This is a genomic window from Actinoplanes sp. NBRC 103695, assembly GCF_030269485.1.
Taxonomy (GTDB): domain Bacteria; phylum Actinomycetota; class Actinomycetes; order Mycobacteriales; family Micromonosporaceae; genus Actinoplanes.
In genome coordinates this window covers 1-115,343 of sequence record NZ_BSTL01000023.1, presented here as the reverse complement: position 1 = coordinate 115,343, position 115,343 = coordinate 1, and the positions used below count along the sequence as shown (strand labels likewise).

Here is a 115,343-nt window from a genome sequence, read left to right as displayed (position 1 = left end):
GCGGTGTGGTCGCTGTTCTTCTGAGCGAGAGCCGTGAGGATCTGGACCAGGTCGCCGGCCGGCGACACCGCGGCCGCCACGTGCGAGGCGCGCTGCGAAGGCGCGTCCACGATGTGCACGACCTGGGCGTCGAACTCGCCGAAGCCGAGCCGGAAGTCCAGCGGGGTGCCGATCACGACCACCACGTCGGCCTCGCTCAGCGCGGGGCGGCGGGCCTTCGCGAAGGTCAGCGGGTGCCCGGGCGGCAGCGCGCCGCGGCCCATGCCGTTGGTGAAGACCGGCACCTGCAGGGCCTCGGCCGCCGCGCGCAGGGCGTCGACCGCGCCACCGGCCCACACGTCCGAACCGGCGATGATCACCGGGCGCTCGGCGGCGGCGATCAGGGTGGCGGCCCGGGCCACGTCCTCGGGGTCGGCCTCGAGCGGGGCGATCGGGTTGGCCACCGCGGCCGGGGCGTCACCGGAGGAGAAGAGCACTTCGAGGGGTACGTCGAGGAAGGCCGGACCGCGGTGCGGGGTGAGCGCGGCGGTCAGGGCGGCGGACACCTCACCCGGGATCGAGGCGGTGTCGGTCGCCGTGGCGGCGTACTTGGTGACCGGGGTGACCAGCGGGAGGTGGTCGATCTCCTGCAGGCTGCCCGAGCCCCAGCGGAAGGCGGGCGCCCGGCCACCCATCACCAGCACCGGGGAGGCGTTGAAGAAGGCGCTGGTCAGGCCGGAGATGCCGTTCGTGACACCGGGTCCGGCGGTGAGCACGGCCAGGCCCGGCCGGCGCTGCAGCTTGGCCACGGCCTCGGCGGCGAACACCGCGGACTGCTCGTGGCGCACGTCGTAGATCGGGAAACCGGCCTTGTGCGCGGCGTCGTACAGCGGGAAGACGTGCCCGCCGGAGAGCGTGAACATCTCCGTGACCCCGTACGCCCGCAACATCGCCAGCGCGAGTTCGCCGCCGTGCCCCTCGATCGTCTCCGCCATGCCGCACTCCCAGCTGTCAGTTGTGAATCCCGTTCACCTTAGGTGAGACCGACCAGGTTGGCGATGTCGGCGAAGACATGCTCGACGTCCTCGATGAAGGGCTCGCCGTTGCCGTAGCCGTACGCCAGCGCCATGGCCAGCAGTGGCGTGCTGACCAGCATGACGATGCTCAGCACGACCTGCAGGAACCGCACGAACCCACGACCGCGGCGCTTCCGCTGCGGGGGTTTCTGCTGCGGGGGATTCTGCTGCGGCGGGCGCGGCTGCTGCGGGCGGGCGACGGCTCGGGTCGGCGGCCTGGGCGTCGTCTCCGGAAAAGGCCTCGTCTGCTGGATCGGCGGCGGCGTCATCTGACCGAACTGGCCCTTGATCACCGTCGCGCTCGGGTCCGGGATCCACGGCATCGGCGGCGCGTCCGCCCACGGGTCGACCGCCGGCCGCAGCTCCCGGTTCTGTTCCTCGCCCGCCGGCCCGAAGTCGTACGCGCTGTAGTCGAACGTGTCCGGCACGACCTCCGGCGCCGACCCCTTCCGGAACCGCGGCATCTCGGCGGTCGGCCCGGGCGCGGCCGGCGCGCTGGCCAGCAGCGCCTCGTCGGCCAGCAGGCTGCCCTCGGCCACCACGAGCTCGGGCTGCTCGATCGCCACCGGCGCCACACCGAGAGCCCGGTGCAGCAGCGTCGCCACCAGCGGGATCCGGCTCGCCCCGCCGACCAGGAACACCCCGGCCAGCTGCCCCTCCGGCAGCCGCGCCCAGTCGATCAGGTCCTTGGTCACCCGGACCGTCTGGTCGAGCAGCGGCCGGGCCAGTTTCTCCAGCTCGTCCCGGGTGATGTGCACCTCGTGGTTGAGCAGCGGCACCACCAGGTCGGCGGCCTGGGCGCGGGACAGCCGCTCCTTGGCGATCCGCACGTCGTCCCAGAGCTGGCGCTGGGCCCGCCGCTCGGTCAGCGTCTCCGGCGTCAGCAGCGGCCGCCAGCGCTCGTCCCCCGCGGCCAGATGCTCGATCAGCGCGGCGTCGATGTCCAGCCCGCCGACATCGTCCCGGCCGTCCACCGCCAAAACCTCAAACCCGTCGGCGGTACGCGCGACGACGCTCGCGTCGAACGTGCCCGCGCCGAAGTCGTGCACCACCACGACCGACCCGATCGGCACGTCGCGCCCCAGCACCCCGGCGAAGTAGGTGGCCGCCGCCACCGGCTCGGCGACCAGCCGCGCGTCGGCCAGCCCGGCCATCGTGGCGGCCTCGGCCAGCAGCGTGCGCCGGGTGGCGCCCCAGGCGGCCGGGCAGGTCAGCGTGACCGCGGGCGGCACCTGACCGGCCGCGTTCCGCCACTCCTCGGCGACCCGGGAGAGCACCGCGGCGATCATCTCGACGGTCCGCACCTCACGATCGCCGAGCAGCACCCGGTCCTCGTCGATCCGCCGTTTCGGGTTGGGCTCGAAGCGCGACGGGTCGATCCGGGCGCTGTACACCGCGTCCCGTCCCACCGCGAGCGGCCCGTCCGCCTCGGCGAACACGGCCGAGGGCAGCAGCGGCGACCCGTCGATCAGCAGCGGCCGGGCGCGCCCGTCGGCCCATTGCGCCACCGCCACGGTGTTGGACGTGCCGAAGTCCACCCCGAGGGCATGGCGCTGCCGACCCTGGTCGATGGACATGAGGGGGATTCTAGGGGGTTGGCGTGATCAAGCGGGTTGCCAGCGCAGGTCGCCGGCATCGTTCGCGAGGCACTTGACCACGTCACCGGCCGCCGTACGACCTCGATCGCCCTCGGTCTCGCACTCGTCGCCGACCTTGACCGGACCGGTGAGTTCGCCGCCCGGCGTGGCCTGCGGGTCGCCGGCATCCTCGGTCGGCTGCGGCTTGGGCGGCTCGGGCGCGGGATCGCCGCCGTCGTCCGGAGCGCTGATCGTCTCGGGCCGGTCGTCGGCGTGTCGCGTGGTCCGCTTCGTCTCCGGCTCGGCCTTCACGTCGTCGGCGGCCCGGCCGTGCGATTTCGGGCGCGGCGTCTGCCGAGAGGGTGAAGGCTCCGGTACGGCCGGCATCGGCGCGGCGGGCAGTCCGATGCTCGCGGTCGGCATCACCGCCGGCGCCCTCGCCTCGCCCGCCCGATCGGCCGTCCCACCTGCCGGGCCGGGCCCGAACGTGACATAGCCGATCACCGCGCACAGCGCCGCCTGCCCGGCCACGAGAGCGACGGCCACCCGCACGGTGCGTCGTGGCGACGTCGCGCTCGGGACCGGTTCCGTCACGGGCCGAACGATAGAACAAACAATCCATCGATGCGAGTAGCTACCGTCCGCTGAACTTGGGTTTTCTCTTCTCCACGAACGCGGTCGTCCCCTCCACCCGGTCCTCGGTGGCGAAGAGCGCGGCGAACAGCTGACTCTCCCAGGCCAGACCGGAGGCGAGATCGCGGTCCAGGCCGCCGTCGACGGCCAGCTTCGCGGCGCGCAGGGCGAGGGCCGGGCCCGTCACGTACGGCCGGAGCATCGCGACCGCGGTGGCGTAGACCTCGGCGGCGGGCGCCACCCGGTCGGCGAGCCCGATGCGCAGGGCCTCCTCGGCGTCCACCATCCGGCCGGAGAAGATCAGGTCCTTCGCCTTGGCCGGGCCGATCAGCCGGGCCAGCCGCTGGGTGCCGCCGGCGCCGGGGATGATGCCCAGCCTGATCTCCGGCTGGCCCAGCTTGGCGTCGTCGGCCACCACCCGCCAGTCACAGGCGAGGGCCAGCTCGCAGCCGCCGCCCAGGGCGTACCCGGTGACCGCGGCGACGGTGGGCTTCGGGATCTCGGCCACCGTGTTGAAGGCGCCGGTCAGCGCGGACGCCCGTACCGTCATGTCTTGAAAGGTCTTGGTCGTGAACTCGTTGATGTCCGCGCCGGCCGCGAAGACCTTCTCGCCGCCCCAGACGACCACCGCGCGGACCTCCGGATCCGTCGCGGCCTGCTGCGCCGCGGCGCGCAACTCCTCCTGGACCTGGGTGTTCAGCGCGTTCATCGGCGGCCGGTCCAGCCGGATCGTGCCGATCCCGTCCGCCGTCTGCAGGGTCACGAACTCGCCCACAAGCATCTCCCTCATCGATGAAGTCACCGCCAGCGTACGTAGAGTGGACGCGATGCTCACCTACTACAAGGACGCCGAGGTCGTGGTCACCTCGGCCGGTGTGCGGATCGCCGGCCGCGCGTTCGCGCTGGCCGACTTCGGCGCGGTCTGGCACCGCCGCGGCCGCCGCTCGTGGGGCATCGTGGCCGGGCGCGGGGCGATCGCCCTGGCCATCCTGATCCCGATCCTGGTCGGGCTGCTCGGCATCCTGGTCGCCCTGGTCATCGACGCGTCCGCCGGCACCACGGTCGCCCTGGTCGGCGGCGGCGTCCTGGCCGGGCTGCTGGCCCTCCCGCTCGCCGACGTGCTCCTCGAGAAGGTCGACCAGTCGTACGACCGCGGCAGCCGCAACCTGGAGATCTGGGGCCGGGTCCGCGGCGCCGACGTGCTGCTGCTGCGAACCGACAACCGGCGGCGTTTCGGTCAGATCTATCGCGCCCTGCAACGGGCCCTGGACGGCGGCTCGATCCGGCGCTGACCCGCTTTCGCAAAACCGCCGCCCCGGTCAGCCGTCACCAGGGAACATCAGAGAACCATGAACGCGACCCAGGTACGTCCCACCGGCACCGAGCGGACGTTCGGCGAGGACGAGATCATCGTCACCAAGACCGACACGCGCGGCGTGCTGACCTACGCCAACGAGGTCTTCCTGCGGATCTCGGCGCTGACCGAGGACGAGGCGATCGGTCAGCCGCACAGCCTGATCCGGCATCCCGACATGCCCCGGGCCGTGTTCAAGCTGCTGTGGGACACGCTCAAGGAACGCAAGGAACTGTTCGCGTACGTGGTGAATCTGGCCTCAGACGGCGCCCACTACTGGGTCCTCGCGCACGTGACACCGTCGTTCGACGCGCACGGCAAGGTCGTCGGCTTCCACTCCAGCCGGCGCAAACCCGAACCGGCGGCGGTGAGCGCGGCCAGTGCCCTCTACCAGAGGCTCCGCGCCGAGGAACGCCGGCACACGAGCACCCCGCAGGCGCTCGACGCGAGCTGGAAGATGCTCCAGCAGACGCTGGCCGATCGGGAACAGACGTACGAGCAGTTCGTCTGGGAGCTGACCAACGGAGGACGCACGTGAGCCGCCGTTCCGCCACTCCCGCGCCCGCGGCCGCCGGCAACAGCCAGGTCCTGAAGCTGATCGCCGACGTCTGCCGCAAGGCCGCGGCCGGCGACATGGAGGCCCGGCTGCCGTCGCTGGGCGACTCCACCGATGCCGTGGCCGCGCGTACCGCCCTGAACGGCCTGCTGGACAACACCGACGCGTTCGTCCGCGAGTCCGGCGCCGCGCTGGAGGCCGCCGCCGACGGCCGCTTCCACCGTCGCTTCCTGACCCGCGGCATGCGCGGCGCCTTCCGCAACGCGGCGACGCAGATCGCCCAGTCCAGCGACCAGATGAGCGTGACGGCCGGCCGGGTGGCCGAGGCGCAGCGGTCCCGGCTGGCGCTGGCCGACGAACTCGAGTCGGCCGTCCTCACCGTCTCGGAGCAGGTGGCCACCGCGGCGACCGAGATGGGCGCGTCCGCGAACGGCCTGGCCGACTTCGCCCGCGGCGCGGTCTCCGACGCCGAACGCGGCCTGGACACGGTGACGTCGCTGCGGACCGCGTCCGACCAGATCCGGCACGCCGTCGACCTGATCAACCAGGTCGCCTCGCAGACCCGGCTGCTGGCCCTGAACGCGACCATCGAGGCGGCCCGCGCGGGCGAGGCGGGCCGGGGCTTCAGCGTGGTGGCCGGCGAGGTGAAGACCCTGGCGAACGAGACCTCCAGCTCCAGCGAGGAGATCATGGGCCAGGTCAACACGGTCCAGCAGGCGGCGGCCGACGCGGTCAGCGTCCTGGAGGCGGTGACCGGCAGCATCCGCGAGATGGGCGGCCTGGTCAACGGCATCGCGACGGCGATCGACGGAGGCCACGACTCGGGCACGGCGGGCCTGTCCCAGCTGGCCGAGGTGCTCCGCTCCGAGGTGCACCGCTTCGTCGCGTCCGCCCGCCAGGCCTGACCTGTGGACAGTTGACAGGTTCGTCGAAATCTCCGGCTACGTTGAGACCCACCCAGTGCCGGGGTGGGGGTGGCGGCGGGGGCCGCGACCGACATTCAAGATCGGCGCCGGTCCATGTCGTCGATGAAGGCCAGCATCGCCGTGGCCAGTTCCTCGGGGGCCTCCATCGCGGCGTAATGGCCGCCGCCGATCCGGGCCGAGCTGATCTCGGGCGCGACCTGGGCCATGGTGTCGGCCGTGAACGAGCCGGACCCGGCACCGATCGCCAGCACCGGCGCCGCCAGGCGGCCAGCGAGCGCCTTGAGTTCGTCGCCCTCGTGGAGCAGGGAGCGGTAGAGGCCGGCCGCCCCGCGCCAGCCGCCGGGCCGGGAGTAGGCGCGCACGAACTCGTCGAGATCCGCGTCGTCGATCGGGGCCGCGGTCAGGGACGGGAACAGGTAGTCGGCGATGAACTCGCGTTCGCGGCCGGCCAGCAGCATCTCGGGGATGCCGGGCGCGGCGAGGACGCCGATGTGCCAGGCGCCGCCGTGGGCGACGTCGGCCAGCATCTCGGCGCCGAAGCCGGCCAGGCCGGTCTCGATGGCGGTGAGGCTGAGCACGTCCGCGGGGTAGGTGGTGGCGAGCCGGAAGACCGTGCCTCCGCTGATGTCCTGGCCGGTGACGTGGACCGGGCCGGCGCCCAGGTGCTCGATCAGTTCGTGCAGGTCGAGGGCCGCGGCCGCGCTGTCGAAGTCGTCGGGGACGATCTGCGAGTCGCCGAAGCCGCGCAGGTCGGCGGCGAAGACGCGGTGGCGGTCGGCGAGCAGCGGCATGAGCTGCCGGAAGGCCCGGGAGGTCTCCGGGAACCCGTGCACCAGCAGGATCGGCGACCCGGCCGTCCCCGCCTCGACGTAGTGCAGAACCATGACTCCTCCTCAAGAACGACAACCTGGCTGTCTAAATATAGACACCCTGGCTGTCTTTCTTCAAGGCCGTAACCTGTGACGCATGTCCCGCACCGGCGCGGATCTCGCGCTTCTGCTGCTCGGCGGCTTTCGCTCGCTGGCGGATGCCGCGATCGGCGAGCTGTCCGCGCGCGGCTTCGACGACGTGCGCCCGGTTCACGACTTCGCCATGCGGGCCATCGCCGCGGGTGCCGACAACGCCTCCGAGCTGGGGCGGCGGCTGTCGGTCACCAAGCAGTCGGCGGCGAAGACGATCGCGGTGCTTCAGGAACGCGGATACGTGGCCGTCGAGGCGGACCCGCGCGATGCCCGGCGCAAGCGGCTGCTGGTCACGCCGCTGGGCTTCGAGGTGATGCGCGTCGGGGAGGAGATCTTCAACGACCTGCGCGGGCGGTGGGCGCAGCAGATCGGGGCCGCCGAACTCGAGCGGATGGAGCAGCACCTGAGGGCGCTGGTGGGCGCGCAGCCGATCCGATTCGACCGGCCCGGCGGGTCAGCGGTCACGGAGGGCGTTTGAAAGGTCAGCCGTTGTAGAGGGCCTCGATGTCGGCCCGGGTGGGCAGTGACGGGTACGCGCCGAGCTTGCGTACGCACGCGGCACCCGCAGCCGACGCCCAGCGCACCGCGTCGGCGAGGTCGCGGTCCTCGCCCCAGGCCACGGCCAGCGCGCCGCAGAACGCGTCCCCGGCCGCCGTCGTGTCGACCACCTCGACCGGGAACGCCGGCACCTTCACCGACGTGCCGTCCCGGTCGGCGTACCAGGCGCCCGCGCCACCGAGCGTGAGCACCACCCGCGGGACCACCTCGAGCAGCCGGTCCACGTCGGGATCGGTGCCGCCGGTGATCGCCTGGGCCTCGCCCTCGTTGACGACCAGCAGGTCGACCGCGGCCAGCAGCTCGGGCGGCAGCTCGCGGGCCGGCGCCGCGTTGAGCAGCACCCGGGTGCTGCCGGCCTGGGCCGCGCGTGCGGCCTCGGTCACCGTGGCGGCCGGGATCTCCTGCTGGCAGACGAGCACGTCGGCGTCGGCGATCAGCGTCTTCTCGGCGTCCGAGAGGTTGACGAAGGTCCGGTTGGCGCCGGGACTGACCAGGATCGCGTTCTCCCCCGCGCGGTCCACCATGATCACCGCGACGCCGGACGAGCCGTAGCTGGTGCGCACCGCGGAGATGTCCACACCGGCGGCGGCGAGCCGGGCGTTGATCGTGACGCCGAACGAGTCCGAGCCGAGCGCACCGAGGAACGTGCAGTCGCCGCCCGCGCGGGCCGCCGCGATCGCCTGGTTGGCGCCCTTGCCGCCCGGCGTCATGACGAAGTCGTCGCCGAGCACCGTCTCACCGGGCGCGGGCAGGCGGGACGCCAGACCGACCAGGTCCATGTTGGCGCTGCCGACCACCGCGACCCGGGGCTTCATCACGCCGCCCGGGCGGTGTACCGGTCGCCGCGCCGCTCCACGACGAGTGGCAGCCCGAAGGTCTTGGACAGGTTGTCGGCGGTCACCGTCTCGCCGAGCAGACCGGCCGCCACGACCGCGCCCTCGCGCAGCAGCAGCGCGTGGGTGAAGCCGGGCGGGATCTCCTCCACGTGGTGGGTGACCAGCACCATGGCGGGCGCGTCCGGGTCCTCGGCGAGCTCGGTCAGCCGGGCCAGCAGGTCCTCGCGGCCGCCCAGGTCGAGACCCGCGGTGGGCTCGTCGAGCAGCATCATCTCGGGGTCGGTCATCAGGGCGCGGGCGATCTGGGTGCGCTTGCGTTCGCCCTCGGAGAGGGTGCCGAACGTACGGTCGACCAGCCCGCCCATGCCGAGCTGGCCGAGCAGCGCCCGGCCCCGCGCCTCGTCCTGCGGGTCGTACGTCTCACGCCAGCGCCCGACCACCGACCAGGCCGCCGTGACGACCACGTCGAGGACCCGCTCGCCGGCCGGGATGCTCTCGGCGAACTGCCCGGTGGTGAGCCCGATCCGGGTCCGCAGCTCGGTGATGTCGGTCCGGCCGAGGCGCTCTCCCAGCACGTACGCCGTGCCGCGGGTCGGGTGCATCCGGCCGGTCGCCAGGTTGAGCAGGGTGGTCTTGCCCGCGCCGTTCGGGCCGAGGACCACCCATCGCTCGTCCAGCTCCACCTGCCAGCTCAGATTGCGCAACAGGTGGTTGCCGCTCCGGACCACACTCACGTTGTCGAACGCGAGAACGGTGTCTTCGTCGGGCGGGATGGCGACAGCAGCCTCAGGCACGGCACCATCCAATCACGCCCGGCGGTCTCACCCTGTCGTCGACCCGAAGACCTCATCGCGTACGGCATCCAGCGCCGTCCGCATCGCACCGTGCAGCACCGGCTCGACCGCGACCTCGCCGGGTACGACCTTCGGCGCGACCAGTGTGATCGCCGCCACCTCGCGCTCCACGCGGCCGGCCAGGTCGGCGCCACCGGCCTGCCCGATCTCGCCGGCCAGCACCACCAGGGGCGGGTCCAGGACCACGCAGATGGACGCGACGCCGAGCGCCAGCCGGCCGGCGAGTTCGTCGAGCACCGGGTCACCGGCCTCGCCCGCGGCCACCGCGGCCCGCACCACGTCGGCGCCCTCCGCACCCCGGAAGCCGTGCAGCTTGCCGATCGTCTTGACCGTGTCCGCACCGACGAGCGCCTGGAACGCGCCTCGCACGCCGCGCCGGGCCACGTTGCGCGGAACCTCCGCGCCGGGCACCGGCAGCCAGCCGATCTCGCCGGCGGCGCCGGTCGCGCCCTGATGCACCCGTCCGTTGATCATGGTGGCCAGGCCGACGCCGCGGCCGACCCAGATCAACGCGAAGTCCTTGACGCCCTTGGCCGCGCCGTTGTGCGCCTCGGCGACCGCCGCCAGGTTGACGTCGTTGCAGAACGAGACCGGGATGTTGAGGTCGCGGCGCAGGTCGTCCAGCAGGCCGCGGTGCCAGCGCGGCAGGTCGTACGCGAACGAGATCTCGCCGGACTCCGGGTCGACCAGACCGGGCGTGCCCAGCACCACCCGGCGTACGGAGGACATGTCGGCGCCGGCCCGCCCGGCGGCCTGCATCACCGCGCTGTGCACCACGCCGACCGGGTCGTCGGTGTCCTTGGTGGAGTGTTCGACCCGGCCGATGATCGCGCCGGTGATGTCCGCGCACGCCGCGGTGACCTGGTCGGGTCCGACCTCGACGCCGATCACGTGGGCACTGCCCGGCGTGACCGCGTAGAGCTGTGCGTTCGGGCCGCGCCCACCGGCCTGCTCGCCGACCCGCCGGACCAGGCCGCGCTCCTCCAGCCGTTCCACCAGCTGGGACGCGGTGACCTTGCTGAGGCCGGTCATCTCACCGAGCTGCGCGCGAGTCAGCGGACCACGGCTGAGCAGCAGTTCGAGCGCCGCGCGGTCGTTGAGTGCCCGCAACAGCCGGGGCGTGCCCGGGAGACGCGTGGCGGCCATGTTGAAATCCCCTGCCATTTAGGTTGGTTTCCTATTCTATTGAACGGATGACCATCTGAGCAGCAGCGGGTCTCCCAGGCGAGAATATTGCGCGGGGATGCCAGTTGGCATCGAACAATCGCGCACCGGGGGTCGCCGGCCGCGCGGGAGGGACACCATGCCGATCGATCCCGGGCTCCGTCGTCTCACCCTTCGGACACTTCTGGCCGCCTTTCCCGGCCCGTCGGCGCCCGACTGGTCACTGCAACTCCTCAGCGACGGCCTGGCGGGGCAAACGCTGTTCGCCAGCAACATAACCAATCCGGTTGACGTGTCGACAATGACATCTCAGCTTCATTCCGTCCGCCCCGGCGTTCTGGTGGCGATGGACGAGGAGGCGGGCGATGTCACCCGTCTGGGCCATGCGACCGGCAGCCCCTACCCCGGCAACACGGCCCTGGGCGCGGTCGACGACCCGGTCCTGACCCACGACATCTACCAGGCGGTCGGCTCGGAACTGGCCGCCCTGGGCATCGACATCGATCTCGCCCCCACGGCAGACGTCAACACCACAACCCACAACCTCGTCATCGGTACGCGCGCCTTCAGCGCCGACCCCACCGTCACCGCCCGCCACACCGCCGCCGCGGTGAAGGGTCTCCAGTCGACGGGTGTGGCCGCCTGCACCAAGCATTTCCCCGGCCACGGCTCGACAACGTCCGACTCCCACACGTCCCTGCCCACCATCGACGCCGATCGGGCGCTGCTGACCGCCCGCGACCTGCCGCCGTTCGCCGCCGCCGTCGAGGCGGGCACCCAGGCGATCATGACGGCCCACATCCGCATCCCCGCACTGACAGGCGACGACCCGGCGACGTTTAGCCCCACCATCCTACGAACCCTGCTCCGCGAGGAACTGGGCTTCCAGGGCGCGATCATCACCGACGCCCTGGAGATGGCCGGCGCCGTCCTGACCGCCGGCAGCGTAGGCGCCGCGGCAGCCCGCGCCCTGACGGCCGGAGCCGACCTCCTGTGCATAGGCGCCCAGGTGACCCCCGAGCTGATCGACCACGTGGTCGAAGAGGTAGCCGCAGCCGTGACAGCCGGCCGCCTGCCGCTGTCGCGCCTGGAGGACGCGGCCACCCGTACCGCAGCCTTGGCAACCTGGACCACCCGCCCGCGCACGCCCCAGCCACACAGCGCAACCATCGGCCTCGAGGCCGCCCGCCGGGCGATCAAGATCGAGGGCGACCCCACAGGCTTCGCCCAGGCCCTGCTGATCCAGCTGGACGCCCCGCACTCCATCGCCGAGGGCAAGGTCCCGTGGGGCCTGGCGCCGCTGACCCCACGGGACAGCAAGCTGATAGCCCCCGCGAGCGAAATCAGCCCGGCCGACCTCCCCGCAGACCGCCCCGTGATCATCGCAGGCCGCCGCCTCTACCGGAGCGAGCCCGCGAGAACCCTGATCAACGCCGTGACCACAACACACCGCGTAGCCGTGGTCGAGATGGGCTGGCCGTCCCCTTGGCGGCCCACCGGCGCGGCAACGTTCATCACGTCGTTCGGCGCTTCCCAGGCCAACAGCCGAGCCGCAGCCGAGGCGCTGAACCTGACGCCGTAGCACCCGCAGTGATCACACCCACTCTTGAACACGTTCAAGAACTAGCGCATGATGCTAGTTGAACACGTTCAAGAGAGGAGAAGTCGATGGACCACAAGGTCTGGATGTACCTCGCCTACCTGGCGATCAGCGTCGGGCTCACCATCTGGGTGGCCACCACGCTGTCGAAGAACGGGATGGTGTTCCTGGAGGACGTCTTCCAGGACAGCAAGCTCGCCCACGCCATCAATCAGCTGCTCGTGATGGGGTTCTACCTGCTCAACCTCGGCTACGTAGCGGTCGCCATGACGTCGGCCGCCACGATCCCGTCGGCCGCCAAGGCGCTGGAGACACTGTCCTGGAAGATCGGCCTCGTGCTGCTCGTACTCGGCGTCCTGCACTTCTTCAACGTCTTCTTCCTCAACAGGTACCGCCGCGGCCGCCTCCGCCAGCAACAGCAGCAACCGCCGCTGCCTCCCGTCGGCCGCCTCCCAGGGCACCCGCAAAATCCGCCCGCCGGAGGGAACTGGCCGAGCCATCCGCCCGTCCCAGGTACGTCACCGCGCCCAGGGGCCACTCCTCCCCCGGCCCCCGCGTGACTGTGAACACCGATCCGGCCGGTCACGGGGCCGGCCGGATCAGGTTCTTCACGGTTCTGTACGACGAGCAGTGCCCCGTCTGCCGCGCCGCCCACCGGTGGCTGGAAAGCCGTGCTCAGCTCGTACCCCTCGAATTTGTCCCGGCCGCCTCACCCGAGGCCCGGGCCCGCTTCCCGGGCCTGGACCACCGCGCCACCCTGCGCGATCTGACCGTGATCAGCGACGGCGGTGACGTGTATGCGGACGACGGCGCGTGGCTGGCCTGCCTGTGGGCGCTGGCCGACTACCGCGGCATGGCCGAGCGGCTGAGCACCCCGAGCCTGCTCCCGGCGGCTCGCACGTTCATCAAGGCGGCCAGCGCCGTCCGCCGGCAGACCAGAGGGGCGGACTACGGTGACGGGTGTGACGACACCTGCCGATGACACCCCCGCGGCGCCCGCTGCCGCTGCTCCCCGGCGAGGCCGGGCGCGCGGGGAGCAGACCCGGCAGCTGATCCTGGAGACGGCGCTGCGGCTGTTCCGGGAGCGGGGGTACGCGGAGACGACGATGCGGGCGATCGCCAAGGAGGCGGGCGTCGCGGTCGGGAACGCGTACTACTACTTCGACTCGAAGGAACACCTGATCCAGGGGTTCTACGACCGCAGCCAGGCGTCGCTCCGGGGCGCGGTCGCGCCGCTGCTGGAGTCCGAGCGGGACTTCGCCACCCGGCTGCGGGCGACCCTGCACGCCGGGGTCGACGTGAACGCGCCCTACCACTCGTTCGCCGCGACGTTCTTCAAGACGGCCGCCGAGCCGACGTCGCCGCTGAGCCCGTTCTCCCGGGAGTCGTCGCCGGCCCGGGAGGCGGCGATCGACGTGTTCCGGGACGTCGTCGAGGGTTCGTCGGTCAAGCTCGACCCGGAGCTGCGGCGCGAGCTGCCCGAGCTGCTCTGGCTGGGCTGGATGGGCGTGGTCCTGTTCTGGGTGTACGACCAGTCCCCCGACCAGCGCCGCACCCGCCGGCTGATCGACGGGGCGGTGCCACTCATCGACCGCCTGGTGGCCCTGTCCCGGCTGCGCGTCCTGCGCCCCGCGCTGCGCCAGATCCTCACCCTGATCGACTCGATCCGCCGCGACGATTAGTCACGCTCTGCAACCTTCGTGCAATTACTCTGGGCTACCCCCTTGGGGGTTTCGGGCTGTCCGAACGGCTGGTTTGCGGAGACCGGCCTTCCGCCGCGCAGTTACCGCCACGTAGCGTCATGTCCGCAGGTGGATCTGGGGACGTCGCAGTCGGATTCGAGCTTCGGGACCAGTTCGAAGACGGCTACGACACTGGCGGGCCGGGCACGTGGTCGATCTCGGGAGCGATCGCTGGGTGCTCGGTCCGCCGCTTTTCGCCCTGTGGACAGTTCTCGAGAACGTCACACTCCGCCGCTAGTCTGACGCCCACCCAGTGCCGGGGTGGGGGTGGCGGCGGGGGCCGCGACACATTTTTCGGCGATTTCGCCGGGCGTGGGGTATTGCCGGGTTGGGCCCGGCTGCGGGGACGCCCTGTCACCGTCGGTGCCGGCGCTCGCTCCGGCGGCCTCGCCGGGCGCCCGCTCACCCTCGCTGCCGCTGCTCGCGCCCGCCGTGGGGCTCGGCCGGGTCTGCCAGGCGCCCGGGCGCCCTACTCGGCCTCGCTGCCGCCGCTCGCGCCCGCCGTGGGGCTTGGTCCGGTCTGCCAGGCGCCCAGGTGCCCACTCGGCCTCGCTGCCGCCGCCCGCGCCCGCCGTGGGGCTCGGCCCGGTCTGCCAGGCGCCCGGGCGCCTACTCGCCCTCGCTGCCGCCGCCCGCGCCCAGCGCGGGGCTCGGCCCAGTCTGCCAGGCCCCCAAGCGCCCACTCACTGTCGCAGCCGCCGCTCGCGGCCGTGGCCGGGTTCGGTCGGTGGTAGGAGCGGGCGCGAGTGGTAGGACTGGGCACGTCGTGGTGAGGCAGCGCGGCATCCGGGCGGAAATGCCGCGCCGTGCTACCACCATCCGCGCGAGTGGTAGCTGGGAGCGGTCAGGCGGCTCAGATAGCGCCCGGGCCTACCACCGGCCGCGCGATGGTCGCACTGACTGCGCGACTGGCCACACCGGCCACGCGAGCGGTGGCATCGGCCACGCGACTGGCCACACCGGCCACGCGAGCGGTGGCATCGGCCACGCGACTGGCCACACCGGCCACGCGAGTGGTGGGTCAGGCCACGCGAGTGGTGGGTGAGGGCGGTCGTGGCGGGTCGTTGCGGGCGTTCAGCTCGCCGAACGGAAGGTCCGCAGCCGGAGGCTGTTCAGGACCACGAACACCGAGCTCAGCGCCATCGCCGCGCCGGCGATCATCGGGTTGAGCAGGCCGGCCGCGGCGAGCGGGATGGCCGCGACGTTGTAGGCGAAGGCCCAGAACAGATTGCCGCGGATCGTGTTCAGGGTCCGGCGGGAGAGGCGGACCGCGTCGACCGCCGCGGTCAGGTCGCCCCGGACCAGGGTCAGGTCGGACGCCTCGATCGCCACGTCGGTGCCGGCGCCCATGGCCAGGCCCAGGTCGGCTTGGGTCAGCGCGGCGGCGTCGTTCACGCCGTCGCCGACCATGGCCACCGAGCGTCCCTGGGCCTGTAGTTCCTTGACCGCGTCCACCTTGCCGGCAGGTAGTACCCCGGCGATCACGCGCTCGATTCCCACCTCGGCGGCCACCGACTCCGCCACGTCCGAGGAATCGCCGGTGAGCAGGATCGGGTCGAGCCCGAGCCGGCGTAGCTCCTGGACTGCCGTCCTGCTTGTCGGCCGGACCGCGTCGGCGAGCGCGATCCGTCCTTCGACCCGGCCGTCCACCACCACCTCCACCCAGGTGGCGACGAGACCTCGCGCATCAGCGGATACAGCACCGCCAGATACAGCACCGCCAGATACAGCACCGCCGCCGGACGACGCGCGGCGGACCTCGACCTCGCGGCCGTCGACCGTGCCGCGGACACCGACCCCGGCCGTGGCATGAAAGCCCTTCACCGGCGGCAGATCCCCGGCCTCCCGAGCCGCCACGGCGATCGCCCGCCCCAGCGGATGCTCCGACGCCGCCTCGACCGCGCCGGCAAGCCGAAGAACATCAGCAGGCCGAAGCCCGCCATCACGCCCGAGCACGTCAGCAGGCCCGAGCACGTCAGCAGGCCCAAGCACGTCAGCACGCCGAAGCCCGCCACCAGACCCGAGCACGTCAGCAGGCCGAAGACCGTCCTCAGACCGGAGCCCGTCACTCTCGACGGCGACGACCGACATCACCCCGGTGGTCACCGTGCCCGTCTTGTCCAACAGGATGGTGTCCACCCGGCGGGTCGACTCCAGGGCCGTCACGCCGCGGATCAGGATGCCCAGCTGGGCGCCTCGGCCGGTGCCGACCAGCAGGGCGGTCGGTGTCGCCAGGCCCAGCGCGCACGGGCAGGCGATGATCAGCACGGCCACCGCCGCGGTGAAAGCGGCCGTGACACCGCCGCCCGTACCCAGCCAGTAGCCGAGCGTCCCCACCGCCAGCGCGAGCACCACGGGCACGAACACGGCCGCGATCCGGTCGGCCAGCCGCTGCACCGCCGCCTTGCCGTCCTGGGCCGCCTCCACGAGCCGGGCCATCTGGGCGAGCTGCGTGTCCGCGCCGACCCGGGTGGCGCGCACCAGCAGGCGTCCGCCGGCGTTGACAGTCGCGCCGATCACCGGGTCGCCGGGGCGCACCTCGACGGGCACCGACTCTCCGGTGATCAGGCTGAGGTCGACGACCGAGGCGCCGTCCACGACCACGCCGTCGGTGGCGATCTTCTCGCCGGGCCGCACGACGAACGAGTCACCCACCATCAGCTGGTCGACCGGGATCTCCGCCGAGGAACCGTCACGAACGACTGTCACGGTCTTGGCGCCGAGGGACACCAGCGCACGCAGCGCGTCACCGGCCCGGTGCTTGGCCCGCGCCTCCAGGTAGCGGCCGGCCAGCAGGAACACGGTCACCCCGGCGGCCGCCTCCAGGTAGATGGCGTCGCCACCGCGGGCGGTCAACGAGAACGGGTGCGTCATGCCGGGCGTACCCGCGTCGCCGACGAACAGGGCCCACACCGACCAGCCGAACGCGGCCAGCGTCCCGAGCGACACCAGTGTGTCCATGGTCGCCGCGCCGTGCCGCAGGTTGACGGCCATGGCGCGGTGGAACGGCCAGCCGCCGTACGCGACGACCGGCGCCGCGAGCGTCAGCGACAGCCACTGCCAGTAGTCGAACTGCCAGGCCGGGATCATGGCCAGCACCACGACCGGCACGCTGAGCACGGCGGAGATGATGAGCCGGGTACGCAGCGGGTCGTTCACCGGCGCCGGGGATGCCGCGGCGGCAGGCAACGCCGCCGTGTATCCGGTCTTCTCCACCACGGCGATCAGGTCGTCGGCGGAGACCGATGCGGGCACGCGAGCCCGAGCCTTCTCGGTGGCGTAGTTCACCGTGGCGGTGACGCCGTCGAGCCGGTTCAGCTTTTTCTCGATGCGATTCGCGCACGCCGCACACGTCATTCCGCCGACGTCGAGCTCGATGAGCCGCTCCATGCGACCCACCATACCCTAAGGGGGTACCCGTATCAGGAACTCGCGGCCGACGTCTTGACGAGCGTCCGGATCTGGCGTAGCAGCACCGACAGCGCCGCCAGGTCGGCCGGCGAATCCTCGACGTTGCCCATCGCGTTGCCCGCCCGGGCGATCGACGCCGCGTTCACCCGCTCCCACTCGGAGACCCGGTCCTCCGGCGTCGCCTCCCCCGGCGTCGAGTGCAACACCTCGGCGGTGAGGCCGGCCAGCGCCGCGTACAGGTCGTAGCGCAGCGCCATCCGGGCGAGCGTCTGCCACCGGTCGTTGCGCGGCAGCTTGGAGATGTGCGAGAGCAGGGCGTCGATCTGGAACCGCTCGGAGATCACGAAGTAGACCTTCGCCACCTCGATCAGGTCTCGATCGGTGCCCTTCGCCGTCTCCAGGATGTCGAAGAACCCGAAGCCGTAGACCACCCGCGCGATCCGCTCGGCCAGGTCCTCGGGCACGCCGAGGTCGACGATCAGCGCGACGTGGTTGTCCAGCGACTCGCGCTCGTCGCCGACCAGCACGTCGGACAGCGCCCCCAGCAGCGTGCGCACGCCCGGGCCCAGCCGCTCGGTCTCGCCGGGCACGTCGATCGGCGAGCGCCGGCTGCTGACCAGCCAGCGGGTCGCCCGGTCGAGCAGGCGCCGCGACTCCAGGTAGACCTTGACCTGGGCGCTCGTCGGCACCACGTGGTCCAGTCGCTCGGTGGCGTGCCAGATGGACTGCAGGCCGTACACCTCGCGGACCACCATGTAGGCGCGGACCACGTCGGCCGCGGACGCGCCGCTCTCCTCCATCGCGCGGAAGACGAACGACGTGCCGCCCCGGTTGACCACCTCGTTGACCAGGACGGTCGCGATGATCTCGCGCCGCAGGCGATGCCCCGCCATCCGCCCGGCGAAGCGCTCCCGCAGCGGCGTCGGGAAATAGTTGGAGAGCACCCGGGTGGTCCACGGCTCGTCGACCAGGCTGTCGGCGAGAATCTCGCGCTCCAGACCGATTTTCACGTACGCCAGGAGCACGGCGAACTCCGGCGCGGTGAGGCCGTCACCCGCCTCCTGGCGCGCGGCCAGCTCGTCGTCCGTGGGCAGCGCCTCCAGTTCGCGGTTGAGGCGACCGGAGCGTTCCATCTCGTTGAGCATCCGGCGGTGCACCGGCAGCAGCGAGTGGGCCTGCGCGGCGGCGTTGCCGAGCGCCGTGGCCTGCTCGTAGTTGTCCCGCAGCACCAGCTCGGCGACCTCGTCGGTCATCGCGGCCAGCAAATCGTCGCGCTCGGGCAGGGTCATCTCGCCGTCGGCGACCGCTCCGCCGAGCAGGATCTTGATGTTCACCTCGTGGTCGGAGCAGTCCACGCCGGCCGTGTTGTCGATGAAGTCGGTGAAGATCCGGCCGCCCCGACGGGCGTACTCGATCCGCCCGCGCTGGGTCAGACCCAGGTTGCCGCCCTCACCGACCACCTTGGCCCGCAGATCGCGGCCGTTGACGCGGATCGCGTCGTTGGCCTTGTCGCCCACCTCGGCGTGCGTCTCGGGGATCGCCTTCACGTACGTGCCGATGCCGCCGTTCCACAGCAGGTCGACCGGCGCCAGCAGGATCGCGCGCATCAGCTCGGCCGGGCTCATCGCGGACACCTCGCCCAGATCGAGCGCGGCCCGCACCTGCGGCGAGATCGGGATCGACTTGGCACCGCGCGGGTAAATGCCCCCGCCCTCGCTGATCAGGCTCGCGTCGTAGTCCGCCCAGCTCGACCGCGGCAGGTCGAACAGGCGCTGCCGCTCGGCGAACGAGGTGGCCGCGCCGGGACTCGGGTCGAGGAAGATGTGCCGGTGGTCGAACGCGGCCACCAGCCGGATGTGCTCGGACAGCAGCATCCCGTTGCCGAACACGTCGCCGGACATGTCACCCACGCCGACCACGGTGAAGTCCTCGGTCTGCGTGTTGTGACCCATGTCGCGGAAGTGTTTCTTGACCGACTCCCACGCACCGCGGGCGGTGATGCCCATCTTCTTGTGGTCGTAGCCGGCCGACCCGCCGGAGGCGAACGCGTCGCCCATCCAGAAGTCCTTGCCGACCGAGATCTCGTTGGCGATGTCGGAGAACGTGGCCGTGCCCTTGTCCGCCGCCACCACGAGGTAAGGGTCGTCGCCGTCGTGCCGGACCACGTCACGCGGCGGCACGATCTTGCCGGACAGGATGTTGTCGGTGACGTCCAGCAGAGCGGTGATGAACTGGCGGTAGCAGGCCACCGCCTCGTCCCGGTCGCCCGGTTTCTGCTTCAGCACGAAGCCGCCCTTGGCGCCCACCGGCACGATCACCGCGTTCTTGACCATCTGCGCCTTGACCAGGCCCAGGATCTCGGTCCGGAAGTCCTCCCGGCGGTCGGACCAGCGCAGACCGCCCCGGGCCACGTCACCGAACCGCAGGTGCACACCCTCGAACCGAGGCGAGTACACAAAAATCTCGTATTTCGGCCGCGGCTGTGGCAGGCCCGGGATCGCCTGCGGGTCCAGCTTGAACGCGACGTAGGACTTCGGCCGCTGGTCCGGGCCGCGCTGGAAGAAGCTGGTGCGCAGGGTGGCCTGGATCAACGTCAGGTACGACCGCAGGATGCGGTCCTGGTCGAGGCTGTCCACCGCGTCCAGCAGGGTGGTGATCTGCTCGGACAGCTCGCCGGAGAGCCGGTCACGGTCCTGCTCGCCGATCTCCAGCCGCGGCGAGAACCGGGTCTCGAACAGCCGCACCAGCAGCCGCGCGATCTCCGGGTAGGACACGAACGTGGACTCCACGTAGCGCTGTGAGAAGACCTGCCCGGTCTGGCGCTGATATTTCGCGTACGCCCGCAGGACCACCGCCTGCCGCCAGGTCAGCCCGGCGCGCAGCACCAGCTCGTTGAAGCCGTCCACCTCGGCCTCGCCTCGCCAGGCGGCGGCGAACGCGTTCTCCACCTGCGGCCGGACCTCGGACAACTCACGATGCTCGGTCGGCGGCTGCAAACCGAAGTCGTAGAGGTAGACCGTGCCGTCCGGGCGCCGCACCTCGTACGGCCGCTCGTCGACCACCTCGACGCCGAGCGAGTGCAGCACCGGCAGCACCGTGGAGAGCATCATCGGCTCGCCGTACCGGTAGACCTTGAACCGCACGTCGTGATCGTCCGGCTCGGGCTCGCCGGCCTTGCTCAGGTGCCGCTTGCGGTAGAGGTGCATCTCCAGCTGGCCCGGCTCCTCGAGCAGCTCCAGCTTGGCGAGATCCTGCACCGCCTCGTACGGCGTGTGACCGTCCTTGTAGCTGTCCGGGAACGCCGTCGCGTACCGCGCGAACAGGTCCTTGGCCGGCTCCTCGCCGAGCTTGCGCTCCAGCACCAGGGAGAAGTCGTCGTCCCAGATGCGGGTGGCGTCGGCGAGCATCTCGGCCAGCTCGTTCGGATCAACCTGGCCGGGCGGGTCGGCCGGGTCGGTGCGCACCACGAAATGCACCCGCGCGAGCATCCGCTCGGTCACCCGGGTGGTGTAGTCGACCCCGATGCCGTTCAGCTCGCGCAGCAGGATCTCCTGCATACACAGCCTGTTCTGCGTGGTGAACCGGTCGCGGGGCAGGTAGACCAGGCAGGAGATGAACCGGCCGTAGCCGTCCCGGCGCAGGAACAGGCGCAACTGACGGCGGCCCGCCATCCGCAGGACGCCGACCACCGCCTCGTACAGATCATCGGTCTTGATCTGGAAAAGCTCGTCGCGCGGGTAAGTCTCCAGGATCTGCAGCAGGTCCTTGCCGCTGTGCCCGCGCGGGGAGAGGCCGGAGCGGTCCAGCACCTCGCCCACCTTGCGGCGGACCACCGGCAGCTCACGGACGCTGGTGCGGTAGGCCGAGCTGGAGAACAGGCCCAGGAAGCGGCGCTCGCCGACCACCTGACCGTCGTCGTCGAAGACCTTCACGCCGATGTAGTCGAGGTACGACGAGCGGTGCACGGTCGCCCGGGAGTTGGCCTTGGTGATCACCAGCAGGCGTTTCTCCAGCGCGCGTTTGTACGCCTCCGGCGTCATCGACGACAGCGCCCGCGGCGTGCCCGGACCCCGCAGGATGCCCAGGCCGCTGCCCTCGACGACGTGCAGGACGTCGTCGCGCAACCGGTACTCCCGGTAACCCAGGAAGGTGAAGTGGTCGTGGGCCAGCCACTTGAGCAGCTCGACCGAGTCGGTGACGTCCTTGTCCGGCACCGGGAGCTTGGTGTCGGAACCACGGGCGGCGGCCAGCTCGTCGGCGATCACCAGCGCCCGCTGACGCATGCGCTGCCAGTCCTCCACCGCGTCGCGCACGTCGGTGAGCACCCGCCGCACCTCGTTGTGCAGCTGCTCACGGGCGGCCGGGTCGCGGACCGGGTCGATCTCGATCCGGATCCAGCTCTCCACCAGGTCGCCGTCGATCGCGTCGTCGGGCTCGACGTCGGCCTCGACCTCGGCCAGCGCCCCCAGCGGCTCGCGGCGCACCACGATCAGCGGGTGCACCAGCAGATGCACCTCGAGCTGGTGGGCGGTGAGCAGCGCGGTGACCGAGTCGACCAGGAACGGCATGTCGTCGGTGACGATCGACACCACCGTGCGCGGCTCGTCGCGGTCAGGCGGGCTGATCTCCACCTTCAGCTCGCCGGGCAACCGGGCCGCGGCCAGCTCACGATGGTCGAGTGCGGCGGCGTGCATCTCCTCCGGCGTGAAGCCGACCAGTTCCTCGTCGGGCGCGAACCGCCAGAAGCGGTCCACCAGCGACGCCGTCACGTGGTCGTTGCCGGCCAGCGACACCGCCGCGGCCACCAGCCGCTCGGCATTGGGCAACGGCTCCTCGAGCTCGCTGTCCTCAGACGTGCCGAGCCGGCCGGTCACCGCCAGCCCGGGGCCCGGCACGAAGTCGATCTCAGGGTCGGAATCGGACGCTGCCTCGTCGGCGACAGCCATGCCTGGCACTCCCCTCAGCCCACAACTCTGTGGGCTAAACGCTTCTGGCACAGCCTACGGCGTGCCCCCGACAGGAATCCGGGGCGTCGGTCACGCCAAGGTCGCGAACGTGCCGATCGTGGCCGAAATTTGATACAGATCACCCAGCGCAGGACACTGTCGCAGCCGAGATGTGATGAGCGTTCGCTAAGTTTCTGGCAGCCCGTACCCCCCTGAGATGGAGAAACGATGCGGCGTGCCCTCGCGGCCCTGATCGGCCTGGCGATGCTGGGCGGCGGTGCCACGGCCTGCGGTTCCGACGGGCCGGATGACGCGCTCGACACGTTCCTGAGCGGGTGGAAATCCGGCGATCTGTCGAAGGTGGGCTTTGTCACGGCCGCCGGCGCCCCGATCAAGTCGGACGAGGTGGCCACCGAGATCGGCGGCCTCGCCGGCGAGCTGCCGGTCACCACGCTGGTGGTCAGCCGGGCCGGTGACACGAAGGAGAACGGCGACATCGCGACCGGCACGGTCAAGATCGACTGGACGCTGCCCGGGGGTGTGCCCTGGTCGTACCAGAGCCTCGTCCGGATGACGAAGCGGGACAGCGACGGCTGGCGGATCATCTGGGAGCCGTCCATCGTGCAGAAAGACCTGGTCGGCGGCGACAAGCTCGCCGTGCGCCGGGTCGCCGCCGAGCGGGCCGCCGTGCTCGACGCGGCCGGCAAGCCGATCGTGACGCCGCGCCCGGTGGTCACCATCGCGCTCGACCCCGCCCGGGTCGGCGACGACGTTCCCGCGCTGGCCACGGCGCTCACCACGGCCCTCAAGAAGATCAAGGTGACCGTCGACCTCAAGGACCTCCCCGCCCGCGTCGCGAAGGCGCAGGAGAACAGCCGCATCGACATCGTCACGCTGCGTCGCGAGGACTATCTCAAGATCAGGGCAGAGGTACGCCCGCTGCCCGGCACCACGTTCCCCGAGGAAAGCCGCGCCCTGGCGCCGACCCGGATGTTCGCGCGCGCCCTCCTCGGCACCGTCGACCTGGCCACCGCCGAGGACATCGACGCCAACCCCGACACCCTCGCCCAGGGCGACACGGCCGGGCACGGCGGCATCCAGGAACGCTACGACGCCAAGCTGCGGGGCACGTCCGGGCTGTCCGTGGTGATCCAGCGCAGCGGCGACGAGAAGCCGGCCCAGGTCTTCAGCACCAAGCCGGTCGCCGGGACACCGGTCAAAACCACGATCGATGTGCGTACGCAGAACGCGGCCGACGCGGCAACCGCGACGCAGAAGCAGCCCAGCGCCCTGGTCGCGGTGCGGATCAGCGACTCGGCGGTGCTGGCGGTCAGCAACGGCCCCGACGGCGGCAGTGACAACGTGGCGCTGACCGGGCAGGTGCCACCCGGCTCGACGTTCAAGATGGTCTCGACGCTCGGCCTGCTGCAGAAGAAGGCGGTCACCGCCGACACCGCCGTCGACTGCCCGAAGACCAAGGAGGTCGCGGGCAAGGCCTTCAAGAACTCGCACGACATGGCCCTCGGCAAGGTCCCGTTCCACACCGACTTCGCCAAGTCGTGCAACACCGCGTTCGTGAACCTGTCGCCGAAACTCGGCGCGGACGGGCTGAAAGCGGCCTCGACGGCCCTCGGCCTCGGCGCCGAGTGGGACCTCGGCATGCCGGCGTTCAGCGGGAAGCCGTCACCCGCCGACAACCCCGGCGAGCTGGCCCAGGCGAGCTTCGGCCAGGGTCAGACCGCGGTCAGCCCGATCGCCATGGCCAGCGCGACGGCGGCGGTCGCCCGCGGCAAGTTCGTCCAGCCCAAGCTGGTGCTCGACCCGCCGCCGGCCAAGCCTGCCGTCGACGGCAGCCCGATCGACGCGGCCACCGCCGACCCGTTGCGGGAGATGATGCGCGAGGTGGTCACCTCAGGCACGGGTACGGCCTTGAAGCGAGCGAAGGGCAAGCCGGTGTACGGCAAGACCGGCACCGCCGAGTTCGCGTCCGGTTCCCCGGAGACGCACGCCTGGTTCATCGGCTGGCAGGACGACGTCGCGTTCGCGGTGATGGTCCAGAAGGGCGGCGCCGGCGCCGACACCGCCGTCCCGATCGTGTCCCGCTTCCTGTCCGGCCTGAACGGCTGACGCGTGAAGTCCAGCCCGACCGGCTGACGCGTGAAGTCCAGCCCGACCGGCCGACGCGTGAAGTCCAGCCCGACCGGCCGACGCGTCAGGCGATGTCGGCCGGCTCGCCGGAGCCGAGGTCGAACGCCGGGCGTTGAGTCGGGAGGGTGAACCCGCTGTCCTCCGAGGGCCGCGGGCGCAGCATCCCGGGCCTGGTGGCCGGCAGCGGCTCGGAGTCCAGCAGCGGCGCCGAGCCGAGCGGCCGCGGAACGATCGGCCGGGCCGGATCGTGGGCCGCGCTGCCGTTGACCGTGGCCACGACCGGCTCGCCCTCGGCGGGAACGTCCTCGGGCTCGGCAACAGGCTCGGCCTCAGCGACAGGCTCGAAAACCGGCTCGGCCTCGACAATCGGCTCGGCCTCGACAATCGGCTCGGCCTCGACAATCGGCTCGGCCTCGACAATCGGCTCGGCCTCAGCGACAGGCTCGGCCTCGACAACAGGCTCGACCTCAACGGCAGGCTCGACCTCAACGGCAGGCTCGACCTCAACGGCAGGCTCGACCTCGACGACCTGCTCGGTCTCAGCGACGGGCGCAAGATCCGGCTCGGACGGATCGATCTGGTCCGAGGGCTCGATCGGTTCGGGCTCGTCCGACGGCTCGAGAGGATCGGGCTCATCGGCCGGGTCAGCAGGATCCACCGGGTCAACAGGATCCACCGGGTCAACAGAATCCACCGGGTCAACGGGATCAGGCGGGTCAACAGGATCGGCGGGGTCGGCGGTCCGGTCCAGGGTGACGTTGTACTCGGCGACCCACACCGCGGCGGATTCGACCACCGGGTCGGGCGCCGGCGGGGCGTCGAGGTCCTGGCGGGCGGCCACCAGGTCCGGGCGGGCCGGCGCCGTGCGTACCGGGGAGAGCCCGGCGACCAGCGTGGACGTGATCTCCGCGGCGTAGGAGCCGTCGTGGTCGTAGTCCGGGTCGAAGACCGTGATCTCCACGCCGAGGCAGTCGGGGGTGTCGACCAGCCCGGCCAGCAGCAACTCCAGCTCGGGGAAGGCGATGCCACCGGGTGACGGCGCGTCCACCGCCGGCATCACGGCCGGGTCGAGGACGTCCATGTCGACGTGCACCCAGTAGCCGGCGCAGTCGACCAACTGGTCGCGGGCCCACTGGGCGCTGCGGGCCGCACCCTCCGCGCGCAGCGCCGGCACCGGGCGGGTGACGATGCCGGCGGCCTGGAGGTCGAGGCGGTACTCGTCCTGGGCGCGGATGCCCATGACCACCACGTCGATGTCGCGGAAGTAGGGCCGGCGCCCCTCGATGGCCGCCAGGTCGGGCTGGCCGCGGCCGGTGACCAGGGCCAGGTCCTCACCGGCGGCCGCGCCCACGTACGAGGCGTTGCCGGGGTGGCGGAAGTCGGAGTGCCCGTCGACGAAGACCAGGCCGATGCGGCCGCCGATCTCCGCGCCGAGCCGGTGCATGGCCAGGCCGGAGCCGATCACGATGGAGCAGTCCCCGCCGAGGATCACCGGGAACTCGCCCGCGTCGAGGATGTCGGCGATCCGGTCGGCGAGGCGGCGGGAGTACGCGTTGATCTGCTCCGCGTGGCACACCCCGTCGCCGGGGCGCCAGTCACCCGGGTCGTAGCGCGGCGGCGTGAGGCACCCGGCGTCCCTCGCGTGCAGCCGCTCCAGCAGACCGTTGTCGCGCAGGGCCCCGGGCGCCTTGGCACACCCCGGCACCGATGTCACGGTCGGCGGGCGCAGACCGAGATTGGACGGTGCGTCGAGGATGGCGATGCGGCGCATGCGGGGCCCCTCCCTTCTCTTTAGAACAGGGCGCGGGCCAGGGCGCGACGAGCCTCGGACACCGCCGGGTCGTCCGGACCGGCGACCGCGAACAGCGAGAGCAGGTGCTTGCGGACCTCGTCACGTTCGTCGCCGCTGGAGCGCTTCACCAGGTCGACGAGGCGCTGGTAGGCGTCCGGCGCCTGCCCGCTGAGCACCTCGATGTCGGCGGCCAGCTGCTGCGCCGCGATGTCGCCGGGGTCGGCGTCGGCCTTGGCCATGGCGGACTGCGCGTCCACACCTTGGATCCGGCGGTACAGCTCGACCTGCGCCAGCCCGGACTCGGCGGCACGGTCCTGCGGGGTCTCGGCCAGGATCTTCTTGTACGCGGCCTCGGCCTCGTCCAGGTCGCCGGTCATCAGCGCGTCGTCGGCGGCGTCCAGGCGCGGGTCCTCGGCGGGCGCCACGGACACCCCGCCCGCCTTGAGGACGGCGTCCACGTACTGCTTGACCTGGGCCTCGGGCAGCACGCCGGTGAAGCCCTCGACGAGCTGGCCGCCGACCACCGCGACGACCATCGGGATGCCCTGCACGCGCAGCGCCTGGGCGAGCCGCGGGTTGGCGTCCACGTCGACCTTGCCGAGCACCCAGTCGCCGCCGGCGGCCGCCGCCAGCTTTTCCAGGATCGGGGACAGCTGCTTGCACGGCTCGCACCAGTCGGCCCAGAAGTCCAGGATCACCGGTGTGCTCAGGGAGCGTTCGAGCACCTCGGTCTGGAAGTTGGCCTCGTTCACCTCGATGATGGCCGCCGACCCGGCCGCGGGCGCACCGGCGGCGGGGTTACCGCCCGGGCCACCGGCGGGACTGGCGGCGGAACCGGCCGGGCGCGGCGGACTGCTGGCGCCGGCCGGGGGGCCGCCGGCGGGTGCGGCGGGGCGTGCCGGAGCCGGGCGCAGCGCGCTGAGGTCGACCGCGCCGCGGGTGAAGATCGACGGAGTGCTCCGTGGGTCGCTCATGGTTCCCTAGTCTCGCACGCAGGGCAGCCGGTCGGCCGCGCCGCCGGGCAGGTCATATCGGACGTCACAGCGAGCCGGGAAAATCAGAAGCGGGCGGGTTCCTGGTAGATCCCCCACTCGTCCTTGAGGGCGCCACAGATCTCGCCCAGTGTGGCTTCGGCCCGGGCCGCCTCCAGCATCGGCGGGATGAGGTTCTCGTCGGTGCGGCTCGCCGCGATCAGGCGATCGAGCGCTTGACGGAGGCGTACCCCATCGCGGTTGTCCTTGCGGGCGGTCAGCTCGCGCCGCTGCACCACCTCGACCTCGTGGGAGACACGCAGAATTTCCAGCTCGCCCGAGACGGTGCCGGTGTGGGCGTTCACCCCGACGATCTTCTTGTCGCCTTTCTCCAGCGCCTGCTGGTAGACGAACGCGGCCTCGGCGATGTGGGAGGTGAACCAGCCGTCCTCGATGCCGCGCAGGATGCCCGCGGTCATGCTGCCGTCGTCGCCGAGCTCGCGGATCCGGGTGAAGATCTCCTCCGCCTCGGCCTCGATCCGGTCGGTCAGTTCCTCGAGGTACCAGCTGCCGCCGAGCGGATCGGCCACGTTGGTGACGCCGGTCTCCTCCATCAGCACCAGCTGGGTCCGCAGCGCGATCTCGGCGGACTCGTCGGTGGGCAGCGCGAGCGTCTCGTCCAGCGCGTTGGTGTGCAGCGAGTTGGTGCCGCCCAGGATGGCCGCCAGCGCCTCCACCGCGGTCCGGACCACGTTGTTCACCGGCTGTTGCGCGGTCAGCGAGACGCCCGCGGTCTGGGTGTGGAACTTCAGCCAGAGCGCCTTCTCGCTGGTCGCGCCGTAGTCGTCGCGCAGGTGCCGGGCCCAGATCCGCCGGGCCGCCCGGAACTTGGCGATCTCCTCGAAGAAGTCGATGTGCGCGTCGAAGAAGAAGGACAGCCCCGGCGCGAAGGTGTTCACGTCCAGCCCGCGGCTCAGGCCCAGCTCGACGTAGCCGAAGCCGTCGGCCAGCGTGTAGGCGAGCTCCTGCGCGGCGGTCGAGCCGGCCTCCCGGATGTGGTAGCCGCTCACCGACAGCGGCTTGTACCGCGGGATCTCGGCGGCGCAGTACTCCATCAGGTCGCCGATCAGGCGCAGGTGCGGCTCGGGCGGGAACAGCCACTCCTTCTGCGCGATGTACTCCTTGAAGATGTCGGTCTGCAGGGTGCCGTCGAGGTTGCGCAGGGTGGCACCCTGCCGCTCGGCGGCCACCAGGTACATCACGAAGATCGGCACGGCCGGCCCGGAGATCGTCATGCTCGTGGTGACGTCCTCCAGCTTGATGCCGTCGAAGAGGACGTCCATGTCGGCGGCCGAGTCGATCGCGACCCCGCAGTGGCCCACCTCGCCCAGCGACTGCGGCTCGTCGGAGTCCCGGCCCATCAGCGTCGGCATGTCGAAGGCGACGCTCAGCCCGCCGCCGCCCGCGGCCAGGATCATCTTGTAGCGCTCGTTGGTCTGCCGCGCGTTGCCGAATCCGGCGAACTGCCGGATCGTCCAGGTCCGCCCGCGGTACCCGGTCGGGTAGAGCCCGCGGGTGTACGGGAACTCGCCCGGCCAGCCGATACGCTCGAATCCGGGGTGGTCGCCGCGCGGCCCGTACACCGGGTCGACGGGTGTGCCGGAGAGCGTGGTGAAGTCGGCGTCCCGCTTCCGCGACTCGTCGTAGCGCCGCTGCCAGCGCTCCCGGCCGGCGGCGATCTCGGCTGCGTCCATGGCCACATCCTAGAGCCATCACCTGAACGATCGCTAAGTCTGCTTTGATGCTGCGGTGACTTTTCCGCTGTCCGCCCGGGGCCCGTTCTCGCTGGCCGAGGCCGCCCGCTTCCAGGCCATCTTCCCGGCCTTCGCGAGCGGGGCGCGGGCCGACTTCGCCTTCCCCGCCGACGGCGCCTGGACGACCGTCGGCGTCCGGGTGACCGACGACCTCACCGGTCACATCGTCGCCAACCCCGGCGACCTGCCCGCCGACCAGATCGCCGCGCAGGTGTCCCGCATCCTGTCGCTGGACATCGACGGCAGCGGTTTCGCCGAGGTGGGCACCCGCGACGAGGTGATCGGCGACCTGCAGAAACAGTTCCCCGGGCTGCGGCCGGTGCTGTTCGGCAGCCCGTACGAGGCGGCGGCCTGGGCCCTGCTCTGCCACCGCATCTCGATGAGGCAGGCCGCGACCCTGCGGCGGCGGCTCAGCGAGGACCTGGGCGAGACGGTGGACTTCGGCGACCACCGGCTGGCCGCCTTCCCACCGCCGCAGCGACTGGCCACGCTGGAGCCGATGCCCGGCATGATGATCCGCAAGGTGGAGAACCTGCGCGCTCTCGGCGAGGCGGCCCTGGCCGGCGACCTCGACGCCGACCTGCTGCGCGACATGACGATCGAGCAGGCCATGGCCCATCTGCGCAAGCTCCAGGGCATCGGCCCGTTCTCCGCCGAACTCACCCTGATCCGCGGCGCCGGCGTGGCCGACCTCTTCCCGCGCGAGACGCCCCACCTGCGCACGACGATGGCTCGGCTCTACGACCTCGGCCCGGAGCCCGCATCGGCCCAGCTGGACGCGATCTCCCAGAGCTGGCGCCCCTACCGCAGCTGGGCCTCTTTTCTCCTACGCCAGGCGGGTTCGTAGCGCTTCGGTCCCATCAAGATCAAGACCGTTCACACGTACGCGCGACGTCAATTCGGCGTGGCACACACGCCGGGCCGTCGTGGGTCACCCCCTCTGCCCACCTGCCGGGTGGGCCCGCGGGGACAGCCCGCGTCCGCCGGTCTCGACCTTGCCGCGGCCACATTCGCCGGACCGGGCTGCCGGGTGGGCCAAGAGGATCAGACGCGGTGGTCGAGGATCCAGGACTGGGGGTTGCCGTTGCGGTAGAGCATGCGCATCATCGGCGGCATCATGAAGTTTCGGATCGCGGCTCCGACCGGGCCCGCCGCCTTGCCGCTGCCGTTGCGCCGGCCCGCCCGCACGACGCGCTGGACCCGGGGCCGCCGGATCTCCTCGTAGGCGGCCAGCCCCCGCTCGATGTCCGATGACGACGCCAGCGCCCGGCCGAGCACGACCGCGTCCTCCAAGGCCATCGACGCCCCCTGCCCGGACGACGGGGACGCGGCGTGCGCGGCGTCGCCGATCAGGACCGCGTTGCCGGATCGCCAGGTGCGCACGCGCGGCAGGTCGTAGGTGTTCCACGGGCCGAGCGCCTCGGGGGTGGCCCGGACGATCGCCGCCGCGGGGCCCTCGTCGGCGGCGAGCAGGTCGATGAGCTGTTCGCGCCAGTCCGCGGGCGGCGGGCCGCTGTGCGGTGTGCGCGACGGCGGGTTGGCGAACCACCACACCGATCCGTCCGGCGCGGCGCTCCACCCGAAGAAGCATCGCCGCCCGAAGGTCATGTGCACCAGGCCGGGCGTCCGGTCGAGGTCCGCCTCGATCGGTCGTGCGGTGAAGCCGCCCGCGTTGAGCAGCCCGAGGTATCGCGGCCGGGCGCCGTCGATGCGGCGGCGCACCTGGGAGTTGAGCCCGTCCGCCCCGACGATCAGGTCGGCGCCGGCGTCGAGGGTGGTGACCCGGCTCGCGTAGTGGATCGGGACGCCGGCGTCGAGCACCGCCTTGCGCAGCGCGAGGTAGAGGTCGGCCCGGCGGATCGTGGTGGTGACCAGCCCGTCGGCCGTCGGGCCGCCCAGGGGCAGCCGGGAGAGCTCGCGATCGGCGCCGTTGCGGAGCACGACCGTGGGGGTGGGATAGCCGTGGGCCAGCGCCGAGGAGGGGTCGATGCCGAGCGTACGCAAGGCCGCGATGCCGTTGACCGCGACCGTGAGGAACGCGCCTCGCTCGTCCGCGCTCTCTTCCCGCGCCTCGTGGATCGTCACGTCCCAGCCGAGGCGGTGGAGCGCGAGGGCGGCGGCCGTGCCGGCGATTCCGGCCCCGGCGATGATGGCTTTAGTCATGAGTTGACTATGCACGTCATGACTATGACTGACAACCCTGGGATTGCCCCTAAGTCCTGTCTCGTGGATCGCCCAAGTGCGAGGCGGGTCCAGAGGGTGGCTGACAACGACCGAAAACCGCCCGAATACCGGTGTTGTATTTGGGCGGTTTTCGGGCGCTGTCAGGCGCGCTCTGGGCCCCACCGCAGCCCTGGGTGATCCACGAGACAGGACTTAGGCTCTGGGCATGGCTGACCGGGTGGTGCGGCACTCGCCGCTGGCGATGGTGCTGCTCGCCCTGCTGCTCGAGGAGTCGATGCACCCCTACCGGATGCAGCAGATGATCAAGGAGCGCGGGCAGGACCAACTGGTCAACGTGGCCCAGCGCAACAGCGTCTACCAGGCGCTCGACCGGCTGGTGCGGGACGGTCTGGCCCGGCCGGCGGGCACCGCGCGGGACGGCGGGCGGCCGGAACGCACCACGTACGACATCACCGCGGGCGGGCGGGACGAGCTGCGCCGCTGGGTGACCGCCCGGCTCGCGGCTCCGGCCCGGGAGTTCCCCGAGTTCCCGATCGCGCTGGCCTTCCTGGCGATCCTGGCCCCGGCCGACGCCCGTGACCTGCTGACCGAGCGGGCCGTCGAGCAGGAGCGGCGGCTGGCCGACATCGAGGCGCAGGCACCCCCCGGCCTGCCGCGGCTCTTCCTGATCGAGGACGAGTACCGGGCCGCCATGCTGCGCGCCGAGGTCGCCTGGCTGCGGGACCTGATCGCCGACCTGGCCGAGGGACGGCTGGTCTGGGACGCGACGCTGATCGCCGAGACGCTAAAGCGTTTTCAGTAGCTCGTCGGCCGCCGCGTACGGATCGAGTTCCCCCGCCGCGACGCGGGAGGCGAGCGCGCTCAACGGCGTACCCCCGCGAAATGAACCCATCCGCGCACGCAGCGTGCCCAGCGCGATCGCCTCGACCTCGACGGCGGCCCGCTTCTCGCGCTTGCCGGTGAGCGAGCCGGAGTCGACGAGCCACTGGCGATGCTTGTCCACCGCCGCCAGGATGTCGTCGATGCCCTCGCGCTTGACCGCCACCGCGCGCACCACCTGTGGCCGCCACTCGCCCGCGGCCCGCTCGCCCAGCGCCAGCATCCCCTGGATGTCGCGGTAGGTGTTGTCCGCGCCCGGCCGGTCCGCCTTGTTGATCACGAAGACGTCGGCGATCTCCAGGATGCCCGCCTTCACCGCCTGGATCGCGTCGCCCATCCCGGGCGCGAGCAGCACCAGCGTGGTGTCGGCCAGCGCGGCGACCTCGACCTCCGCCTGGCCGACGCCGACCGTCTCGACCAGAATCACGTCGCATCCGGCGCCCTCGAGCACGCGGACCGCCTGGGGCGTGGCCGCGGAGAGCCCGCCGAGCTGGCCCCGGGTGGACATCGAACGGATGTAGACGCCCGGGTCGGCGGTGTGCTCCTGCATCCGGATCCGGTCGCCGAGGATGGCGCCGCCGGTGAACGGGCTGGCCGGGTCGACCGCGAGCACGCCGACCTTCTTGTCCAGGGCCCGCAACGAGCGGATCAGCTCGTTGGTGGTCGTCGACTTGCCCACACCCGGCGAGCCGGTGAGCCCGACGACCTGCGCCGAGCCGGCGTAGGGGGCCAGCGTCGCCGCGAGCAGAGGCAGCGAGGGCGCGCCGTTCTCGACGAGGCTGATCATGCGCGCGACGGATCTGGCGTCGCCGTCACGCGCCCGTGCGACCAGTTCCTCGACGGAGAGACTCACGGAACGGAGATCAGCAGCGCGTCGCCCTGGCCGCCGCCGCCACACAGCGCCGCCGCGCCCAGCCCGCCACCGCGCCGGCGCAGCTCGTACGCCAGTGTCACCACCAGCCGGGCCCCGGACATGCCGATCGGGTGACCCAGCGCGATCGCGCCGCCGTTCACGTTCACCCGGTCCTCGTCGACCTTGAGCTCGCGCATCGACTGGAGCACCACCTGGGCGAACGCCTCGTTCATCTCGATCAGGTCGAGGTCGGCGACGGTCAGCCCGGCCTTGCCCAGGGCGTGCTTGATGGCGTTGGCCGGCTGGGACTGCAGCGACGAGTCGGGACCGGCCACGTTGCCGTGCGCCCGGATCTCGGCCAGCCAGGTCAGGCCCAGTTCCTCGGCCTTGGCCCGGCTCATCACGACGACCGCTGCGGCACCGTCGGAGATCGGGGACGCGCTGCCCGCCGTGATCGTGCCGTCGGGGCGGAAGGCGGGACGCAGCTTGCCCAGGCTCTCGGCGGTGGCGTCGGGGCGGACGCCCTCGTCGGTGTCCACGACCGTGTCGGTCTCGCGCAGCCCGGCCCGGATCGGCACGATCTCCTCGGCGAACCGGCCCTCGCGCTGGGCGGCGGCGGCACGCTGGTGGCTGAGCGCGGCGAAGGCGTCCTGCTCGGCCCGGGTGATGCCGAGCGCGGCGCCGCTGCTCTCGGTGGACTCGCCCATCGAGACGCCGTCCCACGGGTCCATCAGGCCGTCGACCGCCATGTGGTCGCGGACCAGGACGTCGCCGTACTTGCTGCCCTGGCGGTGGTTCATCAGCAGGTGCGGCGCGCCGGTCATGGACTCCATGCCGCCGGCCACCACGATGTCGAACTCGCCGGCCCGGATCAGCTGGTCGGCCAGCGCGATGGCGTCGAGGCCGGAGAGGCACACCTTGTTGACGGTCAGCGCGGGCGTGGTCATCGGGATGCCCGCCGCCACGGCCGCCTGCCGCGCGCTGATCTGGCCGGCGCCGGCCTGCAGCACCTGGCCCATGATCACGTACTGCACCTGATCGGGCCGCACGCCGCCGCGTTCCAGCGCGCCCTTGATGGCATGGCCGCCGAGCGTGGTGGCCGGCACGTTCTTGAGGTTGCCGAGAAGACGACCCATGGGGGTACGTGCGCCGCTGACGATAACCGAGGTGCTCACTGAGCCTCCGCCGACTGAACGATGGTTAGGGTGACACACTATCCGGTATGGCTGATCTTCCCCTCGTCGGATTGTCGCGCATCGACCACGTCGGCGTAGCGGTGCCCGACTTGGACGAGGCTGTGGCGTTCTACGCCGAGACGTTCGGCCTGCGCTGCGTCCATCAGGAGACCAACGAGGAGCAGGGCGTACGCGAGGCGATGCTGGCCGTCGGCGACGATCCGGACGGGCCGCGCCTGCAACTTCTGGCGCCCGCGCGGCCGGACTCGGCGATCGCCAGGTTCCTCGATCGCAGCGGCCCGGGATTGCAGCAATTGGCATACACCGTGCGTGACGTGCGGGCCAGCAGCGAGGCCCTGCGGGCGCGCGGACTACGGTTGCTCTATGACAACCCCCGGCGCGGTACCGGCGGCTCACTGATCAACTTCGTGCACCCCAAGGATGCCGGCGGCGTGCTGGTGGAATTGGTGCAGCCTGCCTGATTTGTACGCCACACGGGTGAAACCTCCCCACGGCAGCGGCCTGGCCTGGCAGGATCGTCGACATGGTCGGCCGCACCGATGGGATGATCCGCGGTCAAACCGTGACACAGCAGGTGAGGGGCTGAACGCCCGGCCCGGGCCCGCCCGGCCGAACGGTGGGCGAACCCCCTCGACCGGCGAACGAAGCTGATCTTAGGGGGCTATTTCTTAGGGCCCCTCCCCCTTGCATGCCTTAGGGCGGTTCGCAAGGATGGCGCAATGCCCCAGCAGCAGGACCAGAATCTCGCATTCTTCGAGTCAGCGAACTCACAGCACGACTTCACGGTTGTCCTGCGTGGATACGACCGTGGCCAGGTCGATGCTCACCTCGGCCGGCTGGTCGCCGCGCTGAACCAGTCCGAGCAGGCCCGCGGCGAGGCCGAACAGCGGATGAACGACGCGCAGCGCCGATTGCGCCAGGCCGAGCAGCGTCTGAACGCGCTCGAGCAGAAACTCGCCGACAGCAACAAACAGCTGGAGGAGAACAACCGTCCGACGCTCTCCGGGTTGGGCACCCGGGTCGAGCAGATCCTGCGGCTGGCCGAGGAACAGGCCAACGACCACCGGAACGAGGCGAAGCGGGAGTCTGAGGGCATTCTCTCCGCGGCCCGCCTCGAGGCCCGCGAGATCACCGACAAGGCACGCGCCGAGGCCGCCGCGATGAAGGCGACCGCCGAGCGCGAGGCCGGTCAGGTGCGCACCTCCGCCGAGCGCGAGTCGGCCGAGACCCGGGTGCAGGCGCGCCGCGAGGCCGACACCCTGCGGTCCGACGCCGACCGCGAGACCAAGCAGCTGCGTACGGTCACCGCGCACGAGGTCGCCGAGCTGAAGTCGACCGTCGAGCGTGAGGTCAACGCGCACCGGGCGACCGCCGAGCGGGAGATCACCCAGCTCCGCGCCAAGGCCGGCCGCGAGGCCGAGGAGAAGCGCGCCGAGGCGACCAAGATGCTGTCCGACGCCCGCGACAAGCGTGACAAGGATCTCCAGGCCCTGGCCCTCGAGGTCGCCGAGCGCCGGGAGAAGGCGGAGCGCGAGGAGTCCGAGCGGCACGCCGCCCAGATCAGCGCCACGCAGAAGATGGTGGCCGAGGCCGAGGAGCGGGCCCGCGCCGCCGAGGACCGCGCCAAGGAGATCGAGCAACGCGCCGAGCAGCGCCGGCTCGAGACCGACCGGCACGCCAACGAGACCGTGGAGAAGGCGCGAGCCCTCTCCGACAAGACGGTCACCGAGGCCCGCGCCGAGGCGAACCGGCTGCTCAGCGAGGCTCGCACCGAGTCCGAGCTGACCACTCAGGCCGCCCGCCGCGAGGTCGAGGACCTGACCCGTCAGAAGGACGCGGTCACCAACCAGCTCGGTCAGATGCTCTCCGGCCTGTCCGGCCTGGTGCCCTCGGTGGGCGCCGCGGCCAAGGCGGCGGTCGAGCAGGCGACCAAGACCGCGACCGCCGACAAGGCGGAGGCTCCGGCCCAGCGGACCGGCGAGAAGGACGACGCCGGCGACAAGCCGGTGGCCGCCAAGACGACCTCCTGAGGCGCGCCCCCAACGGTGTTCAACGGCATTCAGCAGTTGCACACCTTGCGCCAGTGCGCGACGGTGGTTGAGTGGTATGACAACGATGCGGGCCGTATCGGAGATTCCTCCGGTGCGGCCCGATCGCTTGCGTGCCCGGCGTATCTGACAAAATCACTACCAGACGCACCTTCCGCCCAAGCCGGTGTGTATCGGCACATCAACGGACGTTGCGTATGTGAGGATGGACAGCATGTCGCACGGCGGTGAAATCTTCGGTCTCGGTGGGGATGCGGCCTCCGAGCCCAGCTTCGAGACCGCCCTGCGGGGTTACGAGAAGAAGCAGGTCGAGCGCTACGTCGCACGCGCCGAGAACGAGATAGCGGCACTGTCGACCGAGCGCGAACAGGCCTATCAGCAGATCCAGGCGATGGCCGCGCAGGTCGACCGGCTCGGGCAGGAGCTCACCCAGGCACGCCGCAACAGCGGTGTCGGCGCCGAGGTGTCCTTCCGGCACCTTGGCCCCAAGGTGGAGCAGATCCTGGCCACCGCCGAGGAGGTGGCGGCCGACATCAAGAACTCGGCGACCGAGGACATCGCCGCCCGCCTCGCCGAGGCCGAGCGCATCCGGGCCGAGGCCGAGGCGCACGCGCAGGACGGCATCCGCGACTTCGAGATCGCGCTGGCCGCCCGCCGCGCCGAGGCGGAGAAGGCCGACGCCGCCCGTCGCGCCGCCGCGGAGAAGGCGGTGGCCGCCAGCCGGCAGGCCGCCGAGCAGATGCGCGCCGAGGCGGAGTCGACGCTGAGCCGGGCGCGAGCCGAGGCGGCGCAGTTCAACGAGACGGCCACAGCCGAGGCGCAGCGCGCCCGCAGCGAGGCCGACGGCTACGCCAAGTCCACCCGCATGCAGGCCGACCAGGAGGTCAAGGCCCAGCGGGAGAAGGCCGCGATGGAGGTGGCCGCCCAGCGGACCGCCGCCGAGCGGGAGCGCGGCGAGCTCAAGGCCTCGCTCGAGCACGAGCTCGTCCAGCGCCGGCAGACCGTGGTGCAGGAGCTCAGTCAGCTGCGGACCGGCGTCGAGAAACAGTGCGCCGACCTGCGCAGCGAGGCCGACAAGTACGCCGAGGACGTGCTCCGCAAGTCCGACGAGCAGGCCACCAAGGTCCGCAAGGACATCGAGGCGCAGCAGGAGCAGCTGGCCAAGTCGACCGCCGACCTGACCACCGCACGGGCCAAGGTCACCGAGGCCGAGCAGCTGGCCACCGAGGCCGCCGAGCGGGCACAGGCCGCCGAGCGCGAGACCGAGCGGGTGCAGCAGCGGCTCACCGAGGTGCAGAAACAGCTGGAGGCCGAGCTCAAGCGGGTGGCCGACGCCAAGCGCGCCGGTGAGGCCGCCGAGCGGCACGCCGCCGACGTACGCCGCCAGGTGCAGCGGGAGGCGAAGCGGGTGGCCGAGCTGGCCGCCGCCGCGGTCATGGCCGCGGCGGCATCGCCCACCGGCTCCCTCCACGAGGACGACGACGACGACGAGCCCGACCCCGCGCCCCCGCCTGTCGTCGCGTCGGCCCCGGTGGAGAAGCCGGTCGTCACGACAGCGCCCGTGGAGAAGCCGGCCTCGGTCGACAAGTCCGTCGAGAAGCCCGACGCCGCGCCTGCACCTGGGAAGATCACAGCTTCCGCTAAGGTGACGGTTCCGCCGTCCGCTAAGGTCGGGGCGGACGCCGACTGACGCTCCCTGGAGGCTCCCGGTGACGGCCGACGAGACCAAGCCCGAACCGTCCACTCCGTCCGCTCCTTCCACTTCGGAAGCAAAACCGGAAGCCGAGCCGACAGTCGAGGAGGAGCGGCCCCGCTTCGGCACGCCGGGGCCGCCGCTCGACCGGCGCAACCCGTTCCTGATCGGCTTCATCGGCGCCATCGGGGTGCTGCTGGCGTACGCCGCCTTCATGGGCATCCGCAACGCCACCTCGATCCTGGTCCTGATCTTCGTGGCGATGTTCCTGGCCATCGGGCTCAACCCGGCGGTCAGCCGGATCCACCGATGGGGTGTCCCGCGCGGCGGGGCGGTCGCCATCGTCGCCCTGCTCGGGCTGGTCGTGCTCGCCGGCGCCCTGGTCGCGCTGGTGCCGCCGCTGGTCACCCAGACCGGTGAACTGATCAACAACATTCCCGGCTACATCGACAGCCTGCGCACCAACGCCACGATCAACGACCTGGTCGAGCGGTACGACCTGCTGAACAAGGCGCAGAGCGCGATCAGCGCCAGCACGGTCGGCAACACGCTGGGCGGCATCGCGGGCGCCGCCGGGCTGATCTTCGGGACCATCTTCAACGTCCTGACCGTGCTGGTCCTGACGATCTACTTCATGGCCGCGTTCGAGCGGATCAAGAAGGGCACGTTCCGGATGGTCCCGGCCACCCGCCGCGAGCGGGTGACGCTGCTCACCGACGAGATCCTCACCAAGGTCGGCGCGTACATGGTCGGCGCGGTCATGATCGCGGTGCTGGCCGGCGTCAGCACCTGGATCCTGGTGCTGATCCTCGGGCTGGCGTACCCCTTCGCCCTGGCCGTGGTGGTCGCGGTGCTGGACCTCATCCCGCAGATCGGCGCGACGCTCGGCGCGGTCGTGGTCAGCCTGGTCGGGCTCGCCCACTCGCTCACCGCCGGGCTGGTCTGCGCCGGGTTCTTCCTGCTCTACCAGCAGCTGGAGAACTACGTCATCTACCCGCGCGTGATGCGCCGCTCGGTCGAGGTCAGCGACGTGGCCGCGGTGGTGGCGGCGCTGGTCGGCGCGGCACTCTTCGGGGTGATCGGCGCGCTCGCGGCGATCCCGATGGTGGCCGCGATCCAGCTGATCGGCCGCGAGGTCGTGCTCCCCGCGGCCGAGCGGCGCTGAGCCCCTACTGACGGTTCACTCCGGTTGCGGCACCGGCTTGTCGGCGAAGGCGGCCACGGTCCGGTTGGCGTAGGCGTTCATGTCGCCGGTCTCCATCGGGCCGTCCCACGTGGCCGGCAGCGGGGTCGGCACACCCGGAGCGACCCGGCGGACCACCTCGTCCAGCACGGTCTCGGCGTCGCCCACCCACAGGTGCTTGGCGCCGGGCACGCCGATCACCTCGGCCTGCGGCACCACGCTGAAACGCTCGGTCGCCTCGGCCGGGCGCAGATAGTCGTCCAGCTCCGGGACCAGTGCGATCAGCGGCTTGCCGTCGGCGGCCCAAGCGTCCAGGTGGGCGGGCTCGGAGAAGCGCAGCGGCGGCGACAGCAGGATCGCGCCGGACACCGACGGATCCAGTCCGTGCATCAGCGTCAGGTCGGTGCCGAACGACCAGCCCAGCAGCCAGACGTTGGGCAGGTCGTGGAACTCGGCGAACTCGATCGCCGCGGCCACGTCGAACCGCTCGCCGCGCCCGTTGTCGAAGGAGCCCTCGCTCGTGCCGCGCACACTGCTCGTACCCCTGGTGTTGAACCGGAGAACCGCGACCCCGGCCAAAGCCGGCAGTCGCCAGGCGGCCTTGCGGAACACGTGGCTGTCCATCATCCCGCCGTGCGTCGGCAGCGGATGCAGACAGACCAAGGTGGCCGTGGGCGGGCGGTCCAGCGGCAGCGCCAGCTCGCCGACCAGGGTCAGGCCGTCGGCGGTCTCGAGCTCGATGTCCTCGCGCTCGGCGGGCAGCACGCTGTTCGCGCGGATGGGTGCACTCACACGATCATCCTCGCCCATAGCGGGGCGCGTTGCGCGACCGCTCCACCCCGGGACTCCGCCGGTCACGGGCCCGCCAGCAGCCGGTGTGCCAGTGCCGGCGGTCCCCGGCGTCGCCGCGCTCGTCGGCCGGCCAGGCGACGACGTGCGCCACACCCGGCCGGATCTGCTGCATGCAACCCGGGCACAGGTAGCTCTTGGTGGCCGCGCCGCCGAAGATGGACCGGACCATCCACTCGCCGTCCTGGTACTGCTGAACGCCCTCGATGCCACGCCGGACGTGCTCCTCGGCCGGCGGCTCGGACGCGGCGGGCCGCCGCGGGCGATTTCGTCGCGGGCTCATGGGTACCAAGCGTACGTGCGCGAACTAAGCTCACATTCATGACGGCGACGCGTACGCCGGGCCTCCCGGCACTCGAAGACGGCCTGCTCATCTCGACGAACCCGGCCAGCGGCGACGAGGCCGGCCGAGTCCCGGTGGCCGACGAGGCCGCCGTGACCGAGGCGGTGGCCGCGGCCCGCACCGCGGCGGCGTGGTGGGCCGGGCTCGGCTTCGACGGACGCAAGGAACGCCTGCTCGCGTGGCGTGCCGTGCTCGCCGACCGGATCGAGGAGCTCGGCGAGCTGACCGAGCTCGAGGGCGGCAAACCGGCCGCCGACGCGGTCGTCGAGGCCACCGCGGCGATCGAGCACATCGACTGGGCGGCCCGCAACGCGCGGCGGGTGCTCGGGCCGCGCAAGGTGCGCAGCCGCGTCATGGTGCTGGAGCACAGCGGCCATCTGGAATATCAGCCGTATGGGGTGGTCGGCGTGATCGGCCCGTGGAACTATCCGATCCTCACCCCGGTCGGTTCCATCTCCGGCGCCCTCGCGGCCGGCAACGCCGTGGTCTTCAAGCCCAGCGAGTACACGCCGGTGGTCGGCCAGTGGCTGGTCGACACGTTCGCCGAGGTGGTGCCCGAGCAGCCGGTCTTCCAGGCGGTGCACGGGCTGGGCGAGGTCGGCGGCTTCCTGTGCCGGGCCGGGGTGAACAAGGTGGCGTTCACCGGCTCCACGGCGACCGGCAAGAAGGTCATGGCCGCGTGCGCCGAGACACTCACCCCGGTGATCATCGAGGCGGGCGGCAAGGACGCGATGATCGTCGACGCGGACGCGGACATCGCCGCGGCGGCCGAGGCGGCTGTCTGGGGCGGCATGACCAACGCCGGGCAGACGTGCATCGGCATCGAGCGGGTGTACGCGGTGGCGCCCGTCTACGACGCCTTCGTCGCGGCGGTCGTGGAGAAGGCGGGCAAGCTGCGTACCGGGCACGAGATCGGGCCGATCACGATGCCCAGGCAGCTGGACGTCATCAAGCGGCACATCGACGACGCGCTCGACCGGGGCGGCGAGGCGGTGCTCGGCGGGCGGGAATCGGTGCAGGCGCCGTACGTGTCGCCGACCGTGCTGGTGGACGTGCCCGAGGACTCCGCCGCCGTACGCGAGGAGACGTTCGGCCCGACCTTGACGATCACCAAGGTCGCCGACGCCGACGAGGCGGTGACCAAGGCCAACGCTGTTCCGTACGGACTGGGCGGCAGCGTCTTCGGCAAGGCGAACGCGATTCGCATCGCCCGCCGGATGCGCTCCGGCATGGTGGCGGTGAACTCGGCACTCGCCTTCGTCGGCAACGCCAACCTGCCGTTCGGTGGGGTCGGCGACTCCGGCTTCGGCCGCATCCACGGCGACGACGGCCTCCGCGAGTTCGCCCGCGCCAAGGCGGTGTCCGTCCGGCGTGGCCCCTCCCTCATCCCAGCGATGACCTTCGAGCGCACCCCCGCACAGGTCCAACGGCTGATCAAGACCGTCAAGATGCTGTACGCCCGTAAGCGGTGATCGGCGCTGCTAGCGTTCCCGAGGTGACGGATCATCCCGCGGTCCAGGTCGACGACCTGGTGGTCGGCTACGGCTCCACCCCGGTCCTGAGCGGCGTCCGCCTGCTGGTCCCGTCCGGCGCCGGCGTCTGCGTCACCGGCGAGAACGGCATCGGCAAGTCGACCCTGCTGCGCTGCGTGGCCGGCCTGCAGCGTCCCGACGACGGCGAGATCCGCGTCTTCGGCGGCCGCGCCGGCTCCACTCCGGACTTCTGGCGCGCCGTGGTCACCACGGTGGAGCCGCCCACCTGGTATCCCGGCCTGACCGCCCGCGAACACGCCGAGCTGGTCTGCCGCGCCCACGGCCAGGACCCGTCCGCGGCCGGCATCGACGACGCCCTCGACCAGTTCGGCCTGGCCGGCCATCGCGACGCCATCCCCGCGTCCCTGTCGTCCGGCCAGAAACAGCGGCTCACGCTCGCCCTGGCCCTGCTGCGCCCCAGTTCGCTGCTCATCCTGGACGAGCCCGAGCAGCGCCTCGACCGCGACGGCCGGGCCCTGGTCGCCGACCTGCTGGCCGAGTACCTGAAGACCGGCGGCTCGATCCTGATGGCGAGCCACGACGACGCGTTCGCCTCGTCCTCCGGCACCGAGATCACCACGATGGAGTCGCTCTCTTGACGACCGTCGCCGTCGCCCCGCTCCGCCGCTGGATCCGCAGGGCCCAGGTGGCCCATCTCGAGCGCGGCGAACGCTTCGGCACGTTCTACTTCGTCATCCTGTTCGTGCTGGTCGTCGGCAGCATGTTCTGGAACCGCCTGCACGCCCTGGTCTGGCCCGCCGACCCCGACACCTCCGCCCTGGCCGGCGCCGCCCTGATCACGGTCGTCGCGGGCGGGCTGTACCTCGCCCTGGGCCGCCTCGGCCCGCTCGCGATCAGCCGCCCTGCCGCGTCGTGGCTGCTCACCGCCCCGATCAGCCGTCGCCGCCTGCTGTGGCCGTCCTTCGCCACGACGACCGCCTTCGCCGCGCTGACGTCCGCGGTGGCCACCCTGGCGCTGCTCGGCCGCGCCGGCCCCCGACCGGTGCCCGTCACGCTTGTCCTCACCGGAGCCCTCGTCGGGGTGGGCGTCCTGCTGGTCACGGTCGCCGCCCAGTCCGGCGGCCGCTGGGCCGTCCTGCTGGACGCCGTCGTCTCCCTGCTCCTGGCCGCCGGCCTGGCCGGCCTGGTGGTGGACGCGGCCGTCGGGGCGCCGCGGCTCTCCGGGTGGCCTCCCGCCGCGACGCTGGTCACGGCCACGGGTGCCTTCGCGCTGGTCGCCGGGCTGTTCTTCGTTCTGGCCGTACGCGGCCTCACCCGAACCCCCGACGACCGCATCCTCGACGCCTCACGCACCGCGGGCACCCTCGCCGACTCGGCCTTCGGCGTGGAACCGTCCTGGGTCGCCGACATGGTCGAACGCCGCTACTGGACCCACCGCAAGTTACGCTCGGCCGCTCTGAACTCGCGGCTCCCGGTGCTGGCCGCCCAGGACCTGCGCCTGGCACTCCGCCGCCCCCGCCGCCTCCTCTGGCTCCTGCTGGCCAGCGCCCTGCCCGCGCTCCTCACCCACGCTCCGGTGTGGCTGCTCGGCCCCGCGGTCCTGGTCGGCACCCTGCTGGCCGCCGGCACCACCGCCGGAAACACCCGCACCGACGCCGCCAACCCCGTCCTGCTGCGCATGCTGGCCCTGAACTCCCGCCGCGCGATCACCCAGCGCCTCCTGATCCCCGCCGTCCTGGCCGCGGCGTGGGGCGCGCTCGCCCTGACCTGGCTCGAGTTGCTCGTCGCCCTCCCGCCCGGCCCGTGGTGGGCACTCGGCCTGGCCCTCGGCCCGGTCGGCGCGATAGCCGCGGTCCGCCGCGCCCGCGTGGGCTTCGTGAACAACGCCCTCCTCCCGATCGACACCCCGATGGGTTCGATCTCGACCGGCCCCGCCCTGGCCTCGGTGATCGGCTACGACGCCCTGCTGCTCGGGCTGCCCGCGATCGTCCTGATCGCCACCGGCACCCCCTTGACCTGGCTGGGCGTGGCCACGCAGCTGGCGTTCGGCCTGCTCGGGGGCCGCGCCTACCTGGCCGGCACGACCGACCCCGAGCGCGTCGAGCTGGCCAAGCCCACCTGACCGACGCCGCCGCGGCGCGGCCACCCCGCTCGGCGCGGCTCGGCCCGCTCAGCGCGGTGCGGTTCGGTGCAGCCTGGGCGTCAGAGGCGATGCCACTCGCCCAGTCCGGCGATCTCCGGCTTTTGGACGAATGCGCGCACAACGCCCCAAGCCCTATCGACACTCATGACGAAGTCGCCGGTGAACTCCGTGAAATCCTCCATGACCGTCACGACGACACCGCCTTCCGGAGGGAGGATCCCGTCGCCCCGGAGCAGAGAACTCGCGGAGTAGCCCGTGACGTCATCGAACTCGAGCAGATGAATGACGGCGTAGGCACCGCGGAAACTCAGCCTCAGCTGAACCGATGCGACAGAAAGCTCTTGATCTCGTTCTAGAAGAGCGTGAGTTCGTCGCGTTCCATGCCGCGCAGCTTGTCGTAGTCGACGGCCACGCAGCGGATGCCTCGGTCGGTGGCCAGGACGCGGGCCTGAGGCTTGATCTCCTGCGCGGCGAAGATGCCGGCGACGGGGGTGAGGAGCGGGTCGCGGTTCATCAGCTCGAGGTAGCGGGTCAGCTGCTCGACGCCGTCGATCTCGCCTCGGCGCTTCACCTCGACGGCCACCGCGCCGCCGGACGCGTCGCGGCAGAGGAGGTCGACCGGGCCGATGGCGGTCATGAACTCGCGGCGGACCAGGGTGTAGCCCTCGCCGAACGTCTCGGGGTGGGCGGCCAGCAGCTCCTGGAGGTGGGCCTCCACACCGTCCTTGACCAGGCCGGGATCGATGCCCAGCTCGTACGACGTGTCCTGGAAGATCTCCTCGAGGGTGATCCTCAGCTCCTCGCCGGCCTTGTTCACGACCTTCCACACCCCGGGCGCCTCCTGCAGCTTGCAGGGCGGGCTCATCCAGTTCAGCGGCTTGTACGCACGGTCGTCGGCGTGGATCGACACCGAGCCGTCCGCCTTGACCATCACCAGCCGGATCGCCGACGGCAGATGGGCGGAGAGGCGGCCGACATAGTCCACGGAGCACTTCGCGATCACCAGGCGCACCCGAAGAGGGTAGCGACCGCCGCGCGGCACGAGCGCGGCGGTGCCATCCTGAGGGTGTGTTCGAAGCGCTCACCGGGGCCGGGCTGGCCGCATCCTCCGGGCTCAATGCCTATATCCCGCTGCTCACGATGGGCCTGATGGCTCGGTACACCGACCTGATCAACCTGCCGTCGGGGTGGCAGTGGCTGTCGGACGGCTGGGTGATCGGGATCCTGGCGGTGCTGCTGGCGGTCGAGGTGGTCGCCGACAAGGTGCCGGTCGTGGACCACGTCAACGACATCGTGCAGACGGTGGTGCGGCCGACGGCGGGCGGGCTGGCGTTCGGGGCCGGATCGGCGTCGGAGACGGTGACGGTGAGCGACCCGGGGTCGTTCTTTTCGTCGCACCAGTGGGTGCCGGTCGCGGCCGGCATCATCATCGCCCTGGGCGTGCACGGGGTGAAGGCCGCGTCCCGGCCGGTCATCAACGCGAGCACCGCCGGTGTCGGGGCGCCGGTGGCCAGCACAGCCGAGGACGTGTCCAGCATCGTGCTGTCGATCCTGGCCATCCTGCTTCCCATCCTCGTCCTGCTCGCCTTCGTGCTGCTGATTTCTTCCACCATCTGGGTCTTCAGAAGACGCCGCGCGCGCGTTTGATTGACTGACGTCGTGCCCCCAGTCGCCGTACCCGTCTTCGCCCTGGCCTGCTGGCTGGCGAGCTACCTGATCGGCCGGGATCCGCGGCGGCCACTGCTGTGGCGGGCGGCGGCGGCGCTGGTGGCGTACGCGATCGGGGTCGCCGCCTGGACCGTCGCGCCGGCCGGCGTCCTGGCCGAGGTGTTCCTCTGCGTCCCGGCCCTGCTGTGGGCCGGCGTGGCGATCGGGCTGCTGCCGGACGAGTTGCCGGAGCGGACCCAGCTGGACCGGGGCTGGCTGGTGATCTCCACGCTGTTCCTGGCCGCGGTGATCGCGGTGCCCGGCGCGGCCCGGCTGGTGGCGGTGGCGCCGATGGTCGGCGGGCTGGTGCTGCTCTGGCGGTTCCGCGACCGGGTACGCCCGGCGGTGCTCCCGGCGGCGGTGACCGTGGTCGCGGTGCTGTACGCGCTGACGCTGGTGGCGTTGCTGGTGCCGATCGATCTGGGCGCCCCGGAACTGGTGCTCGCGGCGGCGGGCCTGAACCTGGCCGTGCTGGCCTACCTGGTGGCGGTCGCTGACGCGGCGGACGCCGGGGAGCGGCTGTGGCCGGATCTGCGCCGGTCGGCGGCCGGCGCGGCGGTGGGTGCCCTGCTGGTGGGCGGGCTGGCCACGCTGAGCATGCTGGCGGCGCCGGAGCGGCGGCTGGTCGCCGTTCTGCAGTTCGGGGTGGTCGCGGTGGTCATGGCGTACGCCGGTGTGATCGGCCCGGTGCGCCGCTTCCTGGACCGGATCGCCTTCCCGCACGACGACCGTCTCCGCCAGGACCGGCAGGCGCTGGCGCTGCTCAGCGAGGCCCTGCCGCGCCGGCGGGAACGGCACACGCTGCTGAAGGTCGACGAGGACGAGTTCCGCCGGTTGACGGTGCAGGCGCTGGACAACTTCGGCGACCTGGCCCGTCTGCTGCGCAGCCCGCTGATCGACCTGCCGACCGTGGACCGGCGGCTGACCGGGGAGAACGCGGAGAAGCCGATGGCCCGGGCGCTGCAGCTGCGGGCGGTGCTGCAGGAGAGCGTCGCGCGGCTGAAGCCGGACGGGCTGTTCGGGACGACCGAGGAGTGGCGGCATTACAACGCGCTGCAGTACTGCTGTGTGGTGGGTCTGCGGCCGTACGACCGCAAGCCGCTGACCGACGGCCTGGACCGGGATTCACGCCGGGCGCTGGAGTGGTTCCGCCGCTATGTACCCCGCCGGTCGCTGCGGCAGTGGCAGCGGGAGGGCGCGGCGTTGGTGGCGGACCGGCTGTGGGGCGAGCTGATGCGTACGGATCCTCGCTGGCTCACGCGGGCCGGGACGCTGGCGGCGCCACCGACACGCAGCACGTAAACCGGTCATTGGGGACGAAAGTGGCTAATATCTCCGCGTGGGTAGCCACCGCATTGCGCTGGTCGAAGCGGTCCGGCACGAGCTTGCCGAGGCCCGCGGGACCGCGCGCGCGGTACTGGCGGCGGCCGAGTCCGCACGAGCCGAGGCGCAACGACGCCGGCGACTGGTCCGGGACGCGTACGCGACCTGCCTGAACCAGCTGGCCGAGGCGCGGGACGCCGCCCGGGAGGACATCGAACGCCGGTTCCGTGCCGAGTCGAACGCACTGGCCGGCAGCGTCGGCTCCCTGGCCGCCCTGTGCGCGCCCGGCGCCGCCGGCTCGTCCTGGCGGATGTGGTCGCCGACCGAACCCGAACGTGGCGGCCGCCCCGGACTGCTGCGCATCGGCACCCTCTCCTTCGAGCACACCACCATGCCCGGCCTGGTCCCGCTGCTGGACGCGGCGCATCTGCACGTGAGCGGCGACGACCGGATCGCGGTCGACGGGGTGATCTCCGGGGTGCTGCTGCGGGCGCTCGGCACCACCCGGCCGGGCGACGTGCGGCTCACCGTCTACGACCCGGAGCGGCTGGGCGGGACGCTGGCCGCGTTCGCGCCGCTCGGGCTGACCTTCGTCGGGCCGGGCGGGCTGGGCCCGATGCTCGACGAGCTGGTCGAACACATCTGCCGGGTGAACGAGACGGTGCTGGCCGGCGAGTTCGAGTCGCTGGCCGAGCTGACCGCGGCGACCGTCGGGCCGCGCCCGGAGCCGTGGCGCGTGGTGGTGCTGCTGTTCGACGCCGAGATCGCCCCGGCGCAGCGGGCACAGCTGGATCGCATCCTCCGGGCCGGCGTCGCGTGCGGCGTCCACCTGATCATCCGCGGAGCCACCGTCGACGGCGCCGAGCGGATCGTCGTACGCGACGGGACGGCCACCACCGACACCACCGGCGACCTGCCCATCCGCCTCGACCCGCCGCCACCGGCCGAGCGCGTCAGGGCGTTCTGCCGCGGCGTCGCCGAACGTCTGCGCGAGGGACCGCCGCCGGCCCGGCTCGCCGACCTGGAACCGGAGAAGATCTGGGCCACATCGTCGGCGCGTGGCCTGGTCGCGCCGATCGGCTACGGCCCGGACGGCGCGCTGATCGAGGTGCCGCTCGGCGACGACCCGCCGCACGCGCTGATCGGCGGGCCGTCCGGCTCCGGCAAGACCAACCTGCTCTACGCCTGGCTGGGCTCGCTGTGTGCCCGGTACGACCCGTCGGAACTCGCCCTCTACCTGCTCGACTTCAAGGAGGGCGTGTCGTTCGCCCGGTTCACGCCGGGTCCGCGCGACGAGAGCTGGCTTCCGCACGTACGGCTGGCCGGCATCAACGTCAACAACGACCGCGAGTTCGGCCTGGCGCTGCTCCGGCACCTGGGCGACGAACTGCGCAACCGCGCGCAGGCGGCCAAGCGGCACGAGGCGACCAAGCTGGCCGAGCTGCGGGCCGAGGATCCGGGCGGGCAGTGGCCGCGGATCGTCGCGGTGATCGACGAGTTCCAGGTGCTGCTGTCCGGCCGGGACGCGGTCGCCGACGAGGCGGTCACGCTGCTCGAGGATCTGGCCCGGCGGGGCCGCTCGCAGGGCATCCATCTGGTGCTGGCCAGCCAGGACGTGTCCGGCATCGAAGCACTGTGGGGGCGGGCCGGGCTGATCAGCCAGTTCACGCTGCGGATCGCGCTGCCCAAGGCACGCCGGATCCTCGCCGAGAACAACCTGGCCGCGGCGGTCATCCCGCGTTTCCACGCGGTGGTCAACACCGATTCCGGCGTCGCGGGGGCCAACCAGATCGTGCGGCTCCCGGACGCGTCGGACCGGGTTTCCTGGCGTACGCTCCAGCGCCGCCTGTGGCGGTCCCGCCCCGACGGCTGCGAACCGCCGCGGCTCTTCGACGGCGACGCCGTGCCGCGGCTGCCCGTCTTCCGGATGACCGAGAGCGGATCCTCTCCGGGCGCCGTCCTCGGCGAACGGATCGACGTGGCGGCCCGCCCGGCCCGGCTGCGGCTCGGCCGGATGCCCGGACGCAACCTGGCGGTGCTCGGCACCCGCGTCGGCGAGGCCTGCGACATCCTCGCCGCGGCGGCTCTGTCGCTGGCCGCGCAGGGCCCCGCGCACTTCAGCGTGGTGTGCACGCTGCCCGAAGCGCAGCACGCGGCGGCCCGGCTGGTCGCCGAACTTCCCGAGGCCGACTGGTACGACGAGTCCGACCTCGCACAGCTCTTCGAGGTGATCCCCGACGAGATCCCGCACTACATCCTGGGGTACGCGCTGGACGCGGTGCCCGGCCACAAGGATCGGCTGCGCCGGATGCTCGCCGACGGCCCGTCCGAGCGGACCCACGTGCTCGGCTGGTGGCGGTCGGTGGCCCGGCTGCGCGACGACCTCGGCGGACCGGGCGCGCGCCTGGACGCGATCGGCGCCTGGGTCGCGCTGGACGTGCAAGGAGCCGACCTGGGTCCGCTGTGCCCGGTGCCGGGCGGCCCGGCGTGGTACCCGCGCAGCCGCCGGGCGCTGTTCTTCGACCGTTCCGTGCACCGCGTGCCCGAAGTGATCGTCCCGTACGAGGTGAACCGTGACCAGCCGTGATCTTTCCGTACGAGGTGAACCGTGACCCCACGTGACCGCGACTACCAGCTGATGATGAACGCGCTGGCCGACATCGCCCGGCGCCGCGAGGCCGAACTGGACGGCGCCGACCAGGCGTACCAGGACAGCACCGCGCGGGCGGCCGGCGAGCTGGCCCGCGCCGAGGGCGAGGCGGCCTCGGCGGACCGGTGGGCGGCGGCGTCCGCGGCGCAGGTGCTGGACGTGGACCGGGAGGCGGCCCGGCTCTGGGATCAGCTGCGCCGGGCACGCGGCGTGCGGGTGCGCGCGCTGGGCGAGATGCCGGAGCCGTCCGCTGTGGAGTCGCTGCCGCGGGTCGCCCTGCAACGCCAGCCGACCGACGAGACCCAGCAACCCCGCGATTCGGCGCGCGCTCTGCTCGACCGCGCTGCCGCGAGGATCGACGACACGGTACGCGCGCCCCTGCGCCGCCCGATCCCCCGCTGGACGCTGCCCCTGCTCCCGCTGCTGGGCGCCCTGATCGCCGGCGCGACCGGCCTGCTCGCCGCCGGCCTGGTCACGATGGGCGAGTCCGGCCTCCTGGACAGCGAGGCGATCCGCGGCGCCGGCTGGCTGTGCTTCCTGGCCGCCCCGTCCGCCGGCGTGCCGGTGGCGGCGCTGTTCGCCCACCGCCGCCTGCAGGCACGCCTCGACATCGGCGGCATCGGCCTGACCCTGCTCGGCGGCATGATCGCCGCGGCCCTGCTCTCCCTCTCCTTCGCCGCCGGCTGACCCGCCTCTCCGCCCTTCTTCGCGCGGGGAGAGGTTGGCGGTCCGGCGCCTGGTGGGAGTTTGGCGTCGCTGGGTAAGCGGACTGACGCGGGGCTCTGGAGGGCGTGAGCGGTTGCGCTTGGGAGCGCAACCGCTCACGCAGGTGGAGCGAAGCGACCCTCGGCGTGAGCGACGGTCTGTACCACCCACCCGGCTACGACATCAAGCTCTTGATCTTGATCAGTAGCTGTAGAAGCCCTTACCGGTTTTCCGGCCGAGATCGCCCGCCGTGACCATGCGCTGGAGCAGCTCGGGCGGGAAGAACTTCGCGTCGCCGGTGTCGCGGTGGATGTTGCCGGCCGCGTTGAGCATCACGTCGAGGCCGGTCAGGTCCACCGTGGCCAGCGGGCCCATGGTGTGCCCGAAGCCGAGCTTCATCACGGTGTCCAGGTCGGCCGCCGAGACCACGCCGGACTCGACCAGCTTGATCGCCTCGACCAGCAGCGCCGCGAAGAGCCGGTTGGAGACGAAACCGGCCACGTCCCGCTTCACCTCGACGCAGGTCTTGCCGACCTCCTCGGCGAACTCCCGCGCCTCGGCCAGCGTCTCGTCCGAGGTCTGGTAGCCGCGGACCAGCTCGACCAGCTTCATCATCGGCACCGGTGAGAAGAAGTGGATGCCCACCACCGACTCGGGCCGCTGGGTGACCGCCGCGATCTGGGTGATCGGGATGGCCGAGGTGTTGGTGCCGAGGATCGCGCCGGACTTGCAGATCTTGTCCAGGGCGCGGAACACCTCGTGCTTGGCCTCGACCCGCTCGAAGATGGCCTCGACCACGATGTCCGCGTCGGCCGCCGCGTCCAGGTCGGTGGTCGTGGTGATCCGGGCGAGGGTCGCCTCCGCGTCCTCCTCGCTGATCTTCCCCTTGGCGGTGAACCGGCTCAGCGAGTCGCGGATCGCCGCCACGCCCCGGCCGGTGGCGGCGTCATCGACGTCGCGCATCGTCACCTGCCATCCGGCCTGCGCCGACACCTGCGCGATGCCGGACCCCATCAGACCCGACCCGATGACCGCGAGCCGACCCGCCATGTGCCCTCCCTGAAAACGACCTGGAAACCGCGCCTGCCTTAACGCAGGCTCAGCCACTCTATCGAGGCAATCTTGAGAAAATCGCCGATCCCCGGTGCCAGACTGTGCCCATGGCCCCGAGCGACGGCTGGTACCTCTTCGGACCGTTGGTTGCCATTGCTCTCGTGGGCCTGCTCGGCGTCGTCTTCTGGAAGCTGGGGCTGTCCTGGATCGAGCAGGCCGACGACCCGTACGGCAGCCTGTCGATCTTCGCCGACCCGGACGACTTCGGGCTGCTCTGCGCCGCCGCGGTCACCGACACCCCGGACGAGGCCGACGACATCCGGCTGCTGCTCGCCGACGCGGGCATCCGGTCCACGCTGGGCCTGCGCCGCGACGGCCGGTACGCCGTGCTGGTCTTCGCCGAGGAACTGGAAGCGGCGCGACGGCTCATGCTCTGAGCCCTTCGGGAGACGAGCCCGCCCGTCAGAAGTCGAACGTCGGCTCGGGCACGTCGGCCCGCTCCACCTCGACGCCCAGCGCGGCCAGATCGGCGACGAAGTTCGGGTATCCGCGGTCGATGTGGTGCACCTCGCCGACCTCGGTCACCCCGTCCGCGCACAGCCCGGCGATCACCAGGCCGGCGCCGGCCCGGATGTCGGTGGCCCGCACCGGCGCGCCGGAGAGCCGCGGCCGGCCCCGGACCACCGCGTGGTGCCCGTCGGTACGGATGTCGGCGCCCAGCCGCACCATCTCGTTCACGAACATGAACCGGCCGTCGAAGATGTTCTCGGTGATCAGCGACGAGCCGTCGGCCACCGCGGCCAGGCCCAGCGCCATCGGCAGCAGGTCGGTGGCGAAGCCAGGGAACGGCAACGTCACGATGTCGACGGCCTTGGGGCGTTCGATCATGCGTACGCGGAACTGGTTGTCGCCCGGATCGACCACCGCCCCCGCCGCGACCAGCTTGTCCAGGGCGATGTCCAAAAACTGCGGGCGTACGCCCCGGACGGTCACGTCGCCGCGGGTCATCGCCGCGCCGAACGCCCAGGTGCCGCCGACGATCCGGTCGCCGACCGTGGTGTGCCGCACCGGGTGCAGCGTGTCGACGCCCTCGATCCCCAGCGTCGACGTGCCGGCGCCGGTGATCTTGGCCCCCATCGCGGTGAGCATCTCGCAGATGTCCACGATCTCCGGCTCGCGGGCCGCGTTGTCGATCTCCGTGACGCCCTTGGCCAGCACGGCCGCCATCAGCAGGTTCTCGGTGGCGCCGACGCTCGGGAAGTCCAGCCAGATCTTCGAACCCTTGAGCCCGGCCGGCGCGGAGGCGATCACGTAGCCGTGCTCGCCGGAGATGTCCGCGCCCATCCGGGCCAGGCCGGACACGTGCATGTCCAGGCCGCGGGAGCCGATCATGTCGCCGCCCGGCAGCGCCACCCGCACGTAGCCGCGGCGGGCCAGCAGCGGGCCCAGCACGCAGATCGAGGCGCGCAGCCGGCGCACCAGGTCGTAGTCGGCCTCGCTGCCCGGCTCGGCGGGCACGTCGATGGTCGCCGAGGTGCCCTCGAGGGTCACCTGGCAGCCCAGCCGGCGCAGCACCTCGGCCATGATGGCGATGTCGGTGATCCGCGGGACGTTCTCCACCACGCTGCGGCCCTCGGCCAGCAGGGCCACCGCCATCAGCTTGAGCGCCGAGTTCTTCGCGCCGCCGACATGCACGTCACCGGTGAGCGGTGCGCCGCCTTTGACCCTGATCACATCCACCGCGCCATGGTAGGCGTGCACCTCTTCCCGGGGTCCGTAGGGCCTGTCCTGTCGGCCGGCCGGGAGCGAGGCGGGGTCCAGGCCGACCGGCAGGACAGGCCCTAAGGTGAAGGGATGGCCGTGCATCTCACCCGCATCTACACCCGTACCGGCGACGCCGGCGAGACCAGGCTGGGCAACAACGAGGTGGCCGCGAAGACGGACGCGCGGATCGTGGCCTACGCGGACACCGACGAGTGCAACGCCGCGGTGGGCGTGGCGCTGGCCCTGGGCAACCTCAAGGTCGACGTGCACGCGGTGCTGACCGCCGTGCAGAACGACCTGTTCGACGTGGGCGCCGACCTGTGCAACCCGATCGCCGAGGATCCTCCGTACCCGCCGCTGCGGATCACCGAGGCGTACGTGACGCGGCTCGAGGGCTGGTGCGACGAGTACCTGGAGGGCCTGCCCGCGCTGGACTCCTTCATCCTGCCCGGCGGCACGCCCGGCGCGGCGCTGCTGCACGTGGCCCGGACGGTCGCGCGGCGCGCCGAGCGTTCGGCCTGGGCGCTGCTCGCGGACGACCCGGACCGCACCAGCGACCTTCCGGCGAAATACCTCAACCGCCTGTCCGACCTGCTCTTCATCCTGGGCCGGGTGGCGAACCCGGAGGGTGACGTGAAGTGGGTGCCGGGCGGCTCGGCGCGGTGACCCTGCATCACGTCGAGCTCTGGGTGCCGGACCTGGCCGGCACGCTTCGGCCGTGGGGCTGGCTGCTCGAGGAGATGGGCTACTCGGTGTTCCAGGAGTTCAAGGGTGGCCGCTCCTACAGGAAGGATGGGACGTACATCGTCTTGGAGCAGTCGCCCGCGCTCACCGGCGATCGGCACGACCGCTGCGCGCCCGGCCTCAACCACCTGGCCTTCACCGTCGAAGGCGAGAGCGAGGTGGAGCGGCTCTGCTCGGCTGCGCCGTCGCAGGGCTGGAGTCTGATGTACGCGGACAAGCACCCGCACGCAGGCGGACCCGAGTCGTACGCCGGTTACCTCGAGGACGCCTGGGGTTACGAGGTAGAGCTCTGCGCCGGGCCGCCGTGATGACGCGGGATCAACCGGCTGCTGCCGGGCGGACCGGGCGGCCCCGCCTCCAGCCATGAGCTGAAGCCGGTGACGGTGGACTCGGCCATCGCGATCTCCACCGGGGACGTGGGTGTGGTGCAGGCGAGGATCACCCAGTCGCCGGGGAGGATGAGCCGTTCCGGCCCCTCGGGCAGGCGCCGCGCGCCGACCGTCAGGGTGCGGCGGTCGAACACCCGCTTGGGCCGGATGGCGAACGTGAAGATCCGGTAGAAGCGCATCTCGTCGCCGACGAACCGGACGACCCCGGCGGCCCAGCCGCGGCCCGGGACCATCGTCGTGACGCGAACCTGTAACCGAATGGTTCCGCCGCCGGCCATCAGGAGCCGGCGGCGGAAGAAGAGCGCGAACAGCAGTAAGAGCAGCGCGACGACGCAGATTCCGGCGATCTCCAGAATCCGCATCGCGGCGTCAGCGGGACTCGGGCTCGGCGGGTGACGCGCTCTCGGCGAGCACCGTCACACCGTCCGCGTCGACGGACAGGAAACCGCCGGTCACGTCGTAGGTCAATTGCTCGCCACCGGCCAGCTTGACCCGCACCTGCGACGGCTCCTTGAGGAGTCCGAGCAGCGGTGCGTGGTGCGGCAGGACGCCGATCTCACCCTCGGTGGTGCGTGCGACGAGCATCTCGGCGTCGCCGGACCAGATCTTCTCCTCGACGGCGACGACCTGGACATGCAGCTGGTTGGCCACCTGGTCTCCTCAGCTCCGGCAGGGCTCTTCCGAGTGAAAGTCTAAGTGGTCAGGACTTGTTGATGAACTCGGGGTGGGCCAGCAGGTAGGTGGCCACCGTCCCCTCGCGGATCGAGGCGAAGAAGTCCTGCGCGCTGTCCTGCAGCGCCTCGCCCCGGTACGACCCGCCGGTGATCACCGAACGCCCGGGGAGTTTGATCAGCGTCATGCCGGTCGGCCGGATGTTCTTCAGCGCCAGCCCCCAGTCGACCACCGAGTTGCCGTTGCCGTCGAAGATCAGCGCCTTGCCGGCCGCCTGGAGCACCTTCTCCAGCTTGGGCGGGTTGGTCACCACGTCCTTGCTGAACGCCTGCTGGGCCATCGCCTTGACGAACTGCTGCTGATGGCGCTGGCGGTCATAGTCGCTGTTCTTCAGGCCGTAGCGCTGCCGGACGTAGTCCAGCGCCTCCCACCCCTCGAGGTGGTACGTCCCGGGCTTGTACGTCTTCTGCGGGCCGGTGTACGGGTGCTCGCAGTTCGACTGGGGGTTCCGGCACCGCTCCGACCGGGGCCGCGGCGAGCCGTCCGGGGCCAGGTGCTCGGATTTCACGGTCTGGTCGATGGTCATGGTGACGCCGCCCATAGCGTCCACGATCTTCTTGAAGCCGCCGAAGTTGATGATCGCGCCGGCGTCGAACCTCTGGATGCCGGTCAGCTGGCTCACGGTCTTGGCCAGCAGGCTGAAGCCCTGCGGCACGTCGTGCTTGCCGTTGCCGACCGAGCTGCCGTACGACATGGCGGCGTTGATCTTGGCCCGGCCACCGTTGAACCCGGTCTTGGGGAACGCCGGGATGTCCACCACCAGGTCGCGCGGGATGGAGAAGAGGTACGCCTCGTCCATGCTCGCCGGGATGTGCACGACGATGATCGAGTCGGACAGCGGAGCGGTGGTGTCGTTCCGCGGATCGATGCCGACCAGCAGGATGTTCAGCGGTCCCTTGATGTCGCTCTTCTTCGCGGCGGCGGCCGCGCCATCGGGAGGCAGCAGCTGGCCGGGCGTCACCAGATCGTCCAGCCGCGCCTTGAGCACCTGGCCCGCCACGATCGTGCCGCCGCTGATCACCATGAGGATGCAGCCGAAGATGGCACACAGCCGCGCCCACAACGGCGCCTTGCGCTTCCTGGGTTTCTCCAGCTCCGTCACCGGCTCTCCCGCTCTCCTCCAGCGTGTGATACCCGCAAACACTAACCGCGGAACCTGAGAAGTCCTTGCGCCCATGACCTGGTCAAACGACACCAACGGCAGCAGGAAACGCAGAAGCCGCGCCGACCTGACGGTCGGCGCGGCCCCTGTCGAAGCGGCTGAGTCAGCCCTTCATCAGCTCGTGCGCGTTCTTCTCGAGGTCCTCGAGGCCACCGCACATGAAGAAGGCCTGCTCGGGGAAGTGGTCGTACTCCCCCTCGGAGATCTTCTTGAACGCCTCGATGGTCTCCTTCAACGGGACCGTCGAGCCGGGGACGCCGGTGAACTGCTCGGCGGCGTACGTGTTCTGCGAGAGGAAACGCTCGATGCGGCGAGCCCGCTGCACCGTGACCTTGTCCTCCTCGGAGAGCTCGTCCATGCCGAGGATCGCGATGATGTCCTGCAGGTCCTTGTACTTCTGCAGGATCCGCTGCACCTCACGGGCGACCGCGTAGTGCTCGGCGCCGACGTACTCCGGCGCCAGGATCCGCGAGCTGGAGGCCAGCGGGTCCACGGCCGGGTAGATGCCCTTGTCGGAGATCGACCGCTCGAGGTTCGTGGTCGCGTCCAGGTGGGCGAACGTGGTCGCCGGGGCCGGGTCGGTGTAGTCGTCCGCGGGCACGTAGATCGCCTGCAGCGAGGTGATCGCCTTGCCCCGGACCGAGGTGATGCGCTCCTGCAGCTGGCCCATCTCGTCGGCCAGGGTGGGCTGGTAACCCACCGCGGACGGCATGCGGCCCAGCAGCGTGGACACCTCGGAACCGGCCTGGGTGAACCGGAAGATGTTGTCGATGAAGAGCAGCACCTCCTGGTTCATGACGTCGCGGAAGTACTCCGCCATCGTCAGCGCGGTCAGCGCGACCCGGAGACGGGTGCCCGGCGGCTCGTCCATCTGACCGAAGACCAGGGCGGTCTTGTCGAGCACGCCACCCTCGTCCATCTCCAGGATGAGGTCGTTGCCCTCACGGGTGCGCTCGCCGACGCCGGCGAACACCGAGGTGCCGCCGAAGTTCCGGGCGACCCGGATGATCATCTCCTGGATGAGGACCGTCTTGCCCACGCCCGCGCCGCCGAACAGGCCGATCTTCCCACCGCGCACGTACGGCGCGAGCAGGTCGAGCACCTTGATGCCGGTCTCCAGCATCTCGGTCTTCGGCTCCAGCGAGGCGAACGGCGGCGGCTGGCGGTGGATCGGCCAGCGCTCCTGGATGTCCAGCGTCGACGGGTCGACGTTGAGCACCTCGCCCAGGGCGTTGAACACGTGGCCCTTGGTCACGTCACCGACGGGCACCGAGATCGGGCCGCCGGTGTCACGCACCTCGCTGCCGCGGACCATGCCGTCGGTCGGCTGCATCGAGATGGCCCGGACCAGGTTGTCACCCAGGTGCTGGGCGACCTCCATGGTCAGGGTGCGGGTGCCCTCGGACAGCGTCACGTCCACGTGCAGGGCGCTGTAGATGTCCGGAATCTGGTCACGGGGGAACTCGGCGTCGACGACCGGGCCGATGACCCGCACGACGCGGCCGACACCGGTCTCCGTCTTGGTGGGTTCAGCAACAGCAGTCATCACTCATCACTTCCCGCCGCGGCCAGCGCGTTGGCGCCGCCGACGATCTCACTGATTTCCTGGGTGATCGCAGCCTGCCGCGCGGAGTTCATCTCGCGCGTGTACCGCTTGAGCAGGTCGTCCGCGTTGTCGGACGCGCTCTTCATGGCGCGCCGCCGAGACGCCGACTCACTGGCCGCCGAACTCAGCAACGCCGCGTAGATCCGCGTGTTGAGGTATTTCGGCAGCAGCGCGTCGAGCAGTTCCTCGGCGTCCGGCTCGAACTCGTAGGCCGGGCGCAGCCCGGGCTCACGCTCACGTTCCTCGACCTGCATCGGCGCCAGGAAGTGCGCCTCCGCGGACTGGGTCATGAGCGACTTGAACCGGGTGCTGACGATGTGCAACTCGTCGACGCCCTGGATGCCGTCCGGACCGTGGCTGTCGTCGGTGTCGTCGGCGCCGGCCACGAAGGCCTCCAGCAGCGACTCGCCGACCTTCCGGGCGTCCTCGAACGTGGGACGCTCGGAGAAACCGGTCCAGCTCGCCGCGATGTCCCGGTTACGGAACCGGTAGTAGCCGGAGCCCTTGCGGCCGATCACGTACAGCGCCACGTCCTTGCCGTCCTCGCGCAGCCGGGCGATCAGCTGCTCGCAGGTGCGGATCGCGTTGGCGTTGTAGGCGCCGGCCAGGCCGCGGTCGCTGGTGATCAGCAGGACGCCCGCCCGCCGCACGGTCTCGCGCGGCTTGAGTAGCGGGTTGTCGACCGACGCGTTGGACGCCAGGGCGGTGAGGACCTGGGTGATCGCCTCCGCGTACGGCTTGGAGGCGTTCACCCGCTCCTGCGCCTTGGCGATCCGGCTGGTGGCCACGAGCTCCTGCGCCTTGGCGATCTTCTTGGTCGACTTGACGGTGCGGATGCGCCGCCGCAGGGCCTGTACCTGACCGGCCATGGCTAGCTCTCGTCCTTGGCCGGCCGGACCTCGCGGGTCACGGTCTCGTGCGACTGCTCGCCCTCGAGCGGCGCGGCGTCCGGCTCGTTCAGCGTGACGCCGGTGTCGCCCTGCTTGAACAGGTCCTTGAACTCGTTGATGCCCGACTGCAGGCTCTCGACGTTGTCGTCGGAGAGCTGGCCGGTCGACTCGATGCTGGTCAGCACGTCGCTGCGGTGGCGCTTGAACCACTCCAGCATCTCGCCCTCGAACCGGCGCACGTCACCGACCGGGATGTCGTCGAGCTGGCCGGTGGTGCCCGCCCAGATCACGAGGACCTCCTCGACGACCGAGTACGGCGAGTACTGCGGCTGCTTGAGCAGCTCGACCAGCCGGACGCCCTTCTCCAGCTGGGCCCGCGACGCCCGGTCCAGGTCGGAGGCGAAGGCCGAGAAGGCTTCCAGCTCACGGAACTGGGCCAGGTCGAGGCGGAGCCGGCCGGACACCGAACGCATGGCCTTGACCTGCGCCGAACCACCGACCCGGGACACCGAGGTGCCCACGTTGATGGCCGGGCGCACACCGGAGGCGAACAGGTCGCCCTCGAGGAAGATCTGGCCGTCGGTGATCGAGATGACGTTCGTCGGGATGTAGGCCGAGATGTCGCCGGCCTTCGTCTCGATGATCGGCAGGCCGGTCATCGAGCCGCCGCCCAGCTCGTTGGAGAGCTTGGCGCAGCGCTCCAGCAGCCGGGAGTGCAGGTAGAAGACGTCGCCCGGGTACGCCTCGCGGCCCGGCGGGCGGCGCAGCAGCAGCGAAACCGCGCGGTAGGCCTCGGCCTGCTTGGTCAGGTCGTCGAAGACGATCAGGACGTGCTTGCCGTTGTACATCCAGTGCTGCCCGATGGACGAGCCGGTGTACGGGGCGATGTACTTGTAACCGGCCGGGTCGGACGCCGGCGAGGCCACGATCGTCGTGTACTCCAGAGCGCCCTTCTCCTCCAGCGTCCCGCGGATGCTGGCGATGGTGGAGGCCTTCTGGCCGATCGCGACGTAGATGCAGCGAACCTGCTTCTCCGGGTCGCCGGACTCCCAGTTGGCGCGCTGGTTGATGATCGTGTCGAGCGCGACCGTGGTCTTACCGGTCTTGCGGTCGCCGATGATCAGCTGGCGCTGGCCACGGCCGATCGGCGTCATGGCGTCGATCGCCTTGATGCCGGTCTGCAGCGGCTGCTTCACCGGCTGCCGCGCCATCACGTTCGGCGCCTGCAGCTCCAGCTCGCGGAAGCCCTCGTTCTCGATGTCGCCACGGTCGTCGATGGGCACGCCCAGCGAGTTCACGACGCGACCCAGGAAGGCGTCGCCGACCGGAACCGAGAGGACGCGGCCGGTCCGCTTGACCTGCTGCCCCTCCTCGATGCCGGCGAACTCGCCCAGGACCACGACACCCATCTCGCGGATGTCGAGGTTCAGGGCGACGCCGAGGGTGCCGTCCTCGAACTCGAGCAGTTCGTTCGCCATCGTCGAGGGCAGACCCTCGACGTGCGCGATGCCGTCGCCCGCATCGGACACGATGCCGACCTCCTCGCGGGAGACCTCGGGCGTGTAGGACGAGACGTAGCGCTCTAGCGCCCCCCGGATCTCGTCCGAGGAGATGGTCAGCTCGGCCATCCTCTGCCTTCTCTAGTCAGCTCGGGACGTCGCCGCCACCGAGGGGCTTTAATGCGGGATTGAAGCTATTTGGCGAACGCCTGCTTTGCCTCGTTGAGGCGACGCAGGATCGTGCCGTCGTAGAGGTCGGAGCCGACCCGGACGCTGACGCCGCCGATGACCCGAGGGTCCACGTCGACCTTCAGCGAGACCTGGCGACCATAGATCTCGGACAGTTTCTCGCTCAGCCGTTGCTCGTCCGCATCGTTGAGCGGCTTGGCGACGGTCACGTACGCCACCTCGCGGTCCCGTTTCGCGGCGGTGAGCTCCACCAGCCGGGTCAGCGACGTATCGAAGCTGCGGCCGCCGAAGCCCTCGAGCGCCACCTGGATCAGCCGCGTGGTGGCCGGCTGGACCTTGCTCTTGAGCAGGTCCTCGACCAGCTTAACGCGGCGAGAGACGTGCGCTCCGGGGTCACTGAGCGTGACCGAGAGCTCGGGGTTGCCACTGACGATCTGTCCGAAACGGAACAGCTCGTCCTCGACGTCGGCGAGCTTGCCGGTCTTGTCCGCGGCGCTGAGCACCGCGTCCACGCCGAGGCGCTCGGTAGCGCTCAGCAGCTCGCTCGGCCGCGACCAGCGACCGGCGACGAGCACCGCGAGAGCGTCCACCGTGATTTCCGACAGCTTGCCGCCGAGCAGCGAGACGAGCAGATCGGCGCGGTCCCGGCCGGGCCGGGCCGGGTCGGTCAGCGCGCGGCGCAGCCGGGCCTCGCCGCGCAGCAACCCGGCCACCGAGAGGATCTCGTCGGCGACCGTGGTCCGCTGCGCGGCCGTGGCCTTGGCGGTACCGGCGGCGAGTTTCTCCTCCGCCGCGCCGTACGCCTCGCGACTGGCGGTCGCCATCAGCGCCGCCCGCCCGTCGCGTCCAGATCGGAGATGAAGCGGTCGACCGTGCCGCGGCTGCGCGCCTCGTCGGCGAGCGACTCGCCGACGATCTTGCTCGCCAGGTCCACGGCCAGCGTGCCGACCTCGGACCGCAGGTCGCGGACGATGCTCTCGCGCTGAGCGGCGAGCTGTTCGCGACCGGCCGAGATGATCCGGTCGGACTCCTCCCGGGCCTTGGCCAGGACATCCTGACGGATGCCCTCGGCGTCGGCACGGGCCTCGTCGCGGATCCGAGCGGCCTCGGTGCGTGCCTCGGCGAGCTGGGCGCGGTACTGCTCCAGCAGCTCGTTGGCCTCGGCCTGAGCGACCTCGGCCCGCTTGATCCCGCCCTCGATCGCGTCGACCCTGGCGCGGAACGTCTCCTCCATGCGGGGGAAGACGAACTTCATCAGGACGAAGCAGATGATGGCGAAGGCGATACTGCCGAGAACCAGCTCCTGCCAGAGCGGGATGATCGGGCTGTGCTCCGCCTCGCCGCCCTCGGCGGCCAGGATGATGAGTGAATCCATGTGGACCTCCCGTCGGGGCAGGGACTAGCCGACTGGGGCGCCGGCCCAGATGAAGCCGAACGCGATGCCCAGCAGGGCGAGAACCTCGACCACGGCGAAGCCGATCCAGAGGAACGGCTGCGTGATGCGAGCCGCCTCCGGCTGGCGGGCCGTCGACTGGATGTAGGCGGCGAAGACCAGGCCCACGCCGACGCCGGGGCCGATGGCCGCGAGGCCGTAACCGATGGCGGCGGTGCTACCCACTACTTCGGCAAGAGGCATTTCCGGAATCCTTCCGTATCTCGCATGACTGTCATGCGGGACGACAAACGGGTGTTACTGAAAATTCAGGGACCGGGGGCAATCAGTACGGACTAGTGCCCCTCGGCGAGCGAGCCTTGGATGTAGCTGGCGGTCAGGACCGTGAACACATACGCCTGCAGCGCGATGATCGCGAAGTCCAGGAAGGTCAGCGCGATCGTCATCAGCCAGGACAGCACCGACACCGGGGCGAGCCACAGGTTCGCGTTGATCATCGCAAACCCGCCGAGCGTGAACACGAGCAGCAGCATGTGTCCCGCGAACATGTTCGCGAAGAGCCGGATCGCCAGTGAGAACGGCCGCACGATGAAGTTCGAGAAGAACTCGATCGGCACCAGGATCGGCAGGATGAACCACGGCGCCGGCGGAACCAGCGCGATCTTCAGGTAGCCGATCCCGTGCTTCTTGAAGCCGAGGTAGATGAACATCACCCAGCTGATCAGCGCGAGGATGATCGGGAAGGCGATGTGCGAGTTCGGCGAGATCTGGAAGAACGGAATGATCCCCCAGAGGTTCATCATGAAGATGAAGCTGAACAGCGTCGCCAGGTAGGGCGCGAAACGCACGCCCTCCTTGCCGATCATCTCGACCGCGATGTTGTTGCGGACGAAGCCGTAGATCGACTCGGCGAGCCACTGCTTCTTGTCCGGGACCAACTGGGGCTTCCGGTACGCGACCAGGAAGAAAATGATCAGGATGGCCACGGAGAGCCACAGCATCAACGTGATCTTGGTGAACCACGAGTCGTGGCCACCCCAGGGCACGATGCTGGGCAGGTAGAAGTCTCCGACGCTGGGCGGGAACGGAACATCCGCCGCGAGGACTGCCGTCTGACCGGTCACCAATAGCCCTTCCAGGTCAGGCGCCGAGCCGGCGCGCAATGAGATAGACACCAGCAGCCCCGCCGATCACCGCGCCGATTCCCATCGCGATGCCTTTGGTACCGAGCCAGTGGTCCACCAGCCAACCGATCCCGCCCCACACGACCATCCCCCCGATGAGGTAACTGATGGCCACATATCCGCCCCCGGAATTCGGGGCTGGTGGCTCATCGTCCTTGCGGGGTTCTGAAGGGGGCTGCTGACCGGCCATGACGGGCGAACGATATCAGCCAGAAACAGGAGGCTAGCCAAGACCCCCCAGGCAACAGTGGGTTGTCCGGGCGAAGGTCGGCGCTCAACTGGAGCGAGACAGTACTCCTGCGGAGCAAACCCACGCCACGAGCGACGCGCATCTGTCACTAGAACGAGCGCGCATTGTCCTCCGTTGGCCTGCCGAAACGCATCATTTCCGGATATCACGGCGTCCGCTGGCGGGCGATCCTCGACAACCAGAACACCTGGACGCCGGTGAGCAGCACCGCACCCGCGGCGATCGACCACGCCATCGCGTCACCGCCCGGCCACTCGGAATTCGCCACCGCGATCATCAGGAACACGATCAATGCGTACTTGATCACATAGACCGCCAGGCCGACCGGCATCACGAGCTGCGGACGGATCACGTCGGCCCAGGCGATGGCCAGGGTGGTCAGGCTGACGCCGATGGTCACCACGAGCATTCCGCCGGCCGCGCCGACCGCCGCGACCGGGCCGCCGATCAGGAACCCGGCCGAGGCGGCACAAAGGACCAGCGCGAAGCCGGCGGCCAGCACGAACGGCAGGTGCTCGATGCGCCAGCGCGGGTCGGCGGGCAGCGGCGGCAGTTCGGGCAGCGGACGGTCGTCGTCCTCGTCGTCCTTGCCCAGGATCTGCTTGAGGACGCCGGCGTGCGCGCGCTGCGCGGGCAGCCCCTGCTCGGGCGACTCCTCCTTCGAAGCGATCTCGAGGTCCTTGTCGGTCATGCGAAAATCTCCTGCCTGCCGTAGGCGGGGAATTGTCGCACCAGGTCCGAGACCTCGGCGGAGACGTCGGCCCCGTCCCGGACCGCGGCGCCGATCAGACCGGCGATCCGGCGCATCTCGTCCTCCCGCATGCCCTGGGTGGTGACGCCCGGCGTGCCCACCCGGATCCCGGAGGCCACGGTCGGCAGCTCCGGGTCGTACGGGATGGCATTCTTGTTCAGGGTGATCCCGGCCGCGTCGCAGCGTTGCTCGGCGGTGGATCCGCTCACGTTCAGCGTGCGCAGGTCGGCCAGGGCGAGGTGGGTGTCGGTGCCGCCGGTGACCAGGCGCATCCCGGCGGCGGACAGCCCCTCGGCCAGCGCCCGGGCGTTGTCCACCACCTGCCGGGCGTACCCGCGGAACTCGGGCCGGGCGGCCTCCCGCAGCGCGACCGCCTTCGCCGCGATCACGTGCATCATCGGGCCGCCCTGACTGAACGGGAAGACCGCCTTGTCGATGCGCTTGGCGAGCTCCGCCCGGCAGAGGATCATGCCGCCGCGCGGGCCGCGCAGCACCTTGTGGGTGGTGCAGGTGACCACGTCGGCGTGCGGCACCGGGGACGGCACGGCCAGGCCGGCCACCAGCCCGATGAAGTGCGCCGCGTCGACCAGCAGATAGGCGTCCACCTCGTCGGCGATGGCGCGGAAGGCGGCGAAGTCGATCAACCTCGGGTACGCCGTCGCGCCGCAGATGATCAGGGCCGGCCGGTGCGCCAGGGCCAGGTCGCGCACCTCGTCGTAGTCGATCAGCTCGGTGTCCGGCCGGACCCGGTAACCGACGTGGTGGAACCACTTGCCGGAGAAGTTGACCCGGCTGCCGTGGGTGAGGTGTCCGCCGTGCGGCAGATCCATGGCCAGCACGATGTCGCCGGGCTGGACCAGCGCCGCGTACGCCGCCAGGTTGGCCGCCGTGCCGGAGTGCGGCTGCAGGTTCGCGTGCTCGGCCCCGAAGAGCTCACAGGCCCGGCGTACGCCCAGCTCCTCGGCCTTGTCCACCTGCTCGCAGCCGCCGTAGTAGCGCGCGCCGGGATAACCCTCCGCGTACTTGTTGGTCAGCGTCGAGCCGAGCGCCGCGAGCACGGCGGGAGAGGTGAAGTTCTCGCTGGCGATCAGCTGAAGGCCGGACCGCTGACGGTCCAGTTCGCCCAGCACGACCGCCGCGATCTCCGGGTCGGACTGTGCGAGCATGCCGAAGTCAGGACCCCAGAACGTGTCCATCACCCGCTCCTTCGATCGGCCACGCCGCCTGCTCGCAGCATAGGGGTTAGCCTGCGCGTACGCGGGCACTGTGCGGTTATGCGTTGTCTGGTAACAGGTGCCACCGGCTACATCGGCGGGCGTTTGGCGCCCCGGCTGGTCGCCGCCGGCCACGAGGTGCGCTGCCTGTCGCGCAGCGCCGCCCGGCTCCGGGATGTGCCGTGGGCCGGCGAGGTCGAGATCGTCGAGGGCGATCTGTCCGATCCGAGCACGCTGCCGGCGGCGTTCGAGGGCGTCGAGGTCGCGTACTTCCTGATGCACTCGCTCGGCAAACCGGACTTCGAGCAGCGCGACCGTGAGGCCGCCCAGAACTTCGCCGCGGCGGCGGAGCGGGCCGGCGTACGCCGGATCATCTATTTGGGCGGCCCCCAGCCGCCCGCCGAGGGCACCCAGTCCGCCCACCTCCGGTCCCGCGCCGAGGTCGCCGAGATCCTGCTGGACAGCCCGGTGCCGACCGCGGTGCTGCGCGCCCCGGTGATCATCGGCTCCGGCTCGGCGTCCTTCGAGATGCTGCGCTACCTGACCGAGCGGCTGCCGGTGATGGTCACCCCGCGCTGGGTGCGCAACCGGATCCAGCCGATCGCCGTCCGCGACGTGCTGCGCTACCTGATCGGTTGCATGGACCTGCCGGCCGAGGTCAACCGCGGCTTCGACATCGGCGGGCCGGACGTGCTCACCTACCTGGAGATGATGCAGCGGTACGCCCGGGTCGAGGGCCTGCCCCGGCGCCGGGTCAAGCCGCTGCGCCCGCTCACCCCGTGGCTGTCCGCACATTGGGTCGGCCTGGTCACCCCGGTGCCCAACGCGATCGCCCGGCCGCTGGTCGGCAGCCTGATCCACGAGGCCATCGCGCACGAGAACGACATCGCCGAGTTCCTTCCCGGCGAGACCCTGGGCTTCGACGAGGCGGTCCGCCGGGCGCTCGGCAAGATCCGCGACGCCGAGGTGGAGACCCGCTGGTCCACCGCCTCCGGGCTGGATCCGGCCGCCGAGCCGCTGCCCAGCGACCCGGACTGGTCGGGCGGCACGCTGCACGTCGACAAGCGCGCCCGGCGGGTGGACGCGCCGGTCGACGCGCTGTGGCAGGTGATCGAGAGTATCGGCGGCGACAACGGCTGGCACTCGCTGCCCCTCGCCTGGTCGCTGCGCGGCGCGGCGGACCGGCTGGTCGGCGGTGTGGGCCTGCGGCGCGGGCGGCGCGACCAGCAGCGGCTCCTGGTGGGCGAGGCGCTGGACTGGTGGCGGGTGGAGGAGATCCGGCCGGGCGAGCTGCTGCGGCTGCGCGCCGAGATGCGGGTGCCGGGGCGGGCGTGGCTGGAGATGCGGGCCGTCCCGGACGGGCCGGACCGCAGCATCTATCTGCAGCGGGCCGTGTTCCTGCCGCGCGGGCTGGCCGGGCAGGCGTACTGGGCGGCCATCCTGCCCTTCCACGGGCTGGTCTTCGGCGCCATGGTCCGCAACATCGCCCGCCGCGCCAAGGACCTGTCTCGTGGATCTAGCGAGCTGCCGCGCGATTCAGACGGTCGTGGACGGCCAGCCACTCCTCGGTCGCCGGCGGCCTCTGGACGATGATCGTCGCGACGCCGCGGTCGTCCAGGCGGTGCAGGGCGGCGTAGAGGTCGGCCGCGTAGTGCTCGGGGTCCGCGCCGAGGATCTCGGTGTCCTGCGCCGGCTCGCCCTCGAGCGCGAGGAGACCGACGGGCTCCGCGAGAACGAACGTTCTTTCCACTTGTGAAATCTCGTCGGCGAGCAGCAGCCGCGCCCGCGGCGCGTAGTGGCGCTTGCCCATCCCGGGTGAGGGGCGCTCGGCGCCGTCGGCGACCTCGTCCGGCAGCGCCACCCGGCCGGTCACCTCGCGGATCGCCCGCAGGCTCAGCGCGCCCGGCCGCAGCAGCCGGGGCGTGTCCCCGGTGACGTCGAGGACGGTCGACTCGATCCCCCACCGGCAGGCACCGCCGTCCAGCACCAGCGGCACGTCCGGCAGACCGCGGACGACATGCTCGGCGGTGGTCGGCGACAGGCCCTCCGAGCGGTTCGCGCTGGGCGCGGCGAGCGGCAGCCCGGCCGCCTCGAGCAGGCGCAGCGCCACATCGTGGGCCGGCACCCGGATCGCGATCGTGTCGTTCGCGGCGCCCGCCACGGTCAGGTGCGGCGCCCGGCGGACCACCAGGGTCAGCGGGCCCGGCCAGAACCGGGCGGCCAGGTCGTCGGCGACAGCCGGCCAGACGGCGGCCAGGCGACGGGCCTCGCCGACGCTGGGCACGTGCACGATCAGCGGGTTCCAGGACGGGCGGTTCTTCAGGCGGTAGATCTCGGCCACGGCCTTCTCGGAGAACGCGTGGGCGCCCAGGCCGTACACGGTCTCGGTGGGGAAGGCGACCACCGAGCCGGCGCGCAGCAGCTCCGCGGCCCGGTGCAGCCCGGCCGCGTCCGGCAGAACGACAGGCACGTGATCGGTCACGGCAGGAGCAGGATGGCGAACGGGACCGTGGTGTCCTCGATCTCGTCGCCCACGCGCTGGAACGTCTGGTCGCCGCGGCCCCACGGGTCGTCCAGGTCGTCGCCGGGCAGCGCGGCCTCACTGCCCCGCGCGGCGTGCGCGGCCTCGACGATGGCCACGCCGCGGGCGTGGACCGAGTCGGGTTTCTCCTCGGCGGGCGGCAGCGTGGCCGGGTCGACCGAGGCGAGCAGGCGGCCGAACTCGCCCAGCACGAAGGTGCGCTCGGCGGCGTCGGGGCGCAGCGCCACCACGTAGTCGTACTGGTCCGCGGTGGCGGTCAGGATCAGGTCGGCCTCGTCCAGGAAGTCGCCGCGCAGCTTGCGGGCCGCGAAGCCGTCCGGCGTACCGCTGCGGCCGCGCACCTGGCGCGCGGCCGGCGGGTTCATCTCCTCGCCCTCGTGCCAGCCCCCTGTCCCGGCGCTGACGCTGCGGACCAGCTCACCGGCCTGCGGGGCACGGTCACGCACCGCGCGGGCGAGCAGCCGCTCGGCCATCGGCGACCGGCAGATGTTGCCCATGCAGACATGCAGGACGGTGAAGGGCGCCACTCAGGCCTCCGCGGCGACGATGTCCGGCACCACGTCCCGAAGCTTTTCCAGCGGGATCGCGCCGTTGCGGACCACCTTGGGCGCGTCCCCGGTGAGATCCACGATCGTGCTCGGCGCCGGGTCGGCGGCGGCGCCGGCCTCCAGATAGACGCGTACGGAGTACTCCAGCTGCTCGCGGGCCTCCTCGGCGGTCACCGGGGCGGCCGAGCCGACCTTGTTGGCCGTGGTCACCGCCATCGGGCCGACCTCGCGCAGCACCTCCAGCGCGACCGGGTGCAGCGGCATGCGCACCGCCACCACGCCGTCCGTCTCGCCCAGGTCCCACTGCAGGCTCGGCGAGTGCTCGACCAGGAGGGTCAGGGCGCCCGGCCAGAACGCGTCGGCGAGCTCCCGGGCCGCCTTGGGCAGCGAGTAGACCAGGCCGTCCAGCGTGTGCCGGGAGCCGACCAGCACCGGCGGCGCGATCTGCTGGTCCATGCCGCGGGCGCTGTGCAGGGAGCGCACCGCGTGCGCGGTGAACGCGTCAGCCCCGACGCCGTAGACCGTGTCGGTGGGGAACACCACCAGCTCACCGCTCTTGGCGGCGTCGACGGCAGCGGCGATCCCTCGATCGCGATCGGCCATGGTCCGGCAGTCGTAGAGCATCACAAGATGCAGTCTGCCATCAGGCGGTCAGCTCCACGACGCCGCGCTGCCGCGAGTAGTGGAAGTGGGACGGCTGCCGCTCCGCCGTCAGCAGCAGCGGACCGGCCTTCGCTTGCCAGGCGGCCGCCTCCCCGGCGTCGAGCGTGCGCTCCAGGACGACCTCCGGGACCACGGCCTCGTGCCGCCGGCCGAGGTCCCAGCTGCGGCCGAACGGCGGCGGGTCGATCACCAGCAGCCGCCGGTCGTCGACGGCCGGGATGTCGCCGGGCCGGCCCTCGATGGGCACGTAGTTGCCGTACCGGTCGGAGAGCTGGAACGCCGCCTCGATCCGGTCGGATCCGTCCGGATCCCCGGTGCCGGCCGCCGCGACCCACGCCGGGTCCGGGGCGAAGCCGGGCAGCGCGTCGGCGAGCAGCACGTACAGCTGGAAGTTCTCCATCACCCCGCTGACCCGCACCTCGAAGGCCACCGGCTCGGTGCGGTGCACCACGATCAGCGTCTCGTCGTCCAGCACGGCGAGCTCGGCGGCCAGGATCGCCACGTCGCGGCGCAGCACCGACATCGCCTGGGTACAGGCGGCGGCCCAGTCTCGGCGAGGCATGGCGAGCCGCGCCGCCTTGAACTCGAACAGCCCCTCGGCGGCGAGCGCCCAGTCGCCGAGCGTGAACCAGCCGTTGGTCACCTCGACCGCGTCCGCACGAGCGAGCCCGGGCCGGCGCGGGAAGCGCCGACCCTTCGTCAGCTTCTCGACGGCCGCCTGATAGATCGCCTGGTCGCCGTCCGGGTGGGGCAGGGCCACCTTGGGGCCGAACATCTCGAACCAGCTCCCCGCGAACGCGTCCGCGCCGGTGAGCGCCTCGATCAGGCCGTGGCCCAGCGCCCGGGTCGCCACCTCGGGCGACGCACCCCGCCGCACCAGGACCGAGACGACCAGCGCCAGCTGTCCGGCCGGGGCCGCGGGCACCACCTCGAACAGGCCGGCGATACGGTCCAGCACCTCGGCGGCGCGGGCGGCGTCCACGGTCATCGCCGCCTCCAGCAGGGGCGGCACGGTCAGCTGGAAGGCCTCGTGGTCCTTGACGGCGGCCCAGCAGTCGTCCATCAATCGATCTTCGAGCACCGGCGGATCTTAGTCATCGAAGGACGGCTGTGGCGTACCGCGGCCGTCCGGTCAGGTCGGCGTGCTCGGTCACCTCGGCGAATCTTCCGTCGGCGCGCAGCAGATCCGGCACGGCCGCACCCTGGGTGTCGTCGTGCTCGATGCCGATCGCGCCGCCCGTACGCAGAAGACGGGTTGCCAGAGCGATCACCGGCCGGATCACGACCAACCCGTCGCCGCCCCCGAAGACCGCCTCCACCGGATCGTGCACGGCCACCTCGGCGGGCACCCGGGTGCCGTCCGGCACGTAGGGCGGGTTGCACAGCAGCACGTCCACCGACCCGTCCAGCTCGCGCAGCAGGTCCGGGTCGGTCACGTCCGCCTCGACCACCTCGACCGCCTCCCCCGCGTTGCGCCGCAACCAGACCAGCGCCTCGGGCGACCGCTCGACCGCGATCACCCGGCCGGGCCGCGCCTCGTCGGCCACCGCGCACGCGATCGCGCCGCTGCCGCTGCACAGATCGACCACGGTGGCGCCCGGCGCGGTGCGCTCGATCCCCCAGCCGGCCAGCAGCTCGGTCTCCGGGCGCGGGATGAAGACGCCCGGGCCCACCGCCAGGTCCAGGTGGCGGAAGGCGGCGGTGCCGATCAGATGCTGCAGCGGAACCCGGCCGGCGCGGCGGGCGATCAGCTCGGCCAGCCGCTCCGCCTCGGCCGCCCGGACCGTGTCGACGAGCGCCAACCGGCCGCGTCCGATCCCGAGCACGTGGGCGGCCAGCAACTCGGCGTCCGTGCGTGGGCTGTCCACCCCCGCATCGACCAGGGCGGATACTGCCCGTCTGAGAATTGGCGCGAGCGGTGTCCGGTCCATGCCGGGCGAGGGGTGTTCGTCTCGCGGTGTCACGGCATAATCATGGAACGTCGCGTATGACGCTGAGCGGCCGGGGAGGCGCCTGGTGAGTTGGTTGGACCAGCTCGCGGATCATGTCGAGGAGTTACGGGAGGCCGGACGTCTGCAACAGGGCGGCAAGTCCGCCCGGGCCTTGCCGATCCTCGACCGCGTGCTGGACTCGACGACCGACCCGACCACTCGGGCGTACGCGTTGGTCCAGCGATTCGGTGCGTACATCAATCTGGGCCGGGTGGCCGAGTTCGCCACCGCGATGACGGCCGCGTCCCAGGCCGTGCGCGAGGTCCCCGACCCGTACCTGCGCGGCCAGATGCACGCCTTCGCCGCGCTCGCCGCCCACCTGCAGAGCGCGCTCGACCGTGGGGTGACGCACCTGGTGCAGGCCTCGCGGGCGCTGGCAGCGGTCACCGACGGCGGCCTCGAGACCGCCTGGGGCTGGCACGACCTGGCCATGGCGTACTCGTACCTGGGCTTCCACGGCCATGCCCTGACCGCGATCGAGCAGGCCCGCGAGGCCGGCGCGACCGCGGGGCTGGCGCCCGAGGTGTTCGCCGCGCCGGGCATCCGGCTGCGCAACGCGGTCTCCCTCGACCACCACGGCGACTCCGACGGCTGCCTGCGGGTGCTGCGTGACATCGACGCCGAGCTGACCCGCTACGTCGCGACCGGCGCGGACGTCCGGCTGCGGCCGCACAGCCGGGCGGTCTACGGCTATGCCCTGGCCCGCCGCGCCGCGCTGGGCGAGCGCACCGACACCGAGGCGACCAGCTGGTTGTCCCGCGGCGGCGACAGCGCCCGCACCCGCGACCTGCGCCACCTGGGTGGGGTCTGCCTGGCCATCGCGGACGGCAAACCGGCCGAGGCGCTGGCCCAGCTCGACGCGGTGCCGGTCGCGGCCGACGTGCTCGGCGCCGCGGAACCGGCCCGGCTGCGCAGCATCTGCTACACCGCCGCCGGTGACCACGCGGCCGCCCACGCCGCCGACCGGCACGCGTTCCGGCTCGCCGCGCAGCGCATCGACCGCCTCCGCGACGGCTACCTGGACGGCGTCGCGGCCCGGCTGGACGCCCAGCAGATCGAGCAGCGCGACGTCGGCCGGTACGGCGACGAGACGCTCACCGACCCGCTCACCGGCCTGCCCAACCGCCGCCAGCTGGAGCGCTACATCACCGGCATGCTGGCCCGCGGCGAGCGTGCCGCGGTCGGCGTCTGCGACCTGGTCGGTTTCACCGAGGTCAACGCCCGGCACGGCAGACACTGTGGTGACCTCGTCCTGCAACGGATCGCCGGGGTGTTGAATCGGGTCATGCGGCGCGGTGATTTCGTGGCCCGGTTCGCCGGTGACGAGTTCGTGGTGGTCCTGCCCGGCGCCGGAACGGCGCAGGCGGCCGAGGTGTCCCGGCGGATCAGTGCGGCCACCGCGGCGGAGAACTGGCAGACGATCGTGCCCGGCACCCCGATCGGCATGGCGGCGGGCTGGTCCGAGGTGGGCGTGAAGGGCCGCACCCTGGCGGCGGCGCTGGCGGCGGCATCGGCGAACCGGATCCCGGCCGTCCCCGCATGACGGTCATCGAGCTGGGCGAGATCTCCTCCGGCACGCGGCCTCCGGCGGTCCGCCCGGTCGCTCCGCGCGACCTGCGCCGGATTCTGGTCGCGGTGGTCGCGCTGCTCACGCTTCTCGGGGTGACCGGCTCGGCAAGACCAGAGCCACAATCGATGCGTACGCTGTGGCGCACGCCCACCTCGCAGGAGCCGTTCACGCTGCGCGGCGACACGCTCTACATCCAGCGGTCCGGGCGGGCACCGGCGCTGGAGGCACGCGCGATCGCGGACGGGCGGGTGCTCTGGCAGGCGCCCCTGGACCAGCCGGTCGGCTACGTGAACGTCGAGGTGCCCGGCCTGGTGCTGGTGCCGGCCACCGAGCAGCTCGCCGACGGCAGCGAGCAGGTACAGAGCATCGTCGCTCTGGACGCGGCGACCGGGCGGGAGCGGTGGCGGCACCGGGGCGAGCTCTACGCGCAGACCCCGGACGCCATGCTGCTGGCCGAGTGGTCGCCGCGGGGTGGTGCGGTGCTGCGGCTGCACCTGGCCCGGGTCGCCGACGGCACCGACATCTGGTCGTACACCCCGACCGGTCCCGGCGCGGCGAGCACGATCAGCCCGGCCGGTGGCACACCGGGCGCCCCCACCGACCTGATCGTGATCGACCGCTCCGGGCGGGTCGAGCTGCGGAGCCTCGCGGACGGCAAGGTCAAGCGCACCGGCAAGGTGCCGTGGCTCTCCCCCGAGGCCAACACCGATTCCTACGGGTACGCGCCGGTGATCGGTGACGTCTTCTTCGCGGTGGCCGTGGAGAACGGCACGATGCGGGTCACCGCCCACGATCTGGCCACCCTGCGGCCGTTGTGGGAACAGTTCACCGACAACGGCGACCTGGGCGGCCTGTTCGAGTGCGGCCAGATGCTCTGCCGCGGGTCGGAGCAGACCGGCATCGAGGCACTCGACCCGCGGACCGGCGTGGCGCGGTGGCGCAGCCAGGGCTGGAGCTACGGCACCATGCTCGACGCCACCCGGATGTACGTCGAGTCGCACAGCGGCGCGGGCAACGGCATCGTCGACGTCCGGACCGGCGAGGTGATCGCCAAGTTCCCGACGACCATGGTGGTGATGGACCCGTCCGCCGACCGGCTGATCCTGATGGCGATCACCCGGGAGGCGCGTCCCCGGATGGCCGTCTACAACCTGGAACCGGACAATTCACTGCGACTGGCCGGCGCCCTGCCGCAGGCCGGCGGCGACCAGGGCTGCCAGCTGTCCGGGCGCCGACTGGTGTGCCTCTTCCACCGCGATCTGAAAGCGGGCGAACCGCCGGCCCGGCCGGAGCGGTCGGACATCCCGTTCGACCCGCAGGATCAGGAGATCGTGGTCACTGACGTCGGCTGATGTCGGCGTCACCGGCGAGCCGCGCCTGCCGGTCCGCCTCGGCCAGCGCGTCGAGCACGCCGTCGAGGTCGCCGTTGAGGGCCAGATCGAGGTTGTACGCGGAGTAGCCGATCCGGTGGTCGGTGATCCGGTTCTGCGGGAAGTTGTACGTGCGGATGCGCTCGGAACGGTCGACCGTACGCACCTGCGCCTTGCGCGCGTCGGAGGCCGCCGCGTCCGCCTGCTCCTGTGCCGCGGCCAGCATCCGGGCCCGCAGGATGCGCATCGCCGACTCGCGGTTCTGCAGCTGGCTCTTCTCGTTCTGGCAGCTCACCACGATGCCGGTGGGCAGGTGGGTGATCCGGACCGCGGAGTCGGTGGTGTTCACCGACTGGCCACCCGGACCGGACGAACGGAACACATCCACCCGGATGTCGCCCGGCTCGATGTGCACGTCGACGTCCTCGGCCTCCGGCAGCACCAGCACGCCGGCCGCACTGGTGTGGATCCGGCCCTGCGACTCGGTGACCGGCACACGCTGCACCCGGTGCACGCCGCCTTCCCACTTGAGCCGCGACCAGACCCCGTTGCCGCCCTGGGGCACGCCCTTGGTCTTCACCGCCACCGAGATGTCCTTGACCCCGCCCAGGTCCGACTCCTGCGAGTCGATCACCTCGACGGTCCAGCCGTGCCGCTCGGCGTACCGGGTGTACATGCGCAGCAGGTCGCCGGCGAACAGCGCGGACTCCTGGCCGCCCTCACCCGCCTTGATCTCGACGATCACGTCCTTGGCGTCGTGCGGGTCGCGCGGCGCCAGCATCTCGCCGAGTTTCTCCTCCAGCGGCTGCAGCATCGCGGCGACCGCCTCGACCTCACCGGCGAAACTGGGGTCCTCGGCGGCCAGTTCCTTGGCCGCGACCAGGTCGGCGCGCGCCGCCTCCAGCTCGTTGTGGGCGGCGTTCAGCGGCGCCAGCTCGGCGAAACGGCGACCGACCCGGCGTACCAGTGCCTGGTCGGAGTGGATGGAGGGGTCCTCCATCTGCTTCTCGAGGTTCCGGTACTCCTCGAGGAGGCTGGTCAGCCGGTCGTTACTCACAGTCGTCTCCTCGAGAAAATCCTGGCGGACCACGCAAACGGCGCCCGACCCCGGATCAACCGGGGCGGGCGCCGCTGGGGTAGCTACTTCTTCTTCGCTGCGGTGACCTTCGCGTACTTCGCCTGGAACTTGGCGACCCGGCCCGCGGTGTCCAGCACGCGCTGCTTGCCCGTGTAGAACGGGTGGCAGGCGGAGCAGGTCTCGACGCGGATCTCGCCGCCCTTGGCGGTGCTGCGGGTCGTGAAGGTGCTGCCGCAGGAACAGATGACCTCGGTCGCCTGGTACTGCGGGTGAATGTCGGGCTTCATGAGTCGCTCGGTCCTCTCGAATGGCGGTCGCCGGGTCGCCGTTGCTTTTCAATGGGCGTGAACCGGAACCAGTGGCCGATGCACCAGTCTGCCATGTCGGGCGGCGGACTGGGCTTCCGGGGGTTGGAACGTGAGTCACCCTCGCCGCATTCCCGCCCGGGGAGGCAAGATGTGGCAGTGAGCAGGTTGTTGATCACCCGAGGCCTGCCCGGCTCCGGCAAGACCACCTTCGCCCGGCGGCTCCAGCCGTGGGTGGTCCGGGTCAACCGGGACGACCTCCGCCGGATGCTGCACGGCCGGCGGCTCTACACCCCGTGGGCCGAGGGTCTGGTCAGCACGGTCCAGCGGAGTTCGGTGGAGAAGCTGCTCGAGGCGAGGGCGGACGTGATGGTCGACGACACCAACCTGGCGCCCGCCCGCGTCCGCGAGTGGTCCGCCCTGGCCTTCCGGGCGGGCGTCAGGTTCGAGATCCACGACTTCACCGGGGTGCCGGTCGACGAGTGCGTCCGCCGGGACGCCGCCCGGCCGGACGACGAGCGGGTCGGTGAGGCCGGCATCCGCGACCTGCACCGGAAGTACCTGACATGACCTCGTCTCCGGTCTTTCATCACCTGCCGGATTCGGCCGGCGGCCCGGTCCAGCAGGACCTGTCCTGGTTGGACGTCGAGCTCGTGGTGACCGAGAAGCTGGACGGCGGCGAGCTGACCTTCACCCGGGACGCCGTGCACGGCCCTGACGGCGCGCCGACCGAACCCTGGGACCGCCCGGCGACGGCGTTGTGGACGATGATCGCGCACCACATCCCCGACGGCTGGCGGGTCTGCGGCGAGTCGATGTGGGCGCGCCGCGGCATCACGTACACGGATCTGCCCGGCGTCTTCATGGTCTTCGGCGTCTGGGACGAGACCGACACGCTGCTCGGCTGGGACGACACGGTGGACTGGGCGGACCGCCTGGAGCTGCCCGTGGTCCCGGTCCTCTACCGCGGGGTGGGCCTTTCCACGGCCCGCGCCGCCTGGTCCCGCCAGCGCTCTGCGGAGACCTCCGAGGGCTACGTCGTGCGCACCGCCGGCCGGATCGCCGCGGCCGACCTGCCCCACAAGCTCCTCTGCTGGGTACGCCCGAAGTTCGCCACCGTCGCCCCGGGCGAAGCAGTCAACGAGTTCGCCTAGTTCTCACCGTGCGGGCAGTGCCGGGAACCGTCGCGGGCCAGGGTCGCCGCCTCGGCGTCCAGGTAGAAGGCCGGCCGCAGGTCCAGCTCCTCGTAGTAGCGGTGGAAGACCGGGGTCAGGCTGCCGGACATCGGCGGGACGATCCACGTCCAGTCGGCCGGCACCGGACGTCCCGCCCGTTCCTCGGTGCGCAGGTGAGCCATGAACCGCTGGGACTCCGTGTGATGATCGGTGATCTTCACGCCGGCCTGCTCGAAGGACCAGAGCACCGCCCGGTTGAGCTCGACCAGAGCCCGGTCCCGCCAGAGCGTGGTCTCGCTGCTGGTGTCCAGGCCGAGCCGGGCGGCCACCACGGGCAGCATGTTGAAGCGGTCGGCGTCGGCGAAGTTGCGCGCGCCGATCTCGGTGCCCAGGTACCAGCCGTTGAACGGCGCCAACGGGTAGTGCACGCCGCCGATGGTCAGCCGCATGTTGGAGATCGCGGGGACGGCGTGCCAGCGCAGGCCCAGTTCGGCGAACCAGGCGTACTCGGGGTGGGCGATCGGCACCTCGCGGATCGCGCGCTCGGGCAGTTCGTACAGCCGGACCCCCTCGGCCGGCGTCTCGATCGCGAGCGGCAGCACGTCGAACGCGTCGCCCTTGCCACGCCAGCCGAACCCCTGCATCGCGGCGGTGAACCGGGTCTGCCGCGGGTCACCGACCGGGCAGCCCTTCGCACCCTGGTACCCGGCGTACCGGATGAGCTGCTCGTTCCACACCCGGGCGAACGGCCGGCCGGGCTGGGCGGCGGCGAAGATGCTGATCACCGGGCGGATCGCGTCCCGGCCGGCGGTGGTCAGGTGATGCACCAGCAGGGAGAAGATGTCGTCCGCGGTGCGTGCCCGGCGCCGGTCCAGCACCACCAGACTGCGCCAGTAGAGACGGCCGATGCACCGGCTCGCGTTGCGCCACGCGAGTTTCGCGCCGTACGACAGCTCCTCGGTCGTGTGCGTGTAGGTGCCCGTGGCGGCGATCTGCGCCCGCACGATGGCCAGGCGCGGCTCGACCGGGCCGAGCCGGAGGTTCTCCAGGTAGCACCGCCGCAGGAAGTCCTCGGCCTCTCCCGCGTCGGCGGGGGCGACCGGATCCCAGGCCTCGGTCGGATGGTCCCGGTATCCCGGCACTTTCATCGCGCGCCTCCCACCCTCGTGTCGAAGCTTCGAGGGAGGTTCGCACGACCCTGGTCGGGGCAGCTCACACAGCCTGTGCGACAAAAAGGACGCGCCCCCACCACGATGGGTGGGAGCGCGTCCGTCGATGGCGCGTGCGGTTACTCGCCCGGTGTCGACTTCGCGATCTGCATCAGGAACTCGATGTTCGTCCGGCTCTGCTTGAGCCGGTCGAGCAGCAGGTCCAGGGCCGCCGACGACTCCAGGGAGCTGAGCACCTTGCGGAGCTTGTGCACGATGGCCAGCTCCTCCTTGCCCAGCAGGATCTCCTCCTTGCGGGTGCCGGAGGCGGAGACGTCCACCGCCGGGAAGGTCCGCTTGTCGGCGATCTTGCGGTCCAGCTTGAGCTCGGCGTTACCGGTGCCCTTGAACTCCTCGAAGATGACCGTGTCCATCATCGAGCCGGTCTCCACCAGCGCGGTGGCGAGAATGGTCAGCGAGCCGCCGTTCTCGATGTTGCGCGCCGCGCCGAGGAACCGCTTCGGCGGGTAGAGCGCGGTCGAGTCGATACCACCGGACATGATCCGGCCCGAGGCCGGCGCCGCCAGGTTGTACGACCGGCCGAGCCGGGTCACCGAGTCGAGCAGCACGACCACGTCGTGGCCCAGCTCGACCAGCCGCTTGGCCCGCTCGATGGCGAGCTCGGCGACGCTGGTGTGGTCCTGCGGCGGACGGTCGAACGTGGCCGCGATGACCTCGCCCTTCACCGACCGCTGCATGTCGGTGACCTCTTCCGGACGCTCGTCGACCAGCACGACCATCAGGTGGCACTCGGGGTTGTTGTGCGTGATCGCGTTGGCGATCGCCTGCAGCACCATGGTCTTACCGGCCTTGGGCGGCGACACGATCAGCGCGCGCTGCCCCTTGCCGATCGGCATGACCAGGTCGATCACGCGGGTGGTGAGGATGTGCGGCTCGCTCTCGAGACGCAGACGCTCCTGCGGGTAGAGCGGAGTCAGCTTGTAGAACTCCGGCCGCCGCCGGGCCTCGTCCGGCTCCATCCCGTTGATCGTGTCCAGCCGGACCAGCGGGTTGTACTTGTCGCGACGCGAGTTGCCGCTGTCGGCGTTGGTGTCGCGAGGAGCGGACCGGACCGCGCCGGTGACCGCGTCGCCCGCCCGCAGGCCGTGCTTCTTGACCTGGGACATCGACACGTAGACGTCGTTCGGGCCGGACAGGTAGCCGGTGGTCCGGACGAACGCGTAGTTGTCGAGCACGTCCAGGATGCCGGCCACCGGGACGAGAACCTCGTCCTCGGCGACGTGCGGCTCGCGGCCGCCGCCGTCCCGGCCGCCACTCTCGCGGCCGCCACCGTCACGCTCGTTGCCGTCCCGGTCACGGCCCCGCCGCCGGTCCCGGAACCGGCTGCGCCGGCTCCGGCGGCCACCGTCGCCGCCGTCGCTGTCATCGTCGTCGTGCGCGTCGTTGCGCCCCTCGGGGCGCCCGCCCCGATCGTTGCGGTCGTTGCGCTCGCCGCCACGGTCGTTGCGGTCGCGGTCACCACGCTCGACGCCACCGTCGTTGCGCTCGCCGCCCCGCTCGGGACGGTCACCGCGGTCGGGCCGGTCGCTCCGGTCGGTGCGCTCGGTGCGGTCCGTGCGCTCGCCGCGGTCGGGCCGGTCGCCGCGGTTGCGGTTGCGGCCGCCCCGCTCGTTGCGCTCGCGACCGTCGGTGCGCTCACGCTGCTCCGTCTCGGTGCCCGGCGCGGACTGAGCCGGCGCGGACCCGGACTGAGCCGGTGCGGACCCGGACTCGGCCGGAGCCGACTGGGCCGCGGCGGACTGCGCCGGAGCGGACTGGGCCGGCTCGGACGTGACCGGAGGCGCCGTGCTGGTCTGCAGGGCCGTCGGCGCGTCGGCGACGACCGCCGGCGGCTGCGTGACCACCGGGGCCGTCGCGACGGCGACCGGCGCGACGTCGGCCACCACCGGGGCCTCGGCTGCCCGGGCGCCGTTGGAACGGCTCCGCGAAGCGCGTACCGGCTCGGCGGACGCCGCGGGGGCGCCCCCGCCCTGACGCTCGGAGATCGCGGTGATCAGCTCGCCCTTGCGCATCCGGGCGGTGCCGGAGATGCCGAGGGACGCGGCGAGACTCTGCAGCTCGGGGAGCAGCATCGCGGACAGGCCGGTGCCGCCTCGGCGACGCTTCGTGGCGCTCGGGGTGCCGGCGCCGTCGTCAGCGACGTCAGAAACACCCGACGTCACGTCGGTGGTGTCGCTCAATGGATTCCTTCCGTCGAAAAAAGCCAAGTCACCCGGGTCTGCAGCCTTGGTGGCCGGGTGCCTCGGATCCCGCTTCCGCAGGCGGCGCGGGAAAAATCGTGCGTCACGGGCTCGACGGTCTCCCGACCCCGTCTGACCTCGCCTGGTGAAGCTCGGCGACGGGATAGGTCTCGGCGAGTTAACCGCTGTCGATCTGGCAGAGCTGCTGCTCGGCGTGTGCCTTGATGAGAGAGATGAGACAGGCAAGAACTGCCATGCTCTCGGGGGTGCGCGCCGAACCGCGGTAGATCGAAATTGCCTCGCGGCTGTGTGCCAGGCCCTGAGCGTAATCAACTCGTGCGACCTGCGGCAACAGTGTCCCGCTCGGCGTGTCTAACCATACTCCCTCAAGCAAGGGCTCCGGCGACATCCACGCCCAACGGCACGGCGCGCCATTCTCTTCCCGCCCGGAAATCGCCCGGGACCTCGGTGAATGCCAGCACGGAGGGTCCTGCTCCGCTCACCGTCGCGGGCACGCCGATCGAGCGCAGGCCGGCCACCAGCGAGGCCGTCCCGGGCATCGCCTCGGCGCGATACCCCTGGTGCAGGCGGTCCTCGGTGGCCGCGAGCAGCAGTGTGGGGTCGGTGGTGAGTGCGTGCACCAGGAGGGCGGAGCGACCGGCGTTGAACGCGGCGTCGGCGTGCGGCACGCCGGCCGGGAGGGCACGCCGGGCGGCCGCCGTATACCCGCGTTCGGCCGGGACGAACACGGTCGGGCGTACGCCGGGATGGGTGTCGATCTTGACAGCACGCGCCCCGGCACCCTCGGTCCAGGCGATCGTGAAGCCGCCCAGCAGGCACGGCGCGACATTGTCCGGATGACCCTCGAGCCGGGCGGCGACCCGCAGCGCGGCGTCGTCACCGAGCAGCGCCGCACCACCGCTGACCAGGGCACGGGCGAGCAGAACGCCACCGACGATCGCGGCCGACGAGGAGCCCAGGCCGCGCGCCTGCGGGATCCGGTTGACGCAGCTCACGGCGAGGCCCGGCGGGCGTTCCCCCAGCTCGTCGAAGGTGGCCAACATGGACCGGACGACCAGGTGCTCCTCGTCGGCGGGCAGGTCGCCCGCGCCCTCGCCGGAGACCTCCACCCGGAAGCCGCCGCCGGTGATCGAGGCGGTCAGCTCGTCGTGCAGGGAGAGCGCCAGGCCGAGCGCGTCGAAGCCGGGGCCGAGGTTGGCGCTGGTCGCCGGCGTGCGGACATGCGCCGGACCGGCGGCGAAGGTCAGGGCCATTCGATCATTGTCGCACCCACCCGATAACGTGCCTGGTCATGGCGTACGCGTTCTCCGGTTTCCTGGTACAGCTGCCCTTGCTCATCGTGATGATCGCCGGCTTCGTCCTGGTCAGCTCGCGCAAGGTGGCGCTGGGCGGTCGCAGCACGCTGTTCGCCCTGATCGGGCTGTCCCTGCTCACCCTCGAGCTGGTGATGTCCGGGATCTGGAACATCATGTTTCCGCGGCTGGTCGCCACGCTGGACCTGCAGGTGTCGAGTTTCGGCATGGTCAGCCTCGCGGTCGGCCTGGTGCTGACACTGCTCACCGCGATCGGCATCGGCCTGCTGATCGCCGCGCTGGTCAGCCGGCCGGCGGCCGACCCGGCGTTTCCGGGGCCGCCACCGGGCCGGTGAGGCTCAGCCGCCGGGTCGCGATCCGCCAGCCCACGGCATAGATCAATGTGATCAAACCGCAACCTGCCAGGATGGCACGCTCGCTGACGTGATCCACGACGGCGGCCGCGCCGAGCTGGCTGACCGCGATGGCGAGCGTCGCCAGCATCATGTCGGTGGCGAAGACCCGGCCGCGCAGCCTGTCCGGCACCTCGCCCATCAGGGCGTAATTGGAGAGCACCCAGTTGGTGCCGCCGGCGAAGTGCGCGACGAAGACCAGCACCAGGACCAGCCAGAACCAATTCGCTAGGGCGACGCCCAGATAGCCGACGCCGTAGAGGCCCATGGACAGCGCCAGGCCGGGCAGCAGCCAGCTGCGGCGGCGCAGCACCGGGCCCATCACCAGCGGTCCGATCAGGGCGCCGGCGCCGCGCATGGCGAAGAGCAGCCCGGCGCCCAGCGCCCCGACGCCGAAGATGCCGGCCAGTAGCGGGAAGACGGTCAGCACCCCGTTGCCCAGGCCGACCGCCGACTTGACGGTGACCAGCGCCCGGATCCGCGGCCGGGCGGCGATGTAGCGGAACGACTCGGCGAGCGCCTGCCAGGTGCGCGGGTGGTCCCCGGACGAGCGTGGCGCCTGGAGCGGGCGGCGGATCAGGGCGGTGGCGAACGCGCCGAGCAGCAGGCAGACCACGGTCACGCCGAAGCTGACGTACGGGCCGAAGGCGCTGCTCACCACGCCGCCGAGCGAGGCGCCGACGATCGTCATCGTGCCCCAGGACGAGCCGGAGATCGCGTTGGCGGCGGCCAGGTCCTCGTCATCGACCACATTGGGCAGTGCGGCGGAGGCGGCCGGCGAGTAGAACGCCTTGGCCACCGCGATCGCACCGACCGCGACCAGGGCCAGCGGGGCGGTGGCCGCGGAGCGCACCAGGAAGAGCAGCGCGACCGCGGCGATCGCGGCCAGGTTCGAGACCATCATGATCTTGCGGCGGTCGTACCGGTCGGCGATGGTGCCCGTGTACGGCAGCAGCAGCGCGATGATCCCGGTGTCGGCGGCCAGCACGAGGGCGCCCCACACGCCGCTGCCGGTGAGCTCGGGCAGCAGCACGAGCAGCGGCACCATCACGAACCAGTCGGACCCGAACACCACCAGCTCGGCCGCGAACAGCCGGCGGAAGTCCCGGTTCCGCCGGACCACCCCGAAAGAGCTCACCTCAAGACCCTTTCACGGGTACGAGCACAGCACGGTCCCGTGACCCGGGACGGCCGCCGTCGTGGTCCCGCTCCGCGTCCCCCGCCGGGTTGTCCCACGTCCCGGCCGATCCCGCCCGCCGCGACGACAGCGCCCGGCGGTCAGAGTATTGACAGCGTCGGCGCGGCAAAGTGCAATATATTGCATGCCCGTTCCCGAGCGAGCCGCGCTGGCGCCCCGATCCCTGCTGCGCGACGACGCCTACCGCGCTCTCCGCGACGCCATCGTCTCCGGAGAGCTCGCGCCCGGCGAGCGCCTCAACGACGTCGAGCTGTCCCGCTGGCTGGGGATGAGCCGGACCCCGGTCCGCGAGGCGCTGACCCGGCTCGAGGAGGGCGGCCTCGTCCAGACCAAGCCGGGCCGCTACACCGTGGTCAGCCCGCTCGACGTCCGCGCCGCGCGGGCCGCCCAGTCGGTGACCTCGGCCATGCACGAGCTGGCGGTGCGCGAGGCCGCGCCGAACCTGTCCGCCGACGAGCTCGACGCGATGCGCGCGGCCAACGAGCGGTTCGCGGACGCGCTGCGCACCGGCGACGTGGACGCGGCGATCGCGGCGGACGACGCCTTCCACGAGGTCCCGGTGGCCGCGTGCGCCAATCCGGCGCTGGTCTCGGTGCTGGAGCAGTTCACGCCGGTGCTCCGCCGGGTGGAGAGGCTGCGGTTCTCCTCGCTGAGCGGGCGCGGGTCGGTGGCCCAGCACGACCGCATCATCGCCCTGTGCGAGACCGGCGACGTGGAGGGCGCGGTCGCCGCCACCCGGGTGAACTGGGCAACCCTCAACCCTCTGCTCGACGCCGCCCCCGCCTGACCACCGGGCACTCCGCCACGCCCACTTCGACCCGCCTTCGGGATCCACAGCTCATCCACAAGCAGTAGGGCGGCGCTGCTCCGACATCTGACATTCGAGGCTTGGGCTCGGCGGCTATCGTTGCCCGATGCTCACTGATCTGCGCGGCGGCGTGACGGACGCCGATCTGGTCAGGTCGGCTCGGGCGGGGGACGCCGCGAGCCTGGGCACGCTTCTCGACCGGCACCGCGCGCGGATGTACGCGGTCGCTCTCAGCATCCTCGGCGCCGGGCCCGACGCCGAGGATGCCGTGCAGGACGCCGCGCTGATCGCGGTCGGGCGACTCGGCGATCTGCGCGACCCGGACGCCGCCGGGGCGTGGCTGCGCGGGATCGTCCGCAACGCCTGCCGCGCGCTGCGCCGCCGCGACCGGTGCGTGCCCGCCGAGCTGCCCGACTCGGCGACCCGGGAGCCGGGCCCGGAGGAACTGCTCGACCGTCTGGCGCTGCGGGACTGGGTGTGGCGTGCGCTGGACGAGTTGTCGCCGCCGCTGCGCCTGGTGACGATGCTGCGCTACTTCACCCGCGTCGACGACTACGAGAGCATCGCGCAGGCGTGCGGGGTGCCGGTGGGTACCGTGCGCAGCCGGCTCAGCCAGGCCCGGACCAAGCTCACCGGTGCCCTGCGGGCCACGTCCGACGCCGCCGGGTACGACGACCTGGCAGCGGTCACCGGCGCGCGGTGGCGGCAGGCCATCGATGTCTTCGACGCCCTGGCCGCCGGCGACTACGCGCCCATGGTCGACGTCTTCCATCCCGACGTGCAGAGCTTCTGGCCGAGCGGCACGCACCGGCGGGACGCCGACTCCGTGGTCCGCGTGATCAGCCAGGACCAGGCCGACGGCATCGGTCACCGGCTGAGCAATGTGGTCGCCGGCCGGGACGTGATCATCTGGGAGAACGAGCTGTTCAACCCGCCGTGGGATCCGTGGCACTGCCCGCCGGGCGTGGCCTGGGTGCAGAGCCTGCGCGGAGGGCGGACGGACCGGCTGCGCATCGTGCACCGGCCGCGATCGCCCGAGCAGATGCGACCCGCGTCACACTGACGCCGGCGCTTCGAACTTCCGGGCGCTCTCCCGGCACCAGCTGACATGACTGACACCACGACCACCCTTTCCGCGGCCTCGGCGGAAGCGATCGAGGCCGGGTTCATGAGCGCCTACGTAACAGGCGCGCCGGCGGCGAACGGCGCGGCCGTCACCCGGATCGGCGGCGGCGTCGTGCTGGCCATGCGCCACGACACCGCCGGATACTGGAACAAGGCCCTGGGCTTCACCGAGCCGCTGACCGCGAGGCTGGTCGACGAGATCATCGACTTCTACCGGGCGCACGGCGTCACCCGGGCGACGTTGCAGGTTCGGCCGGACGTCACGCCGGACGACTGGGAGCGGATCTGCCGGGTGCGCGGCATCGCGGACAGTGGCGGCCGCATCGTCAAGCTCTCCTGCCGGATCGAGGAGACCACGCCCGGCAACCCCACTGACCTGGACATCGCCCCGGTCACCGCGGCCGACGCGGAGGAGTGGGCCGGTGTCGTCCTGGACGCGTTCGGCTTCCCGCACGAGGGCCAGCTCGAGATGTTCGCCGCGTCGGCCGGCGATCCCTGCTGCCAGCCGTACGCGGCCTGGGCGACCGACCCGGCCACCGGCGAACGCCGCATCGTGGCCGGCGCCAACATGTACCTGGCCGGCGACGTCGCTGCGCTGAACGCCGGCGCGACCCACGCCGGCTTCCGCGGCCGGGGCGCCCAGGCGGCCCTGATCGACGCCCGGATCGAGGCCGCCCGTCTGGCGGGCTGCCGCTGGGTGGTGGCCGAGACGAGCTGGTCCGACGAGCAGCCGCGGCACGCATCCCTGAACAACATGAGGCGGGCCGGCCTGAGGCCCAACTACATCCGCCCGAACTGGCGCTGGACCGCCCCCGCCGCATGAAAGAAGGCCCCGGCGCGCATCGGGGGTGATGCACGCCGGGGCCTTCAACTCCAGTTACTCGGTGGCGGGACGGCGCGGCATCTTCAGGACCTCGAACTGGTCCGTGTAGCCGCGCAGGGCACCGCCGGACGGGTCGGCCTGCGTACGGAGGGAGTTCTCCTTCTCCGGCTCGGCCTCGTGGGCGCCGCCGCTGGAGTCGGGGATCTCGGCGTTCGTGGGGACCGGCACGTCCGGCTCGTCGGCCGCGTGTTTCGGGCCGGCCTTCGCCAGGCGCTTGCGCTCCCGCCTGGCCCGCGACCGTTCCTTGCGGTTCTCCACCATGGTGTAGAGCGTCGGCACCAGCACCAGGGTCAGCAGCGTGCTGGTGACCAGGCCGCCGATGACCACGATGGCCAGCGGCTTGCTGATGAAGCCGCCCTCGCCGGTGAGGCCGAGCGCCATCGGGATGAGCGCGAAGATGGTCGCGATCGCGGTCATCAGGATCGGGCGCAACCGGTGCCGGCCGCCCTCGATGACCGCCTCCTGCACGCCCATGCCCTGCTGGCGGTAGTGGTTGATCAGGTCCATCAGAACGATGGCGTTGGTCACCACGATGCCGACCAGCATCAGCACACCGATCAGGGCGGGAACACCCAGCGGCGTCCCGGTCGCCAGCAGCAGCCCGATCGCGCCGGTGGCGGCGAACGGGATGGAGACCAGCAGGATGACCGGCTGCAGGATGCTCCGGAACGTGGCCACCATGATCACGAAGACGATCGCGATCGCGGCGAGCACGGCCAGCCCGAGGTCGGCGAACGCGTCCGCCTGCTCCTGGCTGGCGCCGCCGATCTCGTACGAGGCGCCGGCCGGCAGGTCCAGCCCGTCCAGGCTCGCGGTCAGGGTCTGGGTCACCGCGCGGAGGTCCTTGCCGGTGAACGTGCCGCTGACCGTGACGCTGCGCTCACCGTCGATCCGGGTGACCTCTTCCGGCCCGCCCACCTCGGCGACCGTCGCCACATTGGACAGCGCCAGCGGACCGCGAGGCGTGGTGAGCACCAGCGCCCGCAGGGCATCGGCGCTGGCCGGCGGTGCTGCGAAGGCGAGCACCACGTCCTGGCTGGCGCCGTCCACGGTGATCTGACCGGCGGGCACGGGGCGGAACGAGCCCGCCACCGACTGGCCGACCTGCGCCTCGGTGAGCCCGGCCGCGGCCGCCTTGGCCCGGTCGACGGTCACCTGGAGCCGGGGCACACTGTCCGCCAGCGACGTCTTCACGTCGGTGACGTCGGCCGTGCCGGCCATCGCCGCGCGGACCTGCTCGGTGGCCTTGGCCAGCACGTCGTTGTCGGCCGCCTGCACCCGGACGGACAGTTCACTGCCACTCAGGCCGGTGCTGCTGTCGCCGCCGACGGTGACCTCACCGGCGTCGGTGAGCTTGCCGAGCTCGTCCTTCAGCTCGTCGCCGACCTTGACGGCGTCGGCGTCCTCCTCGAGCGCGACGTTGAACTGCGCGCCGCTGGCGCCGGCGGAGCCGACGAACGGGTTGAACTCGCCCTGCCCGACGGTGACCTGGTAGGTCTTCACGTCGTCGCGGCCGGCGAGGACGTCCTCGACCTTCTTGGCCGCCGCGTTGGTGGCGGCGAGGCTGGTGCCGACCGGCATCTGCTGGCTGATGTTCACCGAGTCCTGTCCGGACTGGTCGATGAAGTTGGTCTCCAGCCGGGTGGACAGCGCGAACGTCCCGGCCAGGACCAGGATGCCGATCAGCACGGTGGTCCAGCGGCGGGTGGTGGCGAACCGGATCACCGGCAGGTAGCCGCGCTGGAGCGGGCTGCGCAGTTCCTTCTCCTCGGCGGCCCGGCGGACCTCCTCGGACTCCGCCCCGCCGGCGGCCGGGCGCAGGAACCAGTACGCCAGGACCGGCACCACGGTCAGGGACACGAACAGCGACGCGATCAGGGCCACCGTGACGGTGACCGCGAACGGCGCGAAGATCTGCCCGACGAAGCCGCCGACCAGGGCGATCGGTGCGAACACCGCGACCGTGGTCAGGGTGGAGGCGGTCACCGCGCCGGCCACCTCGCGCACGCCGGTGGTGATGGCGTGCACCTTCTGTTCGCCGTACCCCAGATGTCGTTTGATGTTCTCCAGCACGACGATCGAGTCGTCCACGACGCGGCCGACGGCGATGGTCAGCGCCCCGAGGGTGAGCAGGTTGAGCGAGTAGTCGGCGATCCACAGGCTGATCAGCGCGATCAGCACGGACAGCGGAATGGACACCGCGGTGACCAGGGTGGAGCGGATGGAGAGCAGGAAGACCAGGATGACGATGACCGCCATGGCCAGGCCGAGCAGTCCCTCGGTGGTCAGGCTCTCGATGGAGCGCTCGACGAACGGCGCCTGGTCGACGATGACGGTCAGCTTGGCGCCGGACGCGCTCTCGAGCTCGGCGAGCTTCTCGTTGACCTCGTGCGAGATCGCCACCGGGTTGCCGTCGGGCGAGGCGGTGACCGCGATGCCGAGGCTGTCCACGCCGTCGGTGCGGGTGAACGAGGTGGCGGTGGCCTCCTTGCTCTCCACGGTTGCCACGTCGGTGAGCTTGACCGGGCCGGAGCGGCCGGTCAGGTAGAGGCCCTTGAGCTGGTCGAGGGTGGTGAGCGGGGTGCCGACCTGAACGCTGAGCGACTTGTCGCCCTCGGTGAGCGCGCCCGCGGGGATCGAGATGCCGTTGCTGCGCAGGAGGTCGGTCAGCGCCGTCGGCTGGACGCCGCGCTTACCCATCTCGGCCAGCTTCGGCGTGATCACGACCTGCTCGCTGCGGGTGCCGGTGACGGCGACGTCGCGGACGCCCTCGATGGCGCTGAGCTCGGGAACGACGCTGTCGTTCAGCTTGGCGGCGAGGGCTTTCTGATCACCGCCACCGCCGGCGACACCGCTGGAGGCGGCGAGCACGATCGCCGGGATGTCGTCGGTGCCGCCGGCGAAGACCGTGGGCTCGACGCCCTCGGGGAGCTGCGGCTGGATCCGGTTGATCGACGTGGTCAGCTGGTTGACCGCGTTGTCGATGTCGGTGCCGAACTCGAAGGTCACCGAGATCGTGGCGAAGCCCTCACGGGTGTTCGACTGGATCGTGTCGAGGCCGTCGGCGCCCTTGACCGCGTCCTCGATCGGCTTGGTTACCTGCGCCTCGATGATCTCTGGGCTGGCGCCCGCCACCTGCGCCCCGATGAACGCGCCGGGGAACTCCAGGGACGGCAGCAGCTGCTGCTTGAGTGAGGGGATCGCGTACACACCGAAGCCGGTGATCACGATCGCGATGAGTGCCACTAGCCCGCGATTTGCGAGACTGAGCCTGGTTAGAACAGACATGTGCGCTCCCCCGAGAATGGTTCGGTCAGCACTGATAGTTTGCCCCACGCGAACAAATGATTTTTCGCGGGGGTGCGCTGGTAGCGTTCGTCACCAGATGGACGCAATACGGCCATCAGCCGGATACACAGGAGGCTGCGGTGGCCGAGAACGAACAGCTCATCGCCGACATTATGGTCGCGCAGCAGCGGCTCCAGCGGCTGTTTGCCTATGACCGCTCGGATCCGCTCTTCAACTCGCATCTGACCCTGACCCAGATCAAGATCCTGATGCTCCTGGCCCGTCACGGCACCGTCTCCGGTGGCGAGCTGGCCCGCATGCTCGGCGTCGGCCTGGCCGCGCTGAGCGGGATGATCGACCGCCTGGTCGCCCAGGACCTGGTCGCGCGCACCGAGGACCTGCGCGATCGGCGCGTACGCCGGATCGGCTTGACCAGGGTGGGCAGCGAACTCATCGGAGGCATCTTCGATGCCGGCATGGAGAAGCAGCGAAAGCTACTCAGCCGGCTCTCAGCAGATGAGCTGCGGCTGATCGCCCAGGCCACCGAGCTTCTGGTGCGGGCCGCGGCCGACGAGTACGTGTCAGAAGACGGTCCTGAGATACGGGATCCGCGCTGCCAGCAGTGACACCACGAAGGACGCCGACACGACCACGGCCCAGGCGGCGACCATGACGTGCAACGAGTCCGCCGACGCCACCGCGGGGACCAGCCGGCGGACCACCTCGAAGATCAGCAAGTGGACGAGGAAGACACCGAAGGACGCGTCGGACAACCGCCTGAGCAGCGCGGCGAGGCGGGGACCGGGCGCCAGGCGGGCACCCAGACCGGTCGCGACCAACACGACACAGACCGCCGCCAGCGCGGTGGCCGCCCCCAGATAGCCGGGCGGCAGGACCTGCTGGAGGACCGGGTAGGCCGGCTTGTGGCCGTACTGCCAGACGACCTCGGCGAGCAGGGCCGCCGCGACCACCCCGGCCACGACCACGCCCCAGGCCGGCAGCACCACCCGGTGCAGGGCACGGCCGGCGATGAAGTAGCCGACGTACGGCAGCCACATGGTGAGCGCGCCCAGCGCGATCGGGCGCGGCGTGCCGTTCAGTGCGGCCAGACCGGAGGCGGCGAAGACCACCAGGGTGAAAACGAGCGTCACCGCGGCCGTCGCGGCGGTACGCCGCCGCCCGCCACTGTGGAGGAACGCCGCGATCACCGGGGCGACCGCGTACAGGCCGGCGATCAGCCAGAGGAAGTACAGGGCGGTGTAGACCTTCGCGTCCAGGAGCCAGGCGACCACCGCGCCCCGGGTCAGCTCCTCGCCCTTCAGCCACACGCGAACCCCGGCCAGGTAGACCAGGTGCCAGACGACCAGCGCCGGGACGATGCGAGCGAACCGCTTGCGCCAGAAGACGACCGGACCGGCGGCGTGCGCCCGCGGCGACAGCAGCAGCGCACCGCTGATCATCACGAACACGGGGACCGTCCAGACCAGTCCGAGATCGATCGCGACCGCCGCCCACCAGCGCCGGGATCCCGTCAGATCGTTGTTACCGAGCATCATGCCGACCACGTGGATGGCCACCACACCGCAGATCGCCGCGACCCGCAGCGCGTCCAGCTCCCAGCGCCGGGCCGGCGGCGCACTCCTCCGAGCCGGGAGATCGAGAACCGCTGTCACGGCTAGAAGATCGCCCGGACGTAGCGCGCCTTGGCGGCGGCCAGCGAGATCACGAAGGACACCGTCAGCGTCACCACGAAGGTCGCGGCGAGGACCCACGGCGAGCGAGCCGCCTCCACCGGCGGGAGGGCGACCCGGAGGACCTCGAGGATCAGCAGGTGTACGAGGAACACCCCGAACGCCGCGTCGGACAGCCGGCGCAGCGCGAACGCCGCCCGCGGAGCCGGCGTCACCCGGGCGCCGACGCCGACCGCGACCAGGAAGAAGCAGATCGCCGCGACGGCCATCATCGGGCCCAGCCTGGTGATCGGCAGGAACGCCAGCAGCCGGTGCGGATCGGCGTACTGCCAGATCGGCTCGGCCACCGCCAGGACGCCGACGACCGCGGCCGTCACGATGCCCGCCGGCCGGAGCACGACGCCACGCAACGCCCAGCCCGCCACGAACAGACCCACGTACGGCCACCACTGGTTCCACGCGCCCAGGTGGATCGGACGCGGCTCACCCAGCAGGGACGACAGCGTGCTCAGCCCGTACGCCATCTGGGTTGAGAGGAGGGCGACCCCGGCGACGCAGAACGCGCGCCGCGGACCGCCACCGCGCAGGAACGCCGCGATCACCGGGGCGATCACGTAGAGGCCGGCGATCAGCCAGAGGAAGTAGAGGGCGGTGAACGTCTTCGCGTCCAGCAGATTGATCAGCGCCGAGCGCGGGCGGAACGGCTCGCCGCGCAACAGCACCCGCACCCCGAAGAGGTAGATCAGATGCCAGGCGACCAGCGCGGGCAGGATGCGCACGAACCGCTTGCGGTAGAACGCGGCCGGGCCGTCCACGTGTGCCCGTGGCGCCAGCAGCAACGCGCCGCTGATCATCACGAACACCGGGACGACCCAGGTGGAGCCGACGTTCACGGTGACCGCGGCCCACCAGCTCAGCGTCCCCTTGCCGTGGGCGAGAAGCAGGCCGGACACGTGGATCGCCACCACCCCGACGATCGCGATCACCCGGAGCGCGTCCAGCTCCCACTGCCGCCGCGGTCGTGTCTTCGGCTGTACCGGGATGTCGAGAAGGGCCATGCAAGGACCAACGACTACGCCAGTTCCAGGGCTTTCGCGGCGGCGAGAACGTCATTCTTGATGGTGGTCGGCGACGGCGCGGTGGAGATCGCCCACTCCGGGTCCTTGAGTCCGTGCCCGGTCACCGTGCACACCACCCGGGCGCCCGCCGGGATCTGACCCGCGTCGCTCTGCTGCAGCAGCCCCGCCACGCTGGCCGCGCTGGCCAGCTCGACGAACACGCCCACCTCGCGGGCGAGAAGACGGTATGCCGCCAGGATCTCCCGGTCGGTGACCGCGTTGATCAGCCCGCCCGACGCGTCCCGCGCGTCCAGCGCCTTCGTCCAGCTCGCCGGGTTGCCGATCCGGATCGCGGTGGCGATCGTGGACGGCTCGGGCACCACCTGGCCGTTGACGATCGGCGCGGCGCCGGCCGCCTGGAAGCCGAACATCCGCGGCGTCCTGGAGATGTTGCCGGCGTCCAGTTCCTCCTGGTAGCCCATCCAGTAGGCGGAGATGTTGCCCGCGTTGCCGACCGGCAGGCAGTGGATGTCCGGCGCGTCGCCGAGCGCCTCGACGATCTCGAACGAGGCCGTCTTCTGCCCGTGCAGCCGGAAGATGTTCACCGAGTTGACCAGCGACACCGGGTAGTCCTGGGACAGTTTCGAGGCCAGCGCCAGGCAGTCGTCGAAGTTGCCGTTCACCTGCAGCAACTTGGCGCCGTGCACCAGCGCCTGGGCCAGCTTGCCCAGCGCGATCTTGCCCTGCGGCACCAGCACCGCGCAGGTCAGGCCGGCCCGGGCGGCGTACGCCGCGGCCGACGCGCTGGTGTTGCCGGTAGAGGCGCAGATGATCGCTTTCGCGCCCTCCTCGACCGCCTTGGACACGGCCATCGTCATGCCGCGGTCCTTGAAGGAGCCGGTCGGGTTGGCGCCCTCCACCTTGAGGTAGACGTCCGCCCCGGTACGCATCGACAGCACCGGCGCCGGCACCAGCGGAGTGTTCCCCTCGTGCAGGGTCACGACGGGTGTGTCCGGCCCGACCGGTAACCGGTCCCGGTACGCCTCGATCAGTCCACGCCACATATCTCAATCCCCACCCTCGACCCGCAACACGCTGGCGATGGACCGCACAATATCGAGTCGGCCCAGCTCAGCAACCGTCGCGGCAAGGTTGGCATCCGGCGCGCCGTGGGTGACGATCACCAGTTGCGCGTCCTCGGAGCGGCCCGACTGCCGCACCGTGGCGATCGAGACCTCGTGCCGTGCGAAGACACCGGCGACCGCGGCCAGCACACCCGGGCGCTCGGCCACGTCCAGGCTGATGTGATAGCGGGTCACGGCTTCGCCGATCGGACGGATCGGGAGCTTCGCGTACGCCGACTCGCTCGGCGCCCGGCTGCCGGTGAGGCGGTTACGAGCCGCCGCGACGATGTCGCCCAGCACGGCGCTGGCGGTCGGTGTGCCCCCGGCGCCGCGACCGTAGAACATCAGCTGACCCGCGGCCTCGGCCTCGACGAAGACGGCGTTGAACGCGTCGCCGACGCTGGCCAGCGGGTGCGACCGCGGGATCATCGCCGGGTGCACCCGCACGCTGACCGACTCCTGGCCGTGCGAGTCGGGACCGCGCTGCGCGATGCACAGCAGCTTGATCGTGCAGCCCATCGCCTGGGCGCTGGCCATGTCGCCGGCGGTCACCCCGGTCATGCCCTCGCGGAAGACGTCGGCCGCGGTGACCCGGGTGTGGAAGGCGAGCGAGGCGAGGATGGCTGCCTTGGCAGCGGCGTCGAAGCCCTCCACGTCGGCGGTCGGGTCGGCCTCCGCATACCCGAGCTCGGTGGCCTCGTCCAGCGCCTCACCGAAACCGGCCCCGGTGGCGTCCATCGACGACAGGATGAAGTTGGTCGTGCCGTTCACGATGCCGGTGACGCGGGTGACCCGGTCGCCGTGCAGGGACTCGCGCAGGGGGCGCAGCAGCGGGATCGCGCCCGCCACCGACGCCTCGAAGTAGAGGTCGGCGTTGCCCTCGGCGGCCGCGTCGTGCAGCGCGGCGCCGTCCTCGGCGAGCAGCGCCTTGTTGGCCGTCACCACGCTCTTGCCCGCCCGCAGCGCCTCGGTCAGCCAGCCCCGGGCCGGCTCGATGCCGCCGACGACCTCGATCACGATGTCCACGTCGTCGCGCTTGACCAGGCTCAAGGCGTCGGTGGTGAACAGGTCCTTGCCGATCGGCAGGTCACCGCGCTCGCGGCCCGGCCGGCGGACCGCGATGCCGACCACTTCCAGTTTCGCGCCGATCCGCGCGGTCAGGTCGTCGGCCTGGTCATGCAGCAGCCGGACGACCTCCGAGCCGACGGTGCCGCAGCCGAGCAGAGCGAGTTTCACAGACCTCATCCAACATCCAATGCGAGCAGATCTTCCTCGGTCTCCCGGCGGACGATCACCCGCGCGGCCCCATCCCGGACCGCGACCACCGGTGGGCGTGGCACGTGGTTGTAGTTGCTGGCCATGCTCCGGCAGTACGCGCCCGTACCGGGAACGGCGAGAAGATCTCCGGGCTGCACGTCGGCGGGCAGGAATTCATCCTTCACGACGATGTCCCCGGACTCACAATGCTTTCCCACCACGCGGGCCAGCAGAGGCTCGGCGGTGCTCTCCCGCGAGGCGAGCGTGGCGCTGTAGGACGCGTCGTACAGCGCGGTCCGGATGTTGTCGCTCATCCCGCCGTCCACGCTCACGTAGGTCCGGATGCCGTCGACGTCCTTGACCGTGCCCACCTCGTACAGCGTGAAGACCGACGGGCCCACGATGGCCCGGCCCGGCTCGATGGAGAGCTTGGGGATGGCCAGCGAGGCCAGGTCGCACTCGCCCTCGACGATCTTGTTGATGCGTTTGGCCAGGTCGCCTGCGGGCGAGGGATCGTCCTGCGTGGTGTACGCGATGCCGAAGCCGCCGCCCAGATCCAGCTCGGGCAGCTCGACGCCGCGCGCGTCGCGGATCTGGCGCTGGAGCTCGAGCACCCGCCTGGCCGCGACCTCGAAGCCGCTGGTGTCGAAGATCTGCGAGCCGATGTGCGAATGGAGGCCCCTCAGATCCAGCTTGCCCTCGTCGAGGATCTTGGTCGCCGCCGCGAACGCATCCCCACCGGCCAGCGAGAACCCGAACTTCTGATCCTCGTGGGCGGTGGCGATGAACTCGTGGGTGTGCGCCTCGACGCCGACGGTCACCCGCAGCAGGACCGCTTGCCGGGTGCCCGATTTTTCGGAGATCTCCGACAGGCGGTCGATCTCCTGGAACGAGTCGACGACGATCCGGCCGACACCGGCGTCGACGGCTCGCTGCAGCTCTCTGACCGACTTGTTGTTGCCGTGGAAGCCCATGCGCTCGGGCGGGAAGCCCGCCGCCAGCGCGATCGCGAGCTCGCCGCCCGTGCAGATGTCGAGGAAGAGACCCTCCTCATCGATCACCTTGACCACCGCCTTGCACAGGAACGACTTGCCCGCGTAGTAGACATCGGCGTCGCTGAACGCAGCCTGAAAGTCGCGGCAGCGGGACCGCAGGTCGTCCTCGTCCAGGAAATAGGCAGGGGTCCCGTGCTCGGCCGCCAGATCGCGGACGCTCACGCCGCCGATGACCAGATCCCCGGTCCCGGCGCGGGTCACGGTCCGCGGCCAGAGCTCCGGCACGAGGGCGTTCACATCCTCCGGGGTACGCAGCCACGCCGGACCCCGGGCGCCCAGATCGCCGTGCAGGGCACCCGCCTCATGCGTTCTCACGCCTTACATCCTTTCCGGTGCGCCGACGCCCAGCAGGCCCAACCCGTTCGCGATCACCGTACGAGTGGCATCGTTCAGCCACAGCCGGGCGCGGTGCAGGTCGTTGATCTCCTCATCGCCCAGCGGCGTGACCCGGCACTGGTCGTAGAAGCGGTGGTACGCCCCCGCCACCTCCTCGAGGTAACGAGCGACCCGGTGCGGCTCACGCAGCTCGGCACCCCCGGCCACCACGGCCGGGTACTCGCCGAGGGCCTTGAGCAGGTCGTTCTCCTTCTCATGACCGAGCAGCCCGGGGTGGAAGTCCGCCGGCTCGCCACGGGTCAGGCCCACCTCGGCGGCGTTGCGGGCCACGTTCGCCGTACGGGCCGCGACGTACTGCACGTAGTAGACCGGGTTGTCCCGGGTGGCCCGGGTCCACAGGTCGATGTCGATGTCGATCGTCGAGTCCGACGAGTACCGGGCCAGCGCGTACCGGGCCGCGTCCACACCCAGCGCCTCGACGAAGTCCTCCAGGGTCACCACGGTGCCGGCCCGCTTGCTCATGCGCACCGGCTCGCCGTCGCGCACCAGGTTGACCATCTGGCCGATCAGGATCTCCAGGTTCACCGCCGGGTCGTCGCCGAAGCACGCCGACATCGCCTTCATCCGGCCGATGTAGCCGTGGTGGTCGGCGCCCAGCATGATCACCACGCGGTCGAAGCCACGCTCCCGCTTGTCCAGGTAGTAGGCGCAGTCCGCGGCGAAATAGGTCCAGTCGCCGTCCGACTTGCGCAGCACCCGGTCCTTGTCGTCACCGAAGTCGGTGGTGCGCAGCCAGGTCGCGCCGTCCGCCTCGAAAAGGTGCCCCTGGGCGCGCAGCCGCTCCAGCGCCTTGTCCAGCTCGCCCCGCTCGTGCAGGTCCTTCTCGTTGAAGTAGGTGTCGAAGTGCACACCGAACTCGGACAGCGACTTCTTGATCTCGGCGAACATCAGCTCGACGCCGCGGACCCGGAACGTGTCCAGGTCGGCGTCCGGGGCCTCGGCCCTGATCGTCGCGGCGATCTCGGCGATGTACTCGCCGCCGTACCCGTCCTCGGGCACCGGCTCGCCCTTCGCGGACGCGTACAGCGACTTCGCGAAGCGGTCGATCTGCGAACCGGCGTCGTTGAAGTAGTACTCCGTGCCGACCTCGGCGCCGGCCGCGCGCAGCAGGCGGGACAGCGCGTCACCCACGGCCGCCCAGCGGACGCCGCCGATGTGCACCGGGCCGGTCGGGTTGGCCGAGACGAACTCGAGGTTGATGTGCTGGCCGGCGAGCCGGGCGGTGTGGCCGTACTCGGCGCCGGCCAGGACGATGTCGCGGGCCAGCTGACCGGCCGCCGCCGCGTCCAGCCGGACGTTCAGGAAGCCCGGCCCGGCGATCTCCACCGACTTGATGCCCGGCTGAGCGCCGAGCTCGGCGGCGAGGGCCTCGGCCAGCTCGCGGGATGGCACTCCGGCCTTCTTGCTGAGCTGGAGGGCTAGCGTGGAGGCATAATCGCCGTGCTCAGGGTTGCGGGGTCGCTCCACGGTCGTCGCCGCCGGCAGGTCGGCGACGTCCAGTCCCCGGGCAACGAAAACGGCACGGGCAGCTGAGAGAACGGTGGCAGCGAGGTCGGCGGGAGTCACCGAGCCATGCTATCCGGGTAGACTTTTGTGCTTGGCGGCGTCCCGCTGGGTGTGGGTTCGGTGTCAGCGGCCACTTGCGGATGGATTGACGAGGAACGATGAGCATGAGCACCCCGGGCCCCGAACGGGTTCCGTCAACGGTGAAGGTCGACAAGACCTCCGGCCAAGGGAAACCGCCGGCCGGCGCGAAGAAGGCGTCCTCGGCGGCCAAGCCGGGCGGTTCGCGTCCCGGGGGCGCGAAGGGCAAAGGCCGTAAACCCGTCACACCGGTCAAGGTCGCCGGGAGCCGCAACTGGGGCCCCATCGCCGTCGCCGGCGTCGTCGTCCTGATCGCGGTGGGCATCATCGGGTACGGCGTGTACGCCGCGGCCAAGAGCAGCAACGAGGCCGGCACCCCCTGGCAGGAACGGGCCGCCTCCATCGACGGCATCGTGAACTTCCGGGAGAACAACTCGGACGCCTCGATCGCCGCCCGCAACCACAAGTCGGGCGTCCTCACCTACAAGACCAGCCCTCCCGTCGGCGGCGACCACAACCCGCGCTGGGAAAACTGCATGGGCGACGTCTACACCCAGCCCATCCCGAACGAGCACGCGGTACACAGCCTCGAGCACGGCGCGGTCTGGCTCACGTACAAGCAGGGCATGCCCGAGGACCAGGTGGCCAAGCTCAAGAGCAAGGTCGAGGGCCAGCCCTACACGTTCATGAGCCCCATCGCCAACCTCGACAAGAACGTCTCCCTGCAGGCCTGGGGCTACCAGCTCAAGGTCGACACGGTCGACGACACCCGCATCGACGAGTTCATCAAGTCCCTGCGGCAGAACGCCACCGTCGAGCCCCAGGCCGTCTGCTCCAACGGCGTCACCGTGACGGGCACGACGCCCCAGGACAGCTGATGCCCGTCAGCACCACCGAAACCGGAGCGGCCGGCCCGGCCGCTCCGGTCGACGGCCCCGAGCCCCGCCGAGACTTCCGCTTCGGCGTGGTCTGGCTGGCGGCGCTGCTGATCGTCGGCCTCCTCCTGGGCGCCGGCGGTACCCTCCTGGCCGTACGCAAAGCAGGGGTGCCCGGCGACACCTCCCCCGAGGCCGGCTTCCTGCGCGACATGAGCACCCACCACGCCCAGGCGGTGGAGATGTCGATGATCGCCCACGCCGGCACCACGGATCCCACCATCGTCAGCCTCAGCGCCGACATAGCCCTGACCCAGAACGGCCAGGTCGGCGTCATGCAGGCGTGGCTGCGCGACTGGGGCCTCAGCCCGACCGGCTCCCAGCCCACCATGGCCTGGATGCCCGGCGGCCAGGCGTCGGTGAAGAACGGCCTGATGCCCGGCATGGCCACGCCCGCGCAGATCGACCAGCTCCGCAAGGCCACCGGCAAGGACCAGGACGTCCAGTTCCTCACCCTGATGAGGGCCCACCACCTGGGCGGCCTGCACATGGCCCAGGCGATCCTCGACCAGTCCTCGAACAAGGACGTGACCTGGCTCGCCGGGTCGATGGTCACCGGCCAGCAGAGCGACCTCAACCTGATCGACGACCTGCTGAAGAAGGCCCAGACCGGCACCTGACGACCCGCCCGCCGGGTATCCCGTTTGCCTGGCGGTCGGGAGGGCCTGCTAGGATTTTGTCGTTCCTGAGCCCCCGTAGCTCAGGGGATAGAGCGTCGCCCTCCGGAGGCGAAAGCGCAGGTTCGAATCCTGCCGGGGGCACGTCACAGAACTGTGCACTACCCACGGGCACGTTGGTGGTCGAGGCCACTTTCCCGTTGCAGCCGCCACGAACCCGGCGTTGATCGCACGCACTGCAGGTGTCGTATTCACGCCGAAGGCGCGTCACAGGACTGCAAAGCGCAACGCGACTGGCCGATCGCTGATCGTGGAGTCCGCTCATACGAAGCCATGAACGATGCCCTCGGCGCCTACGCCGAGGGCATCGTCGCGCTCCCGCCTTCGCCCCTTCGATGAACCTCGGGTGTGACCCCACCCCAGGTCGGGGCCACACTTTCCTGCGTCGATCCACCTGCATCCACGCGGCCAAGTCCTACCAGCGGGGCTTGTACCGCTGAACACGCGCTCTCGCGCCCGTGACGTTGATGCGCATGGTCATGAGTTCCGGGCTAACGCCGTACTGGTCGGCCGCCTCGTCGATCGGCAGTCGCTGGCGAACGACGGCGAGCGCGGCTTCCTCGGAGACCAGCAGGGCGGCGCCTAGCCATGCCGCTTCGTCCTCGACGTCCTTGTTCCAGTTACGGCAGCCTCGATCGTCGAGAGCGGGAGTGGGCGGGTGCTGGAGTAGACCGTGCGAGATCTCGTGGGCGACGTTGTTCGCCTGCCGGCCAATCGTGTGCGCATCGTTGTGCACGACGGTGCGCCGTGTCCCCCGGAATACCGTTACCGCCGAGAAGGCGGAGGTATCGGTCTGGCTGAAGTGGCTGACCGCTGTCGGGGCGTCTGTTCCGAAGTCGGACAGCGCGATGATCGGGATGTCGAGGCACTCTGCCAGGTTCCAAGGGTTGAGCGGATCGGTCGTCCTGAGTCGAAGCTCGGCTCGGACGTCTCTGGCGATGTCGTTGGCCTCGGTCTTGAAGCCGCGCCGAAACCCCATCGGTCTATTTGTCCTTCCGCAAGCGCTCGTATGTCGCCTTGATCAGTTCGTCCAGGGCGGTGGCGGCCTCGTCGGTCAGGTGGGGGTCGCTGCGTAGGTAGGTGGAGATCATCGCCAGAGGTTCCGGCCTTTCCGGTCTCAGTTCTGAGCGCACGAAGTCGTTGGTGTCCAGGCCCGACCACGCGGCGAGTGCGGCCAGCCCATCGACGTCGGGACGCTTGCCCTGCGCCATCCGAGTCAGCGTGGATGCGCTCACGCCGGACTCGCCGGCCACGTGCTTCCAGGTCAGCTTTCGCGCCTGCCGTTGGGCGTCGAGCGCGGCGTAGAACCCCTCGGCGTCGAACCATCCGGCCTTGGTCACGCACACCTCCAGTTGCAAGAGTCGAATCAACAGTCTAATCTGGGATCACTGGATGGCAACCCGCCGCCAGTATCGCAATCGAACCCACGGGAGGTACGGCATGGTCGCCGTTCCTGCGCAGGAGACCACCACGCGTGGTCATCTGATCACCATCACCGTCAACGAGAAGCCGGTCCGCATCGACGGTCCGAAGGCCACCGGCCTGGAGATCAAGCAGGCCGCCATCGCCGCCGGCGTCCAGATCGAGGTGTCGTTCCAGCTCTCCGAGGAACTGGCCGGCAACCACACCCGCATCGTCGGAGACACCGACGAAGTGCGGCTCAACAAGCACTCACGGTTCACGGCCGTTGCGGACGACGACAACTCCTGAACGATGACGATGAACCCCGAGGTGGCCGACGCCATCGAGAACATTCGAGCGACCGTGCAGCCGAGCCTGGTTACGGTTCGCGAGGACGGGGAGGGAGGTGCCTTCGTGATCGTCGAAGGCACCGACCCTGGCCCGCTCTATGAGCAGCCCGATACCTGGATCGGCTTCCGAATCACCTTCCAGTACCCGTACTCAGACGTGTACCCGCACTACGTCCGGGGTGACCTGACGCGCCGCGACCAACAACCGCTCGGGGAAGGCACCAGCGCTACCACTTTCGAGGGGCGGCCGGCGATTCAGCTTTCGCGTCGCTCCAACCACCTCAACCCCGCCACCGACACCGCCGTCATCAAGCTACTGAAGGTGCTCACATGGCTACGCACACGCCCCTGAGCCCATGGAGCCTCGTCATTCCCGGCGAGATGATGCGAGATCTCGAACGGCACCTCTTCCCGGGCGACGGCGACGAGCACGGCGCGATTGTCGTCGCCGGGATCACGTCGACTCCTCGTGGCACTCGCCTGCTGGCGCGAGAGCTGTTCCTCGCCCGCGACGGGCAGGACTACCTTCCTGGCACTCGCGGATACCGGATGCTCAGCGCGTCGTTCATCCGCGACCGGATCCGGCACTGCCGAGACGAACAACTGGTCTATCTGGCAGTCCACTGCCATGGTGGCAACGATTCCGTCGCGTTCTCCGCCACCGACATGGCATCTCACCGACGGGGTTATCCAGCCCTACTGGACATCGCCAAAGGCCAACCGGTAGGAGCATTGGTCTTCGCCCGAAACGCCGTCGCCGGGGACATCTGGCTCGCCGACGGAACTCAGGTGCCGCTCTCACACACCCGCGTCTTGGGCACCCCGATCAGGACGCTTCGCCCGGCGCCTCGACCGCTGCCCGCCCACGCCGACGCAACCTACGACCGGCACACGCGCCTGTTCGGCGATCGTGGCCAGGACGTGCTCGCCGGGCTGAAGGTGGGCGTCATCGGCGCGGGCGGCGCTGGATCGCTGATCATCCAACAGCTCTCCCGGCTCGGTGTCGGCCACCTCATCATCGCCGACCCGGAAAGGATCGAGATCACGAACCTTCCTCGCGTGGCGGGCAGTACCCAGTTCGACGCCCTCGCGTGGCTCGTCCGCGACGGCAGGCCCGAATGGCTACGTCGACTCGGGAAACGATTCGCCGCCCCGAAGGTCCGCATCGCAGCCCGCACCGCTCGCACAGCGAACCCCGCCGGCAAGGTCGACGCCATTTTCGGCGACATCACTCATGCCGCCGTCGCGGACCGGTTCGTCGACTGTGACTATCTGTTCCTCGCCGCAGACTCGATGCAGGCACGCTTGGTCTTCAACGCGCTCACCCACCAGTACCTCATCCCGGGTGCGCAAGTTGGGGCCAAGGTCCAGGCAGACAAAGCCACGGGAGAAATCCTCGACGTTTTCGCCGTATACCGGCCCGTCACGCCCGATCTCGGCTGCCTGTGGTGCAACGGACTGATCAACAGCTCGCGCCTACAAGACGAGGCCGTCAGCGTTGAGGAGCGCCAAGCGCAGCGCTACGTCGATGACCCGACCGTCATCGCACCCAGCGTGATCACGCTCAACGCGATCGCGTCTGCCCACGCCACGAATGACTTTCTGTTCACTGTCACCGGCCTGCTCAACGACGCCGCATCCACCGAGTACCTGCGCTTCCTCCCAGCAAGCCGAGACGTCCGATTCGATCAACCACGGAAGGACGTCGGCTGCCTCGAGTGCGGTTTCGGCACACAGAGCCGCAGAGCCCGGGGCGACCTGCGGACATTGCCAACTCGCCAGCGTCAGCCCGGCTGACCCTACTGATCCCGGCGTGGACCCCGCCAGGACCGCCCGAGCGCGGCGCCGACCCCCGCCGGCTCAGGCGACCCGGATGCACCTGCCACAGCAACGCCGCCGGCCTGCACGCCAACCTCGGCCACAGCCGAGGCCAGCTACGACAAGATCGAGCGCGACGACGTCAAGTGGGCCTGACGAGAAGCATGATGTAGCGCAGCCGTGGCATACTGCCAATACCTAGCGCGCGTCCGCTGCTTCGGGTCCACCAGGCAGCAAATCTGGAAAGATCCAGCGAATCCTCGATGTCCAGCGCGCTGACGTCAAGGTAGGGCGACTTCCCGAGCTGTGACCGGTAGCAAGACGACGCTCGACGTACGGGCATCGGCTACCCGGGTGAATCTAGCCGGATAAGCGACGATCCGGCCGGTAGGGCTTACTGGCCCGAACCCGACTCATGTGACCTGCTGGTTGGGGTCGAGTCGGGTCGGTGCCCGCTCTCGTCCCCTTGGTGATGGGAGTCGAGGCGATGGAAACTCTGTCTGGAACTGTGATCCTGTCGATCATGGCTACCTTGTTGGCAGCTTTGATTTTGGGCGGCGGCACCGGCATCTTGGAGAAGGTGGACGGCACGCCGCTGGGCGGATCGGTCCAACGTGGCGCCACAGCGTTCGCGGTGGTCATCAGTCTTGTCGCTGCTCACATGGCCGTCGATGCGTCGGCACTTGTGTGCCTAGTGAACGCGCTGTTCGGAGTGACGTGCGGACTTGCCGGGGTCATCCTGGCGAGAATTGACACCAAGCCGTGGCCACGGGCAGTAATCGGCGGAGGCGCCTGCTTTGGCGGAGCCGCTGGGGTTATGGTGGCGCTCGAAGTAATGGCGCGAGTCTTTTAGCCGCGCCGTGCAGATCGCCTGGCCGTCCACTTCTCAGCTGACCGAGCGGCCCCATATCGCCACGTTGGGTAAGATCGCCGAGGCTTGCCAGGCTAGGGTGTTGCCGTGACGGCCTCGGCCACCGAAGTGCCCTGTCTGGGCGACCGCCGCCATCCGGACCGTTCCGGAGCCGGGTCAGGTCGTCGACTGGGCCGTGGCATAGGTCGATCAGCAGAGTCCCTTATCAACAGCGAACATGGCGCTCTCTACGAACACGTGGTCTGAGCAGGGTTTGGAGTGCGGATATGACGGCTGCTCCAGGCACAGTTGTGGGCGAGGTATCCACGCCCCGCTGGATCGCGGCTTCCTTGCGGGAGAACGAGGGCCGCGACCCGCTCGGCCTGCAGACGACCACCCAGGATCGATTGATGCCGCTGCTCCTGCCGGGCATCCTTGAGTTGTCCCGGCGTGCACGGTACTTCGCATTCCACGCCTTTCTCCTCGACGAATACAAGGGCAGACGACTGCCGGCCGACGGCAAGTCGCTAGCCACATTCATCCGCCGGCGTGAGTGGGAACTCGGCATCGCGGTGCAGCGTTGCCCGAACGAGTGCGGGTCGAGCCCGGTCGGCGCTCGGCGGCTGAGCGACGTCGGCGCAGGGCCGGGACCGTTCCCGCGCGGGGAATCGGTAGAGAGCAGCTTCGGCGGATACGGGCTGTACTACCGCTCGCCGCTGATCGAGCTTGGCATTGTCGCGAGAGCTGGAACGATGCTCGGCGAACAACCGATTCCCATCGATGTCCTTCGCTCAACTGATCGAGCCCGACGTCTGGCGGCGACATTTCGGAGCGCTGTGGAGGGTACGGAGTACTACCGCCGTTTCATGTGGACCAGCGATCCGGTACCCGCAGCCGCAATCGACGAATACGCCGGGGTCGCTTGCCTGTGCCGGCTGCGTGAGCGACCGGACGAACGTGACGCCGTGCACGACGCCATCTTCGGTAGCGACCCACCCGCTGCCCGCGAAGACGATGAGGTCGCACCCGGCGTTAGTGCCGCGCTGGACGGCGGTGCGGTCCAGCGCCGACGGAGCGTTGGGCACTATCTCAGTCTCGTCGCCGCCGATCCGAATGTGCCTTGGTCCGGCCACGCGTACCGGGACGCGTTGTGGTCGTATCCGCAACCGCGCAGCGACGGGCACGCTCTCGTCGCCGGGCAGTGGGCGGCGCTCATCGCCAAGGACATCTGGCAGGAGGTCATCTGCTCGGTCTGGTCGCAGTTCTGCCGTGCCGGCCTGGCCCGCAGCCGCGACCTGGGTCGCGGGCTTACCCACGCCGAGGTACGTGACGTGGCCTCAAACATGATTGGCGGACCACCCGCCTGGGACTCCAGCTACCCGACGACTGCAATCGCCGCCTCGCTGGAGACCGCAGCGTTGACCGTGCCTGACCGCGACGGCGAGGATATAGACGTCGCCACGGCGTCGATGGACACTCTTCGATGGTTGACCGCCGGCCTCGACACGGCCACCTCCGCAATCGTGGTGCTGCTCGAACTCACCCGCCGTACCGAGGGCCGCGCCGATCCCGGCTGGGTGAGGGCGTCGCGGGTGAGATCGGCATGGCAGCCGTCGGTAGCCGAAGTCCTGGCCGCCGTCGGTGAGCATCTCGACGGTCAGCCGTCCCTCGGTGAGACGCTGTGGTGGCTGGTATCGCGGTTCGTGGTCCCTGTGCATGAGCGCATCGCCTATTCCAAACTGCCGGACTTCACCTTCCGGTTCCGCTGGGAGGAAGGGCTCCTGCGGTTCTACGACCACGGCATCGAGCGGTTCCCACTCGCCGCGATCCGTGCGGACCCGCTGAGCTGGATCACCTGGGACCTGGGTCTGTGGGAAGGCGACGGGCCTAACGAGTCACGGCTGACCGATCGCGGCACCGAGTTCGTCCTCGAGGTTCTCGGATGACCGAGCCGGCCGCCTCTTCGGTGGAACGAAGCCGCCCGGTTCATGAACTGTTCATCGGTGCCGCGTCGGCGATGTGGGCCACGACGTACAGCGTGGACCTGTCGTTGTTCAACGAGTTCCTGTTACCTCGGTTGGGTGACCCCCCGCTCAACGTCGTCGTCCTCGCGGACCACCGCAGGCTGACCGCCGGCCTCGACCGTCTCCCCGCTGATGCCGTCGACACTCTCACGGCCGTGAACCGTCGGTGGCTGCTGCGCGGTGTACGTCCGGGCGGTCAGGCGTTCCACCCCAAGACGTACCTCACGGTGGCCGGAACCAGGGCTACCCTGCTGGTCGGGTCCGGAAACCTTTCAATGACTGGGCTCGACCGGGGCAAGGAGGTGTTCACCACCTTCCGCTCCGGCACCCCTGCCGGCGACGCAGCCATCGGCACCTGGCGAACCTGGATTCATCGCATCGTCGGTCTCGTCGATGACACAACTCTCGCCCAACGGCTCCTCGACCTGAACACCCGGCTGCCGCCTCAGCCAGCCGGTACGTCGCAAACCGACTCACCTCTGCTCCACAATCTGGACACCCCGATCGCCGCACAGTTCAAGACGGCCCTTGCTGCCCACGCGCCCTCGGACATTGACGAGCTGCTACTCAGCGCCCCGTACTACGACGACGATGCGGAGGCGGTCGGGCAGCTACTCACCGACCTGCGCCCTCGGCGCGTTCGGGTGTTCCTCACGAAAGCCACCAGCGTCAACGGCAACCGGCTCAAGGAACGACTGATCGCCTACGGCGCCGCAACCGACGTGCTCATGTACCAGCCGGACGAGTTCGTGCACGCCAAGCTCATTGGCGCTGTGGCCGGTGACCAAGGATGGCTGCTGTCTGGATCAGCGAACCTGTCCCGAGCCGCGTTGACCCGCACTGTGGGCCACAGCGGCAACGTCGAGGTTGCCGTCCTTACCCGACACACCGCAGACGAGGTCCGAGCGGCGTTCATACCGCCGGACACCATCGCCGTTGCCGCCAGCCTCGACCAACTCGGATCATGGTCTTTCCGATCCGAACCGGAACCCGCAGCGCCCTCAGTACGCCTGATCTCCGCATCCGCGAACGGTGACGGACGGGTAGAAGTGGCCAGTGAGCCGATGGCCCAGCCCGGTTGGCTGCTTGACGACCTGACCCACCGACAACCGCTCACCCGCGACACCTCCGGGAGAGCCGTCACCGCTGGTCCGCTGCATGGGCGACTCGTTCGCCTGGTCGACGCCAACGATTCCGTCCTGTCCAACCAGGTAGTCGTGGACGACCCGACCGCACTCGCAGCCGCGCTCACTGCGACAGCGCGACCCAGCGTCGACCTACCGGACGGCCTTGTCACTGGTGACCTCGCCAGCCCGCTCGGCACGATGCTGGCCTGGCTGCACCGCAACATGGTGATGGAGGTCAGCGATAGACCGACATCCACCTCAGTCGGCGGCGTCACGGCCGATGAAGAAACCGAACAGGGCGACGACGACCTATGGGTGCGCCTCGAACGTGAACAGCTCGGTCGTGATCCACGCGCCAGCCGATACGGGAGAATCTGGAGCGACAGTCTCGACGCCAGCGAACCGATCATCGAGCTCCTCGACGCGCTACGCGCGCGGACTCCATCCGAGCCCGCTTCCGGCCGTGCCGGGCATTCACTGCTTGCACGACTCCTCGACGACGCAGCCAATGCCGATGAAGAAGAGGCACCTACGCCGCGGAGATGGCGGCTCGCCGCCCGCGTCCGGGTACGCGCCCGCAACCTCCTACGACGCTGGGCCGACACGCAAGCGGACCCGCGCCTGGCCTGGGTTGAACCCCTTGCGCCGGCCGGCAACTTCGCGACGATCGTCGGCGCGTTCGCCGAACTCAACCTCGCCTCCGCCCAGACCCCCGACCGGCTGGAGTTGACCGAGCAAGACCTTGATGACCTGTGGCTGCGCTGGCTCGGCGGATTCGCGGGAGGCGGCACCCGCCCCGGCTGGCTCAACCAGGTCGATCAGGAAGTCCGTACGAAAGCCAAACAACGACTGCCTCGGTGGCTACCGGAAGCCGTTGCCGCGTTGTGCTGGCTGACTGTGCAGCCCGGTCCACGCCGTCGGGAACGAGTTGTGGAGGCCCAGCCCGTCATCATCGCCGCGTTCGACCACAACCTGGTCGACCCGACAGACGAAACTGCCAGATACCTCAGCGCCATTGCCGGACGCGCCATTACTCGCGCCGAAATTGATGAACAGCTCCTGGGCGCCATCACATTCATCGACGATGATCTCTGGTGCGCCCGCACGGTGGCCGAGCTTGGCCTTGACGGCCTCACTCTCGACGCGCCACCCGGCGCCGCAGCGATCCAGGTCCGCCTTGGAGTGCAAGGTATCGCGGATCCTCTGCTTGATCCACGTCTGCCGCGCCTACTCGCCGCGATCCGCCGATACCGGCGTTGCCACGGAGTGGCCGTGTACGCCACAGACAGTAGCTGGCGGCTTTCCCTCACCGAAGGTGAGACGATCGCCGTTCTTCCCGGCCTCGGCCAGGCGGTAGTGGAGTCAAGCGAACCAACCAGCGACCATCTCCTCGACCAACTCAACGCCGCGGTCGGCGTCCTGGCCGACCTGTTCGCATAGCTGAACGAGGATGCTCGATCTGCGGGCTGCCGCTGACGATCCCCTCCATGGCCGCTGCGAGCCCGGCACCGCCACCATGGCACTGACGGCTCTGCCATGTACGGACTCAACGAGAATGGTCCCGTGGACCTTTACTCAACCTATGTCCCGCCACCTCTGGCCGAGGAGTTGAGCTGGCGTCAGCTCTGGCGTGCTGGCGCGTTCGCTCAGCTCGATCTTGCATGGGACACCAACTTCTCCGGACACGCGAAGGAACGCGGCTTGGGCCACGGGATCGGCCTGCGGCGGCTTGAGCGCCTGGACATACAGGGTGCTCTTCAGCCGATCGCGTGGGAGCCCGCATCGCTTCCTCGACCTCACACCGTTTGAGACGCTCATGACGTTCCGCGAGGAGGGACCGGCCCGCGCTTGGCCGGCCCCCAGGGGGGATGCACACGGCCGCCGACACACCAGTGCACTGTATTCGCCGTGGCAACTGCTCTATCTCAACGACGTCCTACTCGGCAAGAGCGTCAAGATAGCGCTCGAAACCCTCTTGGCGCCGGCCGAGGAACGCGACGTCGCACTCAACCAGACGCGCGAATGGCTCGAGGCACAGCAGGATAGGTGGCAGACCCTCGACGCGGCCTGGCGACCGCTCGTGAAGCTGCTGGTACGCCTGCAGAATCGCTACCTTCCCGAGATCACCGGCCGCACGACGGTACTCTACGACGCCGAGCAGAAGCTGCAGGTAGACCCGTGGCCGGCCGAGTGTGAGCGCTTCGACCCGCAGACCGTCGCCACTGAACTTGCGGTATCGGCCCTGCAAGTCACCGAGGCGTACTGGTTTCTCGTCGAGCGGGGCATCGACTGCGAACCCCGGGACGGGCTTGAGCTACTGCGGCGGGCGCGGCCTCGCTCGTCGCACAAGCGCATGCGCGGAACATCACGTCAAGCCCGGGATCACTTCGACGCCGCGCAGCTCCTCTGGCTCTTCCTCACCGACCTGACAGGTGATCCGCCAGGACGGCCACCGCTTTGGCCGATGGACGGTCGCCAACCCGAACGTGCGGCGCTCTATGACCAAGGGCCGCCCGCACGGACCACGCGCGCCCAACTCCAGGAGGAGTTGGTACAGGCAGGACTGTATCCACACGCCGTTCACGTGGTGGGTGAGGGACAGAGCGAGCGGGAGATGGTGTGGCGTCTCGTGGCTGGCCTGCTCGGGCGCCGATGGGCCGACGAACTGGGCTTCACCGATCTGGGCGGCGCCGGCTCGGCGAGCCGGTTGAACACCATGGTCAACGGCTTCACCACCTACGCACAGCGAACGGTGGTCATCGTTGATTCCGAAGGGACCATGGCTCAGTACGTCACCGGTCTGATCCGTTCTGATGAGCTGCCAGCAGACGACGTGCTGAACTTCGAAGCCAACCTGGAAGACTCGAACTTCACCCCTGCCGAAATGCTCGACGTACTCATCGAGCGTGCCGCTAACCCGCCTGACGGGCGACCAGCCGTCGCTCTCGCGTTGCCGCTCGAAGACGTTCTCGCCGCACACGATGAGCGAGGTCACAGGACACGGGAGAAACCTGGGCTTGCCGGCATCCTCCTAAAGCTCGCAGAAGACCCCAAATATGGCGGTCCCGTCACCATATCCAAGCCGGACTTCGCGACCGCACTGGCCGAACGGATACTGCTCGAACTCAACGACACCCACGACGACGAACAGAAGCTCCAAGCCCTACGCGAGCGCCGACCGCTGCTTCGCTTCGTGCTCGACCGGATATTGCCGGTTCTCACCGGCCCCCGGTGGGAGTAATCGAACGAAGCCACCGCCGTTAACGATGGAGCCCGCCGTGCCAGTCGTCGCTTGCCTCGATGACCGACCTGCGGTCGCGCTCCGGAGCGCGCCGAATCGGCGGACGCCCTCTACCCGCAGCTTGCTCAGCAAACGCACGGTACGGAGAGCGGGAAGCAGGCGCTTTCGAGCTGCTCGTGGCCTATCGAGAGACGATCAGCCTCAGCCGCGCGGCAGCAACGAAGTCGGCAGCGTCGTCGCCTCCATCTCATCCGATTCATCTGGAGCCTGCGCCAGTCCTGGAGCATCCGAGTATTCAGCGTCGCGATCGACAACGTCCTCTGCCGGGTTTCCGATGATGATGCCAAGTGCACTCTCCAACACTTCCGCCCTGTCGACTCCGTCGCGAGCCTCGGCTTCACCGTCGGCTCCTTCGTCGGCTACGGTCGGCAGCACGTAGTGTTGCGCTAAGCTCGCTAGATGTAGAGGTAGCGGCATGGACAGGGCATCCAGATAGTCCGGGGCCTGACGAAGATGGTGTACAGCCAAGGCCAGCGCCTCCGGCACGTCGCCCTGTTGCGGGTGACACGCCAGTACCGTGATTTCGATCAACGCGGGGTTCCACGCCGGGATCTCTGTGTCCATGGTCGGTTTCCCCTTGTTCTCGCCTTGGCGCAAGGGACGAGGGGCCAGTTTGTCAGCTTCGACCGCGGACTTCTTGAAGGTGCCGGCTTTCGCAGTTGTGCTGTAGAAGGTACGCCCGGTGCCCTCCGTCTCAGCCCACATGCCCGGCGGTAGGCCGTTGATCCCGCCGGTCGTTGGATTGCCCCACCATTGTGGAGTTTCCCGCCCGTCGGCGTCACGCAAGCGGACGAGCCGCAGATCGGCGTCCAAACTGGCTGCCGGCGCGTGTCCCGTCTTGATCAGATCGGGCTCCGCGTTGCCGTCCTGAAGCCAGGGCCAGTGCATTCGGCTGTTCTGCGAGTGCGTCAGAAGCATGGTGGGATGGCCGCGCAATGATCTGATCATTTTCTGCAAATAGCGGCCCGTCTCCTTGCGTTGTTCCTCCATATCCTGCTTCCATACCCGATACGTCACCCGTTTGATTGCACCGGTCGAGCTGCCGTCTGCGGCTACACGTTGCTGGGGAACGGTACCGGGCGGCACTGCGGCCAAGTCGAACGAGCCCGGATTCTGCTCATCGTCGACCTCCAAATCAGGAATTTCTGCAATCTTGACCAGTCTCAGCAGGAATTTCGGGTAGGAGATCCACTGAAGGGAATTCGGGTCCCAGCCGGTAACCGCCGCGAGTCCTGACCCGCTCCCGAGAGGGCTGACCATGACCGCGACGGGGGTGTGCCGCGGCAGTCGAGTCGGGCCGTCCTTGCGCCGCTTGACCATCCAGGTAGCAACGTAGCGCAGTTTGTTGGGCAGGGTTCCCGCGACCGCGTGTTCCGGCAGGACCCGGACGCCGAGTTGGCGAAGCCCATCCTGCCAGCCTGAGCGGACCCGATGCTCGACGTTCTTTTCCGAGTTGTAGGACTTGGCCTTCTTCGGGACCAGCACGAACTGGGTCAGCACGCCGGCGTCAGCGCAGCCTAAGCGGAGGGCGTACTTCGGATCGTCCAGGTTGTGGGCATAGTCTTGCCGCCGATCGATCTCGACCAGTGCGAGTTCCGGGTGGTCAGCTTGGGCGCCGTCGGCTTCGAGGAACGACCGAATCATCTGGCGGCGGGCGTCGATGGCGTCGGCGAGGGCCTTGCCCTTTGGGCGTGCCTTGGGATCTATGCCAAGGGTCTCGGCGAGTCCGTTGACAAGCCGTAGGCAGCGCAGTTCGAGCGTTAGCTCCGGGGTACGCCACACCAGGAGCGCGGGGCTTCCGGGCTTGGCGTCGTCGAATACCGCCTGGGTGTAGGCGAGTTCCGGCCAGCGGCCATCCCCTTCCAACCCGAGGATCTCGGCAATGGCGCTGATCGCTGCGTCACGGAGGGATGGAGTTTGCCACAAAAGTCGGGCTTTCACCGTCGGTGGCATCGCATCCGAGGCGAGCTCTGTGGGTAGGACTGGGTCCAGGTTCATGTTCACTTGCATGGCTACGGCTAGGGCGATCCGGCGAGCGTGCGCTGCCCTGGCTTGTTCGGCTTTCTTCCCCGCGTCGGTGGACGGGGTGACCCGTTGGTTGGAGGGGCCGCTGGGGCCGGCATGGCTGCGGGGCAGCCTGGGTACCCGGCGTAGTCCTTCGGGCAGTGCCTGTTCAGCCCACTCGGTGATCTGGGAGCGTTGGTGCGACATCAGGCCGGAACCGATTTCGTGCGCGCCCATCCGGGTACTGTGCACGATCGCGGCGCGTACCCCTTGCCCATCGCCGATCCAGTCAGCTGGTGCAGCGAGGAGTCTATCGGGGTCAGGGAACGGTTGACTGAGGCTGAGGCGGCGAAGAATCCGCGCGGGTCCGTTGCCGCCCCACACGTATCCACCGCTGCTTCGGTCGTAGGCGAGGCGGACGACCGCGAAGCGGTCGCTGGTGGGAGTTCCGCTGAGCCAAGGGATGGTGGGTCTCAGGTAGACCGACGTCGCGGTGCGGTAGGGCAGCCGGACTCTGCCGGTTCGAGAGTCCACGTGAGTCACCCAGCGCCGAACACCGGTATGCAGGTGCAGGCGTGGTCGCGGGTCGAATGGAACCGTGTGCAGAGACACGGCGATGTAGATGGAGAACCACCAATTCCGGTCTTTGACATCGTGCCAAAGGGGCTGAGAAACCAGTTCTGCGCCCTGTTGGCGAGGGCCGCGGGGGACGGCTCGGAACCGTAATGTTCCTGCTCCACTGTCGTAGGGGTCGAGCGCGAGGATACGCCGCGCCAAGGCGTCGGTGGCCAGTTGGTACTGCCGAGCTAATGGGGCGGCGGTACCGCCGTTGGTGGTTGGACAGCCGAGAAGGTCGACGGTGACCTCTTGCCATTGCGGCGGATCGGCGAGCAATTCAGTATGCGTGGATTGGACTTCCCGCAGGTAGTCTTCCTCGGGTCGTAGGTCACGTAGCCAGACGCCAATCAACCGATCGAGGGTGTCCCCAGGCAGCGGGTCAGGGGCGTCGGTCGGTACATAGAGCCAGGCGTCTTGCGCGCGTTGGATGGGGTCGGTTGGTCGGCCACGCACAACCAGGTCAGGCGCCAGGCATTGAAGCACGCCGTCCATCCGGCGGGTCGGCACGGCACGGTAGGGCTCCTGGTCGGGGCCTCGGCCGAGGTTGCAAAGGGCTAGGACGCTGGGGTTCCAGGTCTCGGGGAATGCCAGCGCGCGATACTGCCCGGTCAGTGGGGGGCACTGCGGGTCAAGGATGTACGCGGCGCGGCTGATGTCGTCATACCTGGGGGCCATGGATACCTTCCGCGTCGTTGATGGCTGCCGGTTCGGATGGAGCGTTCGCCGTGGACCGCAGCTGGGTGAGCGCGTCGTACAACGGCTCGTAGAGGGTGCGAACGAGAGCGGGATCTGCTGGATTCGGAAAGGTTTCCGGGTCGTTGGTTGGGTCGAAGTACGGGGCGAGAACTTGGTGCAGCTTGGCCAGCAGCCCTTCGTCGGTCCGACGACGACGACGGCGCCCAGCCGTTTCGGTGGTTGGGTCAGGCGTCGGGCTGCGCGCTTCGGCGAGGGCCGGGGCGAAAGCGGCGTCGACGAATACGACCCTGGCGGGGACGCCGCCTCGTACTAGGCGGCCGATGACCTGCCAGATCGTGACCATCTGGTCCCAGGCGAAGGAGGTCTGTTCGGTGGGGCTGAGTCGCGAGTAGGCGTAGCGGCGTGAAAGCAGCCGACGCCACTCTCGGCGAGCTAGATGCCGGAAGGCAAGGCCGGCCGCGTCGAGTTGTCCGGCCTCGCTAACGAGTTTGCTGAAGGTGCCGGTAAGTAGGCCGGGCTGATCACGGACGAAGCGGGTGACCCAGTCATTGATGGCAAAGACTGCCAGGGAAAGATCGTCGGGGCGGGGATGTGGTCGGGCAAGGAAGAAGACGACGCCGAATGCCGCGGTGCGTTGCGCGTTGAGGATGTTGTGGCCCCGTTCAATGGCCAACAGTGGGGCGACAAGCAGCTCGGCATCAGGGTCTTCAGCGAAGGCAGCGAGGTCACCTCGACGCACCGCGGTGGCCTGGGCGAGTTCGTCGTGGCTGGTAGCGCCCGAAGAACTAGACGTTTCCAGCTCGGCGTCGTCGGCGACGAGTACCCGCACCCTGCCGGACCAGCGTGGGATCTCTTGGAGAAGGTTGGCCGCTGTGGCGGCTTCCCGGTAGCTGCCCACCAGCAAGAGAGCCCGTCGGCGGCCTTCGTCCTGGATCTGGCGCAGTTCCTGGTCCAGTGGGCTGGGCTGCCCTGCAATGGACTTTCCAAGTCGCGTCACGATTTGACGGAGCACACCGGCGCGTGCGTCAAGACGGGTACCGGACAGGGTCAGCGGCCCAGTGCTGTCGTAGAGGAAGTGGGTCCGGAAGGTGGTTCCCCGGATTGCCTGGAGCGCGGCCTCGTCGGGTTTGAGTACCGCTTTCACTGGGACCAGAATGTGAGCACGGGTGGAGGTACCCGCCCAGCTGGTCCCGGACATCAGCAGTACATGCGGGCCGGGCCGCCCGTTCGCCGGGTCGGCGCCCAGTGACGGTAGGTTCAGCAGCAACTCTCGGCCAACGCCGGCGCAGCGGAAGAAGCGCAGGGTGCCACTTCGCCGGTCATCGCCCCCCGGTCCAGGCTCGTCGGGTAGGTATTGGAAGCCGAGAACGTTTCCCATGGGGGCTTCCGGCACGACGGGGGCGTAGTCGAGGGGAGGACGGCGAGAGAGCTCGTTGTCGGCGGTGTCGAGATGCATGGCGGCTTCGACCTGCGGCCACATGAACGACACTCGATCCAGCCGATGGTGCAGGGTGGCGAGCAGGAGGGTGAATTCCAGGCGGGTGGCGGTGCGCTCACGCCATGGTCGCGTTCCCCAAGTGTCGACCTCGTCGCGGCGAGTTCCGTCGGTGGGTTCCGGTTGGCGGACAGATCCATCAATGATCGGGGATCCGGCAAGCAGCAAGTCCAGGATGGCGTGGACACGCTCACGAGTGCCCCGTTCGTTGAGTGTGTGCAACAGGTCGCGGGCTCCGGAGACGAGCGCGTTGGTGTCGTCGCCATGGGGACCGCGGTCACCGAGCGGATCGTCGCGGAAGTCGTCGAAGGTCGAGACTACGGCGCGACGACGCTCGGCCCACGGCTCGGCACCGGTGTTGGCTGGAGTGGGTCTGCCAGCGTCGGGATCGAGGGCCTCCTCATCGTCGTACACATCGGTGTCGGTACGCACCCCCTCTGGCGTTGATGCGGCGCTGCCAGGTTGTGGGTACCAGTCGGCGATGAGTTTCTCCTGGAGGGTCCATGCACTGAAGTACTCGATGTCAGCCCAGTTCCGGAGGTCAGCGTTGCTGATCAGCATGGCGTAGAGACGATTCGTGGCCGAACTGACCACGTCCAGGGCTGCGCCCCACCGTTCGACGTCACGCTCGGATAGCGGCAATCGCCCTTGGCGCGCCAGCTCATCGATCTTGTGGGTGTGCAGCCGGTCGAGCCAGGATTCTGGACCCCGGATGACGAGCGTGGCGGCAGGTGCGAACGCGGTGTCTAGCTGCATCTGGACGCGGTCCGCCTCGTCGACGATGATGATGTCGCTGCGCAGACAGGCAAGTTCGAGGCGGCGCAAGCGTTCCTCGTTGAGGTGCTGCGGGACGGCGCTCTGTACCAGGCTCGCTGGGTTGGCTACCCAGATCAGTGCGTTGACCATGTCGCGGTCGGCGCTGTGCCGCGGGCACACACTCCACATCGGGCAGCCGTGCGCGGCCACCGTTTTGTCGTCACCATCTGGCGTGGACTGCGTGTCCGCTTGGGCTCCGGTTGGATATCGGTCGGGTAGTTGTATCCGGTTGACCTCGAGCAGGGCCGGCTTGTTGACGGGACGCAGATTGACGCAGGGGGCGTCGGCGTAGTGAGTTCCCCCCGGTTTGGTGGAGCCTCTCAAACATGATCGACTGATCATGGGGAGGACGTTCTGTGGCCGCACCGAAGAAGTACCCCGACGAACTGAGGGCGCGTGCTGTGCGTCTGTATCGCGAG

100 protein-coding genes, 1 tRNA gene and 1 pseudogene (1 of these 102 running past the window's edge) are annotated in these 115,343 nt (G+C 70.4%); 45 read left to right on the top strand and 57 right to left on the bottom strand.

Annotation, left to right across the window (positions count from 1 at the left end; translation table 11 throughout):
* The 4 genes in view from QSK31_RS34805 to QSK31_RS34790 are tightly spaced (at most 40 nt apart) and all read right to left on the bottom strand, a layout consistent with a single transcriptional unit that may run on beyond the window.
* A protein-coding gene (locus QSK31_RS34805) for an acetolactate synthase (RefSeq protein ID WP_285688878.1) crosses the window boundary here: on the bottom strand, nt 1-974 show its 5' portion. It extends 637 nt beyond the left edge of the window; only the first 974 of its 1,611 coding nucleotides appear in the window; the start codon lies at nt 972-974; its stop codon lies beyond the left edge, outside the window.
* Nucleotides 975-1,012: 38 nt separating this feature from the next.
* The gene (locus tag QSK31_RS34800) at nt 1,013-2,632 is read right to left on the bottom strand and encodes an Hsp70 family protein (protein WP_285688876.1); all 1,620 of its coding nucleotides are present in this window, start codon (nt 2,630-2,632) and stop codon (nt 1,013-1,015) included.
* 27 nt (nt 2,633-2,659) lie between these two features.
* Entirely contained in the window at nt 2,660-3,226 is a 567-nt protein-coding gene (locus tag QSK31_RS34795) for a hypothetical protein (protein WP_285688875.1), read from the bottom strand.
* Between the two features lie 40 nt (nt 3,227-3,266).
* Nucleotides 3,267-4,040 (bottom strand): enoyl-CoA hydratase/isomerase family protein, encoded by a 774-nt coding sequence (locus tag QSK31_RS34790; RefSeq protein ID WP_285688939.1) that lies wholly within the window; start codon nt 4,038-4,040, stop codon nt 3,267-3,269.
* A gap of 52 nt (nt 4,041-4,092) precedes the next feature.
* Between QSK31_RS34790 and QSK31_RS34785 the strand changes: the two genes are divergently transcribed.
* Genes QSK31_RS34785 through QSK31_RS34775 form a run of 3 tightly spaced genes read left to right on the top strand, consistent with a single transcriptional unit; the run spans nt 4,093 to nt 6,080 of the window.
* The gene (locus QSK31_RS34785; RefSeq protein ID WP_285688938.1) at nt 4,093-4,557 is read left to right on the top strand and encodes a DUF6232 family protein; all 465 of its coding nucleotides are present in this window, start codon (nt 4,093-4,095) and stop codon (nt 4,555-4,557) included.
* 57 nt (nt 4,558-4,614) lie between these two features.
* Nucleotides 4,615-5,157, top strand: coding sequence for a PAS domain-containing protein (locus QSK31_RS34780; RefSeq protein WP_285688874.1), 543 nt, complete (start codon nt 4,615-4,617; stop codon nt 5,155-5,157).
* On the top strand, nt 5,154-6,080 hold the full coding sequence (locus QSK31_RS34775) for a methyl-accepting chemotaxis protein (protein ID WP_285688873.1): 927 nt from the start codon (nt 5,154-5,156) through the stop codon (nt 6,078-6,080). The genes QSK31_RS34780 and QSK31_RS34775 overlap by 4 nt, the downstream gene beginning before the upstream one ends.
* Before the next feature lie 95 nt (nt 6,081-6,175).
* On the opposite strand, the gene QSK31_RS34770 is transcribed toward QSK31_RS34775, so the two are convergent.
* Entirely contained in the window at nt 6,176-6,985 is an 810-nt protein-coding gene (locus QSK31_RS34770) for an alpha/beta fold hydrolase (RefSeq protein ID WP_285688872.1), read from the bottom strand.
* An 82-nt stretch (nt 6,986-7,067) separates the two neighbouring features.
* On the opposite strand from QSK31_RS34770, the gene QSK31_RS34765 reads away from it, so the two are divergent.
* Nucleotides 7,068-7,541 carry a MarR family winged helix-turn-helix transcriptional regulator gene (locus QSK31_RS34765; protein WP_285688871.1) on the top strand — a complete coding sequence of 158 codons (474 nt, stop codon included), beginning with the start codon at nt 7,068-7,070 and terminating at the stop codon, nt 7,539-7,541.
* Between the two features lie 4 nt (nt 7,542-7,545).
* On the opposite strand, the gene QSK31_RS34760 is transcribed toward QSK31_RS34765, so the two are convergent.
* Genes QSK31_RS34760 through QSK31_RS34750 form a run of 3 tightly spaced genes read right to left on the bottom strand, consistent with a single transcriptional unit; the run spans nt 7,546 to nt 10,457 of the window.
* Nucleotides 7,546-8,436, bottom strand: a complete 891-nt coding sequence (locus QSK31_RS34760) for a ribokinase (protein ID WP_502873055.1) — start codon at nt 8,434-8,436, stop codon at nt 7,546-7,548.
* Complete coding sequence (locus tag QSK31_RS34755) at nt 8,436-9,263, bottom strand: ABC transporter ATP-binding protein (RefSeq protein ID WP_502873054.1); 828 nt, start codon at nt 9,261-9,263, stop codon at nt 8,436-8,438. Before QSK31_RS34755 ends, QSK31_RS34760 begins: the two co-directional genes overlap by 1 nt.
* Nucleotides 9,264-9,278: 15 nt before the next feature.
* A complete protein-coding gene (locus tag QSK31_RS34750; protein ID WP_285688868.1) occupies nt 9,279-10,457 on the bottom strand; it encodes an ROK family transcriptional regulator in 1,179 nt (392 codons plus the stop codon).
* Nucleotides 10,458-10,614: 157 nt separating this feature from the next.
* Between QSK31_RS34750 and QSK31_RS34745 the strand changes: the two genes are divergently transcribed.
* The 4 genes from QSK31_RS34745 to QSK31_RS34730 all read left to right on the top strand — a co-directional run bounded on the left by QSK31_RS34745 (nt 10,615) and on the right by QSK31_RS34730 (nt 13,757).
* The gene (locus tag QSK31_RS34745; RefSeq protein ID WP_285688867.1) at nt 10,615-12,057 is read left to right on the top strand and encodes a glycoside hydrolase family 3 protein; all 1,443 of its coding nucleotides are present in this window, start codon (nt 10,615-10,617) and stop codon (nt 12,055-12,057) included.
* Between the two features lie 86 nt (nt 12,058-12,143).
* Entirely contained in the window at nt 12,144-12,635 is a 492-nt protein-coding gene (locus QSK31_RS34740; RefSeq protein WP_285688866.1) for a hypothetical protein, read from the top strand.
* Nucleotides 12,632-13,057, top strand: a complete 426-nt coding sequence (locus QSK31_RS34735) for a thiol-disulfide oxidoreductase DCC family protein (RefSeq protein ID WP_285688865.1) — start codon at nt 12,632-12,634, stop codon at nt 13,055-13,057. Before QSK31_RS34740 ends, QSK31_RS34735 begins: the two co-directional genes overlap by 4 nt.
* Nucleotides 13,038-13,757: a TetR/AcrR family transcriptional regulator gene (locus QSK31_RS34730; protein WP_502873053.1), complete on the top strand. Its 720-nt coding sequence runs from the start codon at nt 13,038-13,040 to the stop codon at nt 13,755-13,757. The genes QSK31_RS34735 and QSK31_RS34730 overlap by 20 nt, the downstream gene beginning before the upstream one ends.
* Nucleotides 13,758-14,891: 1,134 nt before the next feature.
* Here the strand turns inward: QSK31_RS34730 and QSK31_RS34725 are convergent.
* Together QSK31_RS34725 and QSK31_RS34720 are read right to left on the bottom strand one after the other, a co-directional pair.
* Nucleotides 14,892-17,207 carry a heavy metal translocating P-type ATPase gene (locus tag QSK31_RS34725; protein WP_285688863.1) on the bottom strand — a complete coding sequence of 772 codons (2,316 nt, stop codon included), beginning with the start codon at nt 17,205-17,207 and terminating at the stop codon, nt 14,892-14,894.
* A 32-nt stretch (nt 17,208-17,239) separates the two neighbouring features.
* Nucleotides 17,240-22,174: an NAD-glutamate dehydrogenase gene (locus QSK31_RS34720; protein ID WP_285688862.1), complete on the bottom strand. Its 4,935-nt coding sequence runs from the start codon at nt 22,172-22,174 to the stop codon at nt 17,240-17,242.
* 228 nt (nt 22,175-22,402) lie between these two features.
* On the opposite strand from QSK31_RS34720, the gene QSK31_RS34715 reads away from it, so the two are divergent.
* The gene (locus QSK31_RS34715; RefSeq protein WP_285688861.1) at nt 22,403-24,301 is read left to right on the top strand and encodes a penicillin-binding transpeptidase domain-containing protein; all 1,899 of its coding nucleotides are present in this window, start codon (nt 22,403-22,405) and stop codon (nt 24,299-24,301) included.
* Between the two features lie 888 nt (nt 24,302-25,189).
* Here the strand turns inward: QSK31_RS34715 and QSK31_RS34710 are convergent.
* The 3 genes and pseudogenes from QSK31_RS34710 to icmA form a co-directional block, all read right to left on the bottom strand.
* Nucleotides 25,190-26,093, bottom strand: a pseudogene (locus QSK31_RS34710) (arginase family protein); the annotation flags it as partial.
* A 20-nt stretch (nt 26,094-26,113) separates the two neighbouring features.
* Nucleotides 26,114-27,088 carry a tetratricopeptide repeat protein gene (locus QSK31_RS34705; RefSeq protein WP_285688860.1) on the bottom strand — a complete coding sequence of 325 codons (975 nt, stop codon included), beginning with the start codon at nt 27,086-27,088 and terminating at the stop codon, nt 26,114-26,116.
* A gap of 83 nt (nt 27,089-27,171) precedes the next feature.
* Nucleotides 27,172-28,839 (bottom strand): coenzyme B12-dependent isobutyryl-CoA mutase large subunit, encoded by a 1,668-nt coding sequence (gene icmA / locus QSK31_RS34700; protein ID WP_285688858.1) that lies wholly within the window; start codon nt 28,837-28,839, stop codon nt 27,172-27,174.
* Nucleotides 28,840-28,894: 55 nt separating this feature from the next.
* Here icmA and QSK31_RS34695 point away from each other — a divergent pair, with 55 nt between their 5' ends.
* Complete coding sequence (locus QSK31_RS34695; protein ID WP_285688857.1) at nt 28,895-29,746, top strand: DNA-3-methyladenine glycosylase family protein; 852 nt, start codon at nt 28,895-28,897, stop codon at nt 29,744-29,746.
* A 197-nt stretch (nt 29,747-29,943) separates the two neighbouring features.
* Here QSK31_RS34695 and QSK31_RS34690 read toward each other — a convergent pair whose 3' ends face one another.
* Nucleotides 29,944-31,062, bottom strand: a complete 1,119-nt coding sequence (locus QSK31_RS34690; protein WP_285688856.1) for an FAD-dependent oxidoreductase — start codon at nt 31,060-31,062, stop codon at nt 29,944-29,946.
* A 226-nt stretch (nt 31,063-31,288) separates the two neighbouring features.
* Here QSK31_RS34690 and QSK31_RS34685 point away from each other — a divergent pair, with 226 nt between their 5' ends.
* Entirely contained in the window at nt 31,289-31,885 is a 597-nt protein-coding gene (locus QSK31_RS34685) for a PadR family transcriptional regulator (protein ID WP_285688854.1), read from the top strand.
* On the opposite strand, the gene meaB is transcribed toward QSK31_RS34685, so the two are convergent.
* Entirely contained in the window at nt 31,868-32,815 is a 948-nt protein-coding gene (meaB, locus tag QSK31_RS34680) for a methylmalonyl Co-A mutase-associated GTPase MeaB (RefSeq protein WP_285688853.1), read from the bottom strand. The genes QSK31_RS34685 and meaB overlap by 18 nt on opposite strands.
* Nucleotides 32,812-33,990: an acetyl-CoA C-acetyltransferase gene (locus QSK31_RS34675; protein WP_285688852.1), complete on the bottom strand. Its 1,179-nt coding sequence runs from the start codon at nt 33,988-33,990 to the stop codon at nt 32,812-32,814. Before QSK31_RS34675 ends, meaB begins: the two co-directional genes overlap by 4 nt.
* A 47-nt stretch (nt 33,991-34,037) precedes the next feature.
* Here QSK31_RS34675 and mce point away from each other — a divergent pair, with 47 nt between their 5' ends.
* From mce to QSK31_RS34655, 4 genes are all read left to right on the top strand, one after another.
* A complete protein-coding gene (gene mce / locus QSK31_RS34670; RefSeq protein ID WP_285688851.1) occupies nt 34,038-34,472 on the top strand; it encodes a methylmalonyl-CoA epimerase in 435 nt (144 codons plus the stop codon).
* A 258-nt stretch (nt 34,473-34,730) separates the two neighbouring features.
* Nucleotides 34,731-36,041: a DivIVA domain-containing protein gene (locus QSK31_RS34665; RefSeq protein ID WP_285688850.1), complete on the top strand. Its 1,311-nt coding sequence runs from the start codon at nt 34,731-34,733 to the stop codon at nt 36,039-36,041.
* A gap of 232 nt (nt 36,042-36,273) precedes the next feature.
* A complete protein-coding gene (locus QSK31_RS34660; RefSeq protein ID WP_285688848.1) occupies nt 36,274-37,749 on the top strand; it encodes a coiled-coil domain-containing protein in 1,476 nt (491 codons plus the stop codon).
* A gap of 19 nt (nt 37,750-37,768) precedes the next feature.
* The gene (locus tag QSK31_RS34655; protein WP_285688847.1) at nt 37,769-38,917 is read left to right on the top strand and encodes an AI-2E family transporter; all 1,149 of its coding nucleotides are present in this window, start codon (nt 37,769-37,771) and stop codon (nt 38,915-38,917) included.
* Between the two features lie 15 nt (nt 38,918-38,932).
* Here QSK31_RS34655 and QSK31_RS34650 read toward each other — a convergent pair whose 3' ends face one another.
* Nucleotides 38,933-39,727, bottom strand: a complete 795-nt coding sequence (locus tag QSK31_RS34650; RefSeq protein WP_285688845.1) for an alpha/beta hydrolase — start codon at nt 39,725-39,727, stop codon at nt 38,933-38,935.
* Between the two features lie 4 nt (nt 39,728-39,731).
* Nucleotides 39,732-40,067 (bottom strand): Rv1322 family protein, encoded by a 336-nt coding sequence (locus QSK31_RS34645; protein ID WP_285688843.1) that lies wholly within the window; start codon nt 40,065-40,067, stop codon nt 39,732-39,734.
* Between the two features lie 38 nt (nt 40,068-40,105).
* On the opposite strand from QSK31_RS34645, the gene QSK31_RS34640 reads away from it, so the two are divergent.
* The 3 genes from QSK31_RS34640 to QSK31_RS34630 are packed head-to-tail and all read left to right on the top strand — an operon-like array spanning nt 40,106 to nt 43,742.
* Complete coding sequence (locus tag QSK31_RS34640) at nt 40,106-41,599, top strand: aldehyde dehydrogenase family protein (protein WP_285688842.1); 1,494 nt, start codon at nt 40,106-40,108, stop codon at nt 41,597-41,599.
* A gap of 23 nt (nt 41,600-41,622) precedes the next feature.
* On the top strand, nt 41,623-42,258 hold the full coding sequence (locus QSK31_RS34635) for an ABC transporter ATP-binding protein (protein WP_285688841.1): 636 nt from the start codon (nt 41,623-41,625) through the stop codon (nt 42,256-42,258).
* Nucleotides 42,255-43,742 carry a DUF6297 family protein gene (locus QSK31_RS34630; RefSeq protein WP_285688840.1) on the top strand — a complete coding sequence of 496 codons (1,488 nt, stop codon included), beginning with the start codon at nt 42,255-42,257 and terminating at the stop codon, nt 43,740-43,742. The genes QSK31_RS34635 and QSK31_RS34630 overlap by 4 nt, the downstream gene beginning before the upstream one ends.
* An 80-nt stretch (nt 43,743-43,822) precedes the next feature.
* Here the strand turns inward: QSK31_RS34630 and QSK31_RS34625 are convergent, their stop codons facing one another.
* Both QSK31_RS34625 and nucS read right to left on the bottom strand, forming a co-directional pair.
* On the bottom strand, nt 43,823-43,954 hold the full coding sequence (locus QSK31_RS34625) for a hypothetical protein (RefSeq protein WP_285688839.1): 132 nt from the start codon (nt 43,952-43,954) through the stop codon (nt 43,823-43,825).
* Nucleotides 43,955-44,115: 161 nt separating this feature from the next.
* Nucleotides 44,116-44,775: an endonuclease NucS gene (nucS, locus tag QSK31_RS34620; RefSeq protein WP_285688838.1), complete on the bottom strand. Its 660-nt coding sequence runs from the start codon at nt 44,773-44,775 to the stop codon at nt 44,116-44,118.
* 56 nt (nt 44,776-44,831) lie between these two features.
* Between nucS and QSK31_RS34615 the strand changes: the two genes are divergently transcribed.
* From QSK31_RS34615 to QSK31_RS34600, 4 genes are read left to right on the top strand one after another with little or no spacing between them, the layout of a single operon-like run.
* Nucleotides 44,832-45,410, top strand: coding sequence for a DUF4126 domain-containing protein (locus QSK31_RS34615; protein WP_285688837.1), 579 nt, complete (start codon nt 44,832-44,834; stop codon nt 45,408-45,410).
* A 12-nt stretch (nt 45,411-45,422) separates the two neighbouring features.
* Nucleotides 45,423-46,772 (top strand): hypothetical protein, encoded by a 1,350-nt coding sequence (locus tag QSK31_RS34610; protein ID WP_285688836.1) that lies wholly within the window; start codon nt 45,423-45,425, stop codon nt 46,770-46,772.
* 37 nt (nt 46,773-46,809) lie between these two features.
* Complete coding sequence (locus tag QSK31_RS34605; RefSeq protein ID WP_285688835.1) at nt 46,810-49,380, top strand: FtsK/SpoIIIE domain-containing protein; 2,571 nt, start codon at nt 46,810-46,812, stop codon at nt 49,378-49,380.
* Nucleotides 49,381-49,401: 21 nt separating this feature from the next.
* Entirely contained in the window at nt 49,402-50,130 is a 729-nt protein-coding gene (locus tag QSK31_RS34600) for a hypothetical protein (RefSeq protein WP_285688834.1), read from the top strand.
* A 219-nt stretch (nt 50,131-50,349) separates the two neighbouring features.
* Here QSK31_RS34600 and QSK31_RS34595 read toward each other — a convergent pair whose 3' ends face one another.
* On the bottom strand, nt 50,350-51,198 hold the full coding sequence (locus tag QSK31_RS34595) for a 3-hydroxyacyl-CoA dehydrogenase family protein (protein ID WP_285688833.1): 849 nt from the start codon (nt 51,196-51,198) through the stop codon (nt 50,350-50,352).
* Nucleotides 51,199-51,308: 110 nt separating this feature from the next.
* Here QSK31_RS34595 and QSK31_RS34590 point away from each other — a divergent pair, with 110 nt between their 5' ends.
* On the top strand, nt 51,309-51,638 hold the full coding sequence (locus QSK31_RS34590; RefSeq protein ID WP_285688832.1) for a hypothetical protein: 330 nt from the start codon (nt 51,309-51,311) through the stop codon (nt 51,636-51,638).
* A gap of 25 nt (nt 51,639-51,663) precedes the next feature.
* Here the strand turns inward: QSK31_RS34590 and murA are convergent, their stop codons facing one another.
* Nucleotides 51,664-52,941: a UDP-N-acetylglucosamine 1-carboxyvinyltransferase gene (gene murA / locus QSK31_RS34585; protein ID WP_285688831.1), complete on the bottom strand. Its 1,278-nt coding sequence runs from the start codon at nt 52,939-52,941 to the stop codon at nt 51,664-51,666.
* 114 nt (nt 52,942-53,055) lie between these two features.
* Between murA and QSK31_RS34580 the strand changes: the two genes are divergently transcribed.
* Together QSK31_RS34580 and QSK31_RS34575 are read left to right on the top strand one after the other, a co-directional pair.
* Complete coding sequence (locus tag QSK31_RS34580) at nt 53,056-53,631, top strand: cob(I)yrinic acid a,c-diamide adenosyltransferase (RefSeq protein ID WP_285688830.1); 576 nt, start codon at nt 53,056-53,058, stop codon at nt 53,629-53,631.
* Nucleotides 53,604-54,017, top strand: a complete 414-nt coding sequence (locus QSK31_RS34575) for a VOC family protein (RefSeq protein WP_285688829.1) — start codon at nt 53,604-53,606, stop codon at nt 54,015-54,017. The genes QSK31_RS34580 and QSK31_RS34575 overlap by 28 nt, the downstream gene beginning before the upstream one ends.
* On the opposite strand, the gene QSK31_RS34570 is transcribed toward QSK31_RS34575, so the two are convergent.
* From QSK31_RS34570 to glyA, 13 genes are all read right to left on the bottom strand, one after another.
* Nucleotides 53,984-54,460, bottom strand: a complete 477-nt coding sequence (locus tag QSK31_RS34570; RefSeq protein WP_285688828.1) for a DUF2550 domain-containing protein — start codon at nt 54,458-54,460, stop codon at nt 53,984-53,986. The two genes, QSK31_RS34575 and QSK31_RS34570, sit on opposite strands and share 34 nt — an antisense overlap.
* Before the next feature lie 7 nt (nt 54,461-54,467).
* Entirely contained in the window at nt 54,468-54,749 is a 282-nt protein-coding gene (locus tag QSK31_RS34565) for a F0F1 ATP synthase subunit epsilon (protein WP_285688827.1), read from the bottom strand.
* A 49-nt stretch (nt 54,750-54,798) separates the two neighbouring features.
* The gene (locus QSK31_RS34560; protein WP_285688826.1) at nt 54,799-55,932 is read right to left on the bottom strand and encodes an LCP family protein; all 1,134 of its coding nucleotides are present in this window, start codon (nt 55,930-55,932) and stop codon (nt 54,799-54,801) included.
* A gap of 163 nt (nt 55,933-56,095) precedes the next feature.
* On the bottom strand, nt 56,096-57,538 hold the full coding sequence (gene atpD / locus QSK31_RS34555; RefSeq protein WP_502873052.1) for a F0F1 ATP synthase subunit beta: 1,443 nt from the start codon (nt 57,536-57,538) through the stop codon (nt 56,096-56,098).
* Nucleotides 57,538-58,467, bottom strand: coding sequence for a F0F1 ATP synthase subunit gamma (locus tag QSK31_RS34550; RefSeq protein WP_285688823.1), 930 nt, complete (start codon nt 58,465-58,467; stop codon nt 57,538-57,540). The genes atpD and QSK31_RS34550 overlap by 1 nt, the downstream gene beginning before the upstream one ends.
* 2 nt (nt 58,468-58,469) lie before the next feature.
* Entirely contained in the window at nt 58,470-60,116 is a 1,647-nt protein-coding gene (gene atpA / locus QSK31_RS34545; RefSeq protein ID WP_285688822.1) for a F0F1 ATP synthase subunit alpha, read from the bottom strand.
* A gap of 65 nt (nt 60,117-60,181) precedes the next feature.
* Entirely contained in the window at nt 60,182-61,003 is an 822-nt protein-coding gene (locus QSK31_RS34540) for a F0F1 ATP synthase subunit delta (RefSeq protein ID WP_502873059.1), read from the bottom strand.
* Nucleotides 61,000-61,551: a F0F1 ATP synthase subunit B gene (locus tag QSK31_RS34535; protein ID WP_285688820.1), complete on the bottom strand. Its 552-nt coding sequence runs from the start codon at nt 61,549-61,551 to the stop codon at nt 61,000-61,002. The genes QSK31_RS34540 and QSK31_RS34535 overlap by 4 nt, the downstream gene beginning before the upstream one ends.
* A gap of 24 nt (nt 61,552-61,575) precedes the next feature.
* Nucleotides 61,576-61,812: an ATP synthase F0 subunit C gene (locus QSK31_RS34530; RefSeq protein WP_285688819.1), complete on the bottom strand. Its 237-nt coding sequence runs from the start codon at nt 61,810-61,812 to the stop codon at nt 61,576-61,578.
* A gap of 92 nt (nt 61,813-61,904) precedes the next feature.
* Entirely contained in the window at nt 61,905-62,693 is a 789-nt protein-coding gene (gene atpB, locus QSK31_RS34525; protein ID WP_285688818.1) for a F0F1 ATP synthase subunit A, read from the bottom strand.
* Between the two features lie 16 nt (nt 62,694-62,709).
* The gene (locus tag QSK31_RS34520; protein WP_285688817.1) at nt 62,710-62,943 is read right to left on the bottom strand and encodes an AtpZ/AtpI family protein; all 234 of its coding nucleotides are present in this window, start codon (nt 62,941-62,943) and stop codon (nt 62,710-62,712) included.
* A gap of 205 nt (nt 62,944-63,148) precedes the next feature.
* Nucleotides 63,149-63,694 (bottom strand): hypothetical protein, encoded by a 546-nt coding sequence (locus QSK31_RS34515; RefSeq protein ID WP_285688816.1) that lies wholly within the window; start codon nt 63,692-63,694, stop codon nt 63,149-63,151.
* Nucleotides 63,691-64,950, bottom strand: coding sequence for a serine hydroxymethyltransferase (gene glyA, locus QSK31_RS34510; protein ID WP_285688815.1), 1,260 nt, complete (start codon nt 64,948-64,950; stop codon nt 63,691-63,693). Before glyA ends, QSK31_RS34515 begins: the two co-directional genes overlap by 4 nt.
* 78 nt (nt 64,951-65,028) lie before the next feature.
* Between glyA and QSK31_RS34505 the strand changes: the two genes are divergently transcribed.
* On the top strand, nt 65,029-66,561 hold the full coding sequence (locus QSK31_RS34505) for an SDR family oxidoreductase (RefSeq protein ID WP_285688814.1): 1,533 nt from the start codon (nt 65,029-65,031) through the stop codon (nt 66,559-66,561).
* On the opposite strand, the gene QSK31_RS34500 is transcribed toward QSK31_RS34505, so the two are convergent.
* The 5 genes from QSK31_RS34500 to prmC are packed head-to-tail and all read right to left on the bottom strand — an operon-like array spanning nt 66,485 to nt 70,685.
* Nucleotides 66,485-67,438 carry an L-threonylcarbamoyladenylate synthase gene (locus QSK31_RS34500; protein WP_285688813.1) on the bottom strand — a complete coding sequence of 318 codons (954 nt, stop codon included), beginning with the start codon at nt 67,436-67,438 and terminating at the stop codon, nt 66,485-66,487. The two genes, QSK31_RS34505 and QSK31_RS34500, sit on opposite strands and share 77 nt — an antisense overlap.
* Nucleotides 67,439-67,446: 8 nt before the next feature.
* Nucleotides 67,447-68,037, bottom strand: coding sequence for an arsenate reductase/protein-tyrosine-phosphatase family protein (locus QSK31_RS34495; RefSeq protein WP_285688812.1), 591 nt, complete (start codon nt 68,035-68,037; stop codon nt 67,447-67,449).
* Entirely contained in the window at nt 68,038-68,682 is a 645-nt protein-coding gene (locus tag QSK31_RS34490; protein WP_285688936.1) for an L-threonylcarbamoyladenylate synthase, read from the bottom strand.
* A 19-nt stretch (nt 68,683-68,701) separates the two neighbouring features.
* The gene (locus QSK31_RS34485; RefSeq protein WP_285688811.1) at nt 68,702-69,802 is read right to left on the bottom strand and encodes a hypothetical protein; all 1,101 of its coding nucleotides are present in this window, start codon (nt 69,800-69,802) and stop codon (nt 68,702-68,704) included.
* Between the two features lie 13 nt (nt 69,803-69,815).
* Nucleotides 69,816-70,685 (bottom strand): peptide chain release factor N(5)-glutamine methyltransferase, encoded by an 870-nt coding sequence (prmC, locus tag QSK31_RS34480; RefSeq protein WP_502873051.1) that lies wholly within the window; start codon nt 70,683-70,685, stop codon nt 69,816-69,818.
* Nucleotides 70,686-70,737: 52 nt separating this feature from the next.
* On the opposite strand from prmC, the gene QSK31_RS34475 reads away from it, so the two are divergent.
* Complete coding sequence (locus tag QSK31_RS34475; protein WP_285688809.1) at nt 70,738-72,255, top strand: GGDEF domain-containing protein; 1,518 nt, start codon at nt 70,738-70,740, stop codon at nt 72,253-72,255.
* The gene (locus QSK31_RS34470) at nt 72,252-73,634 is read left to right on the top strand and encodes an outer membrane protein assembly factor BamB family protein (protein ID WP_285688807.1); all 1,383 of its coding nucleotides are present in this window, start codon (nt 72,252-72,254) and stop codon (nt 73,632-73,634) included. The genes QSK31_RS34475 and QSK31_RS34470 overlap by 4 nt, the downstream gene beginning before the upstream one ends.
* On the opposite strand, the gene prfA is transcribed toward QSK31_RS34470, so the two are convergent.
* Nucleotides 73,618-74,709, bottom strand: coding sequence for a peptide chain release factor 1 (gene prfA, locus QSK31_RS34465; RefSeq protein WP_285688805.1), 1,092 nt, complete (start codon nt 74,707-74,709; stop codon nt 73,618-73,620). The genes QSK31_RS34470 and prfA overlap by 17 nt on opposite strands.
* An 83-nt stretch (nt 74,710-74,792) precedes the next feature.
* Nucleotides 74,793-75,017: a 50S ribosomal protein L31 gene (rpmE, locus tag QSK31_RS34460; RefSeq protein WP_285688804.1), complete on the bottom strand. Its 225-nt coding sequence runs from the start codon at nt 75,015-75,017 to the stop codon at nt 74,793-74,795.
* A 177-nt stretch (nt 75,018-75,194) separates the two neighbouring features.
* Between rpmE and QSK31_RS34455 the strand changes: the two genes are divergently transcribed.
* The gene (locus tag QSK31_RS34455; protein WP_285688803.1) at nt 75,195-75,605 is read left to right on the top strand and encodes an AAA family ATPase; all 411 of its coding nucleotides are present in this window, start codon (nt 75,195-75,197) and stop codon (nt 75,603-75,605) included.
* Complete coding sequence (locus QSK31_RS34450; RefSeq protein WP_285688801.1) at nt 75,602-76,189, top strand: RNA ligase family protein; 588 nt, start codon at nt 75,602-75,604, stop codon at nt 76,187-76,189. Before QSK31_RS34455 ends, QSK31_RS34450 begins: the two co-directional genes overlap by 4 nt.
* On the opposite strand, the gene QSK31_RS34445 is transcribed toward QSK31_RS34450, so the two are convergent.
* The 3 genes from QSK31_RS34445 to thrB all read right to left on the bottom strand — a co-directional run bounded on the left by QSK31_RS34445 (nt 76,186) and on the right by thrB (nt 80,893).
* Nucleotides 76,186-77,358: a nitric oxide synthase oxygenase gene (locus QSK31_RS34445; RefSeq protein ID WP_285688799.1), complete on the bottom strand. Its 1,173-nt coding sequence runs from the start codon at nt 77,356-77,358 to the stop codon at nt 76,186-76,188. The two genes, QSK31_RS34450 and QSK31_RS34445, sit on opposite strands and share 4 nt — an antisense overlap.
* Before the next feature lie 140 nt (nt 77,359-77,498).
* Nucleotides 77,499-79,619 carry a transcription termination factor Rho gene (gene rho, locus QSK31_RS34440; RefSeq protein WP_285688798.1) on the bottom strand — a complete coding sequence of 707 codons (2,121 nt, stop codon included), beginning with the start codon at nt 79,617-79,619 and terminating at the stop codon, nt 77,499-77,501.
* Between the two features lie 386 nt (nt 79,620-80,005).
* Nucleotides 80,006-80,893, bottom strand: coding sequence for a homoserine kinase (gene thrB, locus QSK31_RS34435; RefSeq protein ID WP_285688797.1), 888 nt, complete (start codon nt 80,891-80,893; stop codon nt 80,006-80,008).
* A 38-nt stretch (nt 80,894-80,931) separates the two neighbouring features.
* On the opposite strand from thrB, the gene QSK31_RS34430 reads away from it, so the two are divergent.
* Complete coding sequence (locus QSK31_RS34430) at nt 80,932-81,288, top strand: hypothetical protein (protein WP_285688796.1); 357 nt, start codon at nt 80,932-80,934, stop codon at nt 81,286-81,288.
* On the opposite strand, the gene QSK31_RS34425 is transcribed toward QSK31_RS34430, so the two are convergent.
* Nucleotides 81,236-82,483, bottom strand: a complete 1,248-nt coding sequence (locus tag QSK31_RS34425; RefSeq protein ID WP_285688795.1) for an MFS transporter — start codon at nt 82,481-82,483, stop codon at nt 81,236-81,238. The genes QSK31_RS34430 and QSK31_RS34425 overlap by 53 nt on opposite strands.
* A gap of 184 nt (nt 82,484-82,667) precedes the next feature.
* Between QSK31_RS34425 and QSK31_RS34420 the strand changes: the two genes are divergently transcribed.
* The 3 genes from QSK31_RS34420 (at nt 82,668) to QSK31_RS34410 (ending at nt 85,299) form a co-directional block, all read left to right on the top strand.
* On the top strand, nt 82,668-83,330 hold the full coding sequence (locus tag QSK31_RS34420; RefSeq protein WP_285688794.1) for a GntR family transcriptional regulator: 663 nt from the start codon (nt 82,668-82,670) through the stop codon (nt 83,328-83,330).
* 127 nt (nt 83,331-83,457) lie between these two features.
* On the top strand, nt 83,458-84,414 hold the full coding sequence (locus QSK31_RS34415; protein ID WP_285688793.1) for an RNA polymerase sigma factor: 957 nt from the start codon (nt 83,458-83,460) through the stop codon (nt 84,412-84,414).
* A 45-nt stretch (nt 84,415-84,459) separates the two neighbouring features.
* Nucleotides 84,460-85,299, top strand: a complete 840-nt coding sequence (locus tag QSK31_RS34410; RefSeq protein ID WP_285688792.1) for a GNAT family N-acetyltransferase — start codon at nt 84,460-84,462, stop codon at nt 85,297-85,299.
* 54 nt (nt 85,300-85,353) lie between these two features.
* Here the strand turns inward: QSK31_RS34410 and QSK31_RS34405 are convergent, their stop codons facing one another.
* Entirely contained in the window at nt 85,354-88,647 is a 3,294-nt protein-coding gene (locus tag QSK31_RS34405) for an efflux RND transporter permease subunit (protein WP_285688791.1), read from the bottom strand.
* A 140-nt stretch (nt 88,648-88,787) separates the two neighbouring features.
* Here QSK31_RS34405 and QSK31_RS34400 point away from each other — a divergent pair, with 140 nt between their 5' ends.
* Nucleotides 88,788-89,273 (top strand): MarR family winged helix-turn-helix transcriptional regulator, encoded by a 486-nt coding sequence (locus QSK31_RS34400; protein WP_285688790.1) that lies wholly within the window; start codon nt 88,788-88,790, stop codon nt 89,271-89,273.
* Here QSK31_RS34400 and QSK31_RS34395 read toward each other — a convergent pair.
* The 6 genes from QSK31_RS34395 to argS are packed head-to-tail and all read right to left on the bottom strand — an operon-like array spanning nt 89,229 to nt 96,794.
* Nucleotides 89,229-90,320, bottom strand: coding sequence for an acyltransferase (locus QSK31_RS34395; protein ID WP_285688789.1), 1,092 nt, complete (start codon nt 90,318-90,320; stop codon nt 89,229-89,231). The genes QSK31_RS34400 and QSK31_RS34395 overlap by 45 nt on opposite strands.
* A 2-nt stretch (nt 90,321-90,322) precedes the next feature.
* Nucleotides 90,323-91,396: an acyltransferase gene (locus tag QSK31_RS34390; RefSeq protein WP_285688787.1), complete on the bottom strand. Its 1,074-nt coding sequence runs from the start codon at nt 91,394-91,396 to the stop codon at nt 90,323-90,325.
* A gap of 14 nt (nt 91,397-91,410) precedes the next feature.
* On the bottom strand, nt 91,411-92,460 hold the full coding sequence (gene thrC, locus QSK31_RS34385; protein ID WP_285688786.1) for a threonine synthase: 1,050 nt from the start codon (nt 92,458-92,460) through the stop codon (nt 91,411-91,413).
* Nucleotides 92,461-92,463: 3 nt separating this feature from the next.
* A complete protein-coding gene (locus QSK31_RS34380; RefSeq protein ID WP_502873058.1) occupies nt 92,464-93,756 on the bottom strand; it encodes a homoserine dehydrogenase in 1,293 nt (430 codons plus the stop codon).
* A 5-nt stretch (nt 93,757-93,761) separates the two neighbouring features.
* On the bottom strand, nt 93,762-95,147 hold the full coding sequence (gene lysA / locus QSK31_RS34375; protein ID WP_285688784.1) for a diaminopimelate decarboxylase: 1,386 nt from the start codon (nt 95,145-95,147) through the stop codon (nt 93,762-93,764).
* 3 nt (nt 95,148-95,150) lie between these two features.
* Nucleotides 95,151-96,794: an arginine--tRNA ligase gene (argS, locus tag QSK31_RS34370; RefSeq protein ID WP_285688783.1), complete on the bottom strand. Its 1,644-nt coding sequence runs from the start codon at nt 96,792-96,794 to the stop codon at nt 95,151-95,153.
* A gap of 98 nt (nt 96,795-96,892) precedes the next feature.
* Between argS and QSK31_RS34365 the strand changes: the two genes are divergently transcribed.
* The 3 genes from QSK31_RS34365 (at nt 96,893) to QSK31_RS34355 (ending at nt 98,508) form a co-directional block, all read left to right on the top strand.
* Entirely contained in the window at nt 96,893-97,690 is a 798-nt protein-coding gene (locus QSK31_RS34365) for a thioredoxin-like domain-containing protein (RefSeq protein ID WP_285688782.1), read from the top strand.
* Nucleotides 97,687-98,367, top strand: a complete 681-nt coding sequence (locus QSK31_RS34360) for a DUF305 domain-containing protein (RefSeq protein ID WP_502873057.1) — start codon at nt 97,687-97,689, stop codon at nt 98,365-98,367. The genes QSK31_RS34365 and QSK31_RS34360 overlap by 4 nt, the downstream gene beginning before the upstream one ends.
* A 69-nt stretch (nt 98,368-98,436) precedes the next feature.
* Nucleotides 98,437-98,508: transfer RNA gene (locus QSK31_RS34355), tRNA-Arg, on the top strand.
* A 331-nt stretch (nt 98,509-98,839) separates the two neighbouring features.
* Here QSK31_RS34355 and QSK31_RS34350 read toward each other — a convergent pair.
* Both QSK31_RS34350 and QSK31_RS34345 read right to left on the bottom strand, forming a co-directional pair.
* On the bottom strand, nt 98,840-99,403 hold the full coding sequence (locus QSK31_RS34350; RefSeq protein WP_285688780.1) for an ImmA/IrrE family metallo-endopeptidase: 564 nt from the start codon (nt 99,401-99,403) through the stop codon (nt 98,840-98,842).
* Nucleotides 99,404-99,407: 4 nt separating this feature from the next.
* A complete protein-coding gene (locus tag QSK31_RS34345) occupies nt 99,408-99,794 on the bottom strand; it encodes a helix-turn-helix domain-containing protein (RefSeq protein ID WP_285688779.1) in 387 nt (128 codons plus the stop codon).
* 70 nt (nt 99,795-99,864) lie between these two features.
* Here QSK31_RS34345 and QSK31_RS34340 point away from each other — a divergent pair, with 70 nt between their 5' ends.
* The 7 genes from QSK31_RS34340 to QSK31_RS34310 all read left to right on the top strand — a co-directional run bounded on the left by QSK31_RS34340 (nt 99,865) and on the right by QSK31_RS34310 (nt 109,235).
* Nucleotides 99,865-100,134 (top strand): multiubiquitin domain-containing protein, encoded by a 270-nt coding sequence (locus QSK31_RS34340; RefSeq protein ID WP_285688777.1) that lies wholly within the window; start codon nt 99,865-99,867, stop codon nt 100,132-100,134.
* Between the two features lie 3 nt (nt 100,135-100,137).
* Nucleotides 100,138-100,527, top strand: coding sequence for a hypothetical protein (locus QSK31_RS34335; RefSeq protein WP_285688776.1), 390 nt, complete (start codon nt 100,138-100,140; stop codon nt 100,525-100,527).
* Nucleotides 100,506-101,972, top strand: coding sequence for a ThiF family adenylyltransferase (locus QSK31_RS34330; protein ID WP_285688775.1), 1,467 nt, complete (start codon nt 100,506-100,508; stop codon nt 101,970-101,972). The genes QSK31_RS34335 and QSK31_RS34330 overlap by 22 nt, the downstream gene beginning before the upstream one ends.
* A gap of 490 nt (nt 101,973-102,462) precedes the next feature.
* Nucleotides 102,463-102,846 (top strand): hypothetical protein, encoded by a 384-nt coding sequence (locus QSK31_RS34325; protein ID WP_285688774.1) that lies wholly within the window; start codon nt 102,463-102,465, stop codon nt 102,844-102,846.
* A gap of 347 nt (nt 102,847-103,193) precedes the next feature.
* Entirely contained in the window at nt 103,194-104,789 is a 1,596-nt protein-coding gene (locus tag QSK31_RS34320; RefSeq protein WP_285688773.1) for a hypothetical protein, read from the top strand.
* Nucleotides 104,786-107,434, top strand: a complete 2,649-nt coding sequence (locus tag QSK31_RS34315) for a hypothetical protein (protein ID WP_285688772.1) — start codon at nt 104,786-104,788, stop codon at nt 107,432-107,434. The genes QSK31_RS34320 and QSK31_RS34315 overlap by 4 nt, the downstream gene beginning before the upstream one ends.
* Nucleotides 107,435-107,810: 376 nt before the next feature.
* Nucleotides 107,811-109,235 (top strand): hypothetical protein, encoded by a 1,425-nt coding sequence (locus QSK31_RS34310; RefSeq protein WP_285688771.1) that lies wholly within the window; start codon nt 107,811-107,813, stop codon nt 109,233-109,235.
* A gap of 201 nt (nt 109,236-109,436) precedes the next feature.
* Here the strand turns inward: QSK31_RS34310 and QSK31_RS34305 are convergent, their stop codons facing one another.
* Nucleotides 109,437-112,592, bottom strand: a complete 3,156-nt coding sequence (locus QSK31_RS34305) for a pPIWI_RE module domain-containing protein (protein ID WP_285688769.1) — start codon at nt 112,590-112,592, stop codon at nt 109,437-109,439.
* Nucleotides 112,576-115,266 carry a hypothetical protein gene (locus QSK31_RS34300; RefSeq protein ID WP_285688768.1) on the bottom strand — a complete coding sequence of 897 codons (2,691 nt, stop codon included), beginning with the start codon at nt 115,264-115,266 and terminating at the stop codon, nt 112,576-112,578. Before QSK31_RS34300 ends, QSK31_RS34305 begins: the two co-directional genes overlap by 17 nt.
* Between the last annotated feature and the right edge of the window lie 77 nt (nt 115,267-115,343).

Excerpts from the sequence above, each read along its gene's own strand:
- QSK31_RS34340 (WP_285688777.1), top strand. The coding sequence starts at position 99,865 with ATGGTCGCCGTTCCTGCGCAGGAGACCACCACGCGTGGTCATCTGATC.
- QSK31_RS34780 (WP_285688874.1), top strand. The coding sequence starts at position 4,615 with ATGAACGCGACCCAGGTACGTCCCACCGGCACCGAGCGGACGTTCGGC.
- thrB (WP_285688797.1), bottom strand. The coding sequence starts at position 80,893 with ATGGCCCTGACCTTCGCCGCCGGTCCGGCGCATGTCCGCACGCCGGCG.
- QSK31_RS34505 (WP_285688814.1), top strand. The coding sequence starts at position 65,029 with ATGCGTTGTCTGGTAACAGGTGCCACCGGCTACATCGGCGGGCGTTTG.
- QSK31_RS34800 (WP_285688876.1), bottom strand. The coding sequence starts at position 2,632 with ATGTCCATCGACCAGGGTCGGCAGCGCCATGCCCTCGGGGTGGACTTC.
- glyA (WP_285688815.1), bottom strand. The coding sequence starts at position 64,950 with ATGGACACGTTCTGGGGTCCTGACTTCGGCATGCTCGCACAGTCCGAC.
- QSK31_RS34725 (WP_285688863.1), bottom strand. The coding sequence starts at position 17,207 with ATGGAGCGGCTCATCGAGCTCGACGTCGGCGGAATGACGTGTGCGGCG.
- QSK31_RS34315 (WP_285688772.1), top strand. The coding sequence starts at position 104,786 with ATGACCGAGCCGGCCGCCTCTTCGGTGGAACGAAGCCGCCCGGTTCAT.
- QSK31_RS34365 (WP_285688782.1), top strand. The coding sequence starts at position 96,893 with ATGAGCATGAGCACCCCGGGCCCCGAACGGGTTCCGTCAACGGTGAAG.
- QSK31_RS34410 (WP_285688792.1), top strand. The coding sequence starts at position 84,460 with ATGACTGACACCACGACCACCCTTTCCGCGGCCTCGGCGGAAGCGATC.
- QSK31_RS34720 (WP_285688862.1), bottom strand. The coding sequence starts at position 22,174 with ATGGCTGTCGCCGACGAGGCAGCGTCCGATTCCGACCCTGAGATCGAC.
- QSK31_RS34765 (WP_285688871.1), top strand. The coding sequence starts at position 7,068 with ATGTCCCGCACCGGCGCGGATCTCGCGCTTCTGCTGCTCGGCGGCTTT.
- QSK31_RS34445 (WP_285688799.1), bottom strand. The coding sequence starts at position 77,358 with ATGAAAGTGCCGGGATACCGGGACCATCCGACCGAGGCCTGGGATCCG.
- QSK31_RS34580 (WP_285688830.1), top strand. The coding sequence starts at position 53,056 with ATGGCCGTGCATCTCACCCGCATCTACACCCGTACCGGCGACGCCGGC.
- QSK31_RS34770 (WP_285688872.1), bottom strand. The coding sequence starts at position 6,985 with ATGGTTCTGCACTACGTCGAGGCGGGGACGGCCGGGTCGCCGATCCTG.
- thrC (WP_285688786.1), bottom strand. The coding sequence starts at position 92,460 with ATGTGGCGTGGACTGATCGAGGCGTACCGGGACCGGTTACCGGTCGGG.
- QSK31_RS34745 (WP_285688867.1), top strand. The coding sequence starts at position 10,615 with ATGCCGATCGATCCCGGGCTCCGTCGTCTCACCCTTCGGACACTTCTG.
- QSK31_RS34310 (WP_285688771.1), top strand. The coding sequence starts at position 107,811 with ATGACGTTCCGCGAGGAGGGACCGGCCCGCGCTTGGCCGGCCCCCAGG.
- QSK31_RS34430 (WP_285688796.1), top strand. The coding sequence starts at position 80,932 with ATGGCGTACGCGTTCTCCGGTTTCCTGGTACAGCTGCCCTTGCTCATC.
- QSK31_RS34740 (WP_285688866.1), top strand. The coding sequence starts at position 12,144 with ATGGACCACAAGGTCTGGATGTACCTCGCCTACCTGGCGATCAGCGTC.
- QSK31_RS34415 (WP_285688793.1), top strand. The coding sequence starts at position 83,458 with ATGCTCACTGATCTGCGCGGCGGCGTGACGGACGCCGATCTGGTCAGG.
- QSK31_RS34300 (WP_285688768.1), bottom strand. The coding sequence starts at position 115,266 with ATGATCAGTCGATCATGTTTGAGAGGCTCCACCAAACCGGGGGGAACT.
- QSK31_RS34550 (WP_285688823.1), bottom strand. The coding sequence starts at position 58,467 with ATGGCCGGTCAGGTACAGGCCCTGCGGCGGCGCATCCGCACCGTCAAG.
- QSK31_RS34715 (WP_285688861.1), top strand. The coding sequence starts at position 22,403 with ATGCGGCGTGCCCTCGCGGCCCTGATCGGCCTGGCGATGCTGGGCGGC.
- QSK31_RS34590 (WP_285688832.1), top strand. The coding sequence starts at position 51,309 with ATGGCCCCGAGCGACGGCTGGTACCTCTTCGGACCGTTGGTTGCCATT.
- QSK31_RS34660 (WP_285688848.1), top strand. The coding sequence starts at position 36,274 with ATGTCGCACGGCGGTGAAATCTTCGGTCTCGGTGGGGATGCGGCCTCC.
- QSK31_RS34305 (WP_285688769.1), bottom strand. The coding sequence starts at position 112,592 with ATGGCCCCCAGGTATGACGACATCAGCCGCGCCGCGTACATCCTTGAC.
- atpA (WP_285688822.1), bottom strand. The coding sequence starts at position 60,116 with ATGGCCGAGCTGACCATCTCCTCGGACGAGATCCGGGGGGCGCTAGAG.
- QSK31_RS34645 (WP_285688843.1), bottom strand. The coding sequence starts at position 40,067 with ATGAGCCCGCGACGAAATCGCCCGCGGCGGCCCGCCGCGTCCGAGCCG.
- QSK31_RS34350 (WP_285688780.1), bottom strand. The coding sequence starts at position 99,403 with ATGGGGTTTCGGCGCGGCTTCAAGACCGAGGCCAACGACATCGCCAGA.
- QSK31_RS34450 (WP_285688801.1), top strand. The coding sequence starts at position 75,602 with ATGACCTCGTCTCCGGTCTTTCATCACCTGCCGGATTCGGCCGGCGGC.
- QSK31_RS34530 (WP_285688819.1), bottom strand. The coding sequence starts at position 61,812 with ATGCCTCTTGCCGAAGTAGTGGGTAGCACCGCCGCCATCGGTTACGGC.
- QSK31_RS34515 (WP_285688816.1), bottom strand. The coding sequence starts at position 63,694 with ATGACCGACAAGGACCTCGAGATCGCTTCGAAGGAGGAGTCGCCCGAG.
- QSK31_RS34330 (WP_285688775.1), top strand. The coding sequence starts at position 100,506 with ATGGCTACGCACACGCCCCTGAGCCCATGGAGCCTCGTCATTCCCGGC.
- QSK31_RS34470 (WP_285688807.1), top strand. The coding sequence starts at position 72,252 with ATGACGGTCATCGAGCTGGGCGAGATCTCCTCCGGCACGCGGCCTCCG.
- QSK31_RS34665 (WP_285688850.1), top strand. The coding sequence starts at position 34,731 with ATGCCCCAGCAGCAGGACCAGAATCTCGCATTCTTCGAGTCAGCGAAC.
- QSK31_RS34420 (WP_285688794.1), top strand. The coding sequence starts at position 82,668 with ATGCCCGTTCCCGAGCGAGCCGCGCTGGCGCCCCGATCCCTGCTGCGC.
- QSK31_RS34520 (WP_285688817.1), bottom strand. The coding sequence starts at position 62,943 with ATGGCCGGTCAGCAGCCCCCTTCAGAACCCCGCAAGGACGATGAGCCA.
- QSK31_RS34750 (WP_285688868.1), bottom strand. The coding sequence starts at position 10,457 with ATGGCCGCCACGCGTCTCCCGGGCACGCCCCGGCTGTTGCGGGCACTC.
- QSK31_RS34705 (WP_285688860.1), bottom strand. The coding sequence starts at position 27,088 with ATGAGCGACCCACGGAGCACTCCGTCGATCTTCACCCGCGGCGCGGTC.
- icmA (WP_285688858.1), bottom strand. The coding sequence starts at position 28,839 with ATGGACGCAGCCGAGATCGCCGCCGGCCGGGAGCGCTGGCAGCGGCGC.
- QSK31_RS34760 (WP_502873055.1), bottom strand. The coding sequence starts at position 8,436 with ATGAAGCCCCGGGTCGCGGTGGTCGGCAGCGCCAACATGGACCTGGTC.
- QSK31_RS34595 (WP_285688833.1), bottom strand. The coding sequence starts at position 51,198 with ATGGCGGGTCGGCTCGCGGTCATCGGGTCGGGTCTGATGGGGTCCGGC.
- QSK31_RS34685 (WP_285688854.1), top strand. The coding sequence starts at position 31,289 with ATGGCTGACCGGGTGGTGCGGCACTCGCCGCTGGCGATGGTGCTGCTC.
- atpD (WP_502873052.1), bottom strand. The coding sequence starts at position 57,538 with ATGACTGCTGTTGCTGAACCCACCAAGACGGAGACCGGTGTCGGCCGC.
- mce (WP_285688851.1), top strand. The coding sequence starts at position 34,038 with ATGGCTGATCTTCCCCTCGTCGGATTGTCGCGCATCGACCACGTCGGC.
- QSK31_RS34570 (WP_285688828.1), bottom strand. The coding sequence starts at position 54,460 with ATGCGGATTCTGGAGATCGCCGGAATCTGCGTCGTCGCGCTGCTCTTA.
- QSK31_RS34335 (WP_285688776.1), top strand. The coding sequence starts at position 100,138 with ATGACGATGAACCCCGAGGTGGCCGACGCCATCGAGAACATTCGAGCG.
- QSK31_RS34535 (WP_285688820.1), bottom strand. The coding sequence starts at position 61,551 with ATGGATTCACTCATCATCCTGGCCGCCGAGGGCGGCGAGGCGGAGCAC.
- QSK31_RS34640 (WP_285688842.1), top strand. The coding sequence starts at position 40,106 with ATGACGGCGACGCGTACGCCGGGCCTCCCGGCACTCGAAGACGGCCTG.
- QSK31_RS34490 (WP_285688936.1), bottom strand. The coding sequence starts at position 68,682 with ATGCTCTACGACTGCCGGACCATGGCCGATCGCGATCGAGGGATCGCC.
- QSK31_RS34390 (WP_285688787.1), bottom strand. The coding sequence starts at position 91,396 with ATGGCCCTTCTCGACATCCCGGTACAGCCGAAGACACGACCGCGGCGG.
- QSK31_RS34690 (WP_285688856.1), bottom strand. The coding sequence starts at position 31,062 with ATGACTAAAGCCATCATCGCCGGGGCCGGAATCGCCGGCACGGCCGCC.
- QSK31_RS34785 (WP_285688938.1), top strand. The coding sequence starts at position 4,093 with ATGCTCACCTACTACAAGGACGCCGAGGTCGTGGTCACCTCGGCCGGT.
- QSK31_RS34405 (WP_285688791.1), bottom strand. The coding sequence starts at position 88,647 with ATGTCTGTTCTAACCAGGCTCAGTCTCGCAAATCGCGGGCTAGTGGCA.
- rpmE (WP_285688804.1), bottom strand. The coding sequence starts at position 75,017 with ATGAAGCCCGACATTCACCCGCAGTACCAGGCGACCGAGGTCATCTGT.